The organism is Terrihabitans rhizophilus, from assembly GCF_033898525.1.
Classification (GTDB): domain Bacteria; phylum Pseudomonadota; class Alphaproteobacteria; order Rhizobiales; family Methylopilaceae; genus Flaviflagellibacter; species Flaviflagellibacter rhizophilus.
The window spans coordinates 1-112,742 of record NZ_JAXAFJ010000006.1 but is presented as its reverse complement, the minus strand read 5'-3'; the positions used below and the strand labels follow the sequence as shown (position 1 = coordinate 112,742).

The window sequence follows — 112,742 nt, the reverse complement described above, 5'->3', positions numbered from 1 at the left end:
TCCCCGCGCGTCGATCCGGTAACCCGGTTGGGACGGGTCATGATCTCGCTGCCGAAAGGATCCGCCGCCAATGTCGGCTCGTTTGGCTCAGGCGTAGTGGAGATCGGCCGCAGGACCACCATCAGCCTGCCCATATCCTCGGTCACCTTCGCAAACGGCCGCAACACAGTGCAGGCGCTGGGTGATGACAACATCGTCGCCACCAAGATCATCGAAACAGGGCTCCGGGCACCTATGCGCATCGAGATCTCGTCGGGATTGCAGGAAGGTGAGCGCATCGTCGCGCGCGCCGGATCCTTCCTGCGTGATGGAGATCGCGTCACCCCGGTCGAAGTGAATCCCACGGAAGGTTCGTCGAAGTGAGGATGAACATATCCGCCTGGTCGATCCGCAACCCTATACCGGGCCTGGTGCTTTTCGTCGTTCTGACGGTGCTGGGGCTGTTTGCTTTTGAAAAACTGCCGGTCACCCGCTTTCCGAACATCGACGTGCCGATCGTCTCGATCCAGGTGGTCGAAGCGGGTGCCGCGCCATCAGAGCTTGAGGCTCAGGTCACCAAGCAGATCGAGGACGCAGTCGCCAACATCACGGGCGTCAAGCATGTGACCTCGACCGTCTCGGACAGCATGTCCGCAACGATGATCGAGTTCCATCTCGGCACCGACACGGACCGTGCCGTCAACGACGTGAAGGATGCCATCGCCAAGATCCGTGCGGACCTGCCGCGTACGATCGAAGAGCCGGTGGTCGAGCGCATCGACGTCGAAGGCCAATCAATCGTCTCCTACGCCGCGTCCTCGCCGGCGATGACGCTCGAAGCGCTCTCATGGCATGTCGACGATGTCGTGAGGCGGCAGGTTCAGGGTCTGGCTGGCGTCGGGCGCGTTGAGCGCATCGGCGGTGTGAACCGTGAAATCCGGGTGGAACTGGATCCGGACCGTCTCGCAGCGCTGGGCGTCACCGCGGCCGACGTGAACCGTCAGGTGCGGGCGCTGAACACGGATCTTGCCGGTGGTCGAGGCGAGATCGGCGGGCAGGAACAGACGATCAGGACACTGGCGGGTGCACGTACCGCCGAAGCCTTGGCCAACCTCAAGATCTCGCTTGCTAACGGGCGGCAGATCCGGCTGACCGAATTGGGAGAGGTGCGCGATGCAGCAGAGGATCCCCGCTCCTTTGCAAGCCTCAACGGCCAGCCCGTGGTGTCGCTCAGCGTCTATCGGAGCAAGGGAGCCAGCGACGTCGAGGTCGCGCGCGAGGTGGACGCGAAGCTGGAGCAGATGCAGGCGGCCAACCCGTCGGTGACCTTCTCCAAGATCGACGACTCGGTTGCTTATACGGAGGGCAATTACGAATCGGCCATGCACACGCTGCTCGAGGGCGCAGCCTTGGCCATCGTGGTGGTGTTCCTGTTCCTGCGGGACGGGCGCGCGACGTTCATCGCAGCCGTCGCGCTGCCGCTCTCCGTAATCCCGACTTTCTTCATCATCGACATGATGGGGTTCTCCCTCAACCTTATCAGCCTGCTGGCGCTGACCCTCGTGACCGGCATCCTTGTGGATGACGCGATCGTCGAGATCGAGAACATCGTGCGCCACATGCGCATGGGAAAATCGCCATACCGGGCGTCCATGGAAGCGGCGGACGAGATCGGTCTCGCCGTCATTGCCATCACCTTCACCATCGTTGCCGTGTTCGCTCCCGTCAGCTTCATGGGCGGCATCGCGGGCCAGTACTTCAAGCAGTTCGGGCTGACCGTCGCGGCGGCCGTGCTGATCTCGCTGCTCGTAGCCAGGCTGATCACGCCACTTATGGCGGCCTATCTGCTGCGGCCCCATGCTCATGTGGAAGAGCGTGATGGCAGGCTGATGCGGCTCTATACGGCCTCGCTGCGCACCACGATCCGCCACCGCTGGCTGACGCTTATCGGAGGGCTCGCGCTGTTTGCGGTGTCGATCTGGAGCGCCAGCCTTCTGCCTACGGGGCTTATGCCGAATGAGGATTCCTCCAGGATCGTCGTCACCGCCGAACTCGCACCGGGTTCGCGTCTCGAAGACACCCGTGCCGCGACCAACCTGATCGCCGGCAAACTGCGCGAACTCCCCGAGGTCGCTTCTGTCTTCGTCATGGGCGGCACGACTCCGACCGGCTCTCTGGACGTGCGAAAGGGCGCGATGATCATCCGCCTGACGCCCAAGAACGAGCGCGACCGGAGCCAGAAAGACCTTGAGGCCGTTGTCTCCCGCGTTGTCGCTGATGTTCCGGACGTCCGCGCCTGGTACGTCAACGAGCGAGGTGAGCGCGAACTGTCCATCACCGTGATGGGACCGACCGCTGAAGGCGTGCAGCAGGGTGCGGCCATGCTGGAGGCCGGGATGCGTCGCATCCCCAACTTCATCAATGTGGCCCCCGGCACGGGCCTTCCGCGCCCGGAATTGCTGGTTGCGCCGCAATTGGACCGTGCCGCGGATTTCGGTCTGACCACGGACGTCATCTCAGAGACCATCCGCGTCGCGACCATCGGCGACGTGGATGCGAACCTGCCGAAACTGAACACCGGCGAGCGCCTCGTGCCGATCCGAGTGCAATTGCGGGAGAGCGCGCGTGCGGATGCTGGCATCCTGCAATCGCTGGCAATCCCAATCGGCAACGGCGCTTCGGTGCCGCTTGGTGCCGTAGCTCAGGTCTCCTTCGGCGAGGGTCCCTCCTCCATCGACCGATACGACCGCCAACGGCGCATCACGCTGGGAGCCGACCTCACCGGCGGCATGCAACTCGGCGACGCTGTGAGCGCAGTGTTGGCGCTGCCGGAAGCCGGTCAGTTGCCTCGAGGCGTGCAGATCGTTCAAGGTGCCGACGCCGAGATCATGAACGAGGTGTTCGGCGGCTTCGCGGTCGCCATGGGCACGGGCATCATGCTGGTGCTGGGCGTGCTCGTTCTGTTGTTCGGCGGCGTGTTCCAGCCGTTCACGATCCTAGCCTCGCTACCCCTCGCGCTGGGCGGCGTGATTATCGGCCTCGTTCTAACCGGCAATTCGATCTCGATGCCTGTCGTCATCGGCATCCTGATGCTGATGGGTATCGTGACCAAGAACGCCATCATGCTGGTGGATTTTGCCGTCGAGGCGGAACGTCACGGTGCAGAGCGTGACGATGCCATCATCGATGCCGGGCGGAAGCGTGCCCGCCCGATTGTCATGACCACCATCGCGATGATCGCGGGTATGATCCCCTCCGCCCTGGGCATCGGAGAAGGCGGCGAGTTCCGCGCGCCGATGGCCATTGCGGTGATCGGCGGTCTGGCGGCGTCTACCCTGCTCTCGCTGGTCTTCGTGCCGAGCTTCTACACGATAATGGACGATCTCGGCCGGTTCACCGCCCGCATTCTCGGACGTTTCATCGGGCCGACCGAAGACATGGATGCCGAGCCCACAACCTCGACGCCGGAGCGGCCTCGCCTCGCCGAGGCCGCTGAGTAACCTGCTCAGGCGCTGGACGCAGTGTCCGGCGCCGGCACTTCCGCCTTCGTTGAGGCCGTATGCTCGCGCGACAGGCGGCGATAGCTCACGAAGGCCCATGGAATGGCAGCCAGGTAGAGGATCGCGACGACGCTCAGCATCTCGAAGGTGTAGCTGACGAGGATTGCCGTCAGCAGAACGACGCACACGAAAACAGGGGCAACCATGTCGCGCCTCACCCGTGCCGTCGATTTCTTGAACGACCAGGTAGGAAGCTGGCTCACCATAAGCAGCGCCACCACGACGCAGAAGATCAAGGAAACAGTGGCGCTGACGACGGGCAGGTCCAGCGAACCAAGATGCCCAAGATAAATGGGCAGCATGACGAGAATGGCGCCCATGGGTGCCGGAACACCGACGAAGAAGTCCTGGGTGAACGCCGGCTTGGGTGCATCGAGCGCGACGTTGAATCGAGCCAGGCGCAGCGCCGCCGCCACGGCGAACACGATGGCTCCGGCCCAGCCGATCGACTTCAGGTCATGCAGCGTCCAGATGTAGAGCAGGATGGCGGGCACGACGCCGAAGTTCACGAAGTCGCAAAGGCTGTCGAGCTCGGCGCCGAACCGTGAGGTCCCTTTCAGGAGCCTCGCGAGACGACCATCAAGCGCGTCCAGAATTGCGGCGGCCACGACAGCGCACACCGCTAGTTCCATGCGGCCTTCGATGCCCATGCGGATGGCGGTGAGACCAATGCAGATCGCCAGCAGGGTGATGAGGTTCGGAATCAGGACCCGAATCGGCACAGGCCCGATGCTGCGCGGCTTGCGCTGATCCTCATCCGGCTCGAATGGCGGAAACACACCGGACATCGCATCCTCCTCGTGCGGGGCAGGCCCGCTCATTCGGAGCGGAACACGGTCTGGCTGTAGCCGCCGACGAGCTGCGCCAGAACGGTTTCTCCACCCACGGCGGTTTGCCCCACGGCCACCTGCGTCGTGCTCTCCACTGGAATGTACACGTCAAGACGGGACCCGAAGCGGATCAGCCCGAAGCGGGAGCCAGGCAGCGCAACATCGCCCTCGCCGACCCAGCAGACGATGCGGCGCGCGATGAGACCGGCGATCTGCACCACCGCCACCTGCGCGTAGGTGCTGTCGATGACAAGCGAGTTGCGCTCATTGTCGACGCTGGCCTTGTCGAGATCGGCGTTGAGGAACTTGCCCGGCGTGTAGACCACCCGGGCAATCGTGCCGCCGACCGGCACGCGATTCACATGCACGTTGAACACCGAAAGGAAGATCGAGATGCGCCGGCGCGGCTCGACGCCCATGTTCAACTCTGGCGGCGGCACCGCCAGGTCTACCGCCGTCACCAAGCCGTCGGCGGGTGAAAGAACAAGTCGCTCGTCCGTCGGAACGACCCTGATGGGATCGCGGAAGAAGTAGGTGACGTACACGGTCAGGATCAGGCCGACCCAGCCGAGTGGTTCCCACAGCAGCATCAGAAGAAGCGCTGCAACGAACGCAATCGCGATGAAGGGATACCCCTCGCGATGGATCGGCGGCATGAACTTGCGGATAGAATCGAAAACGGACGAAAGCATCAGGTCCTCACGCAGAACAAAGGCGGATAGCACAGATGCCCGGTGCTTGCAGCGTTCTCGCGATTGTCGCTGGGATCAACTTACCGTCGCCGCAGCCACTGCAATCACAGGCGGCTTGTCCATGTCGTCTTCGGCAGAGGAGGACATGACCTCCTTCGGAACAAGATCAGCATCCTCTCCCGTGCGCGCCAGCAGCTCACGCGCCTGATCCGCCTCGCGTTGCCGCGCCCACATGCCAGCATAGAGGCCGTTGCGGTCCAGAAGCTCTCCGTGCGTGCCGCGTTCCACCACCTCGCCGGCAGCCAGGACGATGATCTCGTCGGCGCCGATGATCGTGGACAGCCGGTGCGCGATGACGAGGGTGGTGCGGCCCCGCGAGACGCTTTCCAGGGCCGACTGGATCTCCTGCTCCGTGTAGCTGTCCAGCGCCGACGTCGCTTCGTCGAGGATCAGGATCGGCGGAGCCTTCAGGATGGTGCGGGCAATCGCGACGCGCTGCTTCTCGCCCCCGGAGAGCTTCAGCCCGCGTTCGCCGACCTCCGTGTCGTAGCCTTTGGGCAGCGAGCGAATGAAGCCGTCGATCTGCGCCATGCTCGCGGCGGCCTCGATCTCCTCCTGAGACGCGTCCCAGCGCCCGTAGCGGATGTTGTAGAAGATGGTGTCGTTGAACAGCACCGTGTCTTGCGGCACCATCCCGATGGCGTCGCGCAGGCTCTTCTGCGTGACATCACGAACGTCCTGTCCGTCGATGGTGATCCGCCCGCTGCTGACGTCGTAGAACCGGAACAGCAGCCGCGAGATCGTGGACTTGCCTGCCCCCGAAGGACCGACGATCGCGACCGTCTTGCCTGCAGGAACTTCGAACGAGATGCCCTTGAGGATGCGGCGCTCCGGCTCGTAGGAGAAGCGCACGTCCTCGAAGCGAACGACCCCGCCCGCGACCGCCAGCGCCAGGGCATCTGGCTTGTCTTCGACCTCGACCTCTTCTGCAAGCAGCCGGAACATTGCCTCGATGTCCGTGATGGCCTGCTTGATCTCACGATAGACCCAGCCGAGGAAGTTGAGCGGCTGGTAAAGCTGGATCATCATTGCATTGATGAAGACGAAGTCGCCCACGGTGTTGCGGCCGGCGCGCACGTCGATGGCGGCCATGGCCATGCAGACGGCAAGGCCGATCGTGAAGATAACGGCCTGTCCTGCATTCAGCCATGAGAGCGAGGTGTAGGTTTTTACCGCCGCAACCTCGTAACCGGCCATCGAACGATCGAATCGGGCCGCCTCGCGCTCCTCATTGCCGAAGTACTTGACCGTCTCGTAGTTCAGCAGGCTGTCGATCGCTTTCGAATTGGCGTCCGTATCCTGCTCGTTGAGCACACGGCGAATGCCGAGACGCCATTCGCTGGCGACATAGGTGAACCAGAAATACACCGCGAGGGTGATGAAGACGGCAAGAACGTAACGCCAGTCGAACTGATAGGCGAGAATGCCGAACACGAGCACCAGCTCGATGATAGTAGGTGCCACCGTCAGCAGCGCCGTTCTCGTCAAGGTCTCGATGGCGGTGCGCCCACGCTCCACCACCCGCGAGAGGCCGCCGGTGCGGCGCTTCAGGTGGTATCGCAGGCTCAGGCGGTGGATGTGCTGGAAGACCTGCAGGGCCAGCCTGCGCACGGCATGCATGACGACAGCGGCGGTCAGGGCGTCGCGCGCCTGCGCCAGCACCACCATCCCCACCCGGCCGAGCCCGTACAGCGCAACCAGGAAGACGGGTGCCGCAAGTGCTGCCGCGAACCAGCCCGCCTCGGTCTGGGGCACGGGCGTCCCATTGCTGGCGATCGTCAGCGCATCCGTCGCCCACTTGAAGGCGTAGGGCACCGCGACCGTGACCAGCTTGGTGAGGACCAGCAGGACAAAGGCAATAGCGATGCGCAGACGCAGGTCTGGCCGGTCGCCCGGCCACATGAAGGGCTGGAGGTCGCGCATCGCGCGAAAAAAGCCCGCGCCCTCAGCGGTGACTTCCACCTGTTTGGGAGCAGCGGCTTGTGCGCGCGCCGCAGGGCGCGCGTGCGTCGTTGATGACATGAGGGCGATCCGGATGCGGGCGTGCTTCCCATATAGGGAGTTCGCGGCGCCGCTGCGACCCCTGCCTTAGCCGCCTTGCGCCTGGTCGGGCGGCATGACGAAGACCTGCCCCGGATAGATCAGGCGCGGATTTCGGATCTGCTGCGAGTTGGCCTCGTAGATCGTCGAATAGCGTATGCCCCGGCCATAGGTCTGCCGAGCGATCTTCCAAAGATTATCGCCTCGTTGAACCTGCAACGTGCTCAGTTGCGCGATGACCGGATTGGCGTCTGCGCCGGCTTGCGCCAGCAGCGCATCCTGAAGGGGCGCCGAAGGCTCGCCGCCGCTCAACGACGGCTTTGCCTGGGAAGAGGCAGGCACTGCGGCGGCTTCTTGGGTACCAACGCTGAAGGGCACTTCAGCCCTCGCGGAAACGCTGCCCTCCTGCCCGATCTGGTCCACCCTCACAGAATAATCGCCGGCTGGGATGCCTTCCCGTACCGTCAGCGACCACTTGCCATCGGCGCCGATCCTCGCGCCCGCGACGGCCTGGTTGTTGAGGTAGATCTGCGCCTTCTCGCCGGCAGGACCGGTCCCCTGTACGAACAGTTGGCCAGCCTCTGCCTCTACTGCTGCGATCTTGAGCGGAAGGGACGGAGTAGCTGCAGTTCCGGACGCCGGCTGATAAACCTTGGCCTCAGCTTCGTCGCTGGAAGGCTTTGGGCCGGCCTGAATGACATCCAGAGGCCTGCCGGGCTCCCCGGCCACGACCAGCACATCCTTGCCCCCCGGCTGCGGAACCGACACCATCACCGATTTTGCGGAAGTCTGTCCGCCTGAGCGGAGCAGGAGTTCATGATTTCCGGGTGGAAGCGATGGTGGGGAGATCACGAAGTCACCGGCTTCGTTCGCCTTCGTACGATCAAGCACAGTGCCGTTCGCTAGCAGCTCGACCTCGCGGCCAGGCGAGGTTCGGCCGGCAATCAGCGCCGAGCCATCCGGCTCCACGCGGGCGATGTCGAAGCTTGGCGGCTGATCCGTCGGCGCTGCCGCCATCGGTTGCGGCGTCGGTGCTGGCGACGCAGCCTCCTCAGGAGGCTCCTGCGGCAACGGCGTGCCTGGTGCGCTCACCGTTCGTGGTGGCGGCGGGACCGCGTCGTCACCATGTCGCCAATAGGCTGTGAGGCCTGCGACCGATGCGAGCCCAGCGAGCCCGAGAAGTATGGTGATCGTGCGAAGTGTCATGAAAGCTGTCCGCACACGTCAACAAGGTACGTGTTCAGACATGATTGTCATGACCCTGATGCGCTGATCAAGTTCCAGTTGCAACGCAAGCCTGAGGCGATCCACTTTCAGGTCAAGCCGCCTCTGCTTTCGCGAGTGCGGGTGAGGATTGAATATGCAGTTGATGAAGTCCGTGTGCGTTTATTGCGGTTCTGGACCCGGCCGCGACCCTCAACACGAAGCATCTGCCAAAACGCTGGGGCGCCTGATGGCGGAAAACGGCGTCGAACTTGTCTATGGCGGCGGCGGAAATGGGCTGATGGGCACCGTCGCGCGCAGCGTTCTGGAGAACGGCGGCAAGGTTGTCGGGATCATCCCCGAATTCCTGGTGCGCCGGGAAAGCATGCTGGAGACCGTTCAGGAGCATATCGTCGTCGAGGACATGCACACGCGCAAACGCCTGATGTTCGAACGCGCTGACGGATTCATCGCGCTCCCGGGCGGGATCGGGACGCTCGAGGAACTTGTGGAGCAGCTGACCTGGGCGCAGCTCGGCCGCCATCACAAGCCCATCATGATCGCCAATGTCGGGGGCTATTGGGATCCGCTGCTCGCGATGTTCGAGCACATGACGGCGCACGCATTCATCCGCGAAAGCCTTTGGGTTCCGTACCTCGTGGCCGAGCGGATCGAGGACGTTCTGCCGGCCATGGAAGATGCGGCTGAACAGGTGCTGGACGAGGGCATGGAGCCGAAGCGCAGCGTCGCCGGCACGCCACTGGGCCGCATGTAGGTGCGCAGGCGCCGGCTCAGGGGGCCGGCGCGCCGCTCTTCAGGAGCTTGTAGGTAACGCTGTCGATCAGTGCCTGGAAGCTGGCATCTATGATGTTCGGCGAGACGCCGATCGTCGTCCAGGTCTCGCCGCTCTCGTCCGACGATTCGATCAGCACGCGCGTAACCGCTTCGGTGCCGCCATCGAGAATGCGCACCTTGTAGTCGACGAGCCTGAGATCACGGATGAAGGGCTGGTAGCCGCCGAGATCCTTGCGCAGCGCAAGATCGAGTGCGTTCACCGGACCAATGCCCTCGGCGACCGACATAAGGCTCTCACCGCGCACACTGACCTTTACAACCGCCTCGCAAACAGTCGCCAGTTCGCCCTGTGCATTGTGGCGGAGCTCTACCGATGTGCGGAAGCTCTCCACCTCGAAGAAGCTTGGCACATCTCCCAGGGTGCGCCGTGCCAGCAGCTCGAAACTCGCCTGGGCTCCCTCATAGGCATAGCCGGCCGTTTCGCGCTCTTTCACAGTATCGAGCAGGCGTGAAACAGCAGGATCGTCCTTGCCAAGCGGGATGCCGACGCGCTCCAGCTCTGCCAGCAAATTGGACTTGCCGCCCTGGTCCGACACCAACAGGCGGCGGCGATTTCCGACGGTCGCGGGTGCGACGTGCTCGTAAGTTCGCGGATCCTTCAGGATCGCAGAGGCATGGATGCCGGCCTTGGTGGCGAAGGCGTTCGTGCCGACATACGGCGCGTGGCGATCGGCGTTCCGGTTCAGCATTTCGTCCAACTGGCGCGACAATGCCGTGATGCCACGCAAACCTTCCTCCGAAATCCCGATCTCGAACGTCTCCGCGAAATGCGGCTTCAGCTTCAAAGTCGGGATTAGAGAAATGAGGTTCGCATTGCCGCAGCGCTCACCAAGTCCGTTCAGGGTTCCCTGGATCTGACGGACGCCAGCCTGAACGGCGGCAAGGCTGTTCGCCACCGCGCACCCGGTGTCATCGTGGGCATGGATGCCAAGGTGGCTACCGGGAATCCGGGCTGCCACCTCGCCGACGATGCGGGAAACTTCGTTGGGCAGCGTCCCGCCATTGGTGTCGCAGAGCACAACCCAACGTGCGCCAGCCTCGTGGGCCGCACGAGCACAGTCGAGCGCATATTCGGGATTGGCCTTGTAGCCGTCGAAGAAGTGTTCGCAGTCGATCATCACCTCGCGGCCGTTCTGAACCGCCAGGGTCACCGTCTCGCGGATCGATGCCAGATTCTCATCAAGGGTGACGCCGAGCGCGAATTCCACGTGGTAGTCCCAGCTCTTGGCAACAAAGCAGAATGCATCTGCCTTCGCCGAAAGCACGCCCTGCAGGACAGGGTCGTTGGACGCCGAGCGCCCTGCCCGCTTGGTCATGCCGAACGCGGTCAGCTTGGTGGAGCCGAGATCGTGAGCTTCGGCGAAGAATGCGGTATCGGTGGGGTTCGCTCCGGGAAAGCCACCCTCCACATAGTCCACGCCCATCGCTGCCAGCAGGGTTGCGAGTTTGGTCTTCTCTTCCACGGAAAAGTCGACGCCCGCCGTCTGCTGCCCGTCTCGCAGTGTCGTGTCGAACAGGTACAGACGCTCCTTCACCGCGCCACTTCCCATGTCGAACCCTGCGGGCTGTCCTTCACGACGATGCCGCGCTCGGCCAGCAGGTTGCGGATGCGGTCCGCTTCCGCAAAGTCACGGGCTCCTCGCGCGGCAAGTCTTTGCTCCAGAAGATCCTCGATCTCCTCGATCGACATCGAAGGCTCGGGCGCAGTGGCCTCCCGCCAGTGCTCGAACAGCTTCGGACGGAAGCCCAGAAAATCGAGCGTTCCCGCCAATGCCTTGCGGGCCGACTGGCTGCGCAGCTGGTGAATTTCCGTGATCATCTGAGGGGTGTTCAGATCATCGCATAGGGCAGCCATGACAGCTGGTGCCGGGCGCGACTCGGCGCCCTGCCCTGCCGCATCGAACCACGAGGCGAGCGCCTTCTCCGCTTCCTGAAGGTTCTTCAGCGTCCAGTTGATCGGCTGGCGATAGTGCGTGCCGAGCATCGCAAGCCGCACCACGTCACCGGGCCAGTCCTTCAACACATCCGCAATGGTCACGAAGTTGCCGAGTGACTTCGACATCTTCTCGCCTTCCACCTGCAGGAAGCCGTTGTGCATCCAGACATTGGCCATGACGGGGTTGCCGAAGGCGCAGCAGGTCTGCGCGATCTCGTTCTCGTGGTGCGGAAAGATCAGATCGATGCCGCCGGCATGGATGTCGAACACCTCGCCCAGATGCTTCCACGACATGGCCGAGCACTCGATGTGCCAGCCCGGGCGACCGCGTCCCCAAGGGCTATCCCAGCCGGGGAGATCGCCCGGCGAAGGCTTCCAGAGCACGAAGTCCATCGCGTCCTTCTTGTAGGGCGCGACTTCGACGCGCGCGCCGGCTTCCATCTCGTCCAGCGAGCGATGGGACAGGCCGCCATAGCCCGACATGGACGGCACATGGAAAAGCACGTGACCTTCGGCCTCGTAGGCATGGCCGCGCGCGATCAGGCGCTCGATCAGTGCCTGCATCTCAGGGATGTGGTCCGTGGCGCGGGGTTCGAGCGTCGGTGGCAGCGTGCCGAGTTCGGAGGTGTCGCGGCCAAAATCCGCGGCGGTGCCGTCGGTCAGGTCGCGAATGCTTATGCCGCGTTCGGCAGCGCGTGCGTTGATCTTGTCGTCCACGTCCGTGATGTTGCGGACATAACGGACCCGGTCGGCACCGAAATGGTGGATCAGCACCCGGAACAGCATGTCGAAGACGATGATCGGACGCGCATTGCCGATATGAGCGCGATCATAGACCGTCGGCCCGCAGGCATAGAGGCGCACCTGGGCCGGGTCGATCGGCACGAAGTCAATCTTGCTGCGCGTCAGCGTGTTGTAGAGCCTGAGAGACATGAACATCCCGTGGGTCGGACCAGCCCCGGCGATCGTGCTCTCTGTATCGATGTCAGACAGAAACGGCCGCGGCTGGCTTAGGGGCTAGCCGCAGATAATAACGATCGAACGAAGGGTGATCGTGTGAGCCATCGCGGCGGAGAATGGTTACAGCGTCTCACATCGTCAAGGAAATGTTGAACCGGGTCATTGGCCGCTTGCGCCCGGCCGCTCTTTGGGGCTTCACACTACGGCCCCATTCACGCGGTCTACCGACTTAGCCCCAGGGCCTTTCGAGGTTGATGATGTTCCAACGGCTGTCTTGGCCCCTGCTTGCTGTTCTTGCCGCTGCCATGACCGTGCCTGCCAGCGCGCAGCAAGGATCGCCCACCTGCGTCCAGTTGGAACGTCAACTGGCGGCGCTCGACAACCAGCCGTCCGGGCGGAACGAACGGGTGGAACAAAGCTACGCAGTGGCTCGGCAGAACCTCGATCGAGCCACGGCTCAGTTCCGCGGCATGGCTTGCACCAAGAACAGCCTGTTCGGCCCCCGACAGACGCCGGAGTGCCGAGGCCTGGACGCTCAGATCAACCGACTTCAGGACCAGGTTGAAGATCTGGCCGATGAAGTGCGCCGCAGCCGCTCCGGCGGGGGAGCATCCGATCCCCGGCGTCGCGGCGTGCTGGCTGCGCTTGCACAGAACGGCTGCCGTGGCGGGCAGGCAGCGGCAGCACCGCAGGAGCGCCGACAAGGCGGCCTCTTCGGTTTGCTGTTCGGCAACCGCGGGGCACCTCCGCCGGAAGCAGCGCCCCCGCCTCAGGCCCCTGCCGAGACGGTGAGAGCCAATACGTTCCGGACGGTTTGCGTGCGCACGTGCGACGGCTTTTTCTTTCCTGTGAGCTACGCAACCACGCAGTCGAACTTCGGGAATGACGAGAACATCTGCCGTCGCACCTGCCCCGGCACGGAGGCCATGCTGTTCGCCTATCCCAATCCGGGGGGCAATATGGAACAGGCGACATCCCTCTCCGGCCAGTCCTACAAGGACATGCCCAACGCGTTCGCCTACCAGACGAAGTTCGTGAAGGATTGCTCTTGCAAGCCGGCGAACCAAAGTTGGGCGCAGGCGCTGGCAGGCGCCGAGGATGCGACCGTCCGAAACGGCGACATCGTGGTGGATGAAGATCGCTCGCGCGCCATGTCCCAGCCTGGCGGCGGAAGCGCACGTACCGGCCGTGCGGAGGCATCGAGGGCTGCGCAGGACAGCGCCCGCTCGGTCACGACCGAAGGCCCGCAAGAGGAAGAGGCGGCTCCCTCAGTGGTAGAGCCTGACGTGCGAACGGCAAATCCGGTTTATGCCCCGCCCCGCACCTTTGATGCGCCGGTTTACGCCCCGCCGCGCTAGGTGGCGCCCGCCTCACCGTTGTCGCGGAACCCGTTGGTGATGGGATAACGCCTGTCACGGCCGAAGTTCTTCTTCGTCACCTTGACGCCGGGTGCAGCCTGCCGACGCTTGTACTCCGCGAGGTAGAGCAGGCGCTGTACCCTCGCCACGACCTCCTGGTCATAGCCTTCGGCAACGATGTCACTGACGCGCAGTTCCCGTTCGACAAGCCGCTCAAGAACCGCATCCAGCACCTCGTAGGACGGCAGCGAATCCTCGTCCTTCTGATCTTCCCGCAGTTCTGCCGACGGCGGTTTGGTGATGATGTTGACGGGGATCACCTCACCGGAGGGGCCAAGCGCATCGTGCGGCTTCCAGCGATTGCGAAGGTGGCAGAGGCGAAACACCTGCGTTTTGTAGATGTCCTTGATCGGATTGAAGCCGCCGTTCATGTCACCGTAAAGCGTGGCGTACCCGACCGACATCTCCGACTTGTTTCCCGTGGTCACGACCATGGGTCCAAACTTGTTGGACACAGACATCAGGATCGTGCCGCGCGTGCGCGACTGGAGGTTCTCCTCCGTCAGGTCTCGATTCGTGCCGTCGAACAGAGGCGCGAGCGCCTTCTCGAAGCCCTCAACCGGTTCGGCGATCGGCACCACGTCATAGCGAATACCCAGCGCGCGTGCACAGTTCGCGGCGTCCTTCAGGCTTTCCTCCGACGTGTAGCGGTAGGGAAGCATGATCGCGTGAACTCGATCGGGCCCCAAGGCGTCAACGGCCATAGCGGCGCAGATCGCCGAGTCGATGCCGCCTGAAAGTCCGAGAACGATCCCGGGAAACCGGTTCTTGTTCACGTAGTCACGCAGACCCAGCATGCAGGCCCTGTAGTCAGCCTCGTCACCTTCTTCGAGATGCGCCTTCGGGCCGTCGACGCAGAGCCAGGTGTCTCCCTCGCGGCGCCATTCCGTGAGGACAACCGCTTCTTCGAAAGCGGGAAGCTGGAAAGCCAGCGAGCTATTCGCGTGGAGGGCGAAAGATGCGCCGTCGAACACCAGTTCGTCCTGGCCACAAACCTGATTGGCGTAGATGAAGGGCAGCCCGCTCTCGGCGACACGCAGAGCGGCGATGTTGAGCCGCTCATCCATTTTGCAACGCCAGTAGGGCGACCCGTTAGGAACGATAAGGATCTCCGCTCCCGTCTCCGTGAGGCATTCCGTGACGTCGGGCTCCCAGATATCCTCGCAGATCGGCACGCCGATGCGCACGCCCCGGAAGTCCAAAGGTCCCATCAGCTGGCCGGGAATGAAGACGCGCTTTTCGTCGAAGGGGCCGTAGTTCGGCAGTTCGACCTTGAAGCGGCGACCAGCCACCTGACCACCATCCAGAAGCACCACTGCGTTGTGCACGCCAGCCTTGACCCGCCAGGGCGTCCCCATCAGCAAAGCGGGACCGCCGTCCTTTGTGTCTTCCGTCAAGTCGGCGATGGCATCTTCGCAAGCATCGAGGAAGGCCGGCTTGAGGACGAGGTCTTCCGGCGGGTAGCCGCAGATGAAGAGCTCGGTGAAGACCACGAGATCGGCTCCGGCAAGCGCCGCCTGCTGCCGTGCAGCGCGTGCCTTTGCCAGATTGCCCGAAATGTCACCCATCACAGGGTTGAGCTGCGCGATGGCTATTGAAAGCTTGTCGGTCACGGTCATGTTTGCGATCTAGCGCGCCCCTGCGCCCACATCAAACCCCGACCGGATGTCCGCATATAAAAAGGGCCGGCGTTGCCGGCCCTTTCGTGTTCACTCGGCGGCGACGACCCGCGGCCTCTCGCGTGCCTGCCGCTCCCGCTTGAGTTCCTCGGCCAGCAGGAAGGCCAGCTCGATGGCCTGTTCCGCGTTGAGCCTCGGATCGCACTGGGTGTGGTAGCGGTCGGACAGATCCGTCGCCGAAATCGCGCGGGCACCGCCCGTGCATTCCGTGACGTTCTGCCCGGTCATCTCCAGATGCACGCCGCCGGCATAGGTGCCTTCCGCGCGATGAACCGCGAAGAAGTCCACCACTTCCTTGAGGATGCGGTCGAACGGGCGCGTCTTGTATCCGCCTGCCGAGATGGTGTTGCCGTGCATGGGATCGCACGACCACACAACCTCGCGGCCCTCCCGTTTGACGGCGCGGATCAGCGCCGGCAGATGCTCGAAGACCTTCTCGTGCCCGAAGCGGCAGATGAGGGTCAGACGCCCGGGCTCGTTCGCCGGATTGAGCATGTCGATCAGCTCGATCAACTCATCCGCCTTGAGCGAAGGACCGCATTTCAGCCCAAGTGGGTTTTTCACGCCCCGGCAGAACTCCAGATGCGCATGATCCTTCTGGCGGGTTCGGTCACCGATCCAGAGCATGTGTCCGGAGGTCGCGTACCAGTCGCCCGATGTCGAATCCACGCGCGTCAGCGCCTGCTCATAGCCGAGCAGGAGAGCTTCGTGGCTGGTGTAGAAATCCGTGGTGCGCAGTTCCGGATGCGCCTCCGGATCGATCCCGCAGGCGCGCATGAAGTCCAGCGCCTCGGTGATGCGGTCCGCGATCTCACGATATCGGCTCGACTGCGGGCTCTCCTTCACGAAGCCGAGCATCCATTGATGCGCTTCGTTCAGGTTGGCATAGCCGCCCGTGGCAAAGGCGCGGATCAGGTTCAGCGTTGCGGCGGACTGCCGGTACGCGCGCAGCAACCGGTGCGGATCCGGCACGCGCGAGGCCTCCGTGAACTCGATGTCGTTGATGATGTCGCCGCGGTAGCTCGGCAGCGACACACCATTCACGGTCTCGGTGTCGGACGAGCGAGGCTTGGCGAACTGGCCCGCGACGCGGCCGACCTTCACCACCGGTGAAGATGCCGCAAAGGTCAGCACCACCGCCATCTGCAGGAAGACGCGGAAGAAATCGCGGATGTTGTCGGCGCGGTGCTCGACAAAGCTTTCCGCGCAATCTCCGCCCTGAAGCAGGAACGCCTGCCCGGCAGCGACCTTTGCGAGGTCACGCTGCAGCTTGCGGGCTTCACCGGCAAAAACCAGCGGAGGGAATGTGGCCAGCTGGGTCTCGACGCCAGCCAAAGCGGCTTCGTCCGGATAAGCCGGCATCTGGACAATCGGTTTCGACCTCCAGCTATCGGGCTCCCAACGATCAGCCATGACACTACTCCTGCACGTCCCGGCAGCAACGGCTCCGAGGAAACGCGTCTTATAGACTTACAGTTGAACCAAGCAAAGCTGCAGCGCGGCTCTCGTCAATGCGTCGCCGCAATGCCGGTTATGTCCCGGCGGCGGTTGCGGCTGAAGGCGGCGATACCAACCAGGACGCCGCCGAAGAGCAGCGAGGCACCGGCAGCTTCGCTGATGGTGGGCCAACGCTCTTCCCACAGGAAGCCGTAGATGACGCCGAAAGCGGGCTCGCCGACGAAGAGCTGGCCGGAGACCACCAGCGGGAGCCGGGACGTCGCGATGACCCACAGATATGAAGCCAGCCACGATCCGAAGAAGCCCGTAATGAGGGCCCAGACCAGAAGCGGTTTCGCCTCTGGCCATTGCCAGCCAATTCCAACAAGGTGAACAGCGCCGGTTGGTGCCGCGATGAGACCGAACGCCAGTATGCCGATGCCGGCACCGATGCCGTGCAGGCTTGTCCAGGCGAGCGAGTTCATTCCCGGCAGCCGCGCCAGTGTCCGCGCGTTCAGCACCGAAAACATGGTCCAGCAAACCACCGAGGCGAGGGCCGCGAGCACGCCTGTGGCGAGGCCGATCCGTTCATGAGGCGTGTCGGCCGCGAGGAATGCAGTTCCATGCACGAGCGCCACGCCCATTGCGATCATCACGATCGGAGCGGCAAGGCTGCGCCACGGCATCCGCCCTCCGTCGAGATTTCCGATGATGGCGAGCAATATCGGAAGGAGCCCGATCACCATTGCCGAGATCTGCGGACCCGCTCGAGTAACTGCCAAGACGAGAAATCCGTAGAAGGCTCCGTAACCGATCATGCCGAGGCCGATCCCCAGCAACAGGTCCCGTCTGGAGAGGCCTGAAGCTCTCGTGGAGGGAACCGCGAGCAGCACGGCGACTGAGGTCGCCGCGAACACCAGATATCGGCCGATTGCCAGGTCCACTCCCGAATAGGGAAGTACGGCAAGCGGTGCGATGAAGATCAGGCCCCACAACGCTCCGGTCGTGAGGCCTGCGAGCAGCCCGCCGAGCATCTTACCCGCTCCGGCTCATGCGCCGCCTGGATTAGGAACATGGACGCGCTCCCGCAGGGTCACGAGTTCCTCCGCGGCAGTGGGATGAACCGCGACGGTCCGGTCGAAATCGGCCTTGGTCGCGCCCATTCCCATAGCAACTGCGGCAAGCTGGATCATCTCCCCGGAGTCCTCGCCCATCAGGTGAACGCCGAGCACCTTGTCGGTGGTGGCATCGACGATGAGCTTCATGAACGTCCGCTCCTGCCGACGCGTGAGGACATGCTTCAGGCTGCGGAACTTCGCAGTGTAAATGTCGAAGGCCATCATCTGGTCGCGGGCATCCTGCTCGGTGAGCCCCACCGTCGCAATCTCGGGCGTCGAGAAGACGGCTGTGGCCACGACAGAATGGTCCAACACCCGATTCATGCCGCCGAAAAGGTTGTCCGCCACCGCATGACCTTCCCGAATAGCAACCGGGGTAAGGTTCACACGGTTGGTGACATCACCGACCGCGAAGATATTCGGCACGTTCGTTCGCGAATGATCGTCCACCAGAATCGCCCCGTCGTCGCGGACCGCTATTCCGGCCGCGTCCAGCCCAAGGCCCGACGTGTTCGGTGTTCGCCCGGTGGCGAAGAAGACCAGGTCGAAGGTGTCTGAATCGCCACTGACGTAAGACACGGACTTTTCGCCATCGGCCGCCCCTTCGATGGAGGCGACCGCATCGTTCATCTTCAGGGTGATGCCTTCGGCCGCCAGGCTGAGCATCAACTCATCCCTCAGATCGTCATCGAAACCGCGGAGCACCTTCTCTCCGCGGTGCACCAGGGTGACGTGCACGCCCAGCCGCCGGAACATGCAGGCGAATTCGAGCGCGATGTAGCCGCCGCCGGCGATGAGCATTCGGCTCGGCAGTTGCGGAAGATCGAAGGCCTCGTTCGAGGAGATCGCAAGTTCAGCACCGGGAATGTGGGGCGCGACCGGATGGCCGCCGGTGGCGACCAGAATGTTCCGCGCCTTGATCAGCGAGCCGTCGGACGTCAGTTCGACAGTGTGCGCATCCCGAAGGATTGCGCGGCTCTGGTACACCTGCACTTTAAACCGGTGCAGGTTCGCTTCGTAGACGCCGGTCAGGCGCGCGATTTCCTTATCCTTGGCCTCGCGCAGCGCCGTCCAGGAAAACTCGGGCGCCTTCGGAAGAGTCCAGCCATAGCCGGCTGCGTCGTCGAAGGCGTCGGCGAAGCGGCTGGCCAGCACGAGCAGCTTTTTCGGCACGCAGCCGCGAACGACGCAGGTGCCACCGATCCGGTACTCCTCGGCCACCCCGACGCGAGCACCATGACTTGCGGCAATGCGGGCGGCACGCACGCCGCCGGAGCCGGCTCCAATGACGAAAAGATCGACGTCGAAATCCATGACCGCTCCTGTTCTCGCCCGTACCTCGCCCTTTGCCTGAAGGTCGTCAAGCACGGACAAAGATCTGCCCCTCGACACCTGCACGCGGCAGCACCAGAATGGGTCGGAGCGGCGGGACAGCCGCGGGGGAGGACGTAATGGTCGATCTGAAGAGTGTTCTGCTTGCGGCTTGCGTCACGTTTGGCCTTGCAGCACCTGTCGCGGCGCAGGATTTCCGCATCGTTGCTCCAGCGGCACCCGGCGGTGGCTGGGATCAGACAGCACGCTCCTTGCAAGCCGCACTTCAAGGAGAAGGGCTCGGCAAGAACGTACAGGTGGTCAATGTGCCCGGCGCCGGCGGCACGATCGGCTTGGCGCAGTTCGTCAACCAGTCGAAGGCAGATCCGAAGGCGCTGATCGTCGGCGGCTATGTGATGGTCGGCGCCGTAATCGCCAACAACGCCCCGGTGAAGCTCGATCAGGTAACGCCGATCGCCCGCCTGACGGGCGAATACGAAGCGGTGGTCGTGCCGACAGGCTCCGACATCAAGACGATGGGCGATCTCGTCACTAAGCTGAAGGCAGATCCGGGTGCCGTCAGTTGGGGCGGTGGATCGGCCGGCGGCACGGACCACATCGCGGTCGGCCTCATCGCGAAGGCTGCCGGCGTGGAGCCCACGAAGATCAACTACATCCCCTTCTCCGGCGGCGGCGAAGCGCTTGCCGCGATCGTGGGTGGCAAGGTGACGGCCGGCATCTCCGGCTACGGCGAGTTCGAGGGTCAGGTAAAAGCCGGCAAACTGCGCGTGCTTGGCGTCAGCGCACCGGAACGCCAGCCGAACATCGATGCCCCGACCTTCAAGGAATCGGGCGTGGATGTGGAGGTGCAGAACTGGCGCTCGGTATGGGCGGCGCCCGGCATCACGGATGCGGAGAAGGCACAAATCATCGCGACGTTCGAAAAACTGAACGCGTCCGAGACCTGGAAGAAGACGCTCGAGACCAAGGGCTGGGCAAACACCTTCCTCGCTGGCGACGCCTTTGCCGAATACCTCAAGGGTGAAATCCAGCAGACCACCCTCGTCCTCAAGGACATCGGTCTGGCGAAGTGACCGACAGCGTCGCGCCCGCAAGAAAGCACCGCCCCGATTGGGCGGTGCTTGGCATCGCCTTCTTCCTGGCTGCGCTCGCCGCCGTGATCGGCTGGGATGCCGAACACCTCAACAGCGCCGTGGCCGCCTATTCGCGAGTCGGAGCGGCGGCTTTTCCGCTGGCAATCGCGGGTGCGCTCGCGGTGCTTGCAGTGTTCACCGCGCTTTCCGCATTCCGATCCCGGTCGGAGGCGCGCGAACCTCTGGAATTCACGCCCCTCGCCTACATCATCGCGGGCTTGGTCCTGCAGATTGTGCTTTTGAACAGCTTGGGATTTTCGATCGCGACAGGACTGCTGTTCGCGCTCACGGCGCGCGGATTTGGAGGCAAGCCGTTGTGGCTGACCATACCTATCGGCATTGCGCTCTGCTTCGTCCTGTACGTCATCTTCTCCCAGGGACTGCAGCTCAGCCTGCCGCAGGGCCCGCTTGAACGGCTGATCTAGAACCATGGACAGTCTCGAACCGCTTATGCAGGGCCTCTTGGTAGCCCTGCAGCCCATCAACCTTCTCTACGCGCTCATCGGTGTCACGCTCGGCACCGCTGTCGGCGTCCTCCCGGGAATCGGTCCCGCATTGACCGTTGCCCTCCTGCTGCCGGTCACGTTCAAGCTTGATCCGGCCGGTTCGCTGATCATGTTCGCCGGCATCTATTATGGCGGCATGTATGGTGGCTCCACCTCCTCCATCCTGCTGAACACTCCCGGCGAAAGCGCCTCGATGATCACGGCGCTTGAAGGCAACCGGATGGCCCGGGCGGGCCGAGGCGGGCCAGCTCTGGCTACTGCCGCAATCGGATCTTTCGTTGCGGGACTTATCGCGACGCTAGCACTCGCGTTTCTCGCGCCACTGGTGGTGGACATCGCCCTCTCGTTCGGACCCGCCGAATATTTTGCGCTGATGGTTCTGGCGTTTACCACCGTGTCCTCTGCCTTCGGATCATCGGCACTGCGGGGCCTGAGCAGCCTCTTCGTAGGGCTGTCTCTCGGGCTCATCGGCATCGATCTTCAGACGGGCCAGTCGCGTCTGGCATTCGGCGTCCCGGACCTTTTGGATGGCGTGGAGGTCACCACGGCGGCCGTCGCGATGTTCGCGCTTGGTGAGACGCTCTACATCGCCGCGATGGGATCGCGGATGAGTGAGACCATCGAGCCGGTGCGTGGATCGCTATGGATGACTCGATTGGACTGGGCGCGCTCCTGGAAGCCCTGGCTTCGCGGCACCCTGCTGGGCTTCCCCATCGGCGCGCTGCCTGCTGGCGGCGCGGAAATCCCCACTTTCCTGTCCTATTCGATGGAAAAACAGCTCTCGAAGCACAAGGAAGAGTTCGGAAAAGGCGCCATCGAAGGTGTTGCCGGTCCGGAAGCCGCGAACAATGCGTCCGCGGCCGGCACACTCGTCCCGCTCCTGACGCTGGGACTTCCGACTTCGGCCACCGCCGCGATGATGCTGGCAGGCTTCCAGCAATACGGGCTCAATCCGGGACCGCTGCTCTTCACCACCAACCCGGATCTTGTCTGGGGCTTGGTCGCGAGCTTGTTCATCGCCAATGCCATGCTGCTGGTGCTGAACCTGCCGCTGATCGGCCTCTGGGTGAGGCTGCTCGCTATTCCCCGGCCATGGCTCTATGGCGGCATCTTGGTGTTCGCCACGCTCGGGACGCTTGGCGCCAATCCGTCACAGTTCGAGCTGGGTATGCTGCTGGTACTCGGCTTCCTCGGCTTCCTGATGCGGCACTTCGACTATCCGATTGCGCCGGTGATCATCGGGCTCATCCTTGGGCCGCTGGCGGAGCAACAGCTGCGGCGTGCTTTGTCCATCAGTCAGGGCGATCCTGCGGCACTGGTCGAGTCGGGACTCGCGATCGGCATCTACGTGGTCTGTGCGATCGTGCTTCTTCTGCCGCTTGCCTTGCGCGTTCTTGTCAAGCGCAAGACCCCGGTGTCGCCTCCGGCTCAATAGGCTGCGGAGCGGGCTCCGCAGCCTGGGGGCATCAGATCTCGTGGCCCTTCTTGGCCATCTCAGCCCGGATCTGGCTCATCACCTCTACGCTCATCCTGCGGGACCAGTCCTGGGCGAAGACAAAGCTCTCCCGCAGCACATCCGGCAGGGCGGCCGTCATCTTCTGGCCGGTCGGAGATTGATAGAAACCGGCGATCTCCTTCAGCTCGGCTTCCGAGAACTTCGACGCATAGACCTTTGCGATCGAGGTCAGCAGTTCCTCGTCGCGGTTCGCGAGCTTGGTGTTCAGCTGAAGGATCGCTGCATCCAGATCAGCCTGCAGGGTCGGCCGCGTGCGCAGGATGACGTTGCGCGCGTCTTCCAGCAGCTTGGGCACCACGCCATCGAAGGAGGTGCCGGCGCCGGTGAAATCCAGCACGGCGCGGGCAAGGGCAAGATGCTCGGGCGTCGGCTGCGCGGTCTGCGCGAACGCCGGAGCGGCCAGGGAACCGGCGATGAGCAGGGCACAGCCTGCACGGCGCACAAACGGGAACAGCATAGACATCCTCCAGATCAATTTGCGGGACGCACCAATCGTTCGATGCCGCCCTCTCCCGCCACGAAAGCCTCGTCTGCAAGGCCGATGAAGAGGCCGTGCTCCACCACCCCGGGCACCGCATTTAGCAGCAGCGCCAGTCCTTCGGGATCGGGTATCCGGCCAAACGAAGCGTCGAAGAGCAGGTGGCCCTCATCCGTGACCAAAGCATGTCCGACGCCGTCCATTCGGAGAGAAACATCTCCGCTGCACCCGACGGCTGCGCCGGCCGCTATGATCGCTCGCCGGGTCGCTTCGACGCCAAAGCGCACGACCTCGATCGGCAAGCGAAATGCACCGAGCGTCTGCACCTTCTTGCTGCCGTCAGCGATTACCACCATCCGGCGGCTGGCACTGGCTACGATCTTCTCTCGCAGCAGCGCCGCACCGCCACCTTTGATCAGCCGAAGCGCGCTGTCGATCTCGTCCGCGCCGTCGACGGTCAGGTCGAGCTCCGGCGTTTCTTCGAGCGTCGTCAGGGATATTCCGCATTCCTGCGCCAGGCGGTGGGTCGCCTCCGAGGTTGGGACCCCAATGACGTTCAATCCTGCCCGGACCCGCTCTCCCAGAAGCTCGACGAAGTGAGCGGCCGTCGATCCCGTTCCGAGCCCCAGCTTCATGCCGGGTACAACCAGTTCCAGAGCAGCCGCGGCCGCCAGCCTCTTCGGGTCGTTCACCGGTCGAGTCCACCCAGCATCACATACTTCAACTCGGTGTACTCCTCGACGCCGTGCCTAGATCCTTCGCGGCCGATGCCCGACTGCTTGACGCCACCGAAAGTCGCGACTTCCGTGGAAATGAACCCGGCGTTCACACCCACGATGCCGTAGTCCAGCGCCTCGGCGACACGGAAAATCCGCCCGATGTCGCGGGCATAGAAGTAGGCCGCCAGCCCGAATTCCGTGTCATTGGCTTGGCGGATGACCTCATCCTCGTCCTCGAACCGGAAAACGGCAGCGACCGGCCCAAAAGTCTCCTCACGCCCAGCACCGAAGTGGGGCACGCGAGCGATGATCTCGCCTGTTGCGGGATTGGTCACATCATTGGCGCCATCACCGACCCATTGGCCGCCGATAAGGCACTGCTCGCGAAGCAAACGCGGATTGGTGAGATTCATCTCTGCCCTGCGGATCGATGGCAGACCGGATTAGCACGGTGCCTTACAGGCGGTCACGCTCAACGGGCCTGCGGCGTGCACACCACGCGTTCTGCCAGCACATAGCAGACGCTGACGTCGCCCGTGCGGTTGTTCACCCGAAAGATGCCTCCCTCAGCCTGGTGATTCGATGCCATCAGGTCGTAGTCCCCAGGGATGGGCTGAGGGCCGGCGCCCTCTCCCGCCGAATAGCAAAGTGCGACGCCGACCGAGCCTTCGCTCATGGCGTACTGGCAAGCGCCCATCTCGCCTGTCAGCCGGTTCACCTTGTAGAGGCGGTTCAGATCGGTCTGCGCTGGGGCCTTGAACCTGTATTCCTCCGCATGCGCCGCAAGCGGCAGGAGCAGCACGGGAAGCGAAGCAAGGATGGGCAGGCAGAGGCGGCGGAAGGTCATGGATCGTCTCGTCACCGGAAAGGTGCGGTGATATTAGCCCGCCAGGGCTCCGGCCCCAATCCTTTCCTCGCCGAGGACACGACAGATGATCCAGCCAACCGCCGTGTTCGATCTCGACGGCACCATTGTCGACACAGCGCCCGATCTTGTCGCTGGGCTCAACGTCGCTCTCGCTCTGGCAAACCTCGAGCCCGTCAACACGCATGACCTCCGAAGCCTTGTCGGCGGCGGTGTGCGGGTGATGTTGACCCGAGGGCTGGCACTTCGAGGCCACTCCGTCGGGGAAGAACGGTTCGCGGAACTCTCCAAGGCTTTCCTTGCGCACTACGAACTGCACATCGCCGACCATTCGACGATCTATCCCGACGTGGCCGAGGTGCTGGACGAGCTTTCCGGCAACGGCTTCCGGGTCTGCGTGTGCACCAACAAGCCGGAAAGGCTGGCGAAACTGCTGCTCTCAACGCTTCAGTTCGACAACCGCTTCGAGGCCATCTGTGGCGCTGACACCTTCACTGCCCGCAAGCCCGATCCGATCCACCTGCTCGGCACCATTGCGCGGGCCGGCGGCGATCCCGCAAAGGCTGTGATGATCGGCGATTCCATCACCGACCTTAATGCCGCTCGTAACGCGTCCGTCCCCTGCATACTGATGGACTGGGGGTATACGGACATACCGGCATCGGAGTTGGGGGCGGACACGGTGCTGTCGCGGTTCAGCGAGGTGCCGGCCGCGATCGAAAGGCACCTGAAGCGTTAATTCCCGAGAACGGTCACGTTAGCGGTGCGCCCGACGATGAGCTTCGTGCCGGACGGAATATCTTCGATCCTGATCCGCACCGGCACACGCTGTGCCAGCCTCACCCAGCTGAAGGTGGGGTTCACGTTGGGAAGAAGACGGGTTGTCCCAGCCACTTCGCGGTCATCGATGCCGGCTGCAATGCTCTCCACCCTTCCCGCTATGTCTTCGGCTTCCCCCATCAGCCGAACAGCCGCACGGTCGCCGATCCGGATCCGGCCCAGCTTTGTCTCTTCGAAATAGCCCACCACGTAAAACGACTCACTGTCCACCAGCGCGGTCACTGCCACGCCGGCTGAAACGTAACTGCCGGGTCGCAGCGAAAAGTTCGTCACCACTCCGGGCACTGCCGCCTTCACGTCGGTGCGGGCCAGATTGAGTTCGGCAAGTTCCTGGTCGATCTGGCTCTGCTTCAGTGCGGCTTGCGCCTCGGCGACCGCTTGGCGGGCCTGCTCCCGCCTCTGCTCGCTGACGGCGACCTCGTTCAGCGTCTGATAGCGAGCCTCATCGCGCCTGGCCTGTTCGAACGTCGCGGTCCGCGCCGCGACTTGCTGACGCGCCTGGGCAACCGCAAGTTCGTAGCGAGCTCGGTCCACGCGGAACAGGACATCGCCCTGTTCGACCTTCTGATTGTCACGAACCAGAACTTCACTGACGAGCCCGGAAACATCAGGCGCGACGCCCACCACGTCGGCGCGGACACGGCCGTCGCGCGTCCAGGGCTCCACCATGTAGTAGACCCAAAGCTGCCAAGCGACGACCGCCGCTGCCGCGACTACGGACAGCGTGACCAGAACACGTACGACGCCAGACAACGATTTCATGATGAAAACCAGATCCGCGAGAGGGCAAGAAGCGTTCCGATAAGGATGATCAGCAGAGCCAGGTCGAACAGCGCAGGGTGCCAGACGAGCCGGTAGAAGCCGATGCGATGCAGCAACCGCCGGATAACCGCACCAAGAAGCAAGGCCGTGAGGGCGATGACCAGCAGGGGCGAAACGAAGATGCCGTAAAGGTCGAACTCAGCCATGCGCGGATATCTCCACATCCTCGCGCGTGGATCGCCGATAGGGCGCGGCATCTGGCGCGAGCGCGCGCCGGATGCCGACCAGCCCCTGCACGACACCGGCGGAACGATCGGTTCCAGTGTCGGCCACGGCGTCGAGCGCAACATCGACAGCTTTGACCAGATCGGTCCTGCTCGCCTCCTGCCCTGCAATCTGAGCGCGATAGAACGCTGATACAGCCTGCAGCACGGCCGCGACGCGCTGTCTCACCGGTGGTGCAGAATGCCGGTCGCCCTGCAAGTCTATGATGTTGAGTCCAACCCGAACATCCGCAATCACATCCCGCGCCGTGGTGGTGTGATCCGCCGAGAGGGCGGACAGACGCGGCACGATCAAGCCAAGCCTGTCGAGCATCAATTGAGCGAACGGCCGCGTATCCAGTCGATCGCCCTGCTCGGCCGCCTGCGCGATCTCGCGCCAGTTCTTCCTTAGCAGGTGGCGCACCCTCCATTCGACGCCCGTAAAGCGAATGATCCTCGTCACCCCGACAGCAAGGCTCATTCCCAAAACCGTTGCGAGCGTGCTGTTGAGGTAGCTGGCGAAATCGACCGAGAACTGCGCCTGGATTCCAAGCAGCACGGCGGTATTCACCGAGAGAGCCATCCCCAATCCGAAGGTCGCAGGCCGCGCCATGAGTGTGCCGACCCACAAGAAATAGGGCGCAAGGACGATCACGAGCGGGAGGAACCCCGTGACGTGGGGCAGCAGCAAAAACAGGTATATGCCAACCACGAAGGAGGCCCACAGGGTGTTACGCAAGAAACCTGCGATTGCCCGGGCTGGATCGTCCTGAGCCGCAAGGATACTGCACGCGACAGCGGCCATCTGGGCCGCGATGGCTCCCTCGGGCCATCCTGTGATGATCCAGAAGAGACAGGCCAGCGCTGTGGCTGTACTCGCTCCTATCGCCGACAGCACTGCAATGGAGCGGTCGGCGTGCGCGGTGTAGCCGCGAGGATTTCCGACGCCTGTCTGCAGCGACCTCGGAAGGCCGCCCTTGCCCTGGCTCATGTGCAGCCAGAGGAGACGAAGCTCAAGGCGGATTTCGACATAGTCCCTGAGGCGGCTTAGAAGACTGAGCCTGAGAACACCGACCCGGCCGGCAACAGCGCGAGCCGCCGCAAGCTCCGCACCGATCCTGCGGAGCAGCGGGTCTGCATGGTCGGAGCCTCGCGACGGGCCCGCCTCTGCCCACTCTGCGATGTCATTCATCAGGCTGCGCAGCTCCGATGAGATGCCGTCTTCTTCTCTCGCGAGAACCGCAACGCGATCGCCAATGGCAGAGAGGACCGGCATCAGCATAAGCATGCGGCCGTGGAGGGCATGCATTTGCCGGGTGGTGCCGACAAGATGGGGCTCGAAATCGAGGTGGATCGCGAGACCACGCATTTCCGCGACATCTGCTGCCAATCGTCCTTGATCGGCTTCTGCGTTGATGCCGCCTGAGAATGCATCTCTTGCCCAAGCATCCGCCCCGGCAAACCAGTCCGTAAGCCTTTGCAGAAGCACGGTGCCAACATGCCTGGGCAGAACGATGCGCCCGACGACAGTGGCGGAGATGATGCCAACGGTTATCTCCTCCACCCGCGCCACAGCCGTGTCGAAGACAAGGTGCGGATCGGCGACGCTCGGAAAACCGATGATGGCTGCGGTGTACCCTGCAAGCATGAAAACGTAGCTGCGTGGGGTACGATCAAGAAGAGAGAAGTAGAGGCAACCGCCCACCCAGAGCGACAGAACCAGTGAAAGCAGTTCAGGCGCGTTGACCAGATTGGGGACCGTGAGGATCGCGAATATGCCACCGGCCAAGGTCCCGAGCCCACGAAAGAGGGCCTTCGAAGCCAATGCTCCCGAGAGAGGCTGCGCCACGATGAACACCGTGCCCATCGCCCATGCAGGCCGGGACAGGTCCATCGCCAGCGAAATGTACAGAGCCAGCATCGCCGATGCGAAAGTCTTCACCGAGAAGACCAACTCATCTAAGCGAGGGACGAACAGCATGTGAGAACCCGGCACGCTTCACAGTTATAGGACGTTCGAAGGCAGTGTCTCACCACATCGGACCATCCAGAGGAAGGGTTGGAAACCGCGCAGTGCAGCAGCCCTTCTGCGTTCTTGACAGGAACGGGCGGCACCCCTAGGAAGCGCATCGGATGGGCGCGTAGCTCAGCGGGAGAGCACACCCTTCACACGGGTGGGGTCGTTGGTTCAATCCCAACCGTGCCCACCATCCAAAATCTCCAAGAGCTTCTAAGCGATTTCTTAGACAGACATCGGAGATTAGCTGCTCCGAAAATCGCGATTGTCACACTCGGGTCACACCAGAAGGTGCGAGAGTGGCGACTATTCGTAAGCGTGGCAGCACGTAGCAGGTTCAAATTCGCAGACAGGGGTGGAAGAGTTGCTCTCGCTCCTTCCTCAGCAAACGAGAAGCCGAAGCTTGGGCTGCTCGGACCGAAGCTAAGTTCCTGCACGGGAAGCCCGATCCAGCCACGTCCGACACGGCATCGATCAAGGTATCGAATCTCATCGATCGGTATATCGAAACCGTTGCGGTGAAAAAACGGAGCAGCGCAAACGAGATCACGAGTCTCAGAGCGTTCCTGCGACAGCCTTGGGCCGAACTCTCTTTAAATGAGATCACACCATCTCATTTGGCTCGCTACCGTGACGAGCGACTTACCCGCGTCCGACCATCCACCGTGCTCCGCGAGCTAGGGATTTTGCGCCACCTGTTCAGAGTCGCAATGTCTGAATGGGGTGTCTCCCTGAACGCCAATCCTCTGAGCAGCGTGAGGAATCCACGTGCAGACCCTAGTCGAACCCGCAGACTCGAATCGGGCGAATGGCATCGCTTGGAAAGAGCCCTCGCCTCTTGCCGAAACCCGCTAGTTCCTCTCGTTGCGCGGTTCGCATTGGCAACTGGAATGCGAAGAGGTGAGATATTGTCCTTGCGATGGTTTGATGTGGATCGCTCTAAGCATCTGGCCCATCTTCGGATGACAAAGAATGGTCAGCCCCGCACTGTCCCACTCAGCTTAGAAGCTATGCAGGTGCTGGAAGAGGCGAGATTACGAACAGACCCACTGGACGATCGTGTGTTCTCAACAAGTGCTGAGGCCGTGAAACTGTCTTGGAAGCGAGCAGTTAAACGAGGCGATCTCGATGATCTACGGTTCCACGACCTTCGGCACGAAGCGATCAGCAGGTTCTTCGAGAAAGGACTGAGCCTTCCCGAAGTGGCCCTAATCAGTGGCCATAAAGACCCGCGAATGCTCTTCCGCTATACGCACCTCAAGGCGGAGTTGATAGTCAGCAAGCTTAACTAGATTTTCAAATCGGTTTCCCACCGAGCCGTTTAAACTTGACTTTCCGACGCGATCATTGTATACTTTGAGAATACCCGCTACATTTGCATGTGATGATGGCTCCCGGAGCACCAGTAGTGTGGATGGGTGGAGATCGTCGTTCCATATATACTCTTGTAGCTTAAAACGCTGCATCACCGTAGTTGCGGTAATCACTTCGAAGACAATGGTCTGGAGTCCAGGGGCTGACTCAATTGCGAAGCCCCCGAAGCCCAAAACAAGAGGGCGGGTCCGAGCTAAACCTCGGCAGGTGGATCGAAGCACTGGCAGAATGACCCGGCTCTTGAGCCGGAAAAATGGATGGTGCTCTGTTTTTAAGACAACACCAGACCGAACCGGTCGCAGGTCGTTTCGCCGTTCAGTTGCCGTCATTGTAGCTAACCACCACAGAAGCAGCCCGTAAAAGCTAACAGGATGACCCTAGCTGATCTCTTCGGAGTTGTGTCAACGACTAGTGATCCGAGACGCTGAATCAGGAAAACCACTTCGCCCCGCAAGGGCGAAGTGTGTTCAAACATTGAATCAAATTAAATTTAGCAAAAATAAAGAAAGAAAGAAAGAAAGAAAGAAATTCTAGTGAACTTCAAGAAAGAACTTCAGTCAATCGTTGACAAAAAAAAGAAGAGAATCTATTTAGCTGTTTTAACTGCTTGGAAAAGCAAATCTTCGAACTAGAGCTTTACATAATTAAGGGTCATTACAAATAAGGTTGCGCGAAGTCGGTTTACCGCTTGTTCTTCAAGAACTGTAGGGGAGATGATCTCTGCACGCCACTCCAGTGGAATTCAAGAGACCCAAGCTTGAACACCCATGAGGACTAAGATTGGCAAGATCGCGACTTCTTTAACTAAAATTCCCAATACGAGCGTCAGTTTAACAAGGCGGAATCAGTTCTGTAAGCCCGAGCAGAGTCTGCTTCTTGGTTAATCCAATTGGATTGCATCCAAATCAGATATCGCTGCAGATCGAGCGCTCGGATGCCGAAGTGGCGCTTGAGAGCGATCAGGCCGGGGATGTAATCGTCATATTCCGTCTCGTCGGTGATCTCAGGCGAGACATTCAGAGGGTTCCAGTGACGCCAGAGCACGTCACGCACCTCTAGGACCTCCTGCGTGACGCTCTTGGGCCTCTTAGGCTTTCGCAGAGAAGGCATCAGAGCCAACTCCGCTCCGTTCTCCGTCAGGTCCAGCCACGGGCAGACAGATGTGGGGCCTTGGAATAGATCGACGACTACGTAGTCGGGGGTTCTCTTTTGGTCTGTCCCGCGAAGACCCCTACCAATGAGCCCCACGACGAACTGCTGAACGTCCAGTGGGTTCTGAAAGCTCACCGCAACAAGATCGCCATCGGTCCTGTAGGTGCCATTCGCGATGGGCCAGATAGCCTCCTGGCCTCCTGGAACGCGCTCGCTGATAGCTGCATGGCGGATGATGGCTGATATCGAGGCGAGATAAAGTGCCAAGAACACACCTCGTGTGTGGGGCGATCGGACAGCCGCAATACAAAGGACAGGGATGCATTGATCCACCCGATGCCAACGTCAGTCCCAGAAGCCTCCAAGCTCCATTCGCATCGAGTAACTTTGGCAAGCAGGACAGAGATAATCTCCGACGTCACCCGTTGACGGGTTCACCCACTGACGATCGGGCACAGTCCACGGGTCTTCCAATGTAAATAGTGACGCTGCAACGGCTTCCGCCCCGTCAACGGTATGGATGTCGCGACCCGCATTAACGTAGGCCATCACGCGCTCACCCTTGCTGGTTGCCCCGGGCCACAATTCACGCGAGAAGCCACACGCGCACTTAGCTTTCACAATGTGACCCGGCATCAATGCCATCCGGTAAAGCGAACCAAGTCCGATTTTGTCATCACCTTAGCTGGGCCGTGGCGTATGCAATCTCTGAAAACTAGATGTTCTTGAAGCAGCCAGTGCCCCCTCGCTCGGACCTCATAGAGGCTGTCGCGCCTATCAAGCAGAGCCTCTATCTGGCTGCGATCGAAGTGATGGATCAACCGGTAAAAGCGGAAACTTCCGTCGGGCATCTCCTCCCGATATAAAGTCCCATGGTTGAGAAACCTGAGCCATTCGTCTTCTTCCGCGCAGTGAGTCGGAATCGGCGGAGCCCGTAAGCTTTGCACAGCAATGCGGATTTGCCTTTCTCGCTTCCGACGGTGAAGCCAACGCAGAAGTCCCACGATCCCACCTTTCTGAGATCGGACCAATCTAGCAGCGAAAGCGATCGTCTAAGGTTCTGATGCTGCAGCCCTATGTAGGAGCAGCCAAGCCGAAATTCGCGTCTTCGCGATTTCTCCGGTTCAGGAACAGATCATTCTATGCTGCGCTCGGCACTTATCACACGCTCCCAAGCGTCTGAATCGATCAGGTCTCAGGTTCGAAGTAGCGCATATAGACGTTCTTGCATGTCGCATACCAAAGATTGGCAAGAAGCACGTTGCTCCTACTCCGCATGAGGTCCTCTTCGAGCATCGCCTTCGGTGCCTTTAGATGGGTGCCTTTGCGATTGTCGGGATACAGGGTCATGAGCACGCCCATGCTCGGATCGTCGTTAGGAGCGATGGTCGCTTCCGCCTTCGTGCAATCCGCTCTGAGATACATGGTCTCGTTGGCTTCCCGAGCAAAGCCAGGCTGTCCGATGAAGCGGGCATACACCTCCCAAAATCCGGGGGACGACTCCCATTTTTTCTCGATGTAAGTGTCAACACCGATCTCGGTATGAACCCGAGGACCCTTGCCTTTCACATAGGCATGGGCAGGAGAAATCGCGGAAGCGAAGATCGCAGTGAACATTCCCATCACGGCCCTGTTCGGGAAGCTCGTGCGCTGAACAATGGCCATGGTTGCCCCTAGTTGGTGATTTTCAACTTTCTTCCGCCCTTGATCGGCTCTGGCGCTTCGCTGCCGAGTTCGTCAAACAGTGATGACGGCTGAATGGCCAAGGCTATTGAGACTGCGCTGATGGTCTCCAACGTCGCGTTCTTCAAACCCCTCTCCAGCTTGCTGACATACGCAACCTCGAGCTTGGCTCTGAACGCGAGTTCCTGCTGCGTCATGCCCTGTTTTAAGCGAAAGTGCCGAACGTTTTTTCCAAAGAGATGATGGATGTCCATCTGCGCAGATCGCGCCGATAGACAGACTAAAATCCAAGTCCTATAGGACCTATATAACAGGTTGTGGGAACTTGGAATGGCGTCGTTGCGTGGGAAGCTCGTTGGAGCAGCGATTGGAGGGTCTGCGATTGCGGGACTAGGGTCGTCAGCAGGTCGTGACCTTTACTGGACGACGCGTCGGAATGCCGGGAACGTCCTCATCTTCGGAGCCATCGGTGTCTCGTTGGCGGGTTCAGCGTTCGCAGGATTTTACCTCTCGAACTATCACCGCAAGAAAGGCATCTTGATCCTGCGTGAAGACGACGAGAACAAATGCGTCGAGTTCCGCGTGGAAGGTCAGAGAGGATTGCGCGCGTTCTTGTTCTTGGACGAGGCTGCAATCGCCTACTTCTACTCGGGAGTGGTGGAAAGGGCTGATCTGGCTGAGGTGCAAGCCGCAGCGGATGAGGCTCGGCAGGAGACCCAGGATGAGCGATTTGGGGCTATCCGCGACATGATCGAGAACCGAGCGAAGATATCCCGCGTGAGCAAGCGTTACCTGCTGAAGAAGTTCCCGCTGCTGCTTGCCTGAACCAAGAGCTATTCGTCCTCCCGTAGCAGACGGTCGAACTCCTCCGGCGAAAGGTGCTGAAGAGCGAGTGCCGTTCCGTCGCTGTATCGTCGATCGTTTGGCTCACGACCCTTTTGTGCCTTCCGCCCATAGAGCGCCACGAAGGTCGCGATCTCTGCTGCCTTCAGAGCCCTCTTCTGGGAAGCATTCATCTTTCTTCGCGAGGTGTCTGGCATTTCTGCTTCCTAGTCCAAGTAGGCGAGAGCAGCTATGCCCTCCTGCGGCAGGACGATCAGAACTGCGCCCGGGTGCCGGGCAAAAAAAGAGCCCTCAGAGGTGCTCCTTTTCTGGATGATCTTCTCCCAAGCGTCGTCCCCGTAGCAGGAAAACCCGAGCCACCCCCGATTATCATGATCGAACCCTTTCATTCCATCTTGCAGTGGCGTCTCTCGCCAGTTTCCAAACTGCCCGGGCGAAGGCGGAAGCGCCACTATTCCCCGTAGGATCAGTTCTTCCTGCGTTCGGCTTGCAAGTCGGAAGACTACCGCACCGCAAGCTTCCAACAGGCCCAGCTTGCTCCCTTCCGAGATGATCCCCGTCACCCCCAGTCCGTCTGGCAAATTGCGCAAATAGCCCGAGTGCTCCACAGACGCCAAAGCTGCGACAGGTGAACCAGCGAGCAAGAGGAGGAAGCCCAACCATCGTGGCCTCCCAAAAAGCAGCAGGGAGCCTCCGAAAGAGAGCAACACCGCTGCGGGAAGAATTCTTTTGGCGAACCACGAACCTGCTGGAAGCACAGCGAACCCAACTGCGATCAGGATCACGCTGAGGAGCGCACCCAAGACTAGCGAGCGATGTCGGTGGGGCAAGAGGCTCACGTAGTTGATCATCTGGCCTTGGAAACCCTCATCCAAGCTCCAAATGACGAGCATAGCGGAAGCCGTTCGCACATACCTCGAGGTTCCCCTCAGCCAAACCTTTCAGGGCTTGGCTGACATTCGGGGAAGCGGTGGTGCCCATGAAGACGAGAACTGACCACGCTGGATGATGCTCGACTACGGTCTCTAAGATGTCGCAAGCTACCTCGCTGGTGCTCCAGCCAACCTCAGCCTTGAATGTCGTGAGGAGCATCGAACGTGCGGGCAAGCTCGTCCAAGCTGCTTCGGCAATTTGTCGGTTCTCAGCGGTGTCCACGATCCACACCGGACCGCACGCGATTAGCTCTTGGAGGTCGCTCGAGCACATTCGGTCTAAGACGATGGTCACGATCGATCCCACTCATCTTCCTGCGGATAGGGTGACCTGCAGAGCCGCGAAGTCGTCCAAGTCCCTCGCTGCGAGTGACTCTGAGATGCGCTTAATCCGCTCCAAGTCACAACTGACGAGTGCTGCTTCAGACAAGCCCATCTTCACCATGAGGAGTTCACGCCACCATCTTCCTTGAGAAGGTGGAAGAGACAAACCAAACTTGAGCGGCAGACTTAAGGGGCTAAACGTGGTTCAGCCAGAGCGCGATAGACAGAAGCTCGACCTATTCCTAGGGCCTTCGCGATCTGACTGACGTTCTGGCCTTCCGCCTGAAGGCGAAGAACATCCCCGCTCGAAGCTCTCGTTGAAGCACTCAATGCCAGACAACATGGCCTCCGAAGGCGCATCCAATACGCCTTCAAGGAAATATTTCCTGATCAAGATCAGTCATCTTGGTGGGCCTCAGAAGCTAATTAGATTCTCGAAGATCATAGCCAGCTCTGAGGATTTATCGCGCGCTTCATCCCTATGAGCGAACTAGGTCTGAGGCAACTTGGCTGGAGATCAGTCCGAGCGAGATTGCGGAGCTAAGGCGTTACGCTCGAAAAAGGAAGGGACGCAGCTAAGGGGCTTCAGGCTCTCTTCAGCGGGAACTTCACCCTCTCCGTGATGGCGATCTGTCACAGAATCTGTCACAAGCAGAACCATCGAAGCGTCCGACGTGTGGCAATCACGGCGAAAGTTTTGGAGCCTGATAGAGGGTGCACCCCTAGAAAGCGCATCGGATGGGCGCGTAGCTCAGCGGGAGAGCACACCCTTGACACGGGTGGGGTCGTTGGTTCAATCCCAACCGTGCGCCCACCATCCATCCTGAAAACTCGGATCAAGTTGCGCGCACGTCACACTGTGGCTGCAATGTGGCCTGTCCGGGTGCTTCGCGATTGAGTTCAACACGCGGTGCTCTCTAAGTGGCTTCTTCTTCGGCCGTTCGTGCCGCCGGGAGGTCTCCAGATGCGCCTTGGATTCTTGAGCTTAGTTGCCGCCACAGCGGCGCTTGCATGTGGCACCGCCAGTGCTGCCGGCATCATGGTCGATCCGAATTCCGGACAGACGATCACGGCGCGTTACCGCTCGTCCTCAGTCGCAGCTTCACCGATCCCGCGCGAGATCGTCGCCGCGCCTGCCGGAAAGCACAAGCCCGGCACCATCGTCGTGAACACCACGGAACGCCGTCTGTATCTCATACAGACGGACGGCTCCGCGCTTCGCTATGGCATCGGCGTAGGGCGAGACGGCTTCCAGTGGGGCGGAGTGCATTCCGTGACAATGAAGCGCGAATGGCCGGACTGGCGCCCGCCCGCGGAGATGCTGAAGCGGCGGCCGGATCTTCCCCGCTTCATGCCGGGTGGACCGAACAACCCGCTCGGTGCGCGGGCCATGTATCTCGGGTCGACGATCTATCGCATCCATGGCTCCAACGAGCCACAGACCATCGGACAGGCCGTCTCCTCAGGCTGTTTCCGCATGACGAATGAAGACGTCGCGGATCTCTATGAGCGTGTGAAGGTTGGCGCCAGGGTCGTCGTCCAGCGCTGAGCGATCGTGTCTGAAAGGAAGGCCGGCGTGCGGGCCCGGCCTTCGTTCAGCGTCAGCGGCTCAGGCCAAGCTCCGCGAGTTTCTTCAGGTATTCGCCCCAGATCAGTTCGCGGCGATCAACGAGTCCGCGTAGATAGCTCCAGGTGAAAATGCCCGTGGTGTGACCGTCGCTGAAGTCCAGCCGGACCGCGTACGACCCGACGGGCTGCACCGCCATGATGCGGACGTCCTTCTTTCGGTCCACGATGGTCTTCTGGTCGGGCGAATGCCCCTGCACCTCGGCGCTTGGGCTTTCCACGCGCAGATACTCCGCATCGAGTTCGTCGGTGCGCCCGTCGTCGTAACCGATCTGGAGGGTCCGCCGGTCCTGAATGACCCTGATCTCGACGGGCCAGGGCTGCTGTGTGTCGCTCATAGCGGTGCCATCAATTGAGCGCGCGCAGCCCAGCTTCCGGCTCGAACTCCTCATTGGCCGAGAGCACATCGAGGAAATCGCGGCACCAAGCCGCCACATCGTGCTCCAGGAGCTTCGGCATCATGGAATTATAGCGCTCACGCCGGGCTTCGACCGGCATCGAGATGGCCCGCCCTATTGCGTTCGCGGTTGCCTCCACATCGTACGGATTGACGATCAACGCACCGTCCATCTCGCGGGCCGCGCCTGCGAAGCGTGAGAGCACCAGCACTCCAGGATCGGTGGGGTCCTGGGCAGCCACATATTCCTTGGCTACGAGATTCATGCCGTCCCGCAAGGGCGTCACCAGACCGGCTTTGGCGATCCGATAAAGTCCCGCGAGAGCCCCTCGGCCCAGCGTCTTGTTGACGTACCGGATCGGCGTCCAGTCGACATCGCCCAATGATCCGTTCACGCGCCCGGTCAATTCGGCGATATCGCGCTGCATCTGCGCATATTCGGGAACTTCGGACCGCGATTTGGGCGTGATTTGCAGGAAAGTCACCTGCCCCTTCGCGCTCGGGCTCATCTCGCAGAAGCGCGAAAAGGCCTCGATGCGCTGGCCGATGCCTTTCGAATAATCGAGACGGTCGACGCCGATCACCAGATCGCAATTGCGCAGGCTGTCACAGGTGCGCTTCACGATGGAGTTCTTCATGCCCTCCTCCGCCATGGCGACGAAGGTCTGGGTATCGATACCGATCGCGAAGTTGCCGACCTGGAACTTGTGGCCGTAGCTCTCGAACCAGCCATGGCCGAGCGATTTGCCGAAGCCCTCGCGGATCATGCAGCCCGCAAAGTTCTCCACGTCGTAGTCGGTCTGGAAACCAACGAGGTCGTACGCCGCGAGCCCACGCATGATGGTGTCGTGGACGGGAAGCGTGGAAAGAACGTCTGCCGGCGGCCAGGGTATGTGGTGGAAGAAACCGATGCGGTTCTTGACCCCCATATGCCGGAGTTCCGCGGCCAGCGGGATCAGGTGATAATCGTGGACCCAGATGAGATCATCCGGCCTCAGCAATGGTGCCAGGAGTCGGGCAAACGATCGGTTCACCCGAAAATAGCCCGCCATGTCTTTGCGGGAGAAGTCGGTCAGGTCGAGCCGGTAGTGGCAGAGCGGCCAGAGCGCGCGATTGGCGAACCCGGTGTAGTATTCATCGACATCGCGCCGGTTCAGATCGGCCACGGCATAGGTCACATTACCGTGGTCGCGAATTTCCAGCCATTCGATCTCACGATCGCCGCTCGTTTTTCCTGACCAGCCGAACCACAAGCCGCCACGGCTCTTGAGCGCTGCCTCAAGCGCAACGGCCAACCCTCCCGCGGCCGCAGTGCCACCCTTGGCGCTGGGAACGGGAACACGGTTCGAGACGACAACCAGACGCGCCAAACTCGAAATCCTTCCTAAGCGAAGAACGCCACCCGGACGGGCGCAGTCACGACGCCGCTAATTAGTGTTTTAAACCTGCCCGGCCATCCGGGCCAGCCATTCCCGCACCGCATCTGCGTCCGGAAGATTCTCTTTCGCCTCCGTCGGCCGTATGTCGCGGCCCACGCGGATCGAGCGCCCGCCACGTGCGTTCACCGCTTGAAAGGCGGATTCATCCGTCCAGTCATCGCCAATGAACAATGGCTCCCGACCCCGGAACGGCTCGGTCTCCATGAAGATGTCGATCGCTGCTCCCTTGTCCGCGCGTGCCGGACGGAGTTCGACGACCATCTTTCCGAGTTGAAGCTCAAGCCCGTCATCGGCAAGACTCAGGGCCTCGCGCGCCACGTTCTCGACAGCTTGGCAGAGTTCCGGCACCTGGCGAAAATGGATCGCCACAGCGCGGCCCTTCTTCTCGAGGATCAAGCCTTCGTTACGCTCCACAAAGGACTGAAGGCGCGCCGTGACTTCGGCAAGATGCGGGTGTGGGGGAAGACCAACGTCCCGGCCGTCCGCCAGACGAATCTCAGCTCCATGCACGCCCGCGACGGCGAGGCGCAGCGGCGCGAAGAACCCGTCGACGGTCGCGATCTCCCGCCCCGTCACCAGCGCGAGCGCACCGCCACAGGCCTCGCGAAGCCGATCGAGCGTCCGCGGCAAATCCTCCGGAACGACGACGCCTTCGGGACGCTCCGCGATGTTCAGCAGAGTGCCGTCCACGTCGAGGAACACCGCAGTCCGGTCGTGCGAGATGTCAGCCAGTCTGTTTGGCATCTGAACCATTTCTGCCGCCTTCATGGCTTCCGCCTTCCTATCGCGTGCGAGTGAACTGCCGAGGCTACGACGCAAGCGTAGCGGCTGTTATTCAACCACGATCCGAGGCGCGGGGCGTTGCCCCGTACCGGATTCGAGTCGGTGCCAGATCATTCCGGCGATCGAGCTGTACATCTTCGCGTGCTCGCCCTGCGGCTCCAGCGCAACAACCGGCGTGCCGGCATCGGATAGCTCCCGGATACGCGAGTGCAAGGGCACCGCGCCAAGGAACGAAACACCAAGACGACGGGCCTCGGTCTCGGCGCCGCCGTGCCCGAACAGATCCGTCCGGTGACCGCAATTCGGGCAGCAGAAATAGCTCATGTTCTCGATGATGCCGAGGATGGGCACATCCACTTTGCGGAACATGGCAATGCCGCGGCGCGCATCAGCCAGCGCGAGGTCCTGCGGCGTCGATACAATGACGGCGCCTGAGAGGCGCGTCTGCTGAGCCATGGTCAGTTGCGCGTCGCCTGTGCCGGGAGGCATGTCGACCACGAGGACGTCCAGCTTGCCCCAATTGACGTCCTTCAGCATCTGGCTGATGGCGCTCATTACCATTGGCCCCCGCCAGACCATGGCGGTGTCCTGCTCGATCAGGAAGCCGATCGACATCAGCTTTATGCCGTAAGCCTCAACCGGCTCGATGATCTTGCCATTCGACGTAGGCTTGTGGTTCACGCCGAACAGCACCGGAACTGAGGGTCCGTAGACGTCGGCATCCAGCAGTCCCACCTTGTGCCCCTTGGCGGCAAGACCAAGAGCGAGGTTCGCGGCCGTGGTGGATTTGCCGACGCCGCCCTTCCCCGAGGCTACAGCGATGATGTGCCGGGCATCCAGCTCGGCTCCGGCTTTGCCGGTCGTCGGCGGAGCCGCCATCGGCGCGGGAGGACGCGGCGGCTTGGCCGCCCCCGCAGGCCGCTCACCTGTCAGCGCAACCAGCGCACCCGTCACGCCGGGCACCGCTTTCACGGCGGCCTCGGCCGCGCTGCGAAGAGCCTCCAGCGAGGCGGCACGTTCCGCCGTTGTGACGATCGCAAACGACACCTTGTCGTCAAAGATGGAAATCTCGGTCAGGTCGGGCGAGTCCGCCAAGGATCCTCGGCCGTCAGGTGCCGGCACGGCCTTGAGCGCCCGGATGATATCGTCCCTGGTAAACGGCATGTCAGACCTCGCGAAGGGCGCCAACATAGTGCCCGCGCGGCGTGGGTCAAATCTACTGCCCGGTGGAACCGCCGAGTTTTGTCTGCGTGCCCTCGCCATTGTCGGCATGGCGGGATCGGATCCCTGCCCTCAACTCCGCAGGAGCGTCCTTAACTGCAGCGCCGACGGAAATCTGTACCTGTTCCTGAAGCAGGCTCGTTTTCTCGCGCAGTGTTCGGAAGGCGGCATCCAGCCGCGCCTGATCCACCGGGTCGGCTCGCATTTCCACACGCACGGCCTCGCGCGCCGCACGCATTTCGGTAAAGGCGTTCTCCATGGAGGTTCGATCAGCCTGAAGCCGCTGGTCGATTCGGATCATCAATCCATCTGGAGCACGACTGATGCCGGCCAGCGAGACGAGCCTCCCCAACTTCTGGTCTGGCCCCGTCAGCAGGGGCATCAGGAAGAAGCCGGCGGCGAACAGGTTACCTACTAGGGACAGCACGCAGACTGTGATCAGGATGCGGTCGCGGCTCAACGATCAAACCCCAGCCCAGCCGCATCGAGATCCACGAAGGCGATCTCCACCTCCTGCACATCCTGCGCGACGCTCGACCCGGTCCAGGCACCAGCGCTGAAAACTAGGATCCCAAGCCCAAGCAAGGCAGCGAGCTGGCGCTGTGAGAACAGCCGCTTCTGCGCCGGGGCCCTTCGCCGCGTCTCAAGTCCCTGGACGAGACGTCCGAGCTGCGGAGCCGTCAACTGCCTCGTTGTCATGGCCTGGGACAACACCCCCGCAAGCCGCTCCGCTTCACCATGCGAGCGCCGGGCTGCAGGGTCAGCTTTCAGCAATCCTGCCGCCTCGGCCCGAAGGCCGACCGGCCACACCGAAAGATCAGCGCCGCAGCGATCCAGAGCATCTTCGAACTGCGCGACCGTCATCGTCATTGGCTCAGTTCCTCCCGTTCCCGGAGCTTGGCCCGCAGGGTTCGCCGCGCACGGACCAGAAGAGATTCGACAGCTTTCTCGCTAATCTCCAGCACGTTCCCGATCTCTTGGTTGCTTCGTTCGCCTTCGGCGGCCAGCAGCAAAGCGGCCCTCTGACGTGGAGGAAGCTTCTGTATGTCGGCAAGCACCGCCTGCAACTCGCTGCTGTTCTGGAACTTCCGGTCGGCGCCAACCTCGTCGCTCGGCGCGTCCAGGCCGTCGAGGAACGGCAGGAACTTGCGCAGACGTGCGCGGCGCTGCCGGTCGATGCAGAGATTAACGACGACGCGGTGAAGCCATGTGGGAAAGGCCGCGACCCCCGGTCGCCAGGCGGGCATTGTCTTCCACGCGCGCCAGAACGCGTCCTGAACCACATCTTCCGCATCGGACGAGGAACCGAGGAACCGCGCGGCAAGAACATGCGCCCGTGCAGCGTGGCGCCGCGTGAGGACAGCAAAGGCCGCCTCGTCACCCTGTCCTGCCCGTGCAATGAGCTCATCATCGCTGGAAGCGGCATTAAGCATTGCACATTCGGGGGCTGGAACTCACGCCGGATCCTTGTCGCCGCAGCTGTGGTGCCACTTTCAATGCAGGGCATCAACTGCTTCGCCCCCCTTTGCTACCGGCGCATGCGAACAATCGTGCGCCCAGGCGGTGCCGGAGAGCGCTCCTACCAAGCTTGGCAACGACAGGGCGGCAGCAACCGCGAGAACACGGATCGTGCGCTTCAGCAGACCGAACAACGGCGCCCCCTCCTTCCACGGGTTCGGCTTTGATACGCGTATCCGGTCGCGCCCCTGCGCGGTCAGGAGGAAAATCACTCGCGACTGGAGTCTGGTATCCGAGGCAATACTGAAAGGTCTCGTCAACCCTGTTGCTCAGCACGGGCTTAAGGTTTTCAGTTCCTAATGCCGACCACGTAAAGTGGTCCCCATGGCGCATGAGATAGACGATCGTCTGCCAAGTTCCGGCAAGCCTCTTCTTGCTACGGACGATGCTGCGTGGACGATGAACGAGATCCGGCGCCGGCTCGCAGAGGCAGGGAGCGACGAAGCCGTTCAGGCCCGCGAGAAACGCCGTCACGTCACGCAGAAAGTGCGCGAAGCGCGCGCGCGCCTGACTTCGGAAGCCGGCACGCAGCCAGCCTTCGATCTGGAACTGGCCCGCGCCTATTGCCAGAACCGGCTCGCGGCGGCCGTGCCTGTCCTTGGCATCGAACTCGGCATGGCTGCGGCCTTGCTGATGTGGTTGCCTTGGACCGCAGTCGCGCTGTGGCTCCTTCCCGTGCTGGGCACGCACGCAGCCGTGCTGTTCGTCGCGCAGCGTTTCAGCCGCAAGCAAGACGGCCGGCGCGAGCCCCTTGCCGCATGGCGTCGGCGCTTTCTCGTCGGCGAAGCATCGAGCGCGACGGCATTTGCGCTGATCGTGTTGCAACTGGCCGATCAGCCAGGCCTCAGCGCGCCGATATTCCTCGTCTTCGGGCTTCTGCTGGGCGTCGCGAGCCGCGTGATGCTTGCAGCCCCGCTGGGGCCGCTCGTCTACGGTGCCTCGCTGCCGATCACGGCAGGGCTGGCGATCTTCTTTCTGATGATGCCCGATCCCCAGCTTCGGGCTCTCGCTGTGCTGTCGCCCTTGTCGCAGCTGTTCTTCATCATTCTTGGCCGCAGGCTGTTTCGCGCTTCGCTGACGGCCCTGCAGTTCCGCGCCGAGAAGGACGCCTTGATCGGGGAGCTCGAGCAGGCGAAGTCGAACTCCGATGAGGCTCGGCGGCGCGCGGAAAGCGCGAATGTCGCGAAGTCACGCTTCCTGGCGGCGATGAGTCACGAATTGCGGACGCCGCTGAACGCCATCCTGGGCTTCTCCGAGGTGCTGAAGAGCGAAGTCTTCGGGCCGCACGTCAACCTGACCTATCGTGAATACGCCGGGGACATCCATGCCAGTGGCGAGCATCTGCTGAATCTCATCAACGAATTGCTCGATCTCTCGCGCATCGAAGCGGGCCGCTATGAACTCAACGAGGAGGCGGTCAATCTTGGTCATGTGGTCGAGGACTGCCACCACCTGCTGAAGCTGCGGGCCAAGAACCGGGGTCTCACCATCCACAATACGGTGGATGCGGGATTGTCACCGCTCTGGGCCGATGAGCGCGCCATTCGCCAGATCACGCTGAACCTGCTGTCCAACGCCATCAAGTTCACGCCGCAAGGCGGTGAGATCAGGCTTGAGGTCGGCTCGCTGGAGAATGGCGGCCAGTTCATCTCCGTGCGCGACACCGGCCCCGGCATACCGGAAGACGAGATCCCCATCGTCCTCTCCTCGTTCGGACAGGGTGCGATCGCCATCAAGACGCCTGAGCAAGGCGCCGGTCTGGGTCTTCCCATCGTGCAAGGCCTGGTGGACCTTCACGGCGGCACGTTCGATCTTCGCAGCAAGCTGCGGGAGGGTACAGAGATCACCGTAGGCTTCCCCGCCTCCCGCGTGATGAGCGCATTGCCTCCTGCCGACGCAGAGGATGACTGGCTTCGTCGCGCCAGTTGAAAAGATCCGCGACTTAGGATGCCGGCGCATTGCTCTATATAGGGAACGATGCGCAATCCTCTTGCTCTTGCGGCTCTTGCCGTTGTTGTCACGGCCATTATCGGCCTCGTCGTTTTCGACAGCCTGGGCGTCATGGACGATGCTTCGGGAGACCGGATCGCCGGGCTGGTCGCGGCCCTTTCGCTGGCCGTCCTGATCGGGAGCGGACTGTTCGGGCGTTACCGGGCGGGCTCCTCCGGCGGACCGCTCATCCACATCGCGATCTGGCTCGCGATCATCGGCGCCATTGCCCTGCTGTACGTCTGGAAGGACCGACTGGCCGCGATGTTCGGAGCCGGCTGATCAGACCAGCACGCCGAACAGGAAGCGTGCACCCATCAGGAGAAGGAAGGTGCCCAGCGCAATTTCAAGCTGGCGCGACGAAAAACCGTGGGCGATTCGCACGCCTAGGGGAGCCGTAAGCATCGCGACCGGCGCGAGCAGCAATGCGCCGATCGCCGACACATAGCCAACGGACAATGGCGGCAGGATCGCCATTTCCGGCCAGCCTGCGATCATGAAGCCGATGGCTCCCGGCACCGAGATCAGAAGGCCCAGGCCCGCTCCCGTGCCCACCGCCTGGTGCATCGAGCGGCCATGAATCGCAAAGACGATGTTTCCAAGAGAGCCGCCGCCAATCCCGATCAGGGATGAGAACAGACCGATAGCGAGCCCATAGGCAGACATGCCGGCGGGTCCCGGGAGGTCGTCGCGCACTTTGAGGGTGCGGGTCCCGAGAACCAGCATCTGCAAGCCGATGACGATGCCGAAAACCGCGAAGGCCAGTTCCAGTCCCGCGGACGGGATCAAGGCCGCGAGCAAGGTTCCCAAAGCCGTTCCCACGGCAACAGGCACAGCCCAGATTCGCAGCGCCTTGAAGTCCACGGCTCCGCGGCGATGATGGCTCATCAGCGAGCGGATCGAGGTGGGGATGATCACGGCAAGCGATGTGCCGACGCACAGATGCATCCGCACCTCGTCCGGCACATCGAGGAAAGTGAACAGCTGGTAGAGCACCGGTACGATGACCGCGCCTCCGCCAACCCCCAGCATTCCGGCGAGAACGCCCGACGCCACGCCCGCCGCGAGCATGGATCCGACGAGGACCGCCAGATCTCCCGCTGCTATGCCAAAGAGGCTCACGCGGCCTGCACCAGGGCCGCATCCTCGACCATGGACAGCGCATCCCGCAGCACTTGGCCGGACGCGCCGGGCTGGACGGCATAGGTGGAGAGGTGACGGCGGAAAGCGCGTGCACCTTTCTGCCCCGGGAACAGGCCCAGCATATGCCGCGTCACATCGCTTGCTTTGCCGCCACGGCCCACATGGTCGTCGATATAGGGAATCATGCTCTCTGCAGCGGCCCGCGCACTCTCGAATTGGGGCTCTTCACCGAACATCAGGTGGTCGACTTCCCAAAGCAAACCGGGATTATGGTACGCGGCACGCCCCAGCATGACGCCGTCCGTCCGCTCCAGATGCTGGACGATCTCAGGCATGTCCGTGACACCACCATTGATGCAGATCGGAAGATCCGGCAGCCGCTGCTTCAGACGGTATACGCGGTCGTAGTCGAGCGGCGGCACGTCCCGGTTCTCCTTGGGTGACAGTCCTTGCAGCCATGCTTTGCGGGCGTGGACGATGAGCGCCGATGCTCCCGCCGAGACAACCGAATCGGCCATGGCGTCGAGCGCCGGCCCGGTGTCCTGCTCGTCCACCCCGATCCGGCACTTCACGGTGACGGGAACTCGCACCGCCTCCACCATCGCGGAGACGCAGCGCCCTACCAGTTCCGGCTCGCGCATCAGGCAGGCGCCGAACCGTCCGTCCTGCACGCGGTCGGAGGGGCAGCCGACATTCAGATTGATTTCCTGATAGCCGAAGCCTTCGCAGATGCGCGAAGCCTCGGCCAATGCCACCGGGTCCGACCCGCCGAGCTGGACCGCGAGAGGATGCTCCTCCTCGGAGAACCCCAGCAGCCGGTCTCGCGGGCCGTGAATCACGGCTCCTGTCGTCACCATCTCGGTGTAGAGGCGAGCCCGCTTGCTGAGCCGCCGATGGAAGACGCGGCAATGCCGATCGGTCCAATCCATCATTGGTGCGACGGAGAAGCGAAGCTGCTCGGGCTGAAGGCTCAACGGTTCCGATCCACATGGCCGGGGACATGCCGGCTCTGGAAGCGTGACATGGACCCGGGCAGCGCCCGCGTCAACGCGCGCCAGGGGCACGAACAACACGAAAAACCCCGCCCCGGCTGAGCCGGAGCGGGGTCTATCAGTTCCGATGGTCCCGGAGGACCGTCAGATCAGTTGCCGAAGAGGCTGTCGAACTTGACGTTCAGGCGGCCACGAACAACGTCGTTCGTCAGGTCGATGTCGCCGAGGCCCAGATCGTCGTCGCCGATGGTCTCATCGCCGAACTCGTAGTGCAGGTACTCGACGCCGAGCGTGACGTTCTGCGTCAGAGCGAACTCGACGCCGCCGCCCGCAACCCAGCCGAAGTAGTTGGCGTCGTCTTCGCCGCCATCAGCGAACTCGAAGTCCAGGCCGGTGAAGGCCGCGCCGCCGGTGCCGTACACCAGGAAGCGATCAAAGGCGAAGCCGAGACGGCCACGGGCGGACACGAGGTAGTTCTGCTCGATACCGAAGCCGAGAGCAACACCGTCGCCGTCCGGATCGGCCACATCGTCGGAGTTGTCGACGTAGGAGCCATCGAACTCGAGACCGAACACGATGTTGTTCATCTGCCAGTTGTAGCCAGCCTGGCCGCCGATCACGAAGCCGTCGGACTCGGTCTCACCGAAGAAGCCGTCTTCGCCGGTCTCGTTCCAGTTCCAGCCGCCGTGGATACCGACGTACATGCCGGACCAGGTGTTCTCGACCGGAGCCTCGACAACCGCAGCAGCTTCAGCCGGGTAAGCAGGCATGTCAGCAGCAGCAGCGCCGCCAACCATTGCAAAAGTGGCCGCGCTGGCCAGCAGGATGTTGCGGATCATTGTGATACCCTCGTTTGAACTCAACTGATGCCCTGAACCTACCGCAGAGTCGTCACAATGTCCGTGTCGTTCGTGTCACACACGCGGCCGTCAGTGTCACAAAATGAGGCACAAAAGCGGCAGGCCAACGGCTTTTGTGTATTCGCCCCTGTAGGAAAGGGCAATTCTTATCAACACCTTAACAGGCAGACCTCGCTCAGCGGTCAAGCCGCTCAAGAAGGTCCTGCAGCAATTGTGCCTGCCGATCGCGCGCCCGGCGTTCGTTTGCGTGCACTCCGGATTCGATGGCGACCACCAGAAGCTTCAACACCTCCACGAGGTCCCGGAACGTGGCCGTGTCCACCATCGTGCTGCTGAAGATGGCCATTGCGGGATCGGGAGGCGTTTCGCGGCGCGCGGTGTTCCCCTTCTGAGTGCCCAGATAGGCGGTGAGAATCGCCGTCCCCGCACCCAGGATCAGGACAGCGTCAGGGACGGTTATACCGAGCATCGAAAGCCGCCCAATAGATGCTGAAGATCTCCGCCATGGCGAGACAGCCATAGGCTGCAAAGCCGGTGCCGGCGTTTCCCGTCGCCAGATAGCTGGTGCCGAACATGGAAGCGATCTGCCCCCAGAGCAGCAGGCCCGCTCCCGCGCCGATCATCCTGAGCAGGGGCGTGCGCGGCCATCGCCCGTTGATGTAGAGCGCGGCGAGACGCACGCCGCCCAACGCCCCGAAGACATAGGCCAGACCATCTTCCGCGACCCCGTGCGCCGCGGATTCGCTGAAGTTCGCCGCCGAAAGGGTGTCTCCCGGCTGCGCGAGGATGATTCCCCACGCCACCATGATGATCGACGACAGCCATTCGAGCCCCCTCTCCCGCGCCTGCTGCTGATGCCGGCTCATCTTTTCAGCGCCGAGACGACAGTCTTCAAGCCGGCACCTACGAAGAGGGAGCCGATCAGCACGCCCATCCACTCGTCCAGCGGCGGCGGCAGCGCCGCGATGGTCCATACCTGCGGGAAGGCGCATCTCTCGCACCACAGCACACTGTAGATGCACACGGAGGCGAACCAGAACCCGGCAGGCCCCAGGAACAGCAGCGGAAACCACCATCCACGCCCCGCGAGCACCTGCACCTGTGCCTGCATGTAACTCGCCACGAGATCCGCCTTGATGCGCTCTCGCTCCGATTCGCTGTCCACGCGCTTCTCGACAGACGTGAGCAGGCGGTCCAGGGCACCGCCGCCCAGCCAGCGGAACAGGGTTCCAAGCACGGCGATCATGGCACCGTCCTCCGGGTCACCTGCAGGCGGCCGGAGGACACGAGCCACGCCACCGCCAAGGCCATCAGGCTCAGGCAAACGAGGGTCAGCGCTGCCCACGGATTGTTGACGGCTGCGACAAGCCCCGTTCCGCCGGCCGCCATGAAGGCCGCCAGCGCCGACAGCACGCCCGCGCTCTCCACCGGCCGCACATCGTCGGGTTGGGCGGCCCGCGTGCTGACATCGGCAGGACGGGGCGAGGAGAGATCGGCTGCTGTCACCGCTCCCAGGAACTGCGCATGGTAGCTCGCCACCAAAGCGGCTTTGTCACGCCCGTTGACGATGGCACGCGCCCCGACCGGATCGTCCTCGGCATCGTTGAAGAAGTCGGCGAGCTTCTTTCCCGTGAAGAGCCCTTCCGCCATGCCCTTCAACGCGATGAGGGCGCTGGTCCGCAGATCGAGGGCGAGATCCGGCTGCTCATACAGCCGCAGTTCGAGCGCCTTGCCCAGCCGGCGGTAGTTCTCCGCCCAGGTCAGCTGTATGGCGCCACGTCCGTAATAGACGTGGCCCGTTCCCGCATCGCGTTTGCCGTAGCGCCGCTGCGCCACCACACGGCGGGCCTCCGCGTCCGAGGCGGCAAACCCCTCGCGGACGGGCGACATGCGCCCGCCCGTCTCGTGGAACACCTGGGCGCAGACATTGGAAAAATGGCGGGCATCGCGGCCGTATCTGCCGCTATCCCACTCATCCAGAAGGGCGTCGAGCCCTTCCACCTGCTGGCGCGACAGCCTGTTGCCGAATGGCGCACGGCGCGCATAGGCGAAGAACGTCTTCCGATCGAGACGCATCCGCAGACCTCCTGATCCAAGGCACAAAAAAACCCGCTCGAAGCGGACGGGGTTTGGGATTGCAGGAGCCGGTTATCCGGCCAACCTGGGTGCCAGCGCACGCATCTGCGCCGCCGCGTCATAGGACGTCCCCAGATTGGTCAGGTGGGTGCCGTCCTGATATATCGCAGCATCCTCCGAAGCTCCCGGCGCCGCGAAAGTCGGATCGGCCGCCACATCGGACACGCCCGCCAGCCCATTCGCCAGGAGGAACGAGGCGGAGCGGATCGTGGTGTTGTACGCTTGGCGCTCCGTCTCCCGTTGCCCCGAGATGTTGCTGCGCGGCAGGATGGTGGCGATCAGGATGGGGGCCTGCCAGCCGGCCGCTCGCACCGCCGCAAGATAAGCTGGCACGGAGGTGCCGGTCATCGTTGCGGCATAGCCGACCGTGCCGCCATTGGCTTGCAGGTCGTTCGAACCTGTCCCGAAAAGCAGGGTCAGTGACGGCAGGTTCGCTTTGTAGAGCTGCGGCACCCACCGGGCGATCTGCGTGGCCTGCGTCTGCGACGCAAAGTTACCACCCGAGATGGCGACATTGTAGACCCGCGTCGGGCGGGGCGACATCTTCATCAGCCTGCGCGGCCAGCTCTGGAAGTCGGTTGCGAATGCCCCTTCCGTGATGCTGTCTCCGTCCACCACGATCGTGTCCCGCGCTTGCGGGCACAGGCGGTGATGCGCGTAGAGCGAGGTCATCACGGCCGAATATTCCGACGCGGTGATCCCCCGAGAGAAGATCAGCAGCGCGCCCTGCACGTTGTAGCCGAAATCCGGGTCGCCATTGCCGTCGGTGAAGAGCGTGGTGCCGCCGACCAATCCTCCCGCAAGCGCCGTTCCGCTGACCGGGGAAAGGGACGTGGAAGAACTGTCCTCGCCCCAGAACTGCAGATTGGAGGCGGAGGACGAGAATCCCGTCACCACGGCGTTCATCGGAGGACGGTAGCCCGCGAGCCATTTCCAGGATGCGCCGAAGCGCGCCGCAAGGGACGCGACACCGTTCTGGTAGGAATTGCCGAAGCACATCGCAGCCGTCTGCCCCGTGGCCGGGCTGAGTTCGATGATCGGACTGTTGCGCGTCACATGCGCAAAGCTGGCGAGCGACACGACGGATAGCGCGTTGGAGTTCGCCGTCAGGCTGGTCGGCAGCACCAGCGACTGCTTCACCTTGCCGCCCACGGCGTTGAACGTCACCTGGTGATCGAACAACACGCCGCGGTCGCTGCCGAAGAAATCCTCGGCTGTGGCGTTCGGCAGGTTCGTGCCGGAGGTCGCGTGCTGTCCATTGCCGCTCTGGTCGTACCACACGGAAACCTTGCCGACGGTACCGAGCAGGAACTTGTCGAGGGCCGGTGTGTCGAGGCTGCCGTCGCTGCGGAAGCCGATGTCCAGCGCCGCATTGTCCGAGGTGCGCGTCACCTGCAAGCCCGGGCCACTATACGCCGAAACAAGTTTGCGGATGCCGAACGCGGCTGCCAGCCCGGAAGCGATGTCTCCCGCCAGTGCGATCGCCGAGGGCTGGCGTTGCCAGGCTGCGGCGCCGGTCGTGACCCGCAAGGCACGGTAAACCTGTCGATCCTGTGTCACCCAGATATTGCCGACGCCGTACCCCTTGCTGGCGTCGTCGGTTTGCGTGGGCGGGCGGCGGTCCACCGGCTGGCGCGCGATGAAAGCCAGCGCAGCGCCGAGCGCACGGGTGGACGTCCAGCCTTCGGCTGCCACCGGCGCAGTCTGCATCAGCGGGCCAAGCGCATTGGCCAGTGAAGCCAGTGCCTCACCGGGAGCGGCAATGTCGATGTTGCTCATTCAGATTCTCCATTCAGAAAAGAAAAAGCCGCCTCGCGGCGGCTGTGGTTGAAGCTGTCAGCGCTGGCCTAGCGTCAGCGGACGGTGGCCAAGGAAGATCGGACTCCCGGCCAGCGTAAGAGCCCGCGTGGCGGTCTCCGGCGGCAGCGTCGTGCGGCGCCGCGGCGAAAGCAGAGGTGAGGAATGACCGGGGCTGCCGCTGAACTGGCTGGTGGCTCGAAAGGCGGCGTTCATGCCTGTCGCCTTCACGCGTAGAAGGAGAGCGTGATCTGGCACTCCGACGGCGAGATCAACGCGATCTCCGTTGCCTCTGGCGGGATGGACCTTGCGCCGGGGTTCAGCTCTGCCGCACTGCCGTCGATGACATCGCCGGAAGGCAAAGCCACCACCAGTCCGGCCGCACCGAAGCGGGCGTAGAAGTCAGCTGTCGGGCTGAACAGCACGAAGCGTGCTCCGGCGGGCACCTGATGTGACTTGGCCTGGTTCGCCGGCAACGCCAGGCGGTCGATATGATCGGCCTGTACCGGCGCCAGGCTCGCCCGCGCACCCGTCAGCGGGTAACTGCTCTCGAGGAAAGCTCTCATTTCGGAACCTCTTGGTTGGTGAATGTTGGCGGTGTACGCCCGGGCCCGCGATCGCCGGCCCGTGCTGGCCCTCGGCAATCGGCGGTGTATGCTGCGCACGACTTCAGCCAGTGAGAGCCGAATGCGTCCTGAACAGCCGAGCGCCGTGAAATTGTCCGAGTACAGGGTGCCGGACTTCCTGATCGACCACGTCGAAATGGACGTGGTGCTCGACGGCCCGGCCACGCGGGTCTCTGCCCGTATGTCGCTCCGCCGCAATCTGCAGGGCAGGCCCGATGCGCCGCTCATTCTGGATGGCGACGATCTTCGCTTGTCCGGCCCCTTAGAGATCGATGGCCGCGCATTGCCGCTGTCCGACTACTCGGTCGCCGCGCAATCGCTGGTGATCCCCGCCCCGCCTGAAGGGCCCTTCGAACTTCATCTCGTCACCGCGCTGGACCCGGCGGCGAACACCAAGCTGATGGGCCTCTACCGATCGAGCGGCACCTATTGCACCCAGTGCGAAGCGGAGGGCTTCCGCCGCATCACCTATTTCCTCGATCGACCGGACGTGCTGGCCACATACCGGGTACGCATCGAGGCGGATCGGGCCGAGGCTCCGATCCTGCTCTCGAACGGCAATCCGGAGAGCGCAGGCTCCATTGAAGGCACCGATCGGCACTTTGCGGTCTGGCACGATCCCTTCCCCAAGCCGTCCTACCTTTTCGCTCTCGTCGGCGGCGATCTCGCGCAACTGAAGGACAGCTTCCGCACCATGTCCGGACGCGATGTCGAACTCGGCATCTATGTGGAGCACGGCAAGCAGGACCGCGCCGGCTACGCCATGGACGCACTGAAGCGCTCGATGCGCTGGGACGAAGAGAAGTTCGGCCGCGAATACGATCTCGACGTCTTCAACATCGTCGCCGTGTCGGACTTCAACATGGGGGCCATGGAGAACAAGGGCCTGAATGTCTTCAACGACAAGTACGTTCTAGCGAGCTCGGACACAGCCACGGACGCCGACTATTCCGGCATCGAAGCGGTCATTGCCCATGAATACTTCCACAACTGGACAGGCAACCGCATCACCTGCCGCGACTGGTTCCAGCTTTGCCTCAAGGAAGGGCTCACGGTCTTCCGTGATCAGGAATTCACCGCCGACATGCGGTCACGTCCCGTAGAGCGCATCAGCGATGTCCGTGGACTGCGCGCCGTCCAGTTCATGGAGGATGCCGGCCCGTTCGCGCATCCCGTACGTCCGGAAAGCTATCGCGAAATCAACAACTTCTACACGGCGACGGTCTACGAGAAGGGCGCCGAGGTCATCCGCATGCTCAAGACGCTCATCGGAGCTGAGAGCTTCCGCAAGGGCATGGACCTCTACTTCGAGCGGCATGACGGCCAGGCCGCCACGATAGAGCAGTTCATCGCCTGCTTTTCGGAAGCGTCCGGCAGGAACCTCGATCAGTTCCGCCTCTGGTACTCGCAAGCCGGCACCCCCACCGTCCGGGCAAAAACCTCATGGGATGAAGCCGGGGGCACCTTCACCCTGGAACTGGAGCAGGCCGTGCCGCCCACTCCTGGCCAAGACACGAAGAAGCCGATGGTGATTCCCCTCGCCTACCGCCTGTTCGGCGAGAACGGAACGCCGCTTTCCGTGGAAAATTCTTCAGGCGATGGAGAACTGATCGTTCTTTCCGATGCGCACAGCCGCATCGATTGGAAGGGGCTTCCGAAGCGGCCCGTTCTCTCGCTCAACCGGGGGTTCTCGGCGGCCATTAATCTGCAGACCGATCTGCCCGAAGCAGACCGGCTGTTCCTCGCGCGCCACGACGACGACGCGTTCAATCGCTGGCAGGTGCTGCAGACTGCGACCACGGAAGTCTTGATCAAGTCGGTTCATGCCCTTCGCTCCACCGAGCCGATGCCGGATGATGCGCCGCAGATCGAGGCCTTTGCCGCAGCACTGGCGCACACGGCGCTGGACCCTGCCCTTCTCGCACAATTGCTGACGCTTCCATCGGAAGCCGATCTCGCACGAGAGATCGGGCGGGACGTGGATCCGGACGCCATCTACAACGCCCGGCTGCGGCTGAAGCAGTCCCTTCTTGCGGCGCTGGAGGATGACCTGCGCGCTCGCTACGAAGCAACGTCCGTGCCCGCTCCTTATGTGCCCGATGCCGCAGGTGCTGGACGCCGCGCGCTGCGAACCGTGCTGCTCGACCTCCTGACCGCACGCCGGGACGAGCGGTCTGCCCACATCGCCTATGCTCAGTTCGTGTCTGCCGATAACCAGACGGATCGGATCGGCGCGCTCGCCGTGCTGTCCCAGATCGAGAGCAGGCTGAGGGAAGACGCCTTGGACGCTTTCGCATCGCGCTTCGCGGGCGATGGCCTGGTGCTCGACAAATGGTTTGCCCTCCAGGCGTCCATACCCGAGGCCGGCACTCTGGAGCGGGTGCAACGCTTGATGCAGCATCCCGACTTCAGCCTGTCCAACCCGAACCGCGTCCGCTCATTGATCGGAGGGTTCGCCTCCGGAAATCCCACGCAGTTCACCAGGCCCGATGGCCAGGGCTTCGCCTTCCTTGCGGACAACGTGGTGCAGTTGGACCGCATGAACCCTCAGGTGGCGGCACGCCTGCTGGGAGCTTTCCGCACGTGGCGGGCACTGGAACCCGTTCGCCGCGCCGAGGCTGAAAAGGCGCTCAGAAAGATTGCGGAAAGTGGGTCACTGTCGGCGGATGTTAACGATCTGGTAAGCCGCGCGTTAACCTAGACTCTAGACAAATCAGCTCCCTTTGATTCGAATGCGATCAATCCGTTGCTGCCTTGTATGTCGTGGCCGGGCTTACAGTGATCGCTACCTGAAAGGGAGCCCTACGCATGGCGCAGGCTCATACGGCCACTTTGTCTGCAAAGCAGGATAGCAAACGTCCAGCAAAAGCTGCCGCGGCCGCCTCACCTATGCTTGCCGGTACGCAGTGGCTGATCCGGCACTCTGTGGTGGTATTGACTGTTCTTCTCATTGGATGTGCGGTTTCAGCGGCCGTACTTCATGGGGTACAGACGCGAACCCGGGTGCTCAGCCAGTCCAGCGAGACGCTCAGTCTGGTCGCCAGCCATCTTGCGGGGGAAGCCGAGCGCAGCGCGATCACCGAGCCCGACCTCGCGTCCCAGGCCTCTGCTTTCATCCGCAGTGAGGCCGTTCTTTCCGCCACCACTCTCGGCAGAGGTTTGTTCGTAACCAATCCTGCAGGACAGATCATTGCTGTGACCGGCACCGGCCTTGGCACCCTCGGCGGCGATCTTGAAGCCGCTATCGGCCCGGCTGGCGCGCTCACCACCTTTGCCGCTCAGGCCGGCGTCATGACCCTTGAGCCTCCGGGCTCAGGACCGATCATGGCCACTGTGCGGAACCTGCCCGAAGCGGCGGGACAACTCACCCTCGTCTGGCCCCAGGAAGACGCTCTTGCCGACTGGCGCGCCGAAGTCCGCCTGATGGCGATGTCGATCGCGGCCATGTGCGCACTCGCAGCTCTTTTCGCGACAGCCTATTACCTGCAGTCCGCGAGGGCGCGCGGCAACGTTGCGCTCGCAAGCCAGTTGCAGACGCGGATCGATACCGCCCTCTCCCGCGGCCGGTCTGGACTGCTGGACTGGGACCTCGCGCGCGGACGCATCTTCTGGTCGCGGTCGATGTACGAACTGCTGGGAATGGAGCCGCGCAACGAGATGATCTCGTTCGGCACCTTCCTTGGCGTCGTCCACCCGCAGGACGTCGACCTCTACGAACTTGCCGATGAACTGCTGCGCGGCGATTCCTCCGCCATCGATCAGGCGTTCCGCGTGCGCCACACCTCCGGCGACTGGATCTGGATGCGCATCCGCGCCGAGGTGGTCCGCCGCCACGGCCAGTCCCCCCGCGTCATCGGCATCTGCGTTGACGTTACGGAGGAACGTAGCTTGGCGGAGCGCACCGTCACGGCCGACCTCCGGCTCCGCGATGCTATCGAGACCATTTCCGAGGCTTTCGTGCTGTGGGATGCCGACAGCCGCCTCGTTCTCTGCAACTCGAAGTTCCAGCACTTCTATGACCTGAACGATGCCGCCGTTGCCGCCGGCACACCCTATGAGCGGGTGATCTCGGCTGGCCGTGCTCCGGTGGTGCGCACGCAGATCAGGCCTGAAGGTCGCCCCGAGGAAGGCGCCAGGACCTACGAGGCGCAGATCGAGGACGGCCGCTGGCTGCACATCAATGAGCGTCGCACGAAGGACGGTGGATTCGTGTCGATCGGCACCGACATCACCTCCTTGAAGCGCCACGAAGAACGCCTGCTCGAAAGCGAGAAGCGCCAGACCGCGACCATCGCCGACCTGCAGAAGACGCGGCAGGCGCTGGAGCTACAGGCCCGGCAGTTGCACGATCTGGCTGAGAAGTACGCCGAGCAGAAGGCCGAGGCCGAAAGCGCCAACAAGACCAAGTCCGACTTCCTCGCCAATATCAGCCACGAACTCCGGACGCCCCTGAACGCGATCATCGGGTTCTCGGAAATCATGAGCTCCGGCGCCTTCGGCCAACTCGGCTCGCCAAAATACGAAGAGTACTGCCGCGACATCGGAGACAGCGGCAAATACCTGCTGGACGTCATCAACGACATTCTCGAGATCTCCCGCATCGAGAGCGGCCATCATCGCATCAGCCTGGAAGACGTCGATCTGGACGCCACTGTCCTCGACGCGATGCGGGTCATCATGCCGCTGGCTCAGGAGAAGGGGCTTGCCCTTCGCGCCGAGGCGGCAACCGGCATCGTCACCAAAGCCGATCGCCGCGCGCTCAAGCAAATCCTGCTGAACCTTGTCTCCAACGCCGTGAAGTTCACGCCGCCCGGAGGCCGCGTCACAGTGCGCGCACGTCCGGTCGGTGGCGCCATCAATATCTATGTCGAGGACACCGGCATCGGCATCCCCCGCGAAGCGCTCTCGAAGCTAGGTCGTCCGTTCGAACAGGTCGAGAACCAGTTCACCAAGACGCACAAGGGCTCCGGTCTCGGCCTCGCCATCGCACGTTCGCTCGTTGAACTGCACAATGGCAGCATGCGCATCCGCTCCACCGTTGGAGCAGGCACCATCGTCCTTGTGCGGCTACCGCTGTCCGACGACGCCCAGCTGCCTCAGGCCCTCGCCAGTTGATCTAGCCGGGGATGATCCGGGCGACGACCTCCTGCACGCGTTGCTGCTGGTCGCGCAACTCGGCGTCCAGCGAGGCAAAGTCCGGCACCTCACCCTGACGAGCCAGGAGAGCCCGCAATCCAGCGCTCGCGGTTTCCGGATCGAACGGCCCGGTAAGGCAAAGCCGCAGCACCTGCGTCAGGTTGTGCTGCAGTCGGGTGGCCGACTGCAGGATTTCCGTATCCCCTGCGCTGATGAGACCGGCCTCACCTGCCGCGTCGAAGACCGCAAAGGTGGCGGTCTTGAGGATGCCGGGATGGGTCCGGCCATGAACCAGCTGCAGGTATTGCGCCAGAAATTCGAGGTCGATCAGCCCGCCGGGGGAGTATTTAAGATCCCAGTGCGTACGGGCTTCCCTCTCCGTCTTGAGCCGCTCGCGCATGGCTCGAACATCTGTCGCGGCCTTCCCGACATCGCGAGGTCTCTGCAGCACGTCCATGACGGAGGTGAGAACGGTTTGCTGGAAATCCTGGGGTCCCGAGATCGGCCGGGCGCGGGTCAGAGCCATGTGCTCCCAAGTCCAGGCCTCGGAAGCCTGGTAGTCCTGGAAAGCCCTCAACCGTGTAGCGAGCGGTCCGGAACGGCCGGATGGCCGCAGCCTGAGATCGACCTCGTACAACGCCCCTTCGCTGGTGGGCGCTGAAAGGGCTGCGATCAGCCTCTGCGTCATCCGTGCGTGGTATTGCGCGGTTGCAAGCGGCCTCGGGCCATCCGACTCCAAAGCATCGTCGGGATGCTCGTAGATGAGGATCAAGTCGAGATCCGACGCCGCAGTCATCTCGCGTCCGCCAAGCTTGCCCATCGCGAGGACGCAGGACTGTGCTCCTGGAACCCGCCCATGGGCGCTCGCCATCTGCTCGGCTACCGCGCGGTGCAGCCTGTTGATCAGAAGGTCGGCAAGCCGCGCATAAGCGGCACCGGCAGCGTCCGCCCCGATGGTGCCGGACAACACCCTCATGCCGATCAGAACCCTCTGCTCCTGGCCGAATATGCGCGCGCGATCGAGAACCTCCTCGTAGGCGCTGGCTTCGGAGAGTGACCGGTCCAGTCGCTCGGCGAGCTCTTCCATCGTCGGGAGCCTGGAAAAGAAGGCCGGCTCGAACACCACGTCGAGGACATGGGGCCGCTTTGAAACCACCTCCGCGATACGCGGCGCCGTTCCAAGCGCATCGGCAATCAGGCCAAGGAAGCCGCCATTCGAGCGCAATATTGCAAACAGCTCGATGCCTGCGGATAGCCGCTCGAGCAGTCTGTCGAACGCCCGCAAGGCAAGATTTGGATCGGAAGTTCGGCCAAACGCATGCAGCAGGGCTGGAACCAGTTCCGTCAGCAGTTCCCGCGCCCGGGCGGAGCGGGTAGCTGGCGTCCGTCCGTGATGCCAGCCTCTCACAAGCGCCGCGACCTGCGCAGGATCCGAGAAGCCGAGCTTCGAAAGGGTCATCAGCGTTTCGGGATCGTCTTCCTCTCCCGTGAAGACAAGGCTGCCGATGGAGGCGTCGAGCGGCGGTGCATCCTCGAACAGGCGTTCGTAGTGCCCCTGCACCGTCTCGAGACAGGGCTGAAGCGATGCCGCCAGTTCGTCGCGGTCGGCATAGCCGGCGAACCTGGCGAACCGGGAGATCTTTTCCTCATCCGAAGGCAGAGAATGGGTCTGCTCGTCGGCAACCATCTGCAATCTGTGTTCAAGGCCTCGCAAGTAGCGATAGGCATCGACCAGTTCACACTGCACGTCCTCGCTGATCCAGCCGCCGCGGACCAGTTCGGCCAGCGCCTCTTCGGTCCCACGCACGCGCAGGGAGGGTATGCGCCCCCCTGCCACCAATTGTTGGGTCTGCACGAAGAACTCGATCTCGCGGATGCCCCCGCGCCCGAGCTTCAGATTGTGCCCTTCCACGGCAATCTGCCCGTGGCCCCGGTGCACGTGGATCTGGCGCTTCATCGCATGGATGTCCGCGATGGCCGCATAGTCCAGGTACTTGCGCCAGATGAAGGGCACCATCTCCTTCAGGAAGGAGCCGGCAGCCTCGATGTCGCCAGCGCAAGGCCGTGCCTTCAGCATCGCGGCACGTTCCCAATTCTGGCCGACGCTTTCGTAGTACGAGATAGCCGCCTCGACCGAGATCGCGACAGGCGTTGAGCCAGGGTCCGGCCTCAACCGCAGATCGGTCCGGAACACATAACCGTCCGCCGTTCGCTCCTGCATGATGCGGGCAAGCCGCTGCACCAGGCGCGAGAAGAAGGACGCAGCGTCTGTTCCGTCTGCAAGCGGTGCTCGCTCACGGTCGTAGAAGACAACGATATCGATATCGGACGAGTAATTGAGTTCGCGTGCGCCATGCTTGCCCATGGCAAGGACGATGAGCCCGGAGCCCTCCTGCGGATCGTCGCCTGCCGCGACGAAGCGGCCTTTCGCGGCCTCCGCGCGCAGCAGGAACTGCAATCCCGATTGCAGTGCGATATCGGCAAGATCACTCAATGCTGCCGTAACAACGGGCACGTTCCAGACGCCGCCAAGATCTGCTAGGGCAGTCAGAAGCGCGATGTCCTGCTTCGCGAGACGAAGGGCGGACATCAGCGCCGCCTCGTCGGAGGCGGCGGCAGCCGACCGACACCTGATCAACGCCGCATCACGCTCCGTTTCCGGAGCATGGCTCAGCAACCGCTCCAGCCGGTCCGGCTTTGTTGTGATCAGTCGCCACAGATACGGCGACCCTTCGGCGATGCCCGCCAGCAGTCCATGCACGGTCGTATGGCGTCGCACCAATTCGGCAAGACCTTGATGGCCCCCGAGAAGATCCTCCACCTTTTCCCGGCCATCGGGTCCAGAGATGGGGCCTGCGATGATACGTTCAGCGAGCATCGAGCCGGAATTCATGCGGCTGTCTTGGGAAGTGAGATCACGGCGCGAAGTCCTGGTTGGTCATCGGCAAGCGTCAGCGTGCCGCCATGCAGATGTGCCACGGCGTTCACAAGGCTCAAACCCAAACCTGAACCCGGCTGCGATCGGCTGGTCTCCAACCTGACGAAACGCTCGAGAACACGCACCCGGTCATCTGCCGGTATTCCCGGCCCACGGTCAGCGACAACAAGCTTCACGCTATGGTCATCCTGCTCCAGCGAAAGCTCGATCTTGTTGATCGCGCCGCCTTCGCCGCCCCGGCCATACTTTATCGCGTTGTCGATGAGGTTGGACACAGACTGCGCCAGTAGTTCCCGGTTTCCGTGAATCATCGCAGGGCCCGAGACCTTTGCTGAAAACGTGAAACCCGCATCCTCTGCTACCGGCTCGTAAAGTTCTGCAACGCCCGCAAGGATATCCGCGGCATCCACCTTCTTCATCACGTCGCGTGCATTGCCGGACTCGGCCCGGGCGATGAGCAGCATGGAATTGAAGGTGGAGATCAATTGATCGGACTCTTCGAGCACCTTCTCAAGTGCTGCTCGGTGATCGGCGGTTTCCCGGCCGTTGCGCAGTGCTTCCTCGGCGCCGCTGCGGATTCGCGTCAGCGGCGTTTTTAGGTCGTGCGCCACGTCATCACTGACCTGCCTGAGGCCGTCCATCAAGCCGGTGATGCGCTCGAGCATGGCGTTGACCGCCACGGCGAGCCGGTCGAATTCGTCGCCTGAGCCCGATACAGGCAAGCGCCGGGAAAGATCTCCGGCCATGATGTCCCGGCTCGTGTCGGTCAGGGCGTCGATCCGCACCAGAACTTGACGGGCGACAAAAAGGCCACCGGCAAGGCCCAAGACAACGACCAGCACCAGTCCGCCGATGATCGCCCGTGCAAGCACCTCCGCGAACCGCCGGCGTTCCGCGATATCCTGGCCCACAAGGAGCCGAAAGCCGCTCGGCAGCACGAGCACCCGCACATAGGCGGTCCCGCGCGCCTCGCCTGCAGAACTCCTGCGCGTGTAGTCGGTCTCTGTTTCTCCGGTGCGGTCGATCACGCCGGGCGGCAAGGAAACGACATTGCCAACGAGAGGTTCACCCGTTGGCGCGCTCACAAGATAGATAAATCCATTGGTGCGGGCAGAACGGTCCTCGACCTGCCGCAGCAGGCCCAGCAAGCCCGCGCCCGAATAGCTTTGGCGGAGGCTCACGATTTCCGTCGCGACCGAAGCGGCGATTTGCTGCTGTATAATTCGGCCGGATTGCCAGAGCACATAGCCCAGGCTGAGCGTCGCGGTCACCGCAAAGGCCGCAAGCAGGCCAAGCGCCAGCTTGAAAGCGGTGGTGCGGACAAGCTTAACGAGCGCCGTCACGGATCATGTATCCCGCGCCCCGGACAGTGTGCAGCAGAGGGGTGTCGAAGCCCTTGTCGATCTTTGATCGAAGGCGGGACACGTGGACATCGATCACATTGGTCTGCGGGTCGAAGTGGTAGTCCCAGACATTCTCCAGCAGCATGGTGCGCGTCACCACCTGCCCGGCGTGGCGCATCAGGTACTCCAGCAGCCGGAACTCGCGAGGCTGAAGAGGCACCTCTTGCCCGCAGCGGGTGACGCGGTGCGCCAGCCTGTCCAGTTCGAGTTCGCCCACCCGGTACACCGTCTCGCCCGCAGCCGACGATTGCCGACGTCCGAGCGCCTCGACCCGCGCCAGCAATTCCGTGAAGGCATAGGGCTTCGGCAGATAATCGTCACCGCCTGCCCGAAGACCCAGCACGCGGTCGTCCACATGGCCCAGAGCGGAGAGGATCAGAACAGGGGTGCGGTCGCCCTCTGCCCGCAGCCGCCCGATCAGGGTAAGGCCATCCATCCGCGGGAGCAGCCGGTCTACCACCAGCGCGTCATAGCCCTCGCGTGCGAGGGCGTAGCCCTCTTCGCCGTCTCTGGCGTGATCGGCGGTGTGCCCGGCCTCGTTGAGGGCTTTGGTCAGGTAGGCGGCCGCGTGGAGGTCGTCCTCGACGACAAGGATTCGCATGCTCTTTCTCTTACACGTGAAGGCATGCCGGAAAAGAGAAGCGGGCGGCAGGGGCCGCCCGCTTCGTCAATGTCAGCCGCGCGAAACAGGCACCGCCACATAGCGGGTGTTGTCGCCGGTGCGCACCCGCATCAGCACGGAGCGCGTACCCTTCTCCCGAGCGGACTGGAATGCATCGCCCACATCCCGGGGCGTCGACACCTTCGTGCCCCCGACTTCGAGAATCACATCGCCCACCCGCAGCTTCTCGGAGACGCCGCTGTTCTCGCTGATGTCCGATACAACCACGCCATCGCTTCCCGCACCGCTGACGCGTGAGGCCGACTGGAGCGTCAGGCCGAGGTCAGCCAAGGCAGGCGGAGTAGTTTCAGGCTCGCTCTGGGTTCCGCGATCGGTGTCGCGGTTCGACGCCTGCTGGTTCTCGGCAGGCAGCGTACCCAGATCCACCGTCACCTTCTTCTCCGCACCAGCGCGCCACAGCGTGATGTTGACCTTGGTGTTCGGCTTCAGGCCGGCAATCGTCCGTGACAGGTCGCGAGCGTCTTCAACCTGGTGCCCATCGACGTTGAGCACCACGTCGCCAGCCTGGATGCCCGCCTTCTGACCCGGGCTGCCGGGTTGGGGTTCAACGACAAGTGCACCCTTCGGCTCCTTCAAGCCCAGCGAATCGGCGATCTCTTCGCTAACCGGCTGAATCTGGATGCCCAGCCAGCCGCGCGTGACCGATCCACTCTGCCGCAGCTCGTCGATGACCCGCGTCGCAACTTCAGAAGGAACTGCGAATGCGATGCCGACATTGCCGCCCGACGGCGAATAGATGGCGGTGTTCACACCCACCACTTCACCCCTCAGGTTGAATGTCGGACCGCCGGAATTGCCGCGGTTTACAGCTGCGTCGATCTGCAGGAAGTCGTCGTAGGGACCGGCGCCGATATCGCGCCCGCGAGCGGACACAATGCCGGCCGTAACGGAGCCGCCGAGACCGAACGGATTGCCGATTGCAACCACCCAGTCGCCCACGCGCGGGGACTGCGGCCCGAACGAGACGAACTTCAGATCCTTGACGTCGTCCACCTTCAGCAGCGCCAGATCCGTACGAGGATCGGTGCCGATCACGCGAGCCTTGTAGGTCTTGCCGTCGTCAGTGCCGACTTCGACCTCGTTGGCATTCTCGACAACGTGGTTGTTGGTCACCGCATAGCCGTCAGCCGAGATGAAGAATCCGGATCCCTGTGCCATGCCGAACTGGCGCGGCCCACGACGCTGCGGACCCGGGCCCTGGCCCTGATCGCCACCATTCGGGCGACCGAATTCATCGAAGAAGCGGCGTAGCGGATGTCCCTCGGGCAGATCGCGGAAGAAGCCCGGCATCTGGCTCTGAGCGTTAGCGTTGTCGGGAGCGGAGGTCTTCACCCGGACGCTGAGAACCGCCGGCTTCACGGTCTCCACCACGTCGGCGAAGCTGATCTGCTGCTGGCGGGGCGCTTCGTCGCGCAGATTGTTGTTCTGGCTCAGGTTCTGCACCTGGGTGACCTGGGCCTGAGCGTCCGTGCTGCTGGAGAGCATGGCCTCTCCCGCTACCAGACCGCCGAGGCCGAGGGCGAATGCAGAGGCGAGCAAAGCCCGCTTGCGCCGCGCCAGCGCACCGCCGGAAACCCTGTTGGTGTTGAATGGCATGCTAGCTTCCTTCTCTGATCGGGCGGGATCGACCGCTTCGTCTCCAAAGATGGTGCACCGGGCCTTACGGCTCCATGTCCGGCACATGAATTCTTCGTAAGGTTCGCTAGCGCATCTTATCGAGCAGCGCTTCCAGACGACGTTCCTCGTCGTCGCTCAGCTGCGGTTGCTGATGCAGCCGACGCCGTCGCGCGAGAAGCATCCCTACGGCACCGCCCACCAACACGATCCCGGGCGCCAGCCACAGCAGCGCCGTCTCACCGCTGAAGCGCGGACGCAGCAGCACGAATTCGCCGTAGCGCTCCACCAGGAATTCCTTGATCTCCTCACTGCTGTCGCCCGCACTGACGCGCTCGCGCACCAGCATCCGCAGATCCTTTGCCAAAGGTGCATCGGAATCGCTGATCGACTGGTTCTGGCAGACCATGCACCGCAATTCGACGAACAAGGACCGCGCGCGCGCCTCGGCGGCAGCATCCGGCAGAGCTTCACCCGGCTCCAAAGCCAGAGCATGCATTGGCAGGGCGAAGACCAGAGCAAAGGCGAGCGCTCGCATTGCGACCATGGCCTTCATTCCGCCGGGACCGGGGCCACGCGCCGTGCCCGCGCGGGCCGCGGCACGCCGATGCGAAGGCGGCGATCGGCAATCGACAGAACTCCACCCAGAGCCATCAACACCGGCCCAAGCCAGATCAGCAGAACCAGAGGCTTCCATTCAGCCCGGACGGCAACCGTGCCGTTCTCGCCAAGCTCACCCAGCGACACGTAAAGTTGGGAGAAGCCATAGGTCAGCAACCCCGCTTCGGTCGTCGTCATCTGGCGGGCCGTGTAGAACCTCTTGCTGGACTCCACCCGCTTCTCGACCGTGCCGCCGCGCCGAACGGCGAAGCTGCCGACAATGTCGCGGTAATTGGAGCCCATGCGCTCGCCCACATTCTCGAGAACGAGGTCGCGACCCCCGAATTCGATCATCTCACCCGACCGCAGCGTCTGGATCCGCTCCTCGTTCCAAGCCGTCGCGCCGACGACACCGAGCAGGCAAAGGCCGAGCCCCGCATGGGCAAGTGCACCGCCCCACACCGCACTGGGCACGCCCGTCGCACGCCTGAAACTGTGAGACAGCGGTTGCCGGAACAGGCGCGTGCGCTCGGTCAGTTCCGCAAAGGAACCGACAATGATGAAAAATGCGAGCGCCACGCCAAGAGGCGCGAGAACCGGCCCGCCGGTCATGAAGAGGGCGGCACACGCACCTCCGAGCACCGCTACCCCGGCGGCCGCCCACAGCCTCTGAACTGCCCAGAACAGGTCTCCGCGCTTCCACGCAAGCAAAGGTCCGAACGGAACGGCGCACAGCAGGGCCAGCGCCAGCGGCCCGAACGTGGCGTTGAAGAACGGCGCTCCCACCGAAATCTTCTCTCCCGTCACGCCTTCCAGCGCCAGCGGGTAGAGCGTGCCCACCAGCACGGTCGCGGTCGCTGTCGAGAGCAGAAGATTGTTCAGCACCAGGGCGCCTTCACGCGAAACCGGGGCGAAGATGCCACCCTGCCTGAGCTTTCCGGCGCGCAGGGCGAACAACGACAGCGAGCCGCCAACGAAGATAGCCAGGATCACGAGGATGAACAGTCCGCGCGTCGGGTCCACCGCGAAGGCGTGAACCGAAGTCAGCACCCCAGACCGCACGAGGAAGGTTCCCAGCAGCGAGCACGCAAAGGTCAGCAGTGCCAGGAGCACGGTCCAGACCTTCAGCGCCTCACGCTTCTCCATCACCAGCGCCGAGTGCAACAGGGCGGTGCCGGCAAGCCAAGGCAGGAGCGATGCGTTCTCCACCGGGTCCCAGAACCAGAATCCACCCCAGCCAAGCTCGTAATAGGCCCAGTACGATCCCATCGCGATGCCGAGCGTCAGGAAGATCCAGGCTGCGAGAGTCCAGGGCCGCACCCAGCGTGCCCACGCGGCATCGATCCGTCCTTCGATGAGGGCTGCGATGGCGAAGGCGAATGCGATGGAGAAGCCGACATAGCCCGCATACAGAAGGGGCGGATGCACCGCGAGACCGATGTCCTGGAGAAGCGGGTTCAGATCGCGGCCCTGCACCGGCGCAGGATCGAGCCGCGTGAACGGGTTGGATGCGGCAAGCATGAAGATGAGGAACGCGCCGGCGATCCAGCCCTGAACGGCCAGCACATTGGCACGCAGCGTGAGCGGAAGATTTCGGCCGAACGCTGCTACCGCGGCGCCGAACAGGACGAGGATGAGGACCCAGAGCAGCATGGAACCCTCATGGTTCCCCCAAACTCCCGAGACCTTGTAGATCAGCGGCTTTGCCGAATGTGAATTCTCGACCACGTTCAGCAGCGAGAAGTCCGACGTCACATAGGCGGCGGTAAGCGCGGCAAAGGCAAACGAGACGAACAGCAACTGCCCGAGCGCCGTCCCCTCTCCCACGGCCATCAGCCGGGCATCACCTCGACGCGCACCCCAGAGCGGCACCGTGCTCTGCACAGCCGCCAGCGCCAGCGCCAGAATAAGCGCGTAGTGCCCCGCCTCCGCGATCACGGATTGCCCTTCCAGGTGCCCTGCTCTTTCAAGGCCTCGGCCACTTCCCTGGGCATGTAGCTCTCGTCGTGCTTCGCCAGCACGCTGGCCGCGCGGAAAGTACCGTCAGGCTCCATGGCGCCTTCCGCAACCACGCCCTGGCCTTCCCTGAACAGGTCGGGCAGCAGTCCGGCATAGACAACGGGAACCCGGCTCGTGCCGTCCTCCACTGCGAAATGAACCTCGGGACCTTCGCGGCGGACGCTTCCGTTTTCCACGAGCCCGCCCAGCCTCAGCCGCGTGCCGGCAGCCGGCGGCTGCTGGACGATCTGGGTTGGGCCACTGAAGAACACAATAGTGTCGTTCAGCGCGTTCAAGACGAGTCCGGCCGCGATCGCGAGCACTGCTCCGGCGCAACCAATGAACGCGAGCCGTCTTCCTTTCCTCGTCATGCCGGTCCCTTGTCCAGATCGAGGCCCAGCATCAGGTCATCGATGCGTCGGACCGCCTCGTCGCGTCCTGCAAAAGTCTGCCGCGCCGCAGCGGCCGCGTCTTCGGCTTTGGCGCTTTCGCCCATCATCATCCATGCCCGGATCAACCGGAGATGCCCGGCCAGATCATCCGGAGAGGCGCGAAGCCGGCTTTCCAGACCTTCGACCATGCTGCGGATCGTCACAACACGCTGCTCCAGGGTTTGGCCGGCCAGTGCGCCTGGATCTACGGGGGGCGCCGTACCATCGCTGCCCAATGCGAGCCGCGCCAATGAGCGGCGCGCGGCAGGAAGCCAGGCTGCGTCCTTTTCCGCCGCCTCGATCAAGCCTCGGTACACGCCCGCCGCCCCTTTGAGGTCTCCGCGTTGCTCGCGTGCACGCGCCAGTTGAAGATGGGCCTGCGGCAGGCCCGAATCCAGTTGGAGCGCTCGTTGGAACGCCTGCTCCGCTTCAGCGGTCACGCGGCCATCTGCCGCCTGAACGAACGCCTCGCCCAGACCGGCCTCCAGCTCCGCCGACGAACCCAGCAGCCGAATGGCGCGCGAATAGGCGTCCGCTGCTTCTGCTGAACGCCCGCTCCGCAGATAGACCGGAGCGATGACCTGCCAGCCGCGACCATCCTGGGGCCGGCTCGCAAGTTCCGCCTCCACTCGCGCCACCAATTGCGACAGCGCAACCGCCGGCTCACTTTGCTCGCGTGCCGCCAACGAGCGATCCGGAAGATCCGGCCTACCGAGACCTCCGTAGATCCCGAGGGCCAGCACTGGAACGCCGATCAGTCCCACGAGAGCCGCAGCCCGCCGCCGGGCGACATCTCCGCCGCTCTGTGCTGTGGCGACTGGCTCAGATGCGGCGAGCAACCTCCGAGCCACTTCCGTGCGGGCAGCAGCCGCTTCGGCCGCACCTATGACGCCATGTTCCCGTTCGCGGTCGATCTCGTCCAGCTGATCGCGGTACACCGCCGCCTCCCCGCTCTTCGATGGGGCGGTCACGCGGCTCCGCCGGCCGAGCGGCCACAGCACGGCCATAACGGCCGCGGCGGTCATCAGCGCAAAAGCGATCGCGAGCATCATGCCGCTTCACTACCACAACGGCCCGACCCTGTGGCGAGGCTCGACCGTGACGGGATGTCCCGTGCTTTGCCGGTGCGGGTCGGGCAGCTACACTCAGTCAATCGGCGCTGATTCATTTGAGTACAGGCATGGCACGAACAACCCGCCGATATTCCCTCTTGTCCCTCATTCGGGAAGGCCGGCGCCATCACTCCGGCTGGGCGCCAGCTTGGCGCAAGGCGCAATTGCGCCGTTCCTATGATGTGGTCATCGTGGGAGGTGGCGGACACGGCCTCGCGACCGCTTATTATCTGGCGAAGCGCTTCGGCGTCCGCGATGTCGCAGTGATCGAAAAGGGCTGGCTCGGCGGCGGCAACACGGCTCGCAACACCACGATCGTCCGGTCGAATTACCTGCATCAGCCCAGCATGGCTCTCTACGGGCTGTCGCATGGGATGTTCGAAGGCCTCACCGCAGAATTGAATTTCAACACCTGGTTCTCGCCACGCGGGCTCATCGAACTCGCCTTCTCGCAAGACGAACTGGACAGCCTCTCGCGCACTGCCGACGCAAACGCGCAATTCGGAATCAAGTCCTGGATGATCCCGGCGAGCGAAGCCCGCTCCATCCTTCCGCTCCTGGGAGATCCGGTACCGGAGGGCCGTTTGCTCGGGGCCTTGTGGCAACCTCGCGGCGGCGTCGCCAATCACAATGCGGTGGCCTGGGGCTATGCCCGAGCCGCCGCAAGGCTCGGCGTGGACATCATTGAAAACTGCGACGTCGAAAGTGTCTTGACCGTGAATGGCCGGACAACAGGTGTGCGGACCGCGCAGGGCGACGTGGCGGCTGGTGCCGTTGTCCTCGCAGCGGCTGCGGGAAGTGCAGGTCTGGCGCAGAGTGCCGGCGTGCACCTGCCTCTGGAGGCGACATCGCTAAGTGCTTTCGTTTCGGAGCCTCTTAAACCGGTGCTCGATGTCGTTGTGCTGTGTGGCGCCAAACGCCCTTATCTCAGCCAGGCGAACACCGGAGAACTTGTTATCGGCGGTGCGACGGACGGACACCCAAGCCTTTCACCGGGCGGATCTCTGCGCGCGGTGGAGGACACCGCCGCCTCCCTCATCAGTCTGTTCCCGTCCTTTGCGGCCCTTCGCATGATGCGGCAATGGGCAGGAACGGTGGACCTGACGCCTGATCGATCACCGATCCTGGGACCGGCGGGGCCCGATCGCCTTTACCTGAGCTGCGGCTGGGGCACCGGAGGGTTCAAGGCCATCCCGGCCGCTGGCCTCATCACCGCGAGCACAACGGTCCATGGCAAGCCGCACGCGCTGGTGCAGCCGTTCACGTTGGATCGGTTCACCAGCGGCCGGCTCGTCGACGAAACTGCGGCTTCCGCCGTTGCGCACTGAGGCCGACATGCTTCTCATCACCCGCCGGGCGAGCGGCATTACGGGAGGAATGGGGCTGTGAAGGCACGCAAGCGCCTCCAACCTGGCCGCGACAATCGTTTCGGTCGGCTGATCGACCGGGCAACTCCCCTGCACTTCACATTCGACGGCCGGACCTGCCTCGGATTTGCGGGCGACACCATCGCCAGTGCTCTTCTGGCCAACGGCGTACAGATCGTCGGTCGTGGAGCAAGGTTCGGTCGCCCGCGCGGCATCATCGCCATCGGTGCGGACGAGCCGAACGCATTCCTCACTGTCGCGGATGCGCACGCATCACGCCCCAACGTTCAGGCAACGACCACGCCTCTCATCGAGGGAATGGCCGTCACGAGCGGACATGGGCGGAGCCGCTTCGGCTGGAACCCTGCCGATATCCTCGATCATGCACGTCCGTTCATGCCGGCGGGGTTCTACTACAAGGCGTTCAAATGGCCCGCCAAGGCATCCCCGTTCTACGAACGGCTGCTTCGCCGCGCCGTCAGCGCCGGCCGCGCTCCTGCATCGACGGGCGACGCAGGCTACGAGCACGTGCACCTCCATGCAGATGTCCTCGTCGTCGGCGGGGGCCTTGCGGGCCTTGCCGCAGCGGAAGCGGCGGCGTCCCGCGGCCTCTCGGTCGTGCTGGCGGAGGCGGATTGTCGCCTCGGCGGGATGGTCGATGCCTATGACGGACGCGTCGAAGGGGTTCCGCTTCTTGAGTGGACGGCCAGAAAGGCTGCCGGGCTGGCCGCTTTCGGCAACATCCACATCCTGCGCGGCACAACGGCCATCGGCTTGTTCGAGGGTGGCCAGGCCGTTCTGGTCGAGCGTGTATCGGCTCCCGGTACGGACCGGCCTCCGCTTGCCGAACGCCTTTGGAAGCTGCGCACCAAGGCCATCGTCGTGGCAACAGGTGCAACCGAAAAGCCGCTGATGTTCCCCGGCAATGACCGGCCGGGTGTCATGCTGGCCACGAGCGCCCGTCTGTTCGCCCGCCGCTACGGCGTCCTCCCCGGGCAACGGTTTGTGATCGCCACCTCAGGCGATGAAGGCTACCGCACCGCTGCCGACATCTCCGCCGCCGGCGGCGAAGTCGTGCGCATTGCGGACCTCAGGATCCAACCGGACGGATCCCTGTTCCACATCTCGAAAGCACATGGGCTCTCTGTCTCGCCCGGCACCGCGCCGGTTGGCACCGAGTGGCGGCGGCGCGGCGGGATCAATGGCGCGACATTGGCGAACCGGCTCACGTTCGACGCTCCCGCGCTTGAGCAGCGCGTGGAATGCGACACCGTGCTGGTGTCGGGCGGGTGGAGCCCTTCTTTGGGCCTTGTCGGCCAATTGGGCGTCCCGCTCGACTTCGATGAATCCGTCGGAGGCTTTCACCCGAAGGCCTTGCCCCCCGGCCTGTTCACGGCTGGCGGAGCCAACGGGATCCTGGACGCAGCCCCTGTCCTTCAGGATGGCTGGCGCGCCGGAGAGCAGGCAGCGGCCTACGTGCTCGGCGCGGCCTCGACCGGCGACAGGGTCCGACCCTCTGACGTCGATGTCGACATCACCTGGGACGAGCCCGCGGAAGCGGTTGGAATGTTGCCGGACATCGCGTCACCGGAGCAGCGCTCCACGGCCTTCGTTGATTTCCGTCAGGACGTGACCGTTGCAGATCTCCATCTGGCCGCTCAGGAAGGTTACACTTCGCCGGAACATCTGAAGCGTTACGTGAAGCTCGGCCAGGGCCTCGATCAAGGCAAGATGGCCGCATCAAATGCAGCAATGGTGCAGACTCGCCTGAAACTCGGCGAGAGTGTTCAGCACACCACCTCGCGCCCTCCGCTCGTTCCCGTAAGCCTCGCCCTCCTGGCAGCCGCACATCATGGAACGCACCCTCGACAGGCCCGGACAACGCCGCTGTCGTCGCGCCTGAAAAGCGAGCTTCTTCAGGAAACCGGCGGCTGGCTCATGGCATCGGCCTTCCCGCAAGGCGACGAGGATCACGAAAGTTCGGTGCGCCGCGAGGTTCTCGCGGCCCGGCACCGCGTTGGCATGCTCGACGCTGGCTCCTCTGCCCGGATCGTCGTGGATGGTCCCGACGCCGAGAGGTTCCTCGGTCTTGTCAGTTCGACAAAGCTCGATGGCATCCCGATCGGGGCCTCGCGACCTGCCGCGCTGCTGGACGAGGACGGCTTTCTTCGAGACCAGATCGAGGTGTCGCGGATATCGGCATCGCGCTTCATCGTCAGCGCGGGCATCGAAGCCGGCGCCGGGTTGTGCGATTGGCTGGAGCGCTGGCGATCATCGGAGGGGCCCGCCCTTCGGGTGACGCTTGCCGACGAAACGGAACGCCTGGGCAGGGTGGTCCTGGTCGGCCCGAATGTCCCCGCATTGCTGTCGAACATGGCACCCGACTTCGACGTGCATTCGATACTGCGTGGAGCAAGCTTCCGAGGCGAACTGCTCGGCACGGAGATGCACCTTCATGCCTCCTCACACACCGGAGCCCCTGAACTTGAGATCGCCCTGCCCGCCGGTTACGTGGCGGATTTCTGCGCCCAGGTGGCAGCCCTCGGCGCGCCTCTTGGACTGACTCCGATCGGATTGGGCGCCCTGCGGCGGCTCCAATTGGAAGCAGGTCTCATTCCGGGACAGGTACTCACCGAGAAGGTAACGCCCTTTGACCTGGGGCTGGATCGACTTGTCGACGTCGAGAAGCCGGAGTTTGTCGGCAAGAGAGGTTTGGCGCGGCCGGCTCTGTCCTTCGCGCGCCACCGGATCCACGGCGCCCTTCCGGTAAGTGCGACGCTTCTTCCTCCCGTCGGTGCAAGTCTTGTCCTCGATCCCGAAAAGCTGCCGCCCCGCACGGTCGTGGGGCACATCTGCGCGTCCGGCTATTCGCCAACCCTGCGCAGGCCGATAGCTCTTGCGCTGGTCGGCACAGGCCACATCGAGGGCACCAAAACCTTCATCATCCAGTCCGGTGCGGGTCAGGAGATCCGGTTTGTCGATCGCCACTTCCTGGCGAGGGAGCACGTCCAATGAGCCCGCTTCTGTGGATGGACACGCTCGACGCTCCGCGCTCCTTCGCCGCCGCCGACAGCCTTGCTATCGTCATCCTCGAGGATCCGGGCGTTGTCGAGGTTCGCGCCCATACGTCGGACACGTCGCTGTCCGGCCTTGAGGCCGCGCTCAGGGGTTTTCCGAGAGAGTTCTCGCAAGCAGGACAAACGGCCGAATGGCGCACGATCAGGCAAGATCCGGGGCATTGGCTGGTGCTTGGACCACGCGAAAGCGCCTCGGAATTGAGCTGCCGCCTCCGGGAAGGCTCCCGGGATGCGCTCGTCACGGATGCGACGGGAGGCTACAGCCTGTTGCGCATCATGGGCGCGGACACCTCCGAGTTGATGCTGCGGCTGTGCTCTCAGGATCTCTCGGGAGTGCAACCGGATGACGCGCGCGGCACAGCCTTGGCAGGGATACACTGCCTGCTGATCCGGGAACGGGCGCCACTGGAATCCTGGCTGGTCCTCGTTCCGCGATCTTGGAGCACCGTCCTATCGGAAAGGCTGGTCCGGACCGCCGAACTGGCAAGGCCGCTGGGCCTCTTCAAGCCGGCTCCACCGCCTCCCGTGTGAGATGCCGGGCAAGGTTGTCCCTGCCCGGCATCCGCTGATCGTCAGACAGGTTCCCAACGACCATCCGGCTGGCGGCACGCCACGCCTCGGGCGGTCTGGGGACGTCCGTCGATGTAGACGGTGTGCGCGTATTCACGGCAACGTTCATAGCCCCGGCGGTCCTCATAGGGACCCGGTGTCACGGTGCCGTAATAGGCCTGCGAACGCCACGCCACGGGCGCACCGGGATTGCCGTATTCAAGCGCGCGGTACTCTGCCTCATAGGCCTGCTGCCGCGCTTGATCGTCCATGGACCGGCCGATCTGGTTGCCGACCAGGCCGCCGACGGCTGCGCCGGCGAAGGTCGCGACAGCACGCCCGCTGCCCGAGCCAAAGGTGGATCCGATAAGCCCGCCCGCGACCGCGCCGGCGACGGTGCCCACACCCTCGCGGGGCCCTGCATCGCCGGCCGTCTGATTACAGCCGGCGAGGCCAAGCGCCACAACGACAATTGCTACGATCTTCTTCACAGCTCACCCCGCCCTTGAAACCTTACCCAAGGCGGTAGCCGCCGATTGGGGCAACAATCTGGCTTTATCAGGCCACCACCATCGGGAGCTTCAGTTCAGCACGCAGGCCCCCCATCGGAGAGGCCCCGAGTTGGAGAACGCCTCCATAGAGCGCCGCCAGTTCAGACACGATGGCCAGACCGAGCCCGGAGCCCGGCTTGGTCTCGTCCAGTCGGTGACCGCGCGCCAGCGCCTGCTCCCTCTGGTCGGCATCAAGCCCAGGTCCATCGTCGTCCACGGTAACGGTCAACGAGGCATGCTGGGCCGAAGCACGCAAGGGGCCTGCATCGACGCTCACCACGATGCGGCCCGCAGCCCACTTGCACGCATTGTCCAGAAGGTTTCCGACCATCTCCTCCAAGTCCTGCTGCTCTCCACGGAAAAGGCCATCGCCAGCCTGCACATCGATCTGCAGATCCCGGTCGCGATGCACCTTCGTCATTGTGCGGGCCAGTGCATCCAGGATCGGCCGCACCTCTGTGGCAACGCCGACCATGAGCACGCCCGCACTCACGCGGGCCCGGTCCAGGTGATGGTCGATCTGCTGCCGCATCAGCAGAGCCTGCTCCCTGATCTTTTCCGTAGCCGGGTCAGTGCCCTGGCTGGTTTCGTTCAGGATCACGGAGAGAGGCGTTTTAACCGCGTGGGCAAGATTGCCCGCCTGCGTACGTGCCCTCTGGACGATGTCGCGGTTGCCCTCGAGCAAGGCGTTCAGTTCCCGCGCAAGAGGCTCCACCTCAGCCGGCACGTCGCCCTCGAGCTTCAGGCTCCGCCCGGCGCGGATATCGGCGATCTGCGCGGAGATCTTCTTCAGCGGCCGCAGCCCGAACAGGACCTGGATCGCCGCCGAGAGCACCAGCCCGAGACCAAGCAGCACGAACGTCGTGAGCAAGGAGCTGTTGAAGGCCTCGACCTCGGCGGCTATCTCGCTCGTCTCTCCCGCGACGGTCACGATGTAGCGTGCGGAACCGACCTGGATGATGCGCTCGATCTGCCGCAGTTCCTCCTTGTCCGGTCCCTGGACGTACGCCTCGCGGGTGGCCGTCTCGTCCTTTTCGGGGTCCTGATCGATCAGGAAGGAGAGGTTTCGGTCGAACAAGGACGGCGATGAACGTCCCGGCGATTCGCTGCTGTCGCGGCGCCCGATCTGCCAGTACCAGCCGGAAAGCGGCAGCTCGAACCGTGGCTCTCCGATGTTGAAGTTGACCTGCTCCAGTTCGGATTCGCGGGCCAGCCCTCCGACCAGGGTTTTCAGGTAGACGTTGAGACGCTGGTCGAACCCCCGCTCCACAAGTCCCTTGTAGTAGGAGGACAGCGTCAGCCCGGTCACGGTGAGGACGATCGTCACCCAGAGCGCCGCCGCAAAGAGCAGCCGGGCGGCAAGCGAATTGTGTCTCAAGTGGCGGCGGTCTCGGGTGGCATGATCACATAGCCAAGCCCGCGGACGGTTTGGATGATATCCACGCCCAGCTTGCGGCGGATGCGGCCGACGAACACCTCCACGGTGTTGGAGTCGCGGTCGAAATCCTGATCATACAGATGCTCGACCAGTTCGGTTCGCGACACCACCCGTCCCTGGTGGTGCATCAGGTACGACAAAAGCCGGTACTCGTGCGATGTCAGCTTGACCGGATTTCCATCGACCGCAACACGGCCTGATCGGGTGTCCAGCCGCAAGACCCCGCATGTGAGTTCGCTCGACGCGTGCCCCGCAGCCCGCCGCACCAGCGCGCGCAGCCGCGCAAGGATCTCCTCCATATGGAACGGCTTGGGGACGTAATCGTCGGCGCCGGCGTCGAAGCCCTGGACCTTGTCGCTCCACCTGTCGCGCGCGGTCAGCAGCAGCACCGGGAAGCGGCGTCCTCCGCGTCGCCATTCCTCGAGCACCCGCAGGCCATCCATCTTCGGCAGCCCGATGTCCAGCACCACTGCGTCATAGGGCTCCGTCGACCCGAGGAAGTGCCCTTCCTGGCCATCGAAGGCGCGGTCGACGGCATAGCCGGCATCGACCAGCGCCGTATGCAACTGCCGGTTCAGGTCGGGATCGTCCTCCACCACGAGCACGCGCATTGTCTATTGCCGCACGTTGAGGAGCCGGCCACTTGCGGCATCCAGGGTGACGTAGGCAACCTTTCCGGAAGGGCTGAGAACCGTCACCACGTAGGCGAGCTTTCCGCCCTGAGGACAGATGTCGGCGCTGATCATCTCGCCACTGGCGGCGTTCTCGGCCTGATCGCGGATATCGCTCAGCGGTCGAGCCTGCCCCGACATCACAGCCTTTATGGCATCGCGGCGGGATAGGCAGCCCTGGCGCGGCACGACCTGTGCCAGAAGAACGGCCCCGTCGCCGGCCTGAGCCGGAGCAGCGCCGGGAACGATCATGCAGGCACCGATCATGACGCTCGCGATCCTCTGGAATACACGTCTCATTCCTGACGACCCTGCCCGTCCACCACTGAACCCTTGCTGAATGATTCCCGCTTCAGCGTGTGGGAGCACCTTAACCTAGAGGTACTGCCCCCCGCTGGCCACCGTGCCCGCGAGATTACCTGGCAAGGAGCCCGCCGAACCACCGGTACGAACGACGCCATTGCCGGATGCGAAGTAACGCTGGCCTGACGCCGGGCCGCTGAAGGAGTTCCCGGTCAGCACGAGGCAGCCGAGCATCGTCGCTTCCGCGAATGCTCCGAAGGCAGGGGTGCCGATCAGTGAAACGGTTCGTCCCGTCACTGCCACAAGTCCTCCCGCTTCCGCATGCACGTGCCGCACGGCACCTCCACTAACCGCGTAATTGCCGGCAGCACGCACCTCCGCACCAGTTGCCACGGCGGCGATATGGCGCCCGGCGCACGCGCCGAACACAACGTCGCTGACGTCCAACCGCCCGCTCGCCCCCGCATGTATGCAGTCACCAGTCCCGCTTGTCGTGAGGGTCGCCCCGAGCACTGAAAGCCCGGTGGTCAATGGCACGTCCCAGGCAAGCAGATGCCCGGATCCCGACAGGACGGTCAGCCCCGGTCCTGCTCCGGCGATGGCAACGGCACCGCTGCCCACCGTCGCGGCGCCGATCTGCAGGCCCGCGAAGGTGCCTGCGCCCATCTGTATCGTGACCCTGTAACCTGCGAGATCCAAGCCTCGGGCAACAAAGTCATAGGCGCGCTGGAGCGTCTGAAACGCCTCGGCTGGCGTGTTACCGGAACCCGTATTGCTGTCGGCGCCATCCGTGCGGACATAGAAGGTACGGTCGCTCGCGAGCACCTCCCGCACGCTGCCCATCGGGAAACGAACCCGGCCGGTAAAGCGGTCGATCTTGATCGCCTCGTGCCAGGTCTCCCCTTCCGCCGATACCTTGAAGACGAAGTCGTCCTCGCCGACGAGACCGATCTCCGCGCGTCCGCCATATCCCGACTGCATCAGCAGAGACAGCACGTTCCCTTGTGCCGCCTTGTTCATCACGAAGCGCAGATCGCCCGTTCCGCCTTCACCATCCTGCGCGGTCCAGAGAGCCGTGTTCAGCTTTGCCACGAACGGGCTGTTATCGTCCGCGACGGTGCCAAATCCGAATCGCGTCAGGTTCCCGATCTCTCCGGACGTGCCAAACGTCGTCCACGCGCCAATGCTGAAGACGAACATGGAGGCGTCGGCCTCCACCCAGCAGCGCCAGCCCTCCCGCGGGGCAACGAACCGCCAGCCGCCGTTCTCCCAGAATGCCAGCGCCCCATCACGGCCCGCCCATTCGCCGGACGCACCCACGCCGACAATATAGCCGTCGCCTTCGGCGGCCTCTTGCGGTGGGAGCGCCAGACTGCGACTGCGCACCGAACACTGAACGATCCTGTCGAGCTGTCCGAGCGCTTCATTCACGGGAACATGCTTCTGCGCCTGCCCCGGCGCGACCAGCGGCAATCCAAGGAGGGTTGTGGTCTCAGGCATGGAATGTTCCTTCCGCCGGCTTCCCCGGCCCCGCGACTGCGGAAATCTGCGCTACCCGGAAGCCGATGACCGTCTGTGGCGCACCGAAATCGGCGGTCTGTTCTGCGGCTGTGTAAAGATGACCCGACGCTCCTGTTCTGATCTGTCGCACGGCAACCCCGTCCTTCATGATCTGCAGGAGATAGGCCTCGTTTTCTTCCGCCAATGGCACCTCTGTCGCGTCCCAGGTGTCGCCACCGGACCGGGTTCGGCGGATCCAGCCGATTGCAATGTCATCGTCCTGCCAATCGGCTCGAAGATGCACCGGCGCCCAGGGCAAAAGTGCCTCGGCGGAAGAGGTAACGGTCACCCCCACGGCGTCTTCGTCGGCGAAGTCGCGCCCCGCCGCCGAGACTCGGAACGTGGTCGGACGCCCGAGCGCATCAACACCGCTGACCAGGGGGAGAACCGCATCGTCCAGCAGGACGAACCGGCGCCCCGGGGACTTCGGCGCACCCGCCGCCGCCTCGGTGCCGGATTGCCCCCGCAAGAAGTGCGAGAGCCGGTACACCCCGGTCGAGACAAGCTCGGCGTTGCCGAACTGCAGCACCTCCCAGCCGCCATCTTCCGTTTCGATGGCTGCGGCATTCGCGCCCGCGAACAGGCGCTCATCGCTTGCGCCCATCAGCTCCGCACCTACGACGCGAACATGCACGAAGGAGGAGAGGTCGAACCGCCAGACCGCACCCGGCGCCAAGGCGTCGAGTGTCTCGCCCAGCACGGCCGGCGTCGTGGCACGCAGCACCGGGTCGAAGCTCCCGCCACTGTCCTTCCAGACGATCATGGCACGGGGCCACGGCTTGGCTGCGATCGCGATCCGCGAAAGTACCGCAGACGTTCCGCCGCCGCTTTCGGGAAGATCGAGCACCATGACCTCCGGCGCACCGCCCTCCTCCTGATGCCTCTCCGGCAATCGGGCGAAGCCGAGCCGCGGTGCGTCGAAGATTGCCGGCTCCACGGCACGGCAGGACACCCGGCGGACCGGCCCGTCGGCGATCTCGATCACCTCGAAACGCTTGACACGCCCCGCCACGGGCAGGGTCACCAGGTCACCCGGCTCAAGCGCAACTTCCGCAGGAGCGAGAGAGAAGTTTGCGATGTCGCGCGCGATCCAGAGGTCCTGGAGGCGGATGGCAGCCGCGCGGCCCATCTCCGGCAGCCCGCCCACGATGGACGTCTGCAGCGTCACCATGGCGTCGGCCCCCACACCGCCGCGCCGGGCTGATGTCACGCTAGGCCGGTAATCGGCGGCCAGATCCTCAAAGCCGACCGCGATTTCTGTCGGAATCTCGCTTTCCTGACCGCGAACGAAAGCCGGAGCGGCATCCCCTTCGTTCTCGGCAAGATCATTGATCACCAAGTTCCGGACCTGCCCTCGTCCACGAGGAACGAGGTGGATGGCTCCTTCCCTCTCGAATGCCCCGAAGCCGAAGAGGTCGGCAAGGGGCTCGAGCAACTCCCGCGCTGAAGCGGGACGGTCGACCACATAGCCAGCCACGACACCTTCCAGCTGATCGGATCGGTAGCTGTCGGCGCCTGCTTCCTGCAGGACCGCGGCAGTGAGTTCGGCAAGGGGTGCCTGGCCCAATCGACCATTCAGCCAATGCCCGGTTTCGTGCGCCACGCCGTCGGACCAGACATCGAGGTTCCTCGGAAATTCCGGGAACGGACGGGCATCCCAGCACCAAACGGAACTGTGCTGCCCGTCGACCATCCACCCGGCGTAAATCGGGGAGACGGGGTTTCGGTCGGACGTCGCGTCATAGGTGTCGAGAACGGCTTCCAAGGCACGCCGCTGCATGAGGTCGTCGCGTCCACCCGATGAGAATGGGGGGATGCTCGCAGCGGAGGACTTGTCGTCCGGGAACATGTTCGGCGCGTTCGCGCCCTTGTCGACAGCGGGGCAGCCGATCTCGGTCAGCCAGATGGGCTTCGAACCCGGCATCCAGTCCGTCGGCTCCGCGTGCTCCACGCCTCCCGTACGCTCGACATGCGGCTGGCTCCACCAGCCGGCAAGATCCTTCGCGCGGAAGGTCCACGGCTTGTCGAGGCCGTCGGTGATCGGTAGCCGGTGCTGCGCCAATCGGTCAGCAGGGCCGGCATAGAACCAGTCGAATGCCTCGCCACCAGTGACGTTCGCCGCCAGGCTTTCGGCGTCGTAGACGCTTTCCTGACCGGCCAGGCGGTCGAGATGCGCTCCACCGGCGCGCCAGTCGGCAAGCGGCGGATAGAAGTCGATCCCGACGGCATCGAGATGCGAGCTGGCCCAAAGGGGATCCAGGGGAAACCGCACGGTCGCGCCTCCGTCGAGGACATCTGCGCCGTACTCCGTCCAGTCGGCGGCATAGGTGATCCTGGCGCCAGCACCCAGTGTGGTGCGCACTTCGGACGCCAGATCCACCAGCTCGGCTGCGGCAGGATAAATTCCGTCGGCGTCGCGGCTGCGCGTCAGGTCCCGGAACTCGGACCCGATCACAAGCGCATCCACGCCACCTGCCACCCGCGCAAGATTGGCGGCGTGCAGGACAAAGCGCCGCCAAGTCCATTCGGCTGGCCCGAGATAGATCACCTGTTCACCCAGCCTCAGGAAGTGCGATGCTTTCGCATCTCCGAAGAAGCGGGCCACGTCAGCGCCGGCCGCTGCGGGGTCCTCCGCAACCACTTGCCCGCGCCAGGGGTAAGGAGGCTGTGGCGCGGTGCCGGACACGGGATCGGGCAGTGTGTTCCCGGCCGGAATGTCCATCATCAGGAACGGGTACAAGGTCACGCCGAGGCCACGGCCCTTGATGGCCCTGATGGCGCGGACCACGCTCTCGTCGGAGGGCGAACCGCCATAGGCCGGCCGGCCCTCCACCATGGACACCAGGCGGGCATCGTCGCGCTCCAACCCGGCAACGCTCCATGTCGCGCCAGTGGTGCGTTTGCTCTTGGAGTCCACCCGCGGGGCAACGCTGCAATAGCCGGCGCGCAGGTCATCGCCGAACCAGGCGACGATAAGCGAGACATTCTGCAGGTTGGGACAGAGCGCCTGCAACTCGTCCAGGCTGGCCTCGAGATTGGTCGACGCGGATCGCGTGTGCCGGTTCTCGCTCGCGGTCTCGCCCAATCCCATCTTCCGCGACACGGCCCGCGTGTCGTAGCCGAACTCGGTAGCTCCGGGGATCAGGCACACGGAACGGATCTTGTTCTCCAACGCGCCGACGGGACGGATGACCTCGAAGGAGAGCTGAGGAATGCGGTTGCCGAACTCCTCCAGCGGCAGGTTCTCGAACACCGCATAAGCCAGCCCCCGATAGGCCGGAGCATTGGCTGCGCCCTCCTTGGCGATGATCAGCGGGTCCGGCTCCTGTTCCTCGGCCCCGAGATAGATGCGCATCGCCAGCTTGCGCGTGTTCAGCGGCTTTCCATCGGCCCAGACGCGGCTGACATGCGCAATCGGCCCCTCGCAGATCCCCAGCGCCACATTGGCGTAGTAGCTGGTCGTCTTGACGCTGCCGCTGCTGGCCAGCCCCTTGCCGCCGGAATCGCGGCTGCGCGTCACGGCCTTCAGCCGGGTTGCCCAGATGATCTGCCCCGGCAAGCGCGCACGTCCCCATACGCGCGCGATGGGGGTGCCTTCGGTGGAGGCGGTGACGTCGAGGTTCTTCAGCTTCGGCGACGGACCGGCGGCCCCGCCACCCAGCAGCGAACGGTCCACGGCAGCCCCTAGCAGGCCACCTGCCGCTCGCCCGATGATGCTGCCGATCGGCCCGAACATGCCGCCGAGAGCCGCACCCGCCGCCTGAAAGACAATGGTCGCCATCGGCTTAGCTCAATCTGTTTCGGGGAAGGTAAAGCGGTAGGCGATCCGCCGCCGCCACTGCCGTGCGATCGGCACTTCGGCCACGCACGCGCCATCATGGGCGTGGATCATCCGGTCCGAACCGGTGGCGATCGCCAGGTGCTTGGCGGCAACGCCGTCCCGCCAGCGGAAGATCAGGACCTGCCCAGCCGTGATCTCGCCGCCGGATACGGGCACCAGATGGCGGTGTGCCGCATCGGCCAAGGGTTCGCCCACGCCGGCCTCCGCCCAATCGGGCGCATAAGGCGGCGGCGCCTCGGGTAGATTGCCGTACATCGCCCGCCAGACGCCCGCGACGAGGCCGAGGCAATCACATCCCACGCCCTTCAGGCTGGCGTGGTGTCGATAAGGAGTGCCGATCCACTGGCGTGCTTCGGCAACCACCCGCTCGGCCGTCACAGGAAGTAGCTCCCGCCGTCGAGCTCACCGTCTTCCTCGGACGGGTAGCCCAGCACGCGCTCCGTACCGGGCATGTGCGGAAAGCCACGAAAGTTCAGCACGTTCGCGAAGCGTTCGCGGCAGGTCGTGAAGCGCTTGTCGCAGCCGACTTGCACCTGGAAACCTTCGCCGAACGACACGGGCTCAGGCGGCGCTTGCCAGAGGCCGAGCCATGCCAGATCGCCCTCGCGTCTGTGGTCGCGGATATGGAGGGTGTGCCCGGCGTTCCTGCCGTCGGCCCAGGTCAGCCGTCCAGCAGCAAACCATCCGTCGGCGAAGTCCCGGAGACCGCTCACGACGAGTTCGAACGCGCTCACCGCTTCCAGGACAAGCCCTTGGCCCGTGAAGATTGGGCTCTGCAGATCCTTGCGGCAGCGGGCATCCCCAAGCTCGGCGTCGCAGGTCCCCGCGTAGAGCCGGCCGGTTTTCGCGTCGAGGCGGTGCATCATGGACCGCAGTTCGGCGCTGAACTCCGCACCTTGCCGTCGCACCTCGCCCACCTCAGCCACGCGCAGACGGATGCGCTGCTCGGTAGCCTTCCAGTTGACGAGGAACATCTCCACGCGCGCGCCATCCCAGCGCCCGGCGGACAGATCCTCTTCGCTGAGGCCCTCGGAGCTCAGCGCGCCGGCGACCTCGCCGCCGCCGACTGCGAAGCCCAACCCGCTCGAAGCTTCCGCCGCGTCCAGGCCGGTTCCGGCATGGAACACCGTGTCCTCGAAAGTGAGGTCTTCGTCGTGGTCGGTGAAGCCCAGTTTTACGCCGTCGCGCCGGGTCGCACGCCAGCAATGGCACAGGCTGGTCGTCTCGCCGGAGAGGTGTCCGGCAAGGTCGGCTGGTATGTCGCGCATGGTGACCGCTCCGGATCAGCTACGGATTTCGATGATCGGGATCGAAGGGATCGCCCCGGCCTCGAAAGCGGATAGGTCCACATCGAGGAAGTCGGCGTCGAAGCGCACGGGCACGTCGAACGCGAAGCCCGCGCTGAGTTCGGCGCCAGGCGGCGGCGGCTCCGCGAATGTCACGAGACCGGTCGTTGCATCCACGGACATGCCATCGCTCACCTCGGTGCCGTTCACCGCAACCCGCACGGACCCCTGCACAGGCTTATGGATCGGCCGGCGATAGGGATCGGCGCCGTCGCCGTAGATCTTCACCAGATGGAAAACCCTTTGCCCGCCATCGCCCAGCCCCAGCGGCTGGTCTGATGCGGTGGGTTCCACCCCTTCCGGTGAGGAGGTGTGGTCGAGCCGGTCGCGCCATCGGAAGCCATGCAGCCTCCCGCGCCGTTCTTCGAAGAAGGATACGACCTCGCGAAGGGCCGAGAAGCTCTTCACCCCCCAGCCTGCATCCCAGCGCCGCCGCGCATGCGCCCAGCGCGCATTGCGCTGCTCGCGTCCGGAGCCGAGCGTGACAATCTCCGTCCTACGCTCAGGTCCACCGCGCGCGCCAAGCGCAATTTCGATCGGGAAGCGCACCTCGTGGAACGCGGCCATCACATGCCCCTCCGCCCACGAGCCACCGCACGGGCCAGCTGCGCGGATACCTGGGCCTCGGAACGCCGGAAGCTCCCGGCGTCAGGCGTGCTGATGTTCACGGTCACGTGGCTGCCTCCACCGCCGCCGCGCACACCCAGCCGTCCGTCGCTGCCCCTTGCCAGCGGCAGGATGGCCTCGGACCCCGCCTCACCCATCAGGCCGGTGCGGCCACCCGCCATGGGAAAGAAGGTGGGCGTGGACACCACTCCTCCGGTGGCAAAGGGCTGCACTTGACCGCCGACAACACCGCCCTTGGCGAACGGCAGCACTCCTCCGACGATATTGCCCAGCGCGCCTGCAATGCTGTTCTCGAGCGGCTTCATCGCGCTTCGGAGCGCAAGGTCCACGAGGCGCTGGCCAAGTCCCTGCAGGACCGTGGACAGCGATTGCCCACGAACTGCCGCGCCTTCCAGCGCAGATGTCAGGGAGCGGCCGAAGCCCCGGGAGAGCCGGTCCAGCTCGATGAGCGAGCGCTCAACCTTGCTGGTGTCGGCGTCGATCGTCAGGACGCGGGTTTCTTCGTCCAAAGCCATGGTGTCGAACCTCGTCAATCAGGAAAGCGGCTCATCAGGTCGTCGAGTTCGCGGCGGGCCAGCGGCGCGTGCGCCGTGCCGAACAGGCCCTCGCATGCCGCGGCGAATTCGCGCGGCGTCATGGCCCAGAAATCGCGTGGGGAAAGGCGCATCACCCCGAGCCCGGACGCCATGACGTCACGCCAGGGAAAAGCCCTCGGCCCGGATTGTGCGCCTACCGAGGGTTTGCGGAAGCGGCCTCAGCCGTGCCGAACGTCGCCGAAAGAAGCCGCGCAACGATGTCGAGATGCCCCGCCAGCCCTCCGGCTGCGGGCAGCGCCGCAACCTCGTCGTCCTTCATGGTGTTTCCGGCGCCGCGCAGCCCTGCGCCCAGGATGCGGATCGCGTCGCGTGCGGAGAGCCGGCCGCTTTCGAAGCGCTCGGCCAGCGCCATCAGGTCCTCGGCCCCGAATGCGGCTTCCAGTTCGGCAAGCGCGCCCAATGTCAGGCACAGCGTGTACTCGCTGCCGCCAAGTTCAGCGGCGATCTCGCCGCGATGCAGGTTCGCCATCGAACCCTCCTAGATGTCCGCGGTGAAGCTGAGCTCGCCCGCGCTTTCCAGCGAAAGGTCGAACGTCACCTCGCCCATGTGGTCGCCGCGATATTCCAGGCTGGTGATCTGGAAGAGCCCTTCGATGGTCCCGAAGCTCGGCACGACCACCTGCCACTGGAGCAAGGTGCCGGCGAAGAAGATCTCCCGCGCCCTCGCATCGGAAGCACCGTCGCGGAACACGCCGGATCCGGAGAGGCTTGCGCGCCGCACTCCGGCTCCCTCGAGCAGTTCACGCCAGCGGCCGGCGCTTTCGGAGTGTGTGACGTCCACCGTCTGCGCGTTCAGCATCAGCGTTCGTGTTCGCAAACCCGCAATGGTGATGAAGCCGCCTTCCCCGCTGCCCACCTTCAGCAGCAGGTCCTTGCCCTTCTGAGCCGTCATGATGTCTGGATCCTTGAATAGAAAAGGCCCCTGTTCCGGTCGGAACAAGGGCCTTCGAGATGTCTGGAAGCTGCGGGTTGAGCGCTAGGCGAAGGGCTCGGTCACGGCGCGGAAGCGCAACGCTGCAAAGCGATGGCGCCCGTCCGCTGCGCGCTTGGCCTCGGTGGCCAGCCAGCGAAGGTTGGAGACATGATGCCCCGCCACGTCGAGATTGACGCCATCGAGCGTCGTCACCACCTGGTTGGCAGCGGAAAGGGCTTGGCTCATGCCGGGCTCGTCGGACCAGATGTTGAGCGTGAAGCGATGCTCCTCGCCCTCGTCCCGCGAAGCTCCGGCCTCGCGGCTGTCGATGGCCGCAAGAACGACGTAAGGCACCGACGCTTCGCGCGGCACCTCATCGTAGATCTTGGTGCCACCGAGAAGGCCGGCAAGCACGCTGTCGTCCTGAAGCCTGTCCCGAACCGCCGCCCGCAAAGCGAGCGCGGCGCTCACCGATGCGTGGCCCGCACGGCACGCGCTGCCACCGGAACAAGGCCCGGCCATGCATCGCCACCGAGCACCATGTCGGTCCGCTCGCTGCGGATGCTGCGAGCCGGCGCGGTGAGCTGATCGACATATTCGGCAGCCGCGGTTGCGATCTTGCGAACCTGAGCCTGGTAGCTGTTGAAGACGGCCGACACGTTCATGGTCGAAATTCCTCTGTCTTGGCGACGAGAAAGCGGCGCTCTCCGGTCGGATCAAATGTAGAACGTATGAACAAGATGCTTGTTCCTGAGCGCAGCCGGTGCGCGGTGGTCAGATCGTCCCTCCACCGCATCGTCACCCTCTGTAGGCGCCCCGTGCCCTGGGCATCACGTTCGCGAGAGAAGGCGGCGTCCTCGTGCACCGCGGCCCAGACGCGAGCGACTGCCTGATGGGTTCGCCGGTAACCCCCTGCTCCGTCTGGCTGATCCACGGGCGCCTCGATCGTCAGCCTGTGGCGAAGCGCGCCGATTTCGGGCCCGCTCATGCCAGCCGAACCCGGCGCTCGATCGCGATCAGCGCCGCCGCCGCCAACGGCAATCCATTGCGGGCGTGATCAGCCCCGGACCGATGCTCGAACAGATGCGCCACCAGAAGCCGGATGGCCTGCACGACGTCTTGCGGAACATCGCCCGCATCGCCGAACCCGGCTTCGACATCGATCTCGATCCCCGCGAACGGGCGGCGCACGGCTACATGCGTGTCCGTGTGCAGGCGGTTCGCCCCATCGACACTCCAGTTGGTGATGTCGAGCGGCACCTCCGTGCCATCCACTTCGCGCAGCCGGGCAGCCGCGATTCCGAGCACGGGCGCAAGCGGCAAGGACACGACGCCAGCCACCGGCCACGCATCGAGCGAGAGCCGCCAAAGCTGGCGGACGAACCGCTTGCCGGTGGCATCCTCCAAATGGCGCCGGGCGGCCACGATCAGGCTGCCGATCAAGGCATCCTCGGCATCATTGTCGACGCGGAGGTAAGCCTTGGCGTCGGCAAGCGACAGCGGCTCCTCCTCCGGCTTCGTCAGCAGGATCAAAGGCATGGGGCGATATCCGGGATATGGGCGTGAGGACAGCCCGCCGCCTGGGCGGCGGGCTGGAGGGCTGAAGGCTCAGGAGACGCCGAACTTCATCAGCTTGATGGCGTCGAAATCCTGCACGCCGCCGCCCACACGCTTGGTCGTGTAGAACAGCACGTAGGGCTTGGCGGAATACGGGTCGCGCAGCACCCGCACGCCCAGGCGATCCACCACCAGATAGCCCCGGCGGAAGTCGCCGAAGGCCATCGAGAACTGGTTGGCGCCGATGTTCGGCATCTCCTCGGCCTCCGTCACGGGGAAGCCCAGCAGCGAGGCATCGCCACCCGCTTCGGCCGGCGGCAGCCATAGATAGCGACCATCTCCGTCCTTCAGCTTGCGCACGGCGGCCTGCGTGCGGCGGTTCATCACGAAGCGCGCGTTCTGTCGGTAGCCGGCCTTCAGCGCGTAAACGAGGTCGACCAGCCGGTCTGACGGGTTGGCGGCAGCGAAGTCGCCGGCGACGCCGGTCGCGACATAGCCGATCTTCCCCCAGGCCCAGACCTGTTCCGCGACCTTGTCCGGGAACAGGAAGCCCTTCGGCTTCTTGTCGCCGTCGCCGTTCACGAATGCGGCGCTCTCCTGCGCGGCGAAGGCTGAATCCACCTCCTCCGCGATCCAGCGGTCGAGATCGACAGCCGCATCGTCCAGCAGCGTCTGCGTCGCCGCCGGCATGGCGTAGAGCTCCATGGCCGGGAACTCGAGTTCCGCCAAAGTCGGCGTCATGGTTTGGGCACGCACCTCCGTCTCGCCCACCCAGCCGGTGGCGAAGCCGTCGGTCGCGAACGGCTTGCGATAAACCGAGGAGGAGATCGTACGGATGCCCGCGATCGCCCGGATCGGCGAACTCGCCGTCAGCCTGCGGCCGATCTCGCGCTCCGTCTCGTCCGGCACCAGATAGCCGCCGTCGGACGCTGAGCCCACCGACAGGCTCTTGCCGTCCAGCCGCATCATTGCGGATGCATCGCCGCGCCGGACACAGCCTTCGAACGCCGTCTTGTGCTCCCGCGTCACGAGGCTCCAGCGCTCGGGCTCGGCGCGCATCGCAGGGCGTCGCGCCTTCAGCACCAGTTGATCCAGCACATCCTTCTGGCGGTCGAGCGCGGAATCGATGCGGGCAAGCTTCTGTTCCGTGAGCGGATCGGAGGACAGCCGGTTCTCGATCTCGGAAAGCCGCTCGTCATTGGCCTCGCGGTAGCCTTCGAAGGCGCGCATGAAGGCGTCGTAGGCCTCCACCACATCGCCGGTGCTCGGGTTGTAATCCGCGCCCTTGCATTCGGGCGCACGGGCCATCGCAGTTGCGTTCATCTTTGTTCCTCGCATGTGGCGGAAAAGCAAAAAGCCGCCCCTGGGGCGGCCTTTGAGAAGTCGGGATTGGCTGCGGTTCAGCGGCGGAAAACGGTCTCCGCGCGGGCGCGAAGCAGGTTGCGGGAACCGCCGAAATCAGCCGACGCCTTGAAGGGCGGTGGCGCGGCTTTGGACGCCGCGATCCTTGCCTCGGGCAGCATGGGAAAGGTCACGATCGAGATCTCCCAAAGATCGAGCTTCTCGAGCCGGCGCACACCCGTCCGTGCATCGCGCCGCGCGGTCACCGCCTTGAAGCCGATCGACAATCCATCTATCGCGCCCTCCTGGATCAGCGACCAGACCTCGGCGGCACGCGCCACCTTGAGGGCCAGCCGGCCGCGCACGCGCAGGCCCATGCTGTCCTCGCGGATCTCATCCCACACGCCGATGGGTTCGGTGGGATCGTGCTGGAACAGCATCCGCACGCGGCTCGGTCCGTTGCGCCGCAGGCTGTCCATGAAGGCACCTTTCGCGACGACATCGCCGCCAAGGTCGGTCTCTCCGAACAGGCTCGCATAGCCGGCAATGACGCCGCCGGAGGCCACCGCGCGCGGCGGCCTGGCCAGGCGTTTCGTCTCAGTCACAGGGGTCCACGTGTTGGGCATAGGGTCTCCTTCGCAGCCGGCGGCCCGGCGGCGTTGGTCAGTAGGATTGTGCGAAGGATCAGTTTTGCCGCGGGCCGTAGCCGACAGCCGCGCGCTTCTCGTCCTCGGTCAGAAAGCCGGCCGCCTGGACACGACGCCACAAGGCCTCGCGCTCGGTGCTCAGCGCCTCGATGCGGTCGAGATCGGGCTCCAGCCGCAGCGCACCATCCCCGAATGCAGGTGCCAGCCAGGCGGCAAGATCGCTCGCAACGCGCTGGACCAGCGGCAGAACCGTTTGCCGCCAGAGCGCACGGTTCGCTTCCTGATAGTTGGCGTAGGTGTTGTCCCCGGGGATGCCGAGCAGCATCGGAGGCACGCCGAAGGCCAGCGCAATCTCCCGCGCAGCCCCGTTTTTGGCCTCCAGGAAGTCCATGTCCTTGGGGCTTAGCGCCATGCTTTTCCAGTCGAGCCCGCCGTCGAGAAGCAGCGGCCGGCCCGCATTGCGCGGCCCCTGAAACTGCGCTTCCAGCTCGGCCTTTAGCCGCTCGAACTGCTCGTCTGAAAGGTTCGCGCCGTCCGGTCCGGAATAGACCAGCGCACCCGATGGCCGCGCGGCGTTGTCCAGCAGCGCCTTGTTCCAGCCAGCCGCCGCGTTGTGGAGGTCGATGGCCTGCGCCGCCGCTTCCATCGGCGAGAGGCCGTAGTGATCGTCGAGCGGATGAAAGAAGGCGATGTGCAGAATCGACGCCACTCCGCCCGCACCCTGGCGAAAGCGAACAGTCTCCGCACCGACGGAATAGTCGTAGGCCTCAGGCCAGCCATCGGCTCCCGGCACCACCTTCATCCGGTCCGGACGCAAGGCGTGCAGTTCACGCGGCACCCCATCGAGCGCCGCCGCTTCCGCGTAAGCATTGCCGGCCACCAGAAGATGGCTGATCAGGCTTTCCAGGAAGGCTCCGCCACTCTGCCGGGCGTTTGGCCGCGCCAGCAGATCCAGCAGTGGATGCCGGTCAAGCTCGCGCTCGTTCTCGTAGAGCAGCAACGGCACGGACGCCGCAGCCTCCGCGACAAGGCGCACGCTGCGGAACACGACGGCATTTCGCACATAGCCCTCGCGTGCCAGCGCCGCATAATCGCGCGGCGTCCATACGGGCCGCCCCGCCTCATGCAACGCGATCAACCCGTGGGCGCGCGACGCCTTGGCCTCCGGCGGGCCACCCCGCAGAAGGTTCTGCAATCCATGGAACATGATGTCTCCTGAACCGCCGCACCGGCGGGATAAGTCAGAGCGTCAGAAGCGGAGCAGCCGGGGCGCACCCTTTGGGCCGTCGAGGGCCAGCGCCGTCACGGCCCAGACCAGCGCATCCAGCCGGTCCGGGGAATGCCCGCCGGAAAGCCCGTTCAGGCCGAAGTCGCACATTTCATCTTCAAGCGCAGGCAGCGGCCCGACATGGCGCACCCGCCCTTGCGCATAGAGGCTAGCCACGGGCTCGGCCCGCAGCCATTTTCCGCGCGTCGCATGCACAAGCGTCACCGGCACCGCAGGGTCTGCCTGCGCAATGACGGAGCGCACCATCTCGCCGCCCTGGTTCGCCTCGGCGATCAACGCATCCGCCTCGTGCGCATGCCAGCAGCCGACCGCCTCGGCGGCCCATAGGTCCGGCCGGGCAACCGACACCGTCCAGTCGGCAATCACATAGACACGCTCGTCTGACCCTATTCCGGCGGCAACGATGCCGCAGGCGTCGGAGCGCTTCCCGCCCCCGGCCGGCGGATCGACCGCGACGACCACCCGGCGCAGATCCGGCGCCGCATCGGCGCGTGCGCTCTCGATGGCCTCCCGGGTCCACAGGGCATCGGGACGGTCATCGATGATCTCGCCATCAAGTTCCTGCCGCCCCAGCCTTGTGCCCGCATAGCGTCCGACCACCGTCTCCAGAAAGGTGGGAGCCAGATTATAGGCATTCGCCTGCGTCGTGGCATGCGTCACCGCAGTGCGCGGATCCTTCATAAGTCGCTTGAGCAGCGGGATCGGCCGTGGCGTCGTTGTCACCATCTGGCGCGGCGAGCGGCCAAGCCGCAGGCCGAACTGCAGCATGTCCCACACCGCGTCCGCCTGCTTCCACTTGCCGACCTCGTCGCACCAGGCGGCTCCGAACTGCGGTCCCCTCAACGCTTCGGGATCTTCGGCCGAGAAGCACTGGGCGACGGCACCATTGGGCCAGATCAGTCTTCGGCGGGAAGGCTCCCAAAGCGGCCGATCCTTCCCGCTGATGGCCAGGATGCCCGAGACGCCCTCCACCATTACCTCCCGCACATCGGCCGCAGTCTCGCCGATCAGGGCGATGCGCCCGACAGGCTCTACCGCGAAGCCCGGCAGGCCGAGCGCCAGTCCACGCACCCATTCGGCGCCCGCTCGCGTTTTTCCGGCCCCGCGTCCGCCAAGAAACATCCACACCGTCCAGTCCCCGCCGCCTACCGCCTTGAGCGGAGGCCGCTGTTCCTCGCGACCCCAGATCATCCAGTCTGCGAGGAGGCGCCCGATTTCGTCGGCACCGAGACAGGCCAGGGCCTCATCGGCGGTCCCCGCCTGCACGCAGCGCATCAAGGCGGCGCGCAAGGTCGCGTCGGAACTCGTCGATATCGATTCCATCCTCGTCGGGGTCCTTTGCCGTGCCCGCCCCGGCGCCCGCTTCGAGCCGCTGGAGTTCGATCAAGGTCTTCACCAGGCTCGCAAGCGTCCGCGCCGCCTTCTCGGCATCGCCGCGCGGCACCAGTTCGTCGATCCGGGCGAGGCTGTCCTCCACCGTCGATATCTCACGCTCGACCGTCCGGCGTATGCGCGCGACCATGGCCCGCCGACCAACCGGAACATTTTCCTCTATTCGGTTCTGGCTTTCGTTTGGAACAGCGGGCGATCGACGCCAGCCCAGGGTGGAGGCTCGCTTTTGCAACGTTCTCTTATGGATGCCGAGAAGATCGGCGACCGCCTGTATGGACGCCCCGCCACCCTCATAGAGCCTCCGAGCGCGGCTCGTGAGCTCTGCATCCATCAGCTTTGCTCTGGCCATCCACCCTCCAAACAGAGGCGGCGCCAACCCTGACCGGGCGGCGCCGCTCACAATTCTTCAGCATGGGGATGTTGTACCCGAGCAGCGTCACGCTGTCAATGATTATATTCCATATTAGGCCTATAGTCCTTCCGCAACCGGCGACCCGAAGAGGGACAGAGCAAGTAGCGGGCCGGGCGCTGCTCCGGCTTCCGGCCCCTCGCCCCAGCTTTGCCGCGCATCGGTCAGGGCTGGTATTTCGGGGTGCATCCATGGACGCGCGCACCGGGGTCTAACCCCGGCAGGACCGGACCTTGCGGTGCGTGTCTGCTTTCCACGCCGCCGCTTACTTGCCTGTGCCTTTGCCCGCCGCACCACGAGCGATCTAGAGCCACAGGCTGCGCCCGCTTGGTTAACAACACGTCAACGCCGCTTCGCCCCTTTCGGCCAGGCTTGGGGCCAGCGCACAATCCGTTCCAGAATCTCCTCGATGCTGACACCGTCCTCGCTGGCAGAGACGCGGCCGCGCACCGATATCCCCGCCTCATGCACGCTGTCCGGCGTTCCGGATTTCAGCGGGTGCCAGCCCGGCAGATCGGCTCCCTTGGCCACCAGCCGGTACGCACAGGTAGAAGGCAACCAGCGCAGCCCCCGCACCACGTCGGGCGTCAGGCGCACGCATTCCGGCACCAGCGTCTGGCGCTCCGGATAGTTACGGCACCCGCACGTGTTCCCGTCCAGCAGCGTGCAGCCGACATCGGTGTAGGCAATCTCGCCGCTGTCCTCGTCTTCCAGCTTCACAAGGCAGCACCGCCCGCAGCCGTCGCACAGCGCCTCCCATTCCTCGGAGGACATCTCTTCCAGAGTCTTCGTCTTCCAGTACGGTTCGGCCACGATCCCGTCCAAATCTGCGTGCGGTGTCGGGCGGGCACTTGCGCCCCGTCCGGCTTGGGGTCAAGACATCTAGGTAGGGGCTGTTGCCCCGTTTGCACGAGGTTTCCCGGTGCGCAATCCGCTTCCCGGCATCAACATGGAAAAGATCAGGCGGGCGTTGCTCGGGCTGGATTCGGCCATCGATGCCGGAGCATACCGCCTCATGCGCGGGGCGGCTCGTATCTGGGACAGCTTCGTTGGCCTCTCCCAGGACATGCGCGTGCGCGGCTGGAAGCGTGGCTTCTTCGAAGTCGCCGGCGAGGCCGCGACCTGGGGCACCGCCGGCGCGGTCATCATGCTTGCGCTCGCGCAGCCGGCCTTCCAGGCCACAAAGGAAGACTGGCGCAAGCGCGCGGATCTCGCGGTGACGTTCCTCGACCGCACGGGCGCCGAGATCGGCCGTCGCGGCATCCTGCAGACGGATGCCGTGTCCTTGCAGGACATCCCGGACACGATGATCAAGTCTGCGATGGCCATCGAGGACCGCCGCTTCTTCCAGCATTTCGGCATCGACGTGCCGGGCACCTTCCGCGCGGTTCTCACGAACGCGCGCGCCAGCGGCGTGGTGCAGGGCGGCTCATCGCTGACGCAGCAGCTCGCGAAGAACCTTTTCCTGTCGAATGAGCGCACCATCGAGCGCAAGGTCAAGGAAGCCTTCCTGGCGATGTGGCTCGAGGTGAACCTCTCCAAGGAGGAGATCCTCAAGCTCTACCTCGACCGCGCCTATATGGGCGGCGGCGCCTTCGGGGTGGAAGCGGCCTCGCAGATGTATTTCGGCAAGTCGGCGAAGAGCCTCACGCTGGCTGAGTCGGCCATGCTCGCTGGCCTCTTCAAGGCGCCCACAAAGTTCGCGCCGCACACCAATCTCTCGGCGGCCCGCGCCCGCGCCAATGTGGTGCTGGACGCACTGGTGGCCTCCGGCTTCATGACGGAAGGCCAGGTCCACGCGGCCCGGCTCAATCCCGCCGCGCCTGTAGCAAGGCAGCGCGCGAGCAGCCCGGACTATTATCTCGATTGGGCCTTCAACGAGGTGAAGCGGCTTTCCGACGACGGAAAGCTCGGTGGCGTCCGTTCGGTCATCGTCAAGACTCCCCTGGACCCGGTAGTACAAGCCAAGGCCGAAGAGACGATCGAGAACATGCTGCGGCAATACGGCCCGCAATATGGCGTGAAGCAAGCCGGCGTGGTGCTGATGGAGCCGCAGGGCGCCGTGCGCGCCATGGTCGGTGGCCGGGACTACGGAGCAAGCCAGTTCAACCGCGCAGCCGATGCCCTGCGCCAGCCCGGTTCCTCGTTCAAGCCTTATGTCTACACCGCAGCGATGATGAACGGCTACACGTCCACTTCCATCGTCACGGACGGCCCGATCACCATCGGGAACTGGTCGCCCCAGAACTACGGTCTTTCTTTCGCGGGACGCGTCACGCTGATGTCGGCCATGGCACGGTCCCTGAATACGGTCCCGATCCGTCTTGGCCGGGCAATTGGCCTCGACAAGGTCATCGAGACCGCGAAGAACATGGGTGTTCGCACGCCTCTGCGCCTCAACCGCGCGCTGGCCCTCGGGACGTCAGAGGTGACGGTGCTGGATCAGGCAGTCGGATTTTCGAGCCTGGCGAATGGCGGCTTCAAGTCCGTCCCCTATGCTGCGACGGAAATCCGCGACAGTGCAGGCCGCATTCTGTGGCGTCACGAAAGGGATGCCCCGCCGCTGGAACGCACCATTCCTCCGGAAGCCGTCAGCGAGATGAACCGCGTCATGGTCAATGTGGTGGAGGCCGGCACCGGCCGCCGCGCAGCGGTCGATAATACCCGCATTGCGGGGAAGACCGGCACCAGCCAGGATTACCGTGACGCCTGGTTCATCGGCTACAGCGGCGATTTCACCTGCGCCGTCTGGTTCGGCAACGACGACTACTCCGGCACGCGCGAGATGACGGGCGGCAGCCTCCCTGCGATGAGCTTCAAGGAAATCATGACGGTTGCTCAGGCCGGCGTCGACCCACGTCCGATCCCGGGCCTTGCGCCTGTGGCCAAGGGGCAGCAGATTGCTGCGGCATCCGCTCCGGAGCCTTCTCTGGACAGCGGCAATGGCGGTCGCCTGCCGCGGCGTGCCTCGCTGCTGCTGGACGAAATCGACGGCCTCATGCGAAACGCATCCTCAAGCTTGGCCAGCGCGGGAAGCGCACGTCCCGGAACGTCGGATGTAGCGTCCGCCGGTTCCATGGCACCCCCGCCGCCCTCTGCTCCACAAAGCCTGAACTAGGCAGAGCCGGCGGACACAGCAGACGTGCGGCTGATCATTAATCTTCTCTTCGTGGGCATCGTCGCCGCGGCGCTCGGCCTCGCGCTGACCTGGCTTGCGGTCCAGCGTCCGCCGGCGTTCGACGCCATCCGCAGTGGCGCATGGACGGCGTTAGCCTCGGAAGGCACGTCGGACGTCGATGCCTATGCGCTGGCGGCGATCTCGCGACGTGGCGAGGTGCCGCTTGCCGTGGGCGACGGGCTGGCCTTCCGTGCCGTCGCGGATGATCAGGGCCGTCCGCTTACCGGCAAGTGCACTTACACGATATCAGGCACCATCCCCACCGTTCGGGCTTGGTCGCTTGCGGCCTATGACGAAGCAGGAGCGCCCATCCCCAACGCTGCGGAAAGGCACGCCTTTTCAAGCGGAGACATCGTGCGGGAGGCTGACGGACGCGTCGTCATCGCGCTCGGCCCCTCGGTGCAGCCGGGTTCCTGGCTCCCGGTCCCCGCCGGACAGCCTTTCGTCCTGGTCCTGCGGCTCTACGACACCACGGTCGGCGCAATCTCGGGCGGCCGTNGGCCCCTCGGTGCAGCCGGGTTCCTGGCTCCCGGTCCCCGCCGGACAGCCTTTCGTCCTGGTCCTGCGGCTCTACGACACCACGGTCGGCGCAATCTCGGGCGGCCGTTCCGCACCCGAGCTTCCGGCCTTGATCCGCAACGGCTGCTCGTCATGAGGCTGTTCCTCAGGACGTTCTTCCTCCTCATAACCGCGCTATTGCTGGGAGGTGTCGTCCACATCGGCTCGCTGTTGGCTGTGCCCTATGTGGCGACCCAGGATGCGTTCTCGCGCATCAGCGCCATGACGGAACCCAACAGCTTCGTGGCCCTGAACGCTTTGGAGGAAGGCCGCCGCCTGCCGCTGCTGGACCCGGCCTTTGCCTATCTGGCGTGCCCGTTCGACCTCTCCCAAGGCCGCGTCCGCGTGCGGGTTCCGCTCTCGGGAGAATACGTGGCCCTGTCCTTCTACGCGCCCGACGCAGTGGCCTTCTTCTCGATCAATGATCAGTCGGCCTCGGAATTGGGCATCGAGGTCGATCTTTATGACCCCGGCGACGCTTCCTATAAACCCGATCCGGCTCGTTCCAACGTCCTGCCGCTGGCATCGCCTGACCTGCGGGGCTTCGTCATGGTACGTGCCTTCGCGCCGACCAGCAGCATTCGCCCGACCGTGCGCACCGCGCTGGCGAGCGCAACATGCGAGCCTCTCGACTAGTTGGTCCGGGAGCCCTCGCCCCGACGGGTCTTCCTGATGACCGATGAAGAGGACGGCACCGGCGTTTCATGGCGCTCATAACGGACGCCGTCGAAGAGGATGATCTTGCCGGGGCCTTCGCCATGCGCAGGTAAGCGCCGTCTCGCGTCATTTGGCTGGAACGTCAGCAGCGTTGCCATCCTCGGTCTCCGTTCGTTCAGTCGTGGTCGATGCCCCCCAAGGCAGCGCCATCAGAACGCGACACGGTTAACAGACCGTTAGCGAAGCTCCTCAGACCAGATCGAGAAGGTGCCGACCGGCCGCGTCCTCGACTGCGAGCACCCAGATATCGGGATCGAAGCGCAACTCGCGCGCCAACCGCTCCTCGATTTCCGCTTCGGGCGCAGGGCCGAGGATGACGGTAAAGACGCGCTCGTTGTCCGCCGTGCCGCCTTGCGGGCCGGGCCCGAGAAGAAGAGCCTGCCTGTCCAGCCGGTCCACCACGATGAAGATGGCACCAGCAGTTGCTTCGCCCTTGCGCCGCACGAGCGCGTAAAGTCCCGCGCCATGGCAGCGTCGAATATAGGCTGAACACCAGAAGTCGGATGTGACCCGCATCTTTGCGTGCCGGTCTAGCGACCGGAATCCTTGGCGGCGACGGAGAGTTCGCGCTTCAGCGCGGCAGTGACCTCGCCCTTTTGCGGCAGGCCTCGCTTGGCCTCAAACTTGCGGATCGCCGTGCGGGTAGCCTCCCCCACTACCCCGTCGGGCTTCAGCCCGGTATGGCCCAGCTTGACGAGAAGGCGCTGCACCTGAAGCACGTCCGACGGCGGGATGCCGGCGGCCGCGGGCTGAGTGGGCTGCGTGTTGTGCCGCAGCACGGCGAGCAGTTCGGGTGTTGCCTCGCCATTGGCTTCGAGGCCCGCAGCGATCTGATAGCTGCGGATGGCGGAAACGGTGTTCGGCCCGGTGACGCCATCGGCGACACCGTCATAGATCCCGCGCCGCCCAAGCTCGGACTGAACCTCCTTCACCAGCGTGTTCGCCTGCTGGGGCCGCTCCGCAAAGGGCGCGGCAGCCGCGCGGGGAGAATGAGCGGGTGCAGCGGGATTTTGCAGAAGCAGTGCGTTCACGAGGATCATGATGCTCGCGGCGGCGGCGATGATCATCCCCACCCCGTCGATCGGGCGGATGCGGAACGAGGATGGGATGTCAGCTTCCATGTGCTGCGCCTTCTTGCCGACGGTGCGCGTCGGGGCCTTGCCGGTTTTCTTCACCCTTGGTCATCCGTTGGCGGCGCGTGGCACCGGAACGCTGCTGTCCTGGCCAACCATGGACGCGACCACGAGCGGAAGCTCAACGACCACGTTCGTGCCGTTGCCGAGACGGCTCTGCACGTCGAAGCGTCCGCCATGGAGGGCGATCAGGCCCTTGACCACGGAGAGGCCGACCCCGGTGCCTTCATACATGCGGGAATAGTTCGATCCTGCCTGGAAGAAGCAGGTACCAAGCTGCGGAAGGTCCTCGCTGGAGATGCCGACGCCGGTGTCCGAGACCTCGATCTGAAGCACGCCTGCAACTGCCTTTGCGGAGACCCGCACCTCGCCGCCGGGAGGGGTGAACTTGATGGCGTTGGAGATCAGGTTGATCAGGATCTGCTTGCACGCCCTCTTGTCCGCAAACACCTGGGGCAGATCCGATGCGATATCGGTGTGCAGCGAAATGGCCGCAGCGGCCACTTTCAGTTCGAAAAGCTGGAGGCAGCTGCTGATCACCGGACGTAGCGAGAACGGCTCGCGCTCAATCGCGAAATTGCCCGTTTCGAGTCTCGAGACGTCCAGCATACCGTTCACGACAGCGAGGAGATGGAGACCGGACTCGTGTATGAGCCCGGCATATTCCACGCGCCGCGCCTGATCGAGACCTGCGATACCCTGGTGGGTCATCAGTTCCGAGAAACCGATGATGGCATTCAGGGGCGTCCGCAATTCATGGCTGACATTGGCGAGCAGCCGACCCTTCAATCCCTCTTCATTTGCAATTTCCGCCACGTCTGAACGGGTCCGCAGCACAGTCAGCATCTCTCGCTGCCCGCTTTCGCGCTGCAGGCACATGGCCCGCAAGTCGACATTGACGAAATCCGGCGGGGCTCTTTCACCCCGGCGGCGCTTGAGGCGGAACGAGTGCTCAGCCGCCCCTCCCTCGCGAAGTTCGGCGAGCGCAGTCAGGAAGGCCGGCCGATCGCCGATATGGACATGATCCAGCATCCGCGATCCGGCGAGTGCCTCAGGCGCCACGCCCAGGAGACCCGCTGCTTCGGTGGAACCCCACAGGATCCGTCCATCCGGAAGATGGCGCAGCACGGCATCGGACATGTTGGAGGTGATAAACGCCATCTGCGCTTCGGCTTCGCCAAGATGCAATGCGCGCTGCTCGGCCAGTCGGCGCCGCTTCTCCGTCAGGAGATAGGCCACTGCCACCAACAGGCACACGAGCGTAAAGGCCAGCACGCCGTTGATGCCCGAAGCATCGGTTCGCGCGAGACCCGGCAGCAGATCAGCAGCCAGCAGCATGGCTGGAGCACCGACGGCCCAAGCGGCAACGACCGACCTCTGAATGCCCGCCTGTCCGAACGCCGCAAACGCCAAGGGCGGTATGGCGATCATCAAGGGCGACAGAATGCCCCCCGTGCACAGCGCCAGCCCCAGCACCAGCGCGGCGGTCGCGGTGATCGACTGCCCAACAGCGGCGCCAAGATCACCCGTCCGCGAAAGCCCCAGAGCCACGGCGATAGGAGCGATCAGCCAGCAAAGCAGGACGATCTCGACAGCCGTCGGCTCGGCTCCCCGCAGGAGGAGAGCAAGGGGAAGGATCGCGTAGCCTGCGACGCCCGCAAGAAGATGCGACAGGATCATCCCGCGCTGCACCGCGAACTCACGTCCACCCGCTGAAGGGTGGACGAGCCCGTTGATGCATTCCTCAACCGCGGAAGATCTCATCATAGACGCAAACTCGACGGGCCGATGCGATCGGCCGATTCCTGTTCGCCGCAAGGATCGCAGCCCGCGCTTAAGCGATCGTTGCAGCGATCAAAGAAGCAGGCTGCTTTATCGCCGCAGAGCATTGATCCTTTGTTTTCCTTTACACGCGTAGAACGGCGGTAATCCTCGCCGGCAGGATCATCATGCTGTTCGTCCTGCGTGCCATCTTCTGGCTTTCTCTCGTGACGTGGCTCATGTCCCCGCCCTCAGGCGAGGACATCACAGGCACGCTCGCCCGTGATGCCGTGGAGCAGGCAACCGGATACTGCTCCGCCAATCCCGCTACCTGCTTGGGCGTAGCCCAGAAGCTTCACCAGACCGGCGCGTCACTCCTGGCGACCCAGCAACCACATGCCGTTCCCCTGCCCCAGCCGCGCCCGGTTTCGCTCGCAGCCGCCGCAAGACACGGCAACGCCTCTGTTCTTTCGCGCGTGGAAGACGATATAGCGGGGCGAGGTTCTGAACGATGACCATCGACACCATTATTGAGTCCTTCGGCTACCTGGACGATTGGGAGGAGCGCTACCGCTACCTGATCGAACTTGGACGCGATCTTCCACCCTTCCCGGACGAGGCACGCACCGCCGCGAATAAGGTGGAAGGCTGCGCCAGCCAGGTGTGGCTTCTCTCGCGCATGCAGCCCTCGCCCGAGGGTTCCGTGCTGACCTTCCAGGGCGACAGCGACGCCCACATCGTCAAGGGGCTGGTGGCGCTGATACTGGCCTTCTACTCGGGCCATACTGCACGCGAGATCGCGACGATGGACGCCGGCGCGCTTCTCTCCGATCTGGGCCTCAGCGATCATCTGACGCCGCAACGATCCAACGGCGTCAGGGCCATGGTCCAGCGCATCAAGGCAGAGGCCGCCCGGGCGCTGGTCACCAATTGACGGTGCTATGAGGCCTTCCGGCGCGTGCCTCCTTCGGCAAAATCGGAATAGCCGTAAAGTCGGGCCAGTCGCCCGAGGCCCAGCGACAGGATGATCTTTGCGGAACGGGCGGGCCATCGCCGTTCGCGCTCGACGTCTTCAAGGCGCTTCAGGAAGCAACAGACGTCCAGCACAACGCCGGCGAGCTCCGGCCCCATCCATTCCACGGCCTTGCGGACGCGTTGCCGCGCAGCAAGCGCGCCGTCGCTGGGTCCGGCAGCACCACCGCTGGCGCTATGAGCAGAGCCGCCGATGGCTTCCCAGTTCGCAGTGACGCGGGGCATCAGGTTTCCGAGCGTGAAATCCGAACGAAGCCGTTCCCCGGCCGCAAACTGTGCGGCGCCGATCAGGGGCTGGCCGTTGCTGTCCTTGCGTCGATGAAGCCAGAGAAGCGGACTTTCCGCCATCTCGATCCGAGCCCCGGGTGCGATGCTGTCGGCCTGCTCCACCTGCCCATGCTGGGCGCGATGCGGATCGGTTGTCACGGCAAGGCGCGCAGCATGGCTGCGCCCGGCATCGGTCAGCGCCATCGTGCCGTCGCGTTGCTTCTGCAGGAGGTCGCGCCGCAGGAGGTCGTCCACCTGTGCGGCAGCGAGGGTTATGCGAGTGCCACTGGCTCGGTAACAGGAGCCGGTTTCCGCCGGAACTGCGGTTCCGGCGGGGGCAAGTGCCCGGAGGAACCGCTCAGTGGGATCAAGCTTGCGCCGCGATGAGCCAATCTTCTTGGGATCGCCTGCGCGACCATGTTTCAACGACATCCCTGCACCTCCTGGTGCAAGGACTATCGTCCTCATCCTATGGTTGCAAGGACTATTTTCTGCAACCTAGCGGGCAACCTTTTTGCGCTGCTGTCCCAGGCCCATCTTCTTCGCCAGGTTGGAGCGAGCCTCGGCATAGTTCGGCGCAACCATCGGATAATCGGCCGGAAGACCCCACTTCTCGCGGTATTCTTCAGGTGTCAGATCGTACTGGGTGCGCAGGTGGCGCTTCAGGGATTTGAACTTCTTCCCGTCCTCAAGACAGATGATGTAGTCCGGCGTGATGGATTTGCGGACCGGTACGGCCGGCTTCGGCGCTTCCGCAGGCCCTTCAACAATACCGCCAGTGAGGCGCGCGAGTGCGGCATGCACATCGCCGATCAACTGCGGCAGATCGGACGTCGCCACCGAATTGTTGCTCACATAGGCGGAGACAATATCGACTGCGAGATCGACGTAATTGGGAGAGACGGTGTTTTCAGACATTGAATAGATATCCCGAGGTGATCTCGTAGAGATTTGGCAGCTTCAGCGGTTCGAACATCCTTGCCGGCGACTGGAATGAGCCCAGCAACAACCCGATTCTTCCGCAGAAACGTCTGCGCAAGGTAGTAGACCCCCAATCAGTTTTTAACAACATGGGCTGATCACAAATTCGCGGGTTGACGCTGCGTTATCACGGCAAGATGGCTGGCGTGACTACTTTAGCCGAGCGATGTGCTAGCTGATCAACAGTAGTTGCATCATTGAGGAGCAGCTTGGCAGACGTCCTATTGCCTCCCTTTGGTCAGGAGGCCCCGCCACCACCCTGCGGGCCTGAAGACTTCTTTAGCAACTGCCTGAACGAATCCGACCAGTTCTGATCGGAAGCGGACAGACGATCGGAAGGTCTTGGCGCCACCGGGGCGACAGGTGCCACGCCAAGGTCGGGCCCTGTCGGTGCTGCATCAGGCGAAGTCACCGGAGGAGCGCTCTCCACTCTGGATCCTGTAGCGTCCTGCGCCGGACGGACGTCCGGAGCCGTATTGCGTCCGCTGGACAGATAGTTCTGCCAATTGGCCGATCGCTCCTCGGTTGTGCGAGGCGGCGGCGATGCTGGCGCACTCTCTACGCGCGCGGGCTTATCAGGCGCGCGTTCCTGCGCTGGTGGGGCCGACGCTTGGTCCGTACCCGCCTCGACGCGTGGCGGAGCAGCGGCGCTCTGCTCCTGGTCGGCGCGGATTCGTTCCTCACGGATCCGGATGATGTGCTCGCGCGCCTCAGCCATGCTTGCGTAATGCTCGACGCCCTGCTCGTCTTCGGCCTCGATGGAGCCATCCGAGTAGAAGCGGTAGACGCGTCCGTCGATCTCGCCTTCGCGCACGAGGTTCCTCTCGGGAGCTTCCGCGTTCTGTACATCGTCCGCGAGCCCGGTCGGCGGAACCGGCGGCGCAGGCGGCGCCTCCACTGCCGGGACATTTTCCGGTTCACGATGGACCACGGGCGACGACGGCTGCCGGGCGGCAGATGGCGGCGACGAGATGACCACCTCCTCCGTCACGGTCGTGGAGACGGCCGCCAACACCGGCATTTCGGCTGCAGGCTCTGGTTTCATCGCCATGGGCGCGGACGGCATCACCGGCTCTGGCCGGCGCTCTTCCACTGAGGGACCGGACGGCGTTGCAGGCAGCGCCGCATCCCATCGCAGTGGCAAGGCACGACGCAGGGAATCGACAGATCTGATGATCGCGCCGAGCGCGATAACCACCACGCCCGTGCCGATCACTCCCGCCGCGATATCGAGGGTTGCGACATAGTCGCCCGTTGCGAGGATGAACAATCCCCACACGATCATCAAAGCCCCGAGCGCGAATACCAAATTGACCATCGTTCTGCACAACCTCTGGTGCCAAAACCGCAACACTGCCTTGGCGCGATTCGTTCCATCGCGCAGCATAGTCCTGTTGCCCGCGGGCTGTGAGGGCTCTATCTCTGGGCACTCACTCCCTGGCCGGACCGATCTTGTCCGGTCGCCATCACCGGAGGCTGCCGATGTCTTTTACGCTGCCCGAACTTCCTTATTCCTATGACGCCCTCGGACCGTATATGTCGCGGGAGACCTTGGAATTCCATCACGACAAGCACCACAATGCTTACGTGACCACCGGCAATAAGCTGCTCGAAGGCACCGGCCTCGAAAACGCCAGCGTGGAAGAAGTCGTGAAGGCTTCGTACGGCAAGAACCAGCCGCTCTTTAACAATGCCGGCCAGCACTATAACCACCTGCACTTCTGGAACTGGATGAAGCCGAACGGCGGTGGCCAACCCCCGGAGAAGATCGCTCGCAAGATCGACGAGGATCTCGGCGGCTACGACAAGTTCAAGGAAGACTTCATTGCAGCCGGCGTTGGCCAGTTCGGTTCCGGTTGGGCCTGGCTCTCGGTTCAGGACGGCAAGTTCGTCATCCAGAAGACGCCGAACGGCGAGAACCCGCTGGTTCACGGCGCGACCCCGATCCTCGGCTGCGATGTGTGGGAGCACTCCTACTACATCGATTACCGCAACCGTCGCCCGGACTACCTCAAGGCTTTCCTCGAGAACCTGGTGAACTGGGAACACGTCGAGAAGCTGTACGGCGAAATCTGATCAAAGGAACGGGGCCGAAAGGCCCCGTTTTCTTATCCGGGTCAGCGGCTCTTCGGGCTCCACCATGGCCGCACGGGAGCGCCGGGCTCATACCCCGCCCGGCAGTGATTGTAGATCGGCCGGGCATTGTACCGACTGGCCAGCGCCGAGAGCCACGCACGACATGCGCGGCGATCGGGGAAACATCCTTCGGCGGTGTGCACCAGGGTACCGCTGTGCCTCCGGGCAAGAGACGGCGCCGGCCTGCCACCAGCGAAACGCCCCCACCACACGGCCCCGCCGGGTGCGACGCCCCGGCACGACGATCCGCCGAACGCCTGAGGCCCTTCGGGTGCCGAGCCGCCGGGCTCCAGAGTGAAGAATCGTTCAGCCGCGCCGGTCAGCGGATCGCTTGCCGCCGAAGCGGGCGGGCTGAACCACAGAACCAGGCCCGCCAGAAGGATAAGGGTTCTTTTCATCGGCCTGCCCGTTCCTCTTCCTGTTCCGGTCCCAACTGATGGGACGCAAGAATCGCGCGGCCCCTGCCCGCCTCGGCAAGCTCCAAGACCAGCTTGTTGCGGATCGCCTCTGCAAAACGCTCACGCCCATCGGCGGTTTCCACGAACGCGCCCGGTCCGCCGATAACGTTATCCCGGTAGTAATCCTCCAGCGGCATGCCCAGCGACAAGGCCACGCTGCTCCCGGGCACGCGCACCGCCAGCGCGTTTATGGTGATGCCCTGCTCCAGCGCCGCCCGACGTGCTGTCTCGATCGGTGCCCCGCCGATGTTCGGGCCGTCGCCGGAGACGTCGATCACGGTGCGGTCGCCCTTCATCGGCGCCGCAGCGATACGCTCCAGCGCGAAGGTGATGGCATTCGAGATTGAGTTGTAGCCGTAGGTCTGCTTGGGGTGCGTGCGAAGCCGCGCGGCTACCGCCCGGGCCGCGGGCTCACCATCGATCAACGTCCAGTCCACCACCACCTCCTGGCTCTCGGGTGCGCCCCACTCGACGAACAGCACGCCGATCTTCTGGCGGGCGTTGGACCTGATGGCCGACAGCACCTGCGGGCTCATCAAGGCCTCGGCATAGCCCTCGCGCTGCATCCTGAACTCGTCGGGATCGATGGAGCCGGAGCCATCGGCAAGAAGCACAAGGGCGACGTCCACCGCCTCCTGCGCTTTGACGGGCCGTAGGGTGAGCGGCAAGGCCACGGCAGCACACAGGAAAATCGAGCAAAGGCAGCGAAGCAACATCGGCAGACCTCCTCAAGGCAACGCGGAGCATGGCATGCTTCCAGGGGATCGACACATGACGATCCCGCGCGCAAAAAGGCTTGGAAGCGCTGAACAGGAGTTTGCAATGCAGGTTGAGGGCAAGCTGTTCATCGGCGCCGGCGAGAAGCCGGAATACCTGACGCTGCGCCTGGCCAACCGGCACGGCCTCATCACGGGCGCCACGGGAACCGGCAAGACAGTTACCTTGCAAGGCCTGGCGGAGGCGTTCTCCGAGGCCGGAGTGCCGGTTTTCGCGGCGGACGTGAAGGGCGATCTCGCAGGTCTCGCCGCCAAGGGCGAGCCGAAGGACTTCCTGCTCAAGCGAGCGGAAGAGATCGGCCTTACGCCCTACGTCAACGACGACTTCCCCGTCATCTTCTGGGACATTTTCGGCCAGCAGGGCGCGCCTGTCCGCACCACTATCAGCGAGATGGGGCCCCTCCTGCTCGCCCGCCTGCTGAACCTGAACGACGTGCAGGAAGGCGTGCTGAACATCGCCTTCCGCGTGGCCGATCAGGAAGGATTGCTGCTCCTCGACCTGAAGGACCTGCAGGCTCTCCTGAACCTCGTCGGCCAGCAGGCCGGTGAACTCACCTCCCGCTACGGCAATGTGTCCAAAGCCAGCATCGGCGCCATCCAGCGGCAATTGCTCGTTCTCGAAAACCAGGGCGGCGCCCTGCTCTTCGGCGAACCCGCGCTTCAACTCACCGACCTGATGCGCACCACGCGCGACGGGCGCGGCACGATCTCCATCCTCGCGGCCGACCGGCTGATGCAGTCGCCCCGCCTTTACGCGACGTTCCTGCTCTGGCTGCTGTCGGAACTGTTCGAGCAATTGCCGGAAATCGGAGATCCGGACAAACCAAAGCTCGTCTTCTTCTTCGACGAAGCCCACCTGCTGTTCGACGAAGCGCCCGCCGCCCTCATCGACAAGATCGAGCAAGTGGTCCGCCTCATCCGCTCCAAAGGCGTCGGCGTCTACTTTGTCACGCAGAACCCGCTCGACGTGCCGGACACCGTCTCATCGCAACTCGGCAACCGCATTCAGCACGCGCTGCGCGCCTACACGCCGCGCGAGCAGAAAGCTGTTCGCGCCGCCGCGTCCACCTTCCGCCAGAACCCGGCCTTCAATACCGAAGAAGCCATCACTCAGTTGAATGTCGGCGAGGCTCTTGTGTCGACGCTCGAGGACAAGGGCGCGCCATCCATGGTGGCTCGCACCCTGATCCGTCCTCCCGCGTCCCGTCTGGGTCCGCTGACTGCTGAAGAGCGTCAGCGGGTGATCCAGAACGGCCCCGTCGCAGGTCACTACGACGTCGCCATCGACCGCGAGAGCGCCCACGAAGTCCTGCAGAAGCGCGCCGAGGCCAGTGCTGCGGCCGTGACGGAAGTTGAGGCCGAGGCTTCCAGCGGCGTGGGCGGGCTCCTGAACAGCATTTTCGGCACGGGCGGAAATCGTCGCCAGAAGCTGACGCCGGCGCAATCGGCCGCCCGTGAGGTCACGCGCACCGTCACCAACCGGGTGGCCGGCGACATCGCGGCCAATATCGGCCGCTCCGTTGCCGGCTCCATGGGCGGGTCGCTTGGCCGGGCTATCGTGCGCGGGGCACTCGGCAGCCTGCTGCGCCGCTAAAGAAGGATCAACAGATGTCCAAGACCGACGCCGTCCTCAAGGCGGCAGACGCCGGCCTGCAGCTTTCGCTCGACCTGCTGTTCCAGTTCCTGTCCATCCCGTCGATCTCCACGGACCCGGCCTACAAGCCGGAGTGTCGGCGGGCAGCACAATGGGCCTCAGACCAGTTGTCGGAGATCGGCTTCACCTCGCGCGTGGCCGACACCTCGGGTCACCCCATGGTGCTTGCCCACCGCCGGCCGGCCAACGCCCAGCGCCACGTCCTGTTCTACGGGCACTACGACGTGCAGCCGCCGGAGCCGCTGGACCTTTGGCAGACGCCGCCCTTCGAGCCCCGCATCGAAACCGGCCCTCGCGGAGAACGCATCGTCGCCCGCGGCGCGTCCGATGACAAAGGCCAGCTCTTCACCTTCCTGGAGGCGGCTCGCGCCTGGATTGCCGAGGCCGGTGAACTGCCCGTCGCCGTCACCGTGCTGCTGGAGGGCGAGGAAGAATCGGGCAGTCCCTCGCTCAAGCCGTTCTTCGACGCCAACAAGGAAGAATTGCGGGCCGATCTTGCGCTCGTCTGCGACACCGGCCAGTGGGATCCCGAAACGCCTGCCATCACCACCCGCCTGCGCGGCCTTGTGGGCGAGGAGGTCACGATCAGCACAGCCGGCCGCGACCTGCACTCCGGGATGTATGGCGGTCCGGCACTCAACCCTATTCGCGTGCTGACCGGCCTTCTCTCCGCCCTGCACGACGACAGCGGCCGGGTCACCGTTCCCGGCTTCTATGACGGCGTTGCGGAACTGCCGGAAGCGATTTCACGGCAGTGGTCCGGCCTGGGCTTCGATGACGCCTCGTTCCTTGGAGAGGCCGGCCTGACGCCGGGCGTTGCCGGGGAAAAGGGCCGCAGCGTCTTGGAGCAGATCTGGGCGCGGCCGACCTGCGAGATCAACGGCATCCATGGCGGCTATACCGGCGAAGGCTTCAAGACCGTCATTCCCGCGCAGGCCTCCGCAAAGATCTCCTTCCGCCTTGTCGGAAAGCAGGATCCCGCGAAGGTTCGTTCTGCGTTCCGCGAGTTCCTGAAGGCGCGCCTGCCGGAAGGCGCCACCATTGCGTTCCGCGAGCATGGGGCCAGTGCGGCCATCGAGTTGGAGGCCGACAGCCCTGCCCTCGCGCTGGCGGCTCAAGGGCTCCAGCAGGAATGGGGCAAGGAACCGATCCTCATGGGCTCGGGCGGCTCCATTCCCATCGTCGGCGCCTTCCGGTCCGAGTTGGGCATGCCGACGCTCATGATCGGCTTCGCTCAGGACGATGACCGCATCCACTCGCCTAACGAGAAGTACGACCTGAAGGCGTTCCACAAAGGCATCCGCTCGTGGGTTCGCATCCTCGGAAACCTCGGTGAATGGCGATAGCTCGCCACTCCCCGGAAGCAACGATGCGGGTTTTCCGGGCGCGCGCTCGCGAGGTCAGGCTCGATCGCCCCATCCTGATGGGCATCCTGAACGTCACCCCTGATTCCTTCTCTGATGGGGGCGACTTCAGTGATCCCGAAGCCGCCGCGCGCCACATCCAGCGGGCCGCCGATGAGGGGGCCGACATCCTTGACATTGGAGGGGAATCCACCCGGCCGGGCTCCACGCCGGTCGGTGCCGACGAGGAGTGCGCCCGCGTGCTCCCGGCGCTGCGGATCGCACGCGACACGCTCAGCCTGCCGCTTTCGGTCGACACGATGAAGGCCTCGGTGGCCGCCCGGGCCGTGAGTGTCGGCGCGGACATCATCAACGATGTGTGGGGCTTCCAACGCGACCGCGAGATGGCTCGTGTCGCCGCCGACACCGGCGCAGGCGTAGTGCTGATGCACAACCGCGACGCTGCCGATCCGTCCATCGACATCATGTCCGATGTTCGCGGCTTCCTCAGCCGTTCCGTAGAGATCGCTTTGCGCGCAGGGATGACTGAGGACCGCATCCTGCTGGATCCGGGCGTCGGCTTCGGCAAGACGCCCGAACAAAGCGCGGAGGTGATCAGCCACCTCGGTGATCTGCGCCGACTTGGTTTCCCCATCCTGCTGGGCGCATCGCGCAAGCGCTTCATCGGCCGTCTCACGGGCGTCGAGGATCCCAAGGCACGGCTCGCCGGAACCCTCGCGGCACATATCTGCGGCGTGTTACAGGGGGCCGACGTCATTCGCGCCCACGATGTCGCAGCCCATAGGGAGGCGTTCAGCGTGCTGGCCGCCGTGCGAGAACAGGACCGAGCCTAATGGACCGCATCACCGTCAGGAACCTGGCCCTCTTCGCCTATCATGGCGTCTTCGAGGGCGAGCGCGAGATCGGCCAGCGCTTCTATCTGGATGTCGTGGTGGAGGCAGATCTCGCCCCCGCATCGCGCTCGGATTCCGTGGATGAGACGGTGGACTACGCGGCTCTTGTGGACGTTATCGGCAAGGCATTCTCCGAGACACGCCAGAAGCTGCTGGAGACACTGGCCGAGCGCGTTGCCCGCCGGATTTTCGAGCGGTTCCCGATCGTGCAGAGCGCCGAAGTGACCATCCGTAAGCCAAGCGCGCCCATCGAAGCGGTGTTCGATTCGGTCGAAATCCACATCCGTCGCCAGCGCCATGCCTGAGGCGGCAATTGGTCTCGGTTCCAATCTCGGAGACAAGGCGGCCAACCTCAAGCACGCCGTGGAGGCGATTGCCGCGACCCCCGGAATCACTTTGCGTGCCACCTCGGCTGTCTACAGAACAAGCCCGTGGGGACGGGTGGATCAGGACACCTTCCTGAATGCCTGCATCATCGTGGAAACGTCACTGGCGCCGCGAGAGCTTCTTGCAGTCTGCCGCAAGGCGGAAGACGAAGGCGGGCGAGACCGGGGAACTGAGGAGCGCTGGGGGCCTCGCAAGATCGATGCCGACATCCTGCTCTACGGCGACCGCTCGGTGAACGAGGCGGATCTCGTCATCCCTCACCCCCGGATGACGGAGCGCGCCTTCGTTCTGGTGCCGCTTGCCTGCATAGCCCCGGATTGGCGGATCGACGGGGTGACGGTTCGTGAGCGGGCAGAGGCGCTTGGCCGGGATGGTGTCGAGGAAGCCCCGGAAGCCCGGCTATTCTGAGACGAAGCGCAAGCCCATCCGCTGCTCGGTGCGCCACGCCACGCGGCAGTTCCGCTCCAGCGTCCGGTCGTTGAGGCGCAGGATGATGACCCCAGGTATTCCCACGGTCGAAGGCACCTCCACCAGGGCGCCGGTCTCCGACATGTTGCGCACGATGCAGTCGAAGGTCGAGAAGAGGCCAGGGGCGACGAGTTGAGCGCCCTTGAAGGTGCGCATGCGAGGCGCATTCCGCTTGTTGCCATCTTCGTTGTCGGATGACGTCATCGGCATCACATCGCCAACGAGCAGCGGATCACCGCCGGGAAAAAGGCTGGTCGGCCTCGACCGACCAGCCCCATGATCACTTGAGGTGGGCTGCCAGCAGCTTGTTCATCTCGAACATCGTTACCTTCTTCTTCCCGAAGACTGGCTCAAGCTTGTCGTCCGACAGGATCTCGCGCTTGTTCTCGGGGTTCTGAAGATTGTTCTTCTTGATGTATTCCCAAATCTTGCTGACCACCTCGGAACGCGGAAGCGGGTCACTGCCGACCACTTCGCCAAGCTCCTTGGACGGCTGCAGAGGCTTCATGAACGCAGCATTGGGCTTCCGCGCGGTCTTCTCACCGCTCTCCGACGCAGGCTTCTTGGTAGCAGTCTTGGCCATGGATTCCTCCGGTTGGTGCGATGGCGACCAGGGGCCGCATCGGTCTAGGGGTTCAGCGTACGATTCCAGTCTTCCATCAACGTGGAAAGCCGTTTTGCGTTCGGAGTCAACAGGTCTGGCTGGGGCGGGAGGATTCGAACCTCCGCATGGGGGAATCAAAATCCCCTGCCTTACCGCTTGGCGACGCCCCAAAAGATGTTCGATCCGGCTTAGCGAAGGCCGCAGTTCGCTGCAAGCGGTCCATCAGTAGCGGCAGGGCCGAAGTAGCGGTGCGGAGCCGTTGGGAGCCCCGCACCGGAAGTCCTCAGCCCCTGAGAAGCTCGACCAGCGTCTTGCCGAGCTTGGCCGGCGAAGGCGACACGCGGATGCCCGCGGCCTCCATCGCCGCGATCTTGTCTTCCGCGCCGCCCTTGCCGCCCGAGATGATCGCACCGGCATGGCCCATGCGACGGCCGGGAGGAGCCGTGCGGCCTGCGATGAAGCCGACTGTCGGCTTCTTGCGGCCCTTGCGGGCTTCATCGGCAAGGAACTGGGCTGCGTCCTCCTCGGCCGAGCCGCCGATCTCACCGATCATGATGATCGATTCGGTCTTGGGGTCAGCGAGGAACAGTTCCAGCACGTCGATGAACTCGGTGCCCTTGACCGGGTCGCCGCCGATGCCGACTGCGGTGGTCTGGCCGAGGCCTTCGTTCGTGGTCTGGAACACAGCCTCGTAGGTCAGGGTGCCGGAGCGCGACACCACGCCCACCGAGCCCGGCTTGAAGATGTTTGCCGGCATGATGCCAATCTTCGATTCGCCGGCGGTGACGATGCCCGGGCAGTTCGGTCCGATCAGGCGGGACTTGGAGCCGTCCAGCGAGCGGCGCACACGCACCATGTCCATCACCGGGATACCTTCGGTGATGCAGACGATGAGCGGGATCTCGGCGTCGATGGCTTCCATGATCGCATCGGCCGCGCCCGGAGGCGGAACATAGATCACGGAGGCGTCGGCGCCGGTCTTCTCGCGCGCTTCGGCCACGGTGTCGAACACCGGCAGGTTCAGGTGGCTGGCGCCGCCCTTGCCCGGCGAGGTGCCGCCGACGACCTTGGTGCCGTAGGCGATGGCCTGCTCGGAGTGGAACGTGCCGTTCTTGCCGGTAAAGCCCTGAACGATGACCTTGGTGTCTTTGGTGAGCAGAACGGACATTACGCGGCCTCCTTCACGGCCTTGACGATCTTCTGGGCCGCGTCATCGAGGTCATCGGCCGCGATGACGTTGAGGCCGGATTCGCCGATCAGCTTCTTGCCGGCTTCGACATTGGTGCCTTCGAGGCGCACGACGAGCGGAACCTGCAGGCCCACATCCTTCACCGCCTGGATCACGCCCTGGGCGATGACGTCGCACTTCATGATGCCGCCGAAGATGTTGACGAGGATGCCCTTCACCACCGGGTCCGCTGTGATGATCTTGAAGGCAGCCGTAACCTTCTCGGTCGTGGCGCCGCCACCGACATCGAGGAAGTTGGCGGGCTCCATGCCGTACTGCTTGATGATGTCCATCGTCGCCATGGCAAGGCCTGCGCCGTTGACCATGCAGCCGATGGAGCCATCGAGGGCGATGTAGTTGAGATCGTACTTGGAGGCCTCGATTTCCTTGGCATCCTCCTCCGTCTCGTCGCGCAGCGCGGCAACGTCCGCATGGCGGTAGATGGAATTCGAATCGAAGCTGACCTTGGCGTCGAGCACCTTCAGCTCGTTGTCCTTGGTCACCACCAGCGGGTTGATCTCGAGCAGCGCCATGTCCTTGTCCGTGAACGCGGCATAGAGCTGGTTCACGAGGGCGCCGGCCTGCTTGGCCAGGTCGCCGGACAGGTTCAGCGCGCGGGCGACGGTGCGGCCGTGATGGGGCTGCACGCCGGTCGCCGGATCGACGGAGAAGGTGATGATCTTCTCGGGGGTGTCATGCGCCACCTCCTCGATGTTCATGCCGCCTTCCGTGGACACCACGAAGGCCACGCGGCTCGTCTCGCGGTCGATGAGCATCGAGAGGTAGAACTCCTTCTCGATGGCGGCACCTTCCTCGATGTAGAGGCGGTTCACCTGCTTGCCGCCCTCGCCCGTCTGCTCGGTCACCAGCGTATTGCCCAGCATCTCCGCAGCGGAGGACTTCACGTCCTCGACCGACTTCACGACGCGGACGCCGCCCTTGGCCTCAGCGCCGAGCTCCTTGAACTTGCCCTTGCCGCGACCACCGGCGTGGATCTGCGACTTGACGACCCAGACAGGCCCGCCAAGCTCGTGAGCGGCCTTCTCGGCTTCCTCGGCCGTGAAGACCGGGATGCCGCGCGATACGGGCGCGCCGTACTCCTTCAGGATCGCCTTGGCCTGATATTCGTGGATGTTCATCGGGGTGCCCCCCTCCGCTTTTGTTGATTGTTTGAGACGTGGACCGCTCCCGGCATGAGCGCACCCATTCCTTTTCTGTGCAAGGCACAGCAGTCGGACGCGAAAACCCCCGTGTCCGCGTCCGACTGGAATAGAAAGGCTTACTCGGCCGCCTGACGGACAGGCGCGCCGGTGGCCCCGGAGGCCTTGATCTGCGCGATCCGCTCCTCGCCGAGGTTCAGCACCTGCGACAGGATCTCGTCCGTGTGTTCGCCGAGAAGAGGCGAGCGCTCGACCGCGACATCGTTGTCCGAAAGCTTGATCGGATTGCCCACGGTGATGTAGGCGCCGCGCACCGGATGGTCGACGTTCACAAGAGTGCCGGTCGCGTAGAGCGACTCGTCGGCGGCGATCTCCTTCATGGAAAGGATCGGCCCGCACGGGATGTCCACCTCGTTGAGGATGTCCATCACCTCGAACTTGGTCTTCGTCATGGTCCACTCTTCGATCGTCGCGAAGATGTGGTTCAGTTTCGGCAGGCGGTTCACCGGCTTGGCGTAATCGGGATCGGTGAGCCACTCTTCCTTCCCGATGACGGTGCAGACCTTGTCCCACACCTGCGCCTGCGTGATGAAGTAGATGTAGGCGTTGGGATCGGTCTCCCAGCCCTTGCAGCGCAGGATGCGTCCGGGCTGTCCGCCGCCGGAATCGTTGCCCGCGCGCGGCACGGTGTCGCCGAACGGGATACCTTCGCCGAACTGGCTGTATTCCTGGAGCGGACCGCGCTCGAGGCGCTGCTGGTCGCGCAGCTTCACGCGGCACAGGTTCAGCACGGAATCCTGCATGGCGCAGAGCACCTTCTGGCCCTTGCCCGTCAGCGTGCGCTGGTAAAGAGCAGTCACGATGCCAAGCGCCAGATGCAGGCCCGTGCCGGAATCGCCGATCTGCGAGCCGGTCACCAGCGGCAGGCCGTCGCGGAAGCCGGTGGTGGAGGCGGAGCCGCCTGTGCACTGGGCCACGTTCTCGTAGACCTTGCAGTCTTCGAAAGGTCCGGGACCAAAGCCCTTCACGGACGCAACGATGATGCGCGGATTGATGCTCTGGATGCGCTCCCAGGTCAGGCCCATGCGGTCGAGCACGCCGGGGGCGAAGTTCTCGACCATCACGTCGCAGATCTTGATGAGCTCTTCGAGGACGGCGCGGCCCTCGGGATTCTTGGTGTCGAGCGTGATCGAACGCTTGTTCGAGTTCAGCATCGTGAAATAGAGGCTGTCGGCGCCCGGAATGTCCCGCAGCTGGGAACGGGTGATGTCACCCTCGCCGGGGCGCTCCACCTTGATCACGTCCGCGCCGAACCAGGCGAGGAGCTGCGTGCAGGTCGGACCTGACTGGACGTGGGTGAAGTCAAGAACGCGAACGCCGTCTAGAGCCTTGCCCATCTCTTTGCTTCCTCTCCAATGCATCTTGTCGTTCGACACATCCCTTCCGGGCGGCTGGGCCGCACCGGAGGGGACATGCTGTGCAGGGCGGCTTTGGCGCCGCCCCGGTCGGCCAGTTTTACTGGGCCTTTTTCTTGCTGACGGTTGAGGTCGGGTTGAGGTTTCCGATG

At 63.9% G+C, this 112,742-nt stretch carries 108 protein-coding genes, 3 tRNA genes and 2 pseudogenes (1 of these 113 running past the window's edge); 29 read left to right on the top strand and 84 right to left on the bottom strand.

The annotated features are described in order from the left end of the window. Together SCD90_RS11190 and SCD90_RS11185 are read left to right on the top strand one after the other, a co-directional pair. Positions 1–363, top strand: partial view of an efflux RND transporter periplasmic adaptor subunit gene (locus SCD90_RS11190; protein ID WP_319844763.1) — the 3' end only. The gene continues 783 nt to the left of window position 1, outside the view; 363 of the gene's 1,146 nt are visible here — the last part of the coding sequence; its start codon lies off the left edge, out of view; it ends in the stop codon at positions 361–363. After that, positions 360–3,479, top strand: coding sequence for an efflux RND transporter permease subunit (locus SCD90_RS11185; RefSeq protein WP_319844762.1), 3,120 nt, complete (start codon positions 360–362; stop codon positions 3,477–3,479). Before SCD90_RS11190 ends, SCD90_RS11185 begins: the two co-directional genes overlap by 4 nt. Positions 3,480–3,484: 5 nt before the next feature. On the opposite strand, the gene pssA is transcribed toward SCD90_RS11185, so the two are convergent. From pssA to SCD90_RS11165, 4 genes are all read right to left on the bottom strand, one after another. Continuing rightward, entirely contained in the window at positions 3,485–4,327 is an 843-nt protein-coding gene (pssA, locus tag SCD90_RS11180) for a CDP-diacylglycerol--serine O-phosphatidyltransferase (RefSeq protein WP_319844761.1), read from the bottom strand. A 29-nt stretch (positions 4,328–4,356) separates the two neighbouring features. Next, on the bottom strand, positions 4,357–5,061 hold the full coding sequence (locus SCD90_RS11175) for a phosphatidylserine decarboxylase (RefSeq protein WP_319844760.1): 705 nt from the start codon (positions 5,059–5,061) through the stop codon (positions 4,357–4,359). 75 nt (positions 5,062–5,136) lie between these two features. Beyond that, positions 5,137–7,143 carry an ABCB family ABC transporter ATP-binding protein/permease gene (locus tag SCD90_RS11170; protein ID WP_425265678.1) on the bottom strand — a complete coding sequence of 669 codons (2,007 nt, stop codon included), beginning with the start codon at positions 7,141–7,143 and terminating at the stop codon, positions 5,137–5,139. A 66-nt stretch (positions 7,144–7,209) separates the two neighbouring features. Then, the gene (locus SCD90_RS11165; RefSeq protein WP_319844759.1) at positions 7,210–8,178 is read right to left on the bottom strand and encodes a LysM peptidoglycan-binding domain-containing protein; all 969 of its coding nucleotides are present in this window, start codon (positions 8,176–8,178) and stop codon (positions 7,210–7,212) included. Between the two features lie 343 nt (positions 8,179–8,521). On the opposite strand from SCD90_RS11165, the gene SCD90_RS11160 reads away from it, so the two are divergent. Then, entirely contained in the window at positions 8,522–9,139 is a 618-nt protein-coding gene (locus tag SCD90_RS11160; RefSeq protein ID WP_319844758.1) for an LOG family protein, read from the top strand. 16 nt (positions 9,140–9,155) lie between these two features. Here the strand turns inward: SCD90_RS11160 and cimA are convergent, their stop codons facing one another. Both cimA and cysS read right to left on the bottom strand, forming a co-directional pair. Further along, entirely contained in the window at positions 9,156–10,769 is a 1,614-nt protein-coding gene (gene cimA, locus SCD90_RS11155) for a citramalate synthase (protein ID WP_319844757.1), read from the bottom strand. Further along, positions 10,751–12,094 (bottom strand): cysteine--tRNA ligase, encoded by a 1,344-nt coding sequence (gene cysS, locus SCD90_RS11150; RefSeq protein ID WP_319844756.1) that lies wholly within the window; start codon positions 12,092–12,094, stop codon positions 10,751–10,753. The genes cimA and cysS overlap by 19 nt, the downstream gene beginning before the upstream one ends. Before the next feature lie 326 nt (positions 12,095–12,420). On the opposite strand from cysS, the gene SCD90_RS11145 reads away from it, so the two are divergent. Next, on the top strand, positions 12,421–13,473 hold the full coding sequence (locus SCD90_RS11145) for a DUF2865 domain-containing protein (protein WP_319844755.1): 1,053 nt from the start codon (positions 12,421–12,423) through the stop codon (positions 13,471–13,473). Here SCD90_RS11145 and SCD90_RS11140 read toward each other — a convergent pair. The 4 genes from SCD90_RS11140 to gor form a co-directional block, all read right to left on the bottom strand. Continuing rightward, positions 13,470–15,152, bottom strand: a complete 1,683-nt coding sequence (locus SCD90_RS11140; protein WP_319844754.1) for an NAD+ synthase — start codon at positions 15,150–15,152, stop codon at positions 13,470–13,472. The two genes, SCD90_RS11145 and SCD90_RS11140, sit on opposite strands and share 4 nt — an antisense overlap. A 90-nt stretch (positions 15,153–15,242) precedes the next feature. Continuing rightward, complete coding sequence (locus SCD90_RS11135; protein WP_319844753.1) at positions 15,243–16,625, bottom strand: class II 3-deoxy-7-phosphoheptulonate synthase; 1,383 nt, start codon at positions 16,623–16,625, stop codon at positions 15,243–15,245. A gap of 95 nt (positions 16,626–16,720) precedes the next feature. Then, positions 16,721–17,683, bottom strand: coding sequence for a DMT family transporter (locus tag SCD90_RS11130; protein WP_319844752.1), 963 nt, complete (start codon positions 17,681–17,683; stop codon positions 16,721–16,723). Between the two features lie 15 nt (positions 17,684–17,698). Beyond that, positions 17,699–19,081, bottom strand: coding sequence for a glutathione-disulfide reductase (gene gor / locus SCD90_RS11125; protein WP_319844751.1), 1,383 nt, complete (start codon positions 19,079–19,081; stop codon positions 17,699–17,701). Positions 19,082–19,218: 137 nt separating this feature from the next. On the opposite strand from gor, the gene SCD90_RS11120 reads away from it, so the two are divergent. From SCD90_RS11120 to SCD90_RS11110, 3 genes are read left to right on the top strand one after another with little or no spacing between them, the layout of a single operon-like run. Further along, positions 19,219–20,172, top strand: coding sequence for a Bug family tripartite tricarboxylate transporter substrate binding protein (locus SCD90_RS11120; protein ID WP_319844750.1), 954 nt, complete (start codon positions 19,219–19,221; stop codon positions 20,170–20,172). Continuing rightward, the gene (locus SCD90_RS11115; protein WP_319844749.1) at positions 20,169–20,657 is read left to right on the top strand and encodes a tripartite tricarboxylate transporter TctB family protein; all 489 of its coding nucleotides are present in this window, start codon (positions 20,169–20,171) and stop codon (positions 20,655–20,657) included. Before SCD90_RS11120 ends, SCD90_RS11115 begins: the two co-directional genes overlap by 4 nt. Positions 20,658–20,661: 4 nt before the next feature. After that, positions 20,662–22,173 carry a tripartite tricarboxylate transporter permease gene (locus SCD90_RS11110; RefSeq protein WP_319844748.1) on the top strand — a complete coding sequence of 504 codons (1,512 nt, stop codon included), beginning with the start codon at positions 20,662–20,664 and terminating at the stop codon, positions 22,171–22,173. Between the two features lie 31 nt (positions 22,174–22,204). On the opposite strand, the gene SCD90_RS11105 is transcribed toward SCD90_RS11110, so the two are convergent. The 4 genes and pseudogenes from SCD90_RS11105 to SCD90_RS11090 all read right to left on the bottom strand — a co-directional run bounded on the left by SCD90_RS11105 (position 22,205) and on the right by SCD90_RS11090 (position 24,298). Then, entirely contained in the window at positions 22,205–22,711 is a 507-nt protein-coding gene (locus SCD90_RS11105) for a DUF2059 domain-containing protein (RefSeq protein ID WP_319844747.1), read from the bottom strand. A gap of 14 nt (positions 22,712–22,725) precedes the next feature. Next, positions 22,726–23,424, bottom strand: coding sequence for a ribose-5-phosphate isomerase RpiA (rpiA, locus tag SCD90_RS11100; protein WP_319844746.1), 699 nt, complete (start codon positions 23,422–23,424; stop codon positions 22,726–22,728). Continuing rightward, positions 23,421–23,729 (bottom strand): annotated as a pseudogene (locus SCD90_RS11095) (aldehyde dehydrogenase family protein); the annotation flags it as partial. The pseudogene SCD90_RS11095 and the gene rpiA, both read right to left, overlap by 4 nt. 194 nt (positions 23,730–23,923) lie before the next feature. Further along, on the bottom strand, positions 23,924–24,298 hold the full coding sequence (locus tag SCD90_RS11090; RefSeq protein WP_319844745.1) for a hypothetical protein: 375 nt from the start codon (positions 24,296–24,298) through the stop codon (positions 23,924–23,926). An 85-nt stretch (positions 24,299–24,383) separates the two neighbouring features. On the opposite strand from SCD90_RS11090, the gene SCD90_RS11085 reads away from it, so the two are divergent. Continuing rightward, positions 24,384–25,055, top strand: a complete 672-nt coding sequence (locus SCD90_RS11085) for an HAD-IA family hydrolase (protein WP_319844744.1) — start codon at positions 24,384–24,386, stop codon at positions 25,053–25,055. Here SCD90_RS11085 and SCD90_RS11080 read toward each other — a convergent pair. From SCD90_RS11080 to SCD90_RS11070, 3 genes are read right to left on the bottom strand one after another with little or no spacing between them, the layout of a single operon-like run. Continuing rightward, complete coding sequence (locus SCD90_RS11080) at positions 25,052–25,921, bottom strand: efflux RND transporter periplasmic adaptor subunit (RefSeq protein WP_425265680.1); 870 nt, start codon at positions 25,919–25,921, stop codon at positions 25,052–25,054. The two genes, SCD90_RS11085 and SCD90_RS11080, sit on opposite strands and share 4 nt — an antisense overlap. Next, positions 25,915–26,124 (bottom strand): DUF1656 domain-containing protein, encoded by a 210-nt coding sequence (locus SCD90_RS11075; RefSeq protein ID WP_319844742.1) that lies wholly within the window; start codon positions 26,122–26,124, stop codon positions 25,915–25,917. Before SCD90_RS11075 ends, SCD90_RS11080 begins: the two co-directional genes overlap by 7 nt. After that, the gene (locus SCD90_RS11070; RefSeq protein WP_319844741.1) at positions 26,117–28,162 is read right to left on the bottom strand and encodes an FUSC family protein; all 2,046 of its coding nucleotides are present in this window, start codon (positions 28,160–28,162) and stop codon (positions 26,117–26,119) included. Before SCD90_RS11070 ends, SCD90_RS11075 begins: the two co-directional genes overlap by 8 nt. Positions 28,163–28,316: 154 nt before the next feature. On the opposite strand from SCD90_RS11070, the gene SCD90_RS11065 reads away from it, so the two are divergent. Next, a tRNA-Val gene (locus tag SCD90_RS11065) sits at positions 28,317–28,391 on the top strand. A 517-nt stretch (positions 28,392–28,908) separates the two neighbouring features. Next, entirely contained in the window at positions 28,909–29,490 is a 582-nt protein-coding gene (locus SCD90_RS16630; protein ID WP_425265677.1) for a site-specific integrase, read from the top strand. A 907-nt stretch (positions 29,491–30,397) separates the two neighbouring features. Here SCD90_RS16630 and SCD90_RS11060 read toward each other — a convergent pair. The 3 genes from SCD90_RS11060 to SCD90_RS11050 all read right to left on the bottom strand — a co-directional run bounded on the left by SCD90_RS11060 (position 30,398) and on the right by SCD90_RS11050 (position 32,661). Continuing rightward, the gene (locus SCD90_RS11060; protein WP_319844740.1) at positions 30,398–30,991 is read right to left on the bottom strand and encodes a hypothetical protein; all 594 of its coding nucleotides are present in this window, start codon (positions 30,989–30,991) and stop codon (positions 30,398–30,400) included. A gap of 921 nt (positions 30,992–31,912) precedes the next feature. Beyond that, entirely contained in the window at positions 31,913–32,389 is a 477-nt protein-coding gene (locus SCD90_RS11055; RefSeq protein WP_319844739.1) for a hypothetical protein, read from the bottom strand. Positions 32,390–32,397: 8 nt separating this feature from the next. Beyond that, a complete protein-coding gene (locus SCD90_RS11050; RefSeq protein ID WP_319844738.1) occupies positions 32,398–32,661 on the bottom strand; it encodes a helix-turn-helix domain-containing protein in 264 nt (87 codons plus the stop codon). A 283-nt stretch (positions 32,662–32,944) separates the two neighbouring features. Here SCD90_RS11050 and SCD90_RS11045 point away from each other — a divergent pair, with 283 nt between their 5' ends. Then, the gene (locus SCD90_RS11045) at positions 32,945–33,232 is read left to right on the top strand and encodes a hypothetical protein (protein WP_319844737.1); all 288 of its coding nucleotides are present in this window, start codon (positions 32,945–32,947) and stop codon (positions 33,230–33,232) included. A 224-nt stretch (positions 33,233–33,456) separates the two neighbouring features. Here SCD90_RS11045 and SCD90_RS11040 read toward each other — a convergent pair whose 3' ends face one another. Further along, on the bottom strand, positions 33,457–34,101 hold the full coding sequence (locus SCD90_RS11040; protein ID WP_319844736.1) for a hypothetical protein: 645 nt from the start codon (positions 34,099–34,101) through the stop codon (positions 33,457–33,459). Between the two features lie 591 nt (positions 34,102–34,692). Further along, positions 34,693–34,866: a helix-turn-helix domain-containing protein gene (locus tag SCD90_RS11035; protein WP_319844859.1), complete on the bottom strand. Its 174-nt coding sequence runs from the start codon at positions 34,864–34,866 to the stop codon at positions 34,693–34,695. A 380-nt stretch (positions 34,867–35,246) separates the two neighbouring features. On the opposite strand from SCD90_RS11035, the gene SCD90_RS11030 reads away from it, so the two are divergent. Together SCD90_RS11030 and SCD90_RS11025 are read left to right on the top strand one after the other, a co-directional pair. Beyond that, positions 35,247–35,323 (top strand) — tRNA-Val (locus SCD90_RS11030). A gap of 147 nt (positions 35,324–35,470) precedes the next feature. Continuing rightward, positions 35,471–36,055 carry a L,D-transpeptidase gene (locus SCD90_RS11025; protein WP_319844735.1) on the top strand — a complete coding sequence of 195 codons (585 nt, stop codon included), beginning with the start codon at positions 35,471–35,473 and terminating at the stop codon, positions 36,053–36,055. A 52-nt stretch (positions 36,056–36,107) separates the two neighbouring features. Here SCD90_RS11025 and SCD90_RS11020 read toward each other — a convergent pair whose 3' ends face one another. The 7 genes from SCD90_RS11020 to SCD90_RS10990 form a co-directional block, all read right to left on the bottom strand. Next, on the bottom strand, positions 36,108–36,470 hold the full coding sequence (locus tag SCD90_RS11020; RefSeq protein WP_319844734.1) for a gamma-butyrobetaine hydroxylase family protein: 363 nt from the start codon (positions 36,468–36,470) through the stop codon (positions 36,108–36,110). A 10-nt stretch (positions 36,471–36,480) separates the two neighbouring features. Further along, the gene (gene otsA, locus SCD90_RS11015; protein WP_319844733.1) at positions 36,481–37,899 is read right to left on the bottom strand and encodes an alpha,alpha-trehalose-phosphate synthase (UDP-forming); all 1,419 of its coding nucleotides are present in this window, start codon (positions 37,897–37,899) and stop codon (positions 36,481–36,483) included. A 69-nt stretch (positions 37,900–37,968) separates the two neighbouring features. Further along, a complete protein-coding gene (gene otsB / locus SCD90_RS11010) occupies positions 37,969–38,712 on the bottom strand; it encodes a trehalose-phosphatase (RefSeq protein ID WP_319844732.1) in 744 nt (247 codons plus the stop codon). Positions 38,713–38,799: 87 nt separating this feature from the next. Beyond that, the gene (locus tag SCD90_RS11005) at positions 38,800–39,915 is read right to left on the bottom strand and encodes an Mrp/NBP35 family ATP-binding protein (protein WP_319844731.1); all 1,116 of its coding nucleotides are present in this window, start codon (positions 39,913–39,915) and stop codon (positions 38,800–38,802) included. A gap of 52 nt (positions 39,916–39,967) precedes the next feature. Continuing rightward, positions 39,968–40,432 (bottom strand): periplasmic heavy metal sensor, encoded by a 465-nt coding sequence (locus SCD90_RS11000; protein ID WP_319844730.1) that lies wholly within the window; start codon positions 40,430–40,432, stop codon positions 39,968–39,970. Beyond that, positions 40,429–40,842, bottom strand: coding sequence for a hypothetical protein (locus SCD90_RS10995; protein ID WP_319844729.1), 414 nt, complete (start codon positions 40,840–40,842; stop codon positions 40,429–40,431). The genes SCD90_RS11000 and SCD90_RS10995 overlap by 4 nt, the downstream gene beginning before the upstream one ends. Further along, positions 40,839–41,405 carry a sigma-70 family RNA polymerase sigma factor gene (locus SCD90_RS10990; protein ID WP_319844728.1) on the bottom strand — a complete coding sequence of 189 codons (567 nt, stop codon included), beginning with the start codon at positions 41,403–41,405 and terminating at the stop codon, positions 40,839–40,841. The genes SCD90_RS10995 and SCD90_RS10990 overlap by 4 nt, the downstream gene beginning before the upstream one ends. A 484-nt stretch (positions 41,406–41,889) precedes the next feature. Between SCD90_RS10990 and SCD90_RS10985 the strand changes: the two genes are divergently transcribed. Together SCD90_RS10985 and SCD90_RS10980 are read left to right on the top strand one after the other, a co-directional pair. Continuing rightward, positions 41,890–43,419: a sensor histidine kinase gene (locus SCD90_RS10985; protein WP_425265679.1), complete on the top strand. Its 1,530-nt coding sequence runs from the start codon at positions 41,890–41,892 to the stop codon at positions 43,417–43,419. 48 nt (positions 43,420–43,467) lie between these two features. Continuing rightward, on the top strand, positions 43,468–43,761 hold the full coding sequence (locus tag SCD90_RS10980) for a hypothetical protein (RefSeq protein ID WP_319844726.1): 294 nt from the start codon (positions 43,468–43,470) through the stop codon (positions 43,759–43,761). On the opposite strand, the gene SCD90_RS10975 is transcribed toward SCD90_RS10980, so the two are convergent. From SCD90_RS10975 to SCD90_RS10935, 9 genes are all read right to left on the bottom strand, one after another. Continuing rightward, positions 43,762–44,601 (bottom strand): sulfite exporter TauE/SafE family protein, encoded by an 840-nt coding sequence (locus tag SCD90_RS10975; RefSeq protein WP_319844725.1) that lies wholly within the window; start codon positions 44,599–44,601, stop codon positions 43,762–43,764. It lies immediately after the preceding gene. Continuing rightward, positions 44,598–45,596, bottom strand: coding sequence for a tRNA dihydrouridine(20/20a) synthase DusA (gene dusA, locus SCD90_RS10970; protein WP_319844724.1), 999 nt, complete (start codon positions 45,594–45,596; stop codon positions 44,598–44,600). Before dusA ends, SCD90_RS10975 begins: the two co-directional genes overlap by 4 nt. Positions 45,597–45,763: 167 nt before the next feature. Beyond that, positions 45,764–46,453 carry an outer membrane protein gene (locus SCD90_RS10965; RefSeq protein WP_319844723.1) on the bottom strand — a complete coding sequence of 230 codons (690 nt, stop codon included), beginning with the start codon at positions 46,451–46,453 and terminating at the stop codon, positions 45,764–45,766. A 196-nt stretch (positions 46,454–46,649) separates the two neighbouring features. Further along, positions 46,650–46,943 carry a hypothetical protein gene (locus SCD90_RS10960; protein ID WP_319844722.1) on the bottom strand — a complete coding sequence of 98 codons (294 nt, stop codon included), beginning with the start codon at positions 46,941–46,943 and terminating at the stop codon, positions 46,650–46,652. Beyond that, on the bottom strand, positions 46,921–47,340 hold the full coding sequence (locus tag SCD90_RS10955) for a hypothetical protein (RefSeq protein WP_319844721.1): 420 nt from the start codon (positions 47,338–47,340) through the stop codon (positions 46,921–46,923). Before SCD90_RS10955 ends, SCD90_RS10960 begins: the two co-directional genes overlap by 23 nt. Next, the gene (locus SCD90_RS10950) at positions 47,337–47,720 is read right to left on the bottom strand and encodes a hypothetical protein (RefSeq protein WP_319844720.1); all 384 of its coding nucleotides are present in this window, start codon (positions 47,718–47,720) and stop codon (positions 47,337–47,339) included. Before SCD90_RS10950 ends, SCD90_RS10955 begins: the two co-directional genes overlap by 4 nt. Then, a complete protein-coding gene (locus SCD90_RS10945) occupies positions 47,717–48,550 on the bottom strand; it encodes a glycoside hydrolase family 19 protein (protein WP_319844719.1) in 834 nt (277 codons plus the stop codon). Before SCD90_RS10945 ends, SCD90_RS10950 begins: the two co-directional genes overlap by 4 nt. A gap of 72 nt (positions 48,551–48,622) precedes the next feature. Continuing rightward, the gene (locus tag SCD90_RS10940; RefSeq protein ID WP_319844718.1) at positions 48,623–50,389 is read right to left on the bottom strand and encodes an SGNH/GDSL hydrolase family protein; all 1,767 of its coding nucleotides are present in this window, start codon (positions 50,387–50,389) and stop codon (positions 48,623–48,625) included. A gap of 245 nt (positions 50,390–50,634) precedes the next feature. After that, positions 50,635–50,973 carry a hypothetical protein gene (locus tag SCD90_RS10935; protein WP_319844717.1) on the bottom strand — a complete coding sequence of 113 codons (339 nt, stop codon included), beginning with the start codon at positions 50,971–50,973 and terminating at the stop codon, positions 50,635–50,637. 121 nt (positions 50,974–51,094) lie between these two features. Here SCD90_RS10935 and pepN point away from each other — a divergent pair, with 121 nt between their 5' ends. Both pepN and SCD90_RS10925 read left to right on the top strand, forming a co-directional pair. Beyond that, entirely contained in the window at positions 51,095–53,734 is a 2,640-nt protein-coding gene (pepN, locus tag SCD90_RS10930) for an aminopeptidase N (RefSeq protein WP_319844716.1), read from the top strand. A 302-nt stretch (positions 53,735–54,036) separates the two neighbouring features. Beyond that, positions 54,037–56,148 carry a sensor histidine kinase gene (locus tag SCD90_RS10925; protein ID WP_319844715.1) on the top strand — a complete coding sequence of 704 codons (2,112 nt, stop codon included), beginning with the start codon at positions 54,037–54,039 and terminating at the stop codon, positions 56,146–56,148. A 1-nt stretch (position 56,149) separates the two neighbouring features. Here SCD90_RS10925 and SCD90_RS10920 read toward each other — a convergent pair whose 3' ends face one another. From SCD90_RS10920 to ccmI, 8 genes are all read right to left on the bottom strand, one after another. Beyond that, positions 56,150–59,062 (bottom strand): bifunctional [glutamine synthetase] adenylyltransferase/[glutamine synthetase]-adenylyl-L-tyrosine phosphorylase, encoded by a 2,913-nt coding sequence (locus SCD90_RS10920; protein WP_319844714.1) that lies wholly within the window; start codon positions 59,060–59,062, stop codon positions 56,150–56,152. Further along, entirely contained in the window at positions 59,059–60,450 is a 1,392-nt protein-coding gene (locus SCD90_RS10915; protein WP_319844713.1) for a sensor histidine kinase, read from the bottom strand. Before SCD90_RS10915 ends, SCD90_RS10920 begins: the two co-directional genes overlap by 4 nt. After that, positions 60,434–61,111 carry a response regulator transcription factor gene (locus SCD90_RS10910; protein WP_319844712.1) on the bottom strand — a complete coding sequence of 226 codons (678 nt, stop codon included), beginning with the start codon at positions 61,109–61,111 and terminating at the stop codon, positions 60,434–60,436. The genes SCD90_RS10915 and SCD90_RS10910 overlap by 17 nt, the downstream gene beginning before the upstream one ends. Positions 61,112–61,183: 72 nt before the next feature. Then, positions 61,184–62,788, bottom strand: a complete 1,605-nt coding sequence (locus tag SCD90_RS10905; protein ID WP_319844711.1) for a Do family serine endopeptidase — start codon at positions 62,786–62,788, stop codon at positions 61,184–61,186. A 106-nt stretch (positions 62,789–62,894) separates the two neighbouring features. Continuing rightward, a complete protein-coding gene (locus SCD90_RS10900; RefSeq protein ID WP_319844710.1) occupies positions 62,895–63,362 on the bottom strand; it encodes a cytochrome c-type biogenesis protein in 468 nt (155 codons plus the stop codon). Next, on the bottom strand, positions 63,359–65,344 hold the full coding sequence (locus tag SCD90_RS10895; RefSeq protein ID WP_319844709.1) for a heme lyase CcmF/NrfE family subunit: 1,986 nt from the start codon (positions 65,342–65,344) through the stop codon (positions 63,359–63,361). The genes SCD90_RS10900 and SCD90_RS10895 overlap by 4 nt, the downstream gene beginning before the upstream one ends. Beyond that, positions 65,341–65,775 (bottom strand): cytochrome c maturation protein CcmE, encoded by a 435-nt coding sequence (gene ccmE / locus SCD90_RS10890; protein WP_319844708.1) that lies wholly within the window; start codon positions 65,773–65,775, stop codon positions 65,341–65,343. The genes SCD90_RS10895 and ccmE overlap by 4 nt, the downstream gene beginning before the upstream one ends. Then, the gene (ccmI, locus tag SCD90_RS10885; RefSeq protein WP_319844707.1) at positions 65,772–66,887 is read right to left on the bottom strand and encodes a c-type cytochrome biogenesis protein CcmI; all 1,116 of its coding nucleotides are present in this window, start codon (positions 66,885–66,887) and stop codon (positions 65,772–65,774) included. Before ccmI ends, ccmE begins: the two co-directional genes overlap by 4 nt. A 128-nt stretch (positions 66,888–67,015) precedes the next feature. On the opposite strand from ccmI, the gene SCD90_RS10880 reads away from it, so the two are divergent. The 3 genes from SCD90_RS10880 to SCD90_RS10870 are packed head-to-tail and all read left to right on the top strand — an operon-like array spanning position 67,016 to position 71,922. Next, entirely contained in the window at positions 67,016–68,275 is a 1,260-nt protein-coding gene (locus tag SCD90_RS10880; protein ID WP_319844706.1) for an FAD-dependent oxidoreductase, read from the top strand. A 57-nt stretch (positions 68,276–68,332) separates the two neighbouring features. Continuing rightward, positions 68,333–71,329, top strand: coding sequence for a 2Fe-2S iron-sulfur cluster-binding protein (locus SCD90_RS10875; RefSeq protein WP_319844705.1), 2,997 nt, complete (start codon positions 68,333–68,335; stop codon positions 71,327–71,329). Beyond that, positions 71,326–71,922 carry a hypothetical protein gene (locus SCD90_RS10870; RefSeq protein ID WP_319844704.1) on the top strand — a complete coding sequence of 199 codons (597 nt, stop codon included), beginning with the start codon at positions 71,326–71,328 and terminating at the stop codon, positions 71,920–71,922. Before SCD90_RS10875 ends, SCD90_RS10870 begins: the two co-directional genes overlap by 4 nt. 41 nt (positions 71,923–71,963) lie before the next feature. On the opposite strand, the gene SCD90_RS10865 is transcribed toward SCD90_RS10870, so the two are convergent. The 23 genes and pseudogenes from SCD90_RS10865 to SCD90_RS10760 all read right to left on the bottom strand — a co-directional run bounded on the left by SCD90_RS10865 (position 71,964) and on the right by SCD90_RS10760 (position 91,233). Continuing rightward, entirely contained in the window at positions 71,964–72,431 is a 468-nt protein-coding gene (locus tag SCD90_RS10865) for a glycine zipper 2TM domain-containing protein (protein ID WP_319844703.1), read from the bottom strand. 67 nt (positions 72,432–72,498) lie between these two features. Beyond that, a complete protein-coding gene (locus SCD90_RS10860) occupies positions 72,499–73,869 on the bottom strand; it encodes an ATP-binding protein (protein ID WP_319844702.1) in 1,371 nt (456 codons plus the stop codon). Next, positions 73,866–74,540 (bottom strand): response regulator transcription factor, encoded by a 675-nt coding sequence (locus SCD90_RS10855; RefSeq protein ID WP_319844701.1) that lies wholly within the window; start codon positions 74,538–74,540, stop codon positions 73,866–73,868. Before SCD90_RS10855 ends, SCD90_RS10860 begins: the two co-directional genes overlap by 4 nt. A 3-nt stretch (positions 74,541–74,543) precedes the next feature. Beyond that, positions 74,544–74,900: a PepSY domain-containing protein gene (locus SCD90_RS10850; protein ID WP_319844700.1), complete on the bottom strand. Its 357-nt coding sequence runs from the start codon at positions 74,898–74,900 to the stop codon at positions 74,544–74,546. Positions 74,901–74,975: 75 nt separating this feature from the next. After that, a complete protein-coding gene (locus SCD90_RS10845; protein ID WP_319844699.1) occupies positions 74,976–76,403 on the bottom strand; it encodes a DUF2793 domain-containing protein in 1,428 nt (475 codons plus the stop codon). Further along, positions 76,396–80,244 (bottom strand): baseplate multidomain protein megatron, encoded by a 3,849-nt coding sequence (locus SCD90_RS10840; RefSeq protein WP_319844698.1) that lies wholly within the window; start codon positions 80,242–80,244, stop codon positions 76,396–76,398. The genes SCD90_RS10845 and SCD90_RS10840 overlap by 8 nt, the downstream gene beginning before the upstream one ends. A gap of 9 nt (positions 80,245–80,253) precedes the next feature. Beyond that, positions 80,254–80,682 (bottom strand): NlpC/P60 family protein, encoded by a 429-nt coding sequence (locus SCD90_RS10835; RefSeq protein WP_319844697.1) that lies wholly within the window; start codon positions 80,680–80,682, stop codon positions 80,254–80,256. After that, a complete protein-coding gene (locus SCD90_RS10830; protein WP_319844696.1) occupies positions 80,679–81,572 on the bottom strand; it encodes a DUF2163 domain-containing protein in 894 nt (297 codons plus the stop codon). The genes SCD90_RS10835 and SCD90_RS10830 overlap by 4 nt, the downstream gene beginning before the upstream one ends. Positions 81,573–81,587: 15 nt before the next feature. Continuing rightward, the gene (locus SCD90_RS10825) at positions 81,588–82,217 is read right to left on the bottom strand and encodes a DUF2460 domain-containing protein (protein WP_319844695.1); all 630 of its coding nucleotides are present in this window, start codon (positions 82,215–82,217) and stop codon (positions 81,588–81,590) included. Then, a complete protein-coding gene (locus SCD90_RS10820) occupies positions 82,217–82,792 on the bottom strand; it encodes a phage tail tape measure protein (protein ID WP_319844694.1) in 576 nt (191 codons plus the stop codon). Before SCD90_RS10820 ends, SCD90_RS10825 begins: the two co-directional genes overlap by 1 nt. Positions 82,793–82,806: 14 nt before the next feature. Then, positions 82,807–82,971 (bottom strand): annotated as a pseudogene (locus SCD90_RS10815) (rcc01693 family protein); the annotation flags it as partial. 35 nt (positions 82,972–83,006) lie between these two features. Then, positions 83,007–83,342 carry a gene transfer agent family protein gene (locus SCD90_RS10810; RefSeq protein ID WP_319844693.1) on the bottom strand — a complete coding sequence of 112 codons (336 nt, stop codon included), beginning with the start codon at positions 83,340–83,342 and terminating at the stop codon, positions 83,007–83,009. Positions 83,343–83,351: 9 nt separating this feature from the next. Further along, positions 83,352–83,765, bottom strand: a complete 414-nt coding sequence (locus tag SCD90_RS10805) for a phage major tail protein, TP901-1 family (protein WP_319844692.1) — start codon at positions 83,763–83,765, stop codon at positions 83,352–83,354. 84 nt (positions 83,766–83,849) lie between these two features. Next, entirely contained in the window at positions 83,850–84,257 is a 408-nt protein-coding gene (locus tag SCD90_RS10800; RefSeq protein WP_319844691.1) for a DUF3168 domain-containing protein, read from the bottom strand. Next, complete coding sequence (locus tag SCD90_RS10795; protein ID WP_319844690.1) at positions 84,254–84,451, bottom strand: hypothetical protein; 198 nt, start codon at positions 84,449–84,451, stop codon at positions 84,254–84,256. Before SCD90_RS10795 ends, SCD90_RS10800 begins: the two co-directional genes overlap by 4 nt. Then, positions 84,448–84,774: a head-tail adaptor protein gene (locus SCD90_RS16625; protein ID WP_425265676.1), complete on the bottom strand. Its 327-nt coding sequence runs from the start codon at positions 84,772–84,774 to the stop codon at positions 84,448–84,450. The genes SCD90_RS10795 and SCD90_RS16625 overlap by 4 nt, the downstream gene beginning before the upstream one ends. Beyond that, positions 84,771–85,325 (bottom strand): head-tail connector protein, encoded by a 555-nt coding sequence (locus SCD90_RS10790; RefSeq protein WP_319844689.1) that lies wholly within the window; start codon positions 85,323–85,325, stop codon positions 84,771–84,773. The genes SCD90_RS16625 and SCD90_RS10790 overlap by 4 nt, the downstream gene beginning before the upstream one ends. Before the next feature lie 69 nt (positions 85,326–85,394). After that, positions 85,395–86,666 carry a phage major capsid protein gene (locus tag SCD90_RS10785; protein ID WP_319844688.1) on the bottom strand — a complete coding sequence of 424 codons (1,272 nt, stop codon included), beginning with the start codon at positions 86,664–86,666 and terminating at the stop codon, positions 85,395–85,397. Positions 86,667–86,743: 77 nt separating this feature from the next. Then, on the bottom strand, positions 86,744–87,310 hold the full coding sequence (locus SCD90_RS10780) for an HK97 family phage prohead protease (RefSeq protein WP_319844687.1): 567 nt from the start codon (positions 87,308–87,310) through the stop codon (positions 86,744–86,746). Between the two features lie 58 nt (positions 87,311–87,368). Continuing rightward, positions 87,369–88,538: a phage portal protein gene (locus SCD90_RS10775; RefSeq protein ID WP_319844686.1), complete on the bottom strand. Its 1,170-nt coding sequence runs from the start codon at positions 88,536–88,538 to the stop codon at positions 87,369–87,371. Positions 88,539–88,580: 42 nt separating this feature from the next. Continuing rightward, a complete protein-coding gene (locus SCD90_RS10770; RefSeq protein ID WP_319844858.1) occupies positions 88,581–89,894 on the bottom strand; it encodes a DNA-packaging protein in 1,314 nt (437 codons plus the stop codon). After that, a complete protein-coding gene (locus SCD90_RS10765; protein WP_319844685.1) occupies positions 89,863–90,141 on the bottom strand; it encodes a hypothetical protein in 279 nt (92 codons plus the stop codon). The genes SCD90_RS10770 and SCD90_RS10765 overlap by 32 nt, the downstream gene beginning before the upstream one ends. Positions 90,142–90,762: 621 nt before the next feature. Then, entirely contained in the window at positions 90,763–91,233 is a 471-nt protein-coding gene (locus tag SCD90_RS10760) for a YcgN family cysteine cluster protein (protein WP_319844684.1), read from the bottom strand. Between the two features lie 109 nt (positions 91,234–91,342). Here SCD90_RS10760 and SCD90_RS10755 point away from each other — a divergent pair, with 109 nt between their 5' ends. Then, on the top strand, positions 91,343–93,538 hold the full coding sequence (locus tag SCD90_RS10755; RefSeq protein ID WP_319844683.1) for a transglycosylase domain-containing protein: 2,196 nt from the start codon (positions 91,343–91,345) through the stop codon (positions 93,536–93,538). Between the two features lie 24 nt (positions 93,539–93,562). Beyond that, a complete protein-coding gene (locus SCD90_RS10750; RefSeq protein WP_319844682.1) occupies positions 93,563–94,792 on the top strand; it encodes a DUF1214 domain-containing protein in 1,230 nt (409 codons plus the stop codon). Here the strand turns inward: SCD90_RS10750 and SCD90_RS10745 are convergent. The 4 genes from SCD90_RS10745 to SCD90_RS10730 form a co-directional block, all read right to left on the bottom strand. Further along, a complete protein-coding gene (locus SCD90_RS10745) occupies positions 94,789–94,971 on the bottom strand; it encodes a hypothetical protein (RefSeq protein WP_319844681.1) in 183 nt (60 codons plus the stop codon). The genes SCD90_RS10750 and SCD90_RS10745 overlap by 4 nt on opposite strands. 91 nt (positions 94,972–95,062) lie before the next feature. Then, positions 95,063–95,389 (bottom strand): DUF1491 family protein, encoded by a 327-nt coding sequence (locus tag SCD90_RS10740; protein WP_319844680.1) that lies wholly within the window; start codon positions 95,387–95,389, stop codon positions 95,063–95,065. Positions 95,390–95,403: 14 nt separating this feature from the next. After that, positions 95,404–96,048 (bottom strand): peptidoglycan-binding domain-containing protein, encoded by a 645-nt coding sequence (locus tag SCD90_RS10735; RefSeq protein WP_319844679.1) that lies wholly within the window; start codon positions 96,046–96,048, stop codon positions 95,404–95,406. 6 nt (positions 96,049–96,054) lie between these two features. Continuing rightward, entirely contained in the window at positions 96,055–97,773 is a 1,719-nt protein-coding gene (locus tag SCD90_RS10730; protein WP_319844678.1) for a sensor histidine kinase, read from the bottom strand. 505 nt (positions 97,774–98,278) lie between these two features. Here SCD90_RS10730 and SCD90_RS10725 point away from each other — a divergent pair. Continuing rightward, complete coding sequence (locus SCD90_RS10725; RefSeq protein WP_319844677.1) at positions 98,279–98,701, top strand: SufE family protein; 423 nt, start codon at positions 98,279–98,281, stop codon at positions 98,699–98,701. A gap of 5 nt (positions 98,702–98,706) precedes the next feature. On the opposite strand, the gene SCD90_RS10720 is transcribed toward SCD90_RS10725, so the two are convergent. From SCD90_RS10720 to SCD90_RS10710, 3 genes are all read right to left on the bottom strand, one after another. After that, entirely contained in the window at positions 98,707–99,498 is a 792-nt protein-coding gene (locus tag SCD90_RS10720) for a DUF6456 domain-containing protein (protein ID WP_319844676.1), read from the bottom strand. A 66-nt stretch (positions 99,499–99,564) separates the two neighbouring features. Beyond that, complete coding sequence (locus SCD90_RS10715; protein WP_319844675.1) at positions 99,565–99,984, bottom strand: Ros/MucR family transcriptional regulator; 420 nt, start codon at positions 99,982–99,984, stop codon at positions 99,565–99,567. Between the two features lie 301 nt (positions 99,985–100,285). Continuing rightward, positions 100,286–101,365 carry a hypothetical protein gene (locus tag SCD90_RS10710; protein WP_319844674.1) on the bottom strand — a complete coding sequence of 360 codons (1,080 nt, stop codon included), beginning with the start codon at positions 101,363–101,365 and terminating at the stop codon, positions 100,286–100,288. Between the two features lie 164 nt (positions 101,366–101,529). Here SCD90_RS10710 and SCD90_RS10705 point away from each other — a divergent pair, with 164 nt between their 5' ends. Then, positions 101,530–102,123, top strand: a complete 594-nt coding sequence (locus tag SCD90_RS10705; protein WP_319844673.1) for a superoxide dismutase — start codon at positions 101,530–101,532, stop codon at positions 102,121–102,123. Positions 102,124–102,164: 41 nt separating this feature from the next. On the opposite strand, the gene SCD90_RS10700 is transcribed toward SCD90_RS10705, so the two are convergent. Next, positions 102,165–102,581: a hypothetical protein gene (locus SCD90_RS10700; RefSeq protein ID WP_319844672.1), complete on the bottom strand. Its 417-nt coding sequence runs from the start codon at positions 102,579–102,581 to the stop codon at positions 102,165–102,167. Beyond that, positions 102,578–103,357, bottom strand: a complete 780-nt coding sequence (locus SCD90_RS10695) for a DUF1194 domain-containing protein (protein ID WP_319844671.1) — start codon at positions 103,355–103,357, stop codon at positions 102,578–102,580. Before SCD90_RS10695 ends, SCD90_RS10700 begins: the two co-directional genes overlap by 4 nt. Positions 103,358–103,463: 106 nt before the next feature. Between SCD90_RS10695 and SCD90_RS10690 the strand changes: the two genes are divergently transcribed. From SCD90_RS10690 to folK, 5 genes are read left to right on the top strand one after another with little or no spacing between them, the layout of a single operon-like run. Further along, on the top strand, positions 103,464–105,011 hold the full coding sequence (locus SCD90_RS10690) for a helicase HerA-like domain-containing protein (protein ID WP_319844670.1): 1,548 nt from the start codon (positions 103,464–103,466) through the stop codon (positions 105,009–105,011). 14 nt (positions 105,012–105,025) lie between these two features. Then, positions 105,026–106,417: a dipeptidase gene (locus SCD90_RS10685; RefSeq protein WP_319844669.1), complete on the top strand. Its 1,392-nt coding sequence runs from the start codon at positions 105,026–105,028 to the stop codon at positions 106,415–106,417. A gap of 23 nt (positions 106,418–106,440) precedes the next feature. Beyond that, complete coding sequence (gene folP, locus SCD90_RS10680; protein WP_319844668.1) at positions 106,441–107,268, top strand: dihydropteroate synthase; 828 nt, start codon at positions 106,441–106,443, stop codon at positions 107,266–107,268. Continuing rightward, a complete protein-coding gene (folB, locus tag SCD90_RS10675; protein ID WP_319844667.1) occupies positions 107,268–107,633 on the top strand; it encodes a dihydroneopterin aldolase in 366 nt (121 codons plus the stop codon). The genes folP and folB overlap by 1 nt, the downstream gene beginning before the upstream one ends. Continuing rightward, a complete protein-coding gene (gene folK / locus SCD90_RS10670; protein WP_319844666.1) occupies positions 107,626–108,123 on the top strand; it encodes a 2-amino-4-hydroxy-6-hydroxymethyldihydropteridine diphosphokinase in 498 nt (165 codons plus the stop codon). Before folB ends, folK begins: the two co-directional genes overlap by 8 nt. Here the strand turns inward: folK and SCD90_RS10665 are convergent. From SCD90_RS10665 to frc, 6 genes are all read right to left on the bottom strand, one after another. After that, complete coding sequence (locus SCD90_RS10665; protein WP_319844665.1) at positions 108,115–108,387, bottom strand: PilZ domain-containing protein; 273 nt, start codon at positions 108,385–108,387, stop codon at positions 108,115–108,117. The two genes, folK and SCD90_RS10665, sit on opposite strands and share 9 nt — an antisense overlap. 76 nt (positions 108,388–108,463) lie before the next feature. Next, positions 108,464–108,766: an SWIB/MDM2 domain-containing protein gene (locus SCD90_RS10660; RefSeq protein ID WP_319844664.1), complete on the bottom strand. Its 303-nt coding sequence runs from the start codon at positions 108,764–108,766 to the stop codon at positions 108,464–108,466. 116 nt (positions 108,767–108,882) lie between these two features. Beyond that, positions 108,883–108,957 (bottom strand) — tRNA-Gln (locus SCD90_RS10655). Positions 108,958–109,070: 113 nt separating this feature from the next. Next, the gene (gene sucD, locus SCD90_RS10650) at positions 109,071–109,955 is read right to left on the bottom strand and encodes a succinate--CoA ligase subunit alpha (protein ID WP_319844663.1); all 885 of its coding nucleotides are present in this window, start codon (positions 109,953–109,955) and stop codon (positions 109,071–109,073) included. Beyond that, positions 109,955–111,154, bottom strand: a complete 1,200-nt coding sequence (sucC, locus tag SCD90_RS10645) for an ADP-forming succinate--CoA ligase subunit beta (RefSeq protein ID WP_319844662.1) — start codon at positions 111,152–111,154, stop codon at positions 109,955–109,957. Before sucC ends, sucD begins: the two co-directional genes overlap by 1 nt. 140 nt (positions 111,155–111,294) lie before the next feature. Next, positions 111,295–112,572 (bottom strand): formyl-CoA transferase, encoded by a 1,278-nt coding sequence (gene frc, locus SCD90_RS10640; protein ID WP_319844661.1) that lies wholly within the window; start codon positions 112,570–112,572, stop codon positions 111,295–111,297. Positions 112,573–112,742 lie beyond the last annotated feature (170 nt).

Excerpts from the sequence above, each read along its gene's own strand:
- SCD90_RS10830 (WP_319844696.1), bottom strand. The coding sequence starts at position 81,572 with ATGCGCGACATACCAGCCGACCTTGCCGGACACCTCTCCGGCGAGACG.
- SCD90_RS11050 (WP_319844738.1), bottom strand. The coding sequence starts at position 32,661 with ATGGACATCCATCATCTCTTTGGAAAAAACGTTCGGCACTTTCGCTTA.
- SCD90_RS16625 (WP_425265676.1), bottom strand. The coding sequence starts at position 84,774 with ATGAGCGGGCCCGAAATCGGCGCGCTTCGCCACAGGCTGACGATCGAG.
- folK (WP_319844666.1), top strand. The coding sequence starts at position 107,626 with ATGCCTGAGGCGGCAATTGGTCTCGGTTCCAATCTCGGAGACAAGGCG.
- SCD90_RS10945 (WP_319844719.1), bottom strand. The coding sequence starts at position 48,550 with ATGCGTCTCGATCGGAAGACGTTCTTCGCCTATGCGCGCCGTGCGCCA.
- SCD90_RS11165 (WP_319844759.1), bottom strand. The coding sequence starts at position 8,178 with ATGGCGGCAGCGCCGACGGATCAGCCGCCAAGCTTCGACATCGCCCGC.
- SCD90_RS10850 (WP_319844700.1), bottom strand. The coding sequence starts at position 74,900 with ATGAGACGTGTATTCCAGAGGATCGCGAGCGTCATGATCGGTGCCTGC.
- SCD90_RS11020 (WP_319844734.1), bottom strand. The coding sequence starts at position 36,470 with ATGAGCGACACACAGCAGCCCTGGCCCGTCGAGATCAGGGTCATTCAG.
- folP (WP_319844668.1), top strand. The coding sequence starts at position 106,441 with ATGCGGGTTTTCCGGGCGCGCGCTCGCGAGGTCAGGCTCGATCGCCCC.
- SCD90_RS10805 (WP_319844692.1), bottom strand. The coding sequence starts at position 83,765 with ATGACGGCTCAGAAGGGCAAGGACCTGCTGCTGAAGGTGGGCAGCGGG.
- SCD90_RS10730 (WP_319844678.1), bottom strand. The coding sequence starts at position 97,773 with ATGATGAGATCTTCCGCGGTTGAGGAATGCATCAACGGGCTCGTCCAC.
- SCD90_RS10940 (WP_319844718.1), bottom strand. The coding sequence starts at position 50,389 with ATGAGCAACATCGACATTGCCGCTCCCGGTGAGGCACTGGCTTCACTG.
- SCD90_RS10695 (WP_319844671.1), bottom strand. The coding sequence starts at position 103,357 with ATGTTGCTTCGCTGCCTTTGCTCGATTTTCCTGTGTGCTGCCGTGGCC.
- SCD90_RS10980 (WP_319844726.1), top strand. The coding sequence starts at position 43,468 with ATGCGCAATCCTCTTGCTCTTGCGGCTCTTGCCGTTGTTGTCACGGCC.
- SCD90_RS10995 (WP_319844729.1), bottom strand. The coding sequence starts at position 40,842 with ATGACGATGACGGTCGCGCAGTTCGAAGATGCTCTGGATCGCTGCGGC.
- SCD90_RS11120 (WP_319844750.1), top strand. The coding sequence starts at position 19,219 with ATGGTCGATCTGAAGAGTGTTCTGCTTGCGGCTTGCGTCACGTTTGGC.
- SCD90_RS10810 (WP_319844693.1), bottom strand. The coding sequence starts at position 83,342 with ATGGCGAACCTGCATCGCGGCGAGATCGCCGCTGAACTTGGCGGCAGC.
- SCD90_RS10785 (WP_319844688.1), bottom strand. The coding sequence starts at position 86,666 with ATGAACGCAACTGCGATGGCCCGTGCGCCCGAATGCAAGGGCGCGGAT.
- SCD90_RS10820 (WP_319844694.1), bottom strand. The coding sequence starts at position 82,792 with ATGGCTTTGGACGAAGAAACCCGCGTCCTGACGATCGACGCCGACACC.
- SCD90_RS11145 (WP_319844755.1), top strand. The coding sequence starts at position 12,421 with ATGACCGTGCCTGCCAGCGCGCAGCAAGGATCGCCCACCTGCGTCCAG.
- SCD90_RS11105 (WP_319844747.1), bottom strand. The coding sequence starts at position 22,711 with ATGCTGTTCCCGTTTGTGCGCCGTGCAGGCTGTGCCCTGCTCATCGCC.
- SCD90_RS11040 (WP_319844736.1), bottom strand. The coding sequence starts at position 34,101 with ATGATCAACTACGTGAGCCTCTTGCCCCACCGACATCGCTCGCTAGTC.
- SCD90_RS10725 (WP_319844677.1), top strand. The coding sequence starts at position 98,279 with ATGACCATCGACACCATTATTGAGTCCTTCGGCTACCTGGACGATTGG.
- SCD90_RS10965 (WP_319844723.1), bottom strand. The coding sequence starts at position 46,453 with ATGATCCGCAACATCCTGCTGGCCAGCGCGGCCACTTTTGCAATGGTT.
- SCD90_RS10765 (WP_319844685.1), bottom strand. The coding sequence starts at position 90,141 with ATGGTCGCGCGCATACGCCGGACGGTCGAGCGTGAGATATCGACGGTG.
- SCD90_RS11090 (WP_319844745.1), bottom strand. The coding sequence starts at position 24,298 with ATGACCTTCCGCCGCCTCTGCCTGCCCATCCTTGCTTCGCTTCCCGTG.
- pssA (WP_319844761.1), bottom strand. The coding sequence starts at position 4,327 with ATGTCCGGTGTGTTTCCGCCATTCGAGCCGGATGAGGATCAGCGCAAG.
- SCD90_RS10690 (WP_319844670.1), top strand. The coding sequence starts at position 103,464 with ATGCAGGTTGAGGGCAAGCTGTTCATCGGCGCCGGCGAGAAGCCGGAA.
- SCD90_RS11135 (WP_319844753.1), bottom strand. The coding sequence starts at position 16,625 with ATGGCTGATCGTTGGGAGCCCGATAGCTGGAGGTCGAAACCGATTGTC.
- SCD90_RS10745 (WP_319844681.1), bottom strand. The coding sequence starts at position 94,971 with ATGGCAACGCTGCTGACGTTCCAGCCAAATGACGCGAGACGGCGCTTA.
- SCD90_RS10910 (WP_319844712.1), bottom strand. The coding sequence starts at position 61,111 with ATGCGAATCCTTGTCGTCGAGGACGACCTCCACGCGGCCGCCTACCTG.
- pepN (WP_319844716.1), top strand. The coding sequence starts at position 51,095 with ATGCGTCCTGAACAGCCGAGCGCCGTGAAATTGTCCGAGTACAGGGTG.
- SCD90_RS10935 (WP_319844717.1), bottom strand. The coding sequence starts at position 50,973 with ATGAGAGCTTTCCTCGAGAGCAGTTACCCGCTGACGGGTGCGCGGGCG.
- SCD90_RS10880 (WP_319844706.1), top strand. The coding sequence starts at position 67,016 with ATGGCACGAACAACCCGCCGATATTCCCTCTTGTCCCTCATTCGGGAA.
- sucC (WP_319844662.1), bottom strand. The coding sequence starts at position 111,154 with ATGAACATCCACGAATATCAGGCCAAGGCGATCCTGAAGGAGTACGGC.
- SCD90_RS10710 (WP_319844674.1), bottom strand. The coding sequence starts at position 101,365 with ATGGTCAATTTGGTATTCGCGCTCGGGGCTTTGATGATCGTGTGGGGA.
- SCD90_RS10660 (WP_319844664.1), bottom strand. The coding sequence starts at position 108,766 with ATGGCCAAGACTGCTACCAAGAAGCCTGCGTCGGAGAGCGGTGAGAAG.
- SCD90_RS10790 (WP_319844689.1), bottom strand. The coding sequence starts at position 85,325 with ATGCCTTTGATCCTGCTGACGAAGCCGGAGGAGGAGCCGCTGTCGCTT.
- ccmI (WP_319844707.1), bottom strand. The coding sequence starts at position 66,887 with ATGATGCTCGCGATCGCTTTTGCGCTGATGACCGCCGCGGCCGTTATG.
- SCD90_RS11160 (WP_319844758.1), top strand. The coding sequence starts at position 8,522 with ATGCAGTTGATGAAGTCCGTGTGCGTTTATTGCGGTTCTGGACCCGGC.
- SCD90_RS11110 (WP_319844748.1), top strand. The coding sequence starts at position 20,662 with ATGGACAGTCTCGAACCGCTTATGCAGGGCCTCTTGGTAGCCCTGCAG.
- SCD90_RS10825 (WP_319844695.1), bottom strand. The coding sequence starts at position 82,217 with ATGGCCGCGTTCCACGAGGTGCGCTTCCCGATCGAAATTGCGCTTGGC.
- cimA (WP_319844757.1), bottom strand. The coding sequence starts at position 10,769 with ATGGGAAGTGGCGCGGTGAAGGAGCGTCTGTACCTGTTCGACACGACA.
- folB (WP_319844667.1), top strand. The coding sequence starts at position 107,268 with ATGGACCGCATCACCGTCAGGAACCTGGCCCTCTTCGCCTATCATGGC.
- SCD90_RS11130 (WP_319844752.1), bottom strand. The coding sequence starts at position 17,683 with ATGCTCGGCGGGCTGCTCGCAGGCCTCACGACCGGAGCGTTGTGGGGC.
- SCD90_RS10960 (WP_319844722.1), bottom strand. The coding sequence starts at position 46,943 with ATGCTCGGTATAACCGTCCCTGACGCTGTCCTGATCCTGGGTGCGGGG.
- SCD90_RS11055 (WP_319844739.1), bottom strand. The coding sequence starts at position 32,389 with ATGGCCATTGTTCAGCGCACGAGCTTCCCGAACAGGGCCGTGATGGGA.
- SCD90_RS11175 (WP_319844760.1), bottom strand. The coding sequence starts at position 5,061 with ATGCTTTCGTCCGTTTTCGATTCTATCCGCAAGTTCATGCCGCCGATC.
- SCD90_RS16630 (WP_425265677.1), top strand. The coding sequence starts at position 28,909 with ATGTCTGAATGGGGTGTCTCCCTGAACGCCAATCCTCTGAGCAGCGTG.
- SCD90_RS11085 (WP_319844744.1), top strand. The coding sequence starts at position 24,384 with ATGATCCAGCCAACCGCCGTGTTCGATCTCGACGGCACCATTGTCGAC.
- SCD90_RS10900 (WP_319844710.1), bottom strand. The coding sequence starts at position 63,362 with ATGAAGGCCATGGTCGCAATGCGAGCGCTCGCCTTTGCTCTGGTCTTC.
- SCD90_RS10775 (WP_319844686.1), bottom strand. The coding sequence starts at position 88,538 with ATGTTCCATGGATTGCAGAACCTTCTGCGGGGTGGCCCGCCGGAGGCC.
- SCD90_RS10780 (WP_319844687.1), bottom strand. The coding sequence starts at position 87,310 with ATGCCCAACACGTGGACCCCTGTGACTGAGACGAAACGCCTGGCCAGG.
- SCD90_RS10740 (WP_319844680.1), bottom strand. The coding sequence starts at position 95,389 with ATGCGGGTCACATCCGACTTCTGGTGTTCAGCCTATATTCGACGCTGC.
- SCD90_RS10990 (WP_319844728.1), bottom strand. The coding sequence starts at position 41,405 with ATGCTTAATGCCGCTTCCAGCGATGATGAGCTCATTGCACGGGCAGGA.
- SCD90_RS11035 (WP_319844859.1), bottom strand. The coding sequence starts at position 34,866 with ATGCGCCTTCGGAGGCCATGTTGTCTGGCATTGAGTGCTTCAACGAGA.
- SCD90_RS10985 (WP_425265679.1), top strand. The coding sequence starts at position 41,890 with ATGAACGAGATCCGGCGCCGGCTCGCAGAGGCAGGGAGCGACGAAGCC.
- SCD90_RS10840 (WP_319844698.1), bottom strand. The coding sequence starts at position 80,244 with ATGGCGACCATTGTCTTTCAGGCGGCGGGTGCGGCTCTCGGCGGCATG.
- SCD90_RS10700 (WP_319844672.1), bottom strand. The coding sequence starts at position 102,581 with ATGAAAAGAACCCTTATCCTTCTGGCGGGCCTGGTTCTGTGGTTCAGC.
- SCD90_RS10685 (WP_319844669.1), top strand. The coding sequence starts at position 105,026 with ATGTCCAAGACCGACGCCGTCCTCAAGGCGGCAGACGCCGGCCTGCAG.
- SCD90_RS10870 (WP_319844704.1), top strand. The coding sequence starts at position 71,326 with ATGAGCCCGCTTCTGTGGATGGACACGCTCGACGCTCCGCGCTCCTTC.
- frc (WP_319844661.1), bottom strand. The coding sequence starts at position 112,572 with ATGGGCAAGGCTCTAGACGGCGTTCGCGTTCTTGACTTCACCCACGTC.
- SCD90_RS11070 (WP_319844741.1), bottom strand. The coding sequence starts at position 28,162 with ATGCTGTTCGTCCCTCGCTTAGATGAGTTGGTCTTCTCGGTGAAGACT.
- SCD90_RS10795 (WP_319844690.1), bottom strand. The coding sequence starts at position 84,451 with ATGAACGTGTCGGCCGTCTTCAACAGCTACCAGGCTCAGGTTCGCAAG.
- SCD90_RS10855 (WP_319844701.1), bottom strand. The coding sequence starts at position 74,540 with ATGCGCGTGCTCGTGGTGGAGGACGATCCCGACCTGAACCGGCAGTTG.
- SCD90_RS10950 (WP_319844720.1), bottom strand. The coding sequence starts at position 47,720 with ATGATCGCCGTGCTTGGAACCCTGTTCCGCTGGCTGGGCGGCGGTGCC.
- otsB (WP_319844732.1), bottom strand. The coding sequence starts at position 38,712 with ATGCCAAACAGACTGGCTGACATCTCGCACGACCGGACTGCGGTGTTC.
- gor (WP_319844751.1), bottom strand. The coding sequence starts at position 19,081 with ATGGATTTCGACGTCGATCTTTTCGTCATTGGAGCCGGCTCCGGCGGC.
- SCD90_RS10920 (WP_319844714.1), bottom strand. The coding sequence starts at position 59,062 with ATGAATTCCGGCTCGATGCTCGCTGAACGTATCATCGCAGGCCCCATC.
- SCD90_RS10955 (WP_319844721.1), bottom strand. The coding sequence starts at position 47,340 with ATGAGCCGGCATCAGCAGCAGGCGCGGGAGAGGGGGCTCGAATGGCTG.
- SCD90_RS11025 (WP_319844735.1), top strand. The coding sequence starts at position 35,471 with ATGCGCCTTGGATTCTTGAGCTTAGTTGCCGCCACAGCGGCGCTTGCA.
- SCD90_RS11005 (WP_319844731.1), bottom strand. The coding sequence starts at position 39,915 with ATGCCGTTTACCAGGGACGATATCATCCGGGCGCTCAAGGCCGTGCCG.
- SCD90_RS10715 (WP_319844675.1), bottom strand. The coding sequence starts at position 99,984 with ATGTCTGAAAACACCGTCTCTCCCAATTACGTCGATCTCGCAGTCGAT.
- SCD90_RS11140 (WP_319844754.1), bottom strand. The coding sequence starts at position 15,152 with ATGACCGTGACCGACAAGCTTTCAATAGCCATCGCGCAGCTCAACCCT.
- sucD (WP_319844663.1), bottom strand. The coding sequence starts at position 109,955 with ATGTCCGTTCTGCTCACCAAAGACACCAAGGTCATCGTTCAGGGCTTT.
- SCD90_RS11075 (WP_319844742.1), bottom strand. The coding sequence starts at position 26,124 with ATGGCTGAGTTCGACCTTTACGGCATCTTCGTTTCGCCCCTGCTGGTC.
- cysS (WP_319844756.1), bottom strand. The coding sequence starts at position 12,094 with ATGTTCATGTCTCTCAGGCTCTACAACACGCTGACGCGCAGCAAGATT.
- SCD90_RS10770 (WP_319844858.1), bottom strand. The coding sequence starts at position 89,894 with ATGCGCTGCGTGCAGGCGGGGACCGCCGATGAGGCCCTGGCCTGTCTC.
- SCD90_RS10705 (WP_319844673.1), top strand. The coding sequence starts at position 101,530 with ATGTCTTTTACGCTGCCCGAACTTCCTTATTCCTATGACGCCCTCGGA.
- ccmE (WP_319844708.1), bottom strand. The coding sequence starts at position 65,775 with ATGACGAGGAAAGGAAGACGGCTCGCGTTCATTGGTTGCGCCGGAGCA.
- SCD90_RS10665 (WP_319844665.1), bottom strand. The coding sequence starts at position 108,387 with ATGACGTCATCCGACAACGAAGATGGCAACAAGCGGAATGCGCCTCGC.
- SCD90_RS10845 (WP_319844699.1), bottom strand. The coding sequence starts at position 76,403 with ATGCCTGAGACCACAACCCTCCTTGGATTGCCGCTGGTCGCGCCGGGG.
- SCD90_RS10720 (WP_319844676.1), bottom strand. The coding sequence starts at position 99,498 with ATGTCGTTGAAACATGGTCGCGCAGGCGATCCCAAGAAGATTGGCTCA.
- SCD90_RS10905 (WP_319844711.1), bottom strand. The coding sequence starts at position 62,788 with ATGCCATTCAACACCAACAGGGTTTCCGGCGGTGCGCTGGCGCGGCGC.
- SCD90_RS11170 (WP_425265678.1), bottom strand. The coding sequence starts at position 7,143 with ATGTCATCAACGACGCACGCGCGCCCTGCGGCGCGCGCACAAGCCGCT.